Below are 115,343 nucleotides of genomic sequence, written 5' to 3' on the forward strand. Positions count from 1 at the left end.
ATGCTGCTTGCGTTGCACGTTTACGTCCTTCAAATGTAAATGGACGTGTCACAACACCAACTGTTAATGCACCTAATTCTTTTGCAACTTGAGCAACAACTGGAGCTGCACCAGTTCCAGTTCCGCCGCCCATACCAGCAGTTACGAAGACCATATCTGCACCACGAAGTGCTTCTTGGATCTGTTCTTTACTTTCTTCTGCAGCTTTTTTCCCTACTTCAGGGTTTGCACCTGCACCAAGTCCACGTGTTAATTTTCCACCAATTTGCATTTTTGTTTCAGCTTTTGATAGATTTAATGCTTGTGCATCAGTATTCACAGCGATAAAGTCTACACCTTGTACACCGTGTTCAATCATACGGTTTACAGCATTATTTCCGCCACCGCCGACACCGATAACTTTTATATTCGCTAATTGATCTTGAGTAGTATCAAACTCTAACATGTCGAAATCCCCCTAGAACCTCATTTTTCGTGTCCAATTTTAATCCCATAAATAACGGAATACACGTTTTACTTTTGACATCATACGTTCATCATTTTGATTATTATTGTTTTGATTACGAGTTTTTTGTTTCGCAGGTTGCTGTTGTACCGGCGTTGGTGCTGGTGCTGGTACTGGTTCAAAATGTTCTTGCTTTTCCTGCACATTTTTTCCACGTAATTTAGCTTTTTGATAAGAATGTTTAATTAATCCTACTCCACTTGTATATTGGGGCTCACGCACACCAATATAATCAGGAGTCGCTATACGAACATTTTCATGTAAAATATCATATGCAAGATCAAGAACACCCGGCATAGAAGCAATTCCACCAGTTAGTACATAGCCAGAAGCTACTTGCTTTACTCCTAACTTACGCACTTCATCTTGAACAAACATTAAAATTTCCTCTACACGAGCCTCTATTATATCCGATAATTCCAACTGAGAATATTGTTCTGTTTGATCGCTTCCCATAATAGGAACCGTAAACATCTCTTCTTCAGATGCTGTATCATAAAAAGCATGTCCATATTTCAACTTTATTTGATCTGCATTGTCTGTTGAAGTTTTCAACCCAATCGCAATATCCTTCGTTATATGGTCTCCACCTAACGGTAATACGCTCGTCGCTTGTAACTCTCCATCTTTAAAAATAGATAAAGTTGTAGATCCTCCCCCCATATCAACAAGGGCTACTCCTCTATGTTTTTCATCTGAAGATATAGCAACTGTTGCAGCCGCTAAAGGTTGAAGACAAATATCAACTATTTCAAGACCTGCTTTTTCTACACAACGAAGTAGGTTATGTAGTAAAGTTCTCGAGCCTGTTATAAGTGTACCTTCCATTTCTAATCTTACACCGATCATCCCGCGTGGATCGTTAATCTCGTCAAGACCGTCTACGATGAACTGTCGAGGTACCACATCAATAAACTCACGCTCTGGAGCAATTGACACAACTTGTGCTGCATCTAGAACGCGTAAGACATCTTCATTCCCGATTTCACGATCTTCATTTGAAACAGCGACTACTCCGTGACAAGGAAGTAGCTGTACCTGGTTTGCATTGACACCTACTACAACTTGCTCAATGTGGATTCCCACCATGCGCTCAGCTTGTTCAATTGCTTTTTTAATTGATCGAACAGTCTCGTCTATATCAACTATCGATCCCTTCTTTAAACCATTTGATTTTACATTTCCAACACCAATAATGTTTAAGCTGTCATTAACCATTTCACCAATGATGACTTTAACATTGGATGTACCGATGTCAAGACTAACATATATTTCATTGCTGTTCATTCTTTGGCACCTCCTTCTTTATTTATACCATACAACTCAATATATGGAACAACAATCGCAACTTTACTATTTATAAGAAAAATATTCAACGTCTTTATACGTTTCCCTTTTTTAACCCTATATTTTTCTTATTTTTATTTAACATTCATTTAAGAATATCGCAGTAAACTGTGAATAACTGCTTATCTTGAAATAATTCTATTTCAAGTGTAAAGATTACCGCCAAGTATAAGTCTACACTAAGATGTACTCATAGAAAAGTGAAACTTGTACCAATCCTAGTATGAATCTAAGAATTTTTACATCTTTTTCATCAAATGAACCATTCTTGTAAATTCAGATGCATCAAGTAGAACGTTCGTTTCGTTTTTTCTACAGGAACGTAGTAAAAACTATCGTTCTATTCTTTTTTTTCTTCCGCTCCTAATTCTTTCGTATATGCCCCTACTTCTAAATCAATTAATACCTTTTTACCCGGCTCAATTGTTTTTAAGATAAGCGGATAAGCTTCCATACGCTTTGCGAAATTTTGAATCGTAGTGCTCACTTCGTACCCTTCGTTCATATATAAAGTAAGGTGATCTTCATTCGCATTCGTCGGTGAATAACGAATTTCAGAAATAGACCTTAAAATAGTTGGTGTTAATTTTTCAAGCTCAGCAATTAACTCCTTCATTTTTTCCTCTTTAAAAGGTTCAAAAATTGGTGCTGCAACAGGAAGTTTTCCGTTCGGAAGTACATCAAGTGTTTTCCCGTTCTCTAGTAACGGTTGTAATTTCCCATCTTTGTTTATATAACCAATCGTTAAATATTCTTCAATATGAACATCAATTTTATTTGGAAAACGTTTTTTTACATTTACTGCTTTAATTTCTTTTCGTTTCGTTAGGTTTTCTTCTGCTTTATGTGCTGTCACTCGGAAATAACTTGTATCATACGTCACACCTGATTCCTTCATCACTTGTTCATCTGTCATATAATGATTTCCAAACACACTTATCTTTTTGATATTACTTAGCGGAGACCGAAAATAAATTAAAAAGAGCACTAATAAAAATAAAATTGATATGTATAAAATCAACCGATGATTAACGTTTTTCTTGTTTTTCTTCTGTTGATTTTTTAACTTTGGTACACGATCCTGTAGTTTAATCACTTTACTATTTTTCATGTACGATCCCCCTACGTAACATAAAAAACGGCATGTTCCTCATGCCGTTCTTATCTTCTTATTATAACATAAATGATAATGAGCGGAACGAATAACCGTTATCTTCCAATGATTTCTACTTCTGTATGCATTTCTACGCCAAATTTATCCTTGATTGTTTGTTTTATTAATGCAATTAAAGATACGACATCTTGCGCACTGGCTCCCCCAGTATTAATAATAAAATTTCCATGCATTTCAGAAATTTGAGCTCCGCCTATTTGATAACCACGAAGCCCCGCCTTTTCTATTAAGTCTCCTGCAAAGTATGGGATTGGATTCCGAAATATGCTTCCTGCACAAGGATGATTCCACGGCTGTGTTTCACGGCGGTAGTCTTTATTCTTTTGCATGACGCTTACGATTCCCTCACGCTCTCCTACCTGCAATTGAAACTCAGCTTCCAAAACAATACCAGGACGTTTCGTTTGCAATACAGAAGTACGATAGGAAAACTCCATTTCTTCATGCGTTAACCAATCAATTGTTCCGTTTTCAAACAAAATAAGAGCTTTTGATAATATGTTTGATATATCCGATTTATGTGCTCCTGCATTCATATACACTGCACCACCAATACTTCCTGGAATACCACTGGCAAATTCCAGGCCGGATAACCCTTGACGACTAAGTAAAGTTGATAATTTAATAAGGGGATACCCACCACCAACTCTTACTCTATGTTTTTCGACTTCTAAGTGGTCTAATCCTTCTCCTAAACGAATAACGACACCTTCTATACCTAGATCAGATACAAGAAGGTTCGAACCTCGACCAATTACAGTCCACTTTGTTTTATATTTTTTTACTAACTGCAACGTTTTTTCAATACTGGCAACATGCTTTGGCACAATTAAAATATCAGCTGGTCCACCTATTTTCATAGTGGTATAACGCGCTAACGCTTCATTCACTAACACGCGACCAACATTTGCTTCTATAAGCTCATTTACTAATTGCTCCATAAACAATCTCCCCCATACTAAGTATCCTTATTACAGTAGTATGCAGGGCGTTCACCTAACGTTATTTTTTTACAAGCTTATTCATTACTTCATACAGCTTATTTGCTGCATCTGGAATACCTAATTGCCCCGCAGCCAGCTTCATATTTTGTAATGTTTGTGCATCTAATAAAATCTCATCAATATCACGAATAAGTGTTTCTGCTGTTAAATCTTTTTCAAGCAACATTTTTGCTGCTCCTTTATCGACAACGGAACGTGCATTCTTTTCCTGATGGTTATTTGTGACGTAAGGACTCGGTATTAACACACTTGGCTTACCTAACGCGGTTAATTCTGCAAGTGTTGTTGCCCCCGCTCTTGAAACAACAAGATCTACACCTGTAAGTACCTCTGGCATATTATGAATGAAAGGTTTAATAATAACATTATTCGGATTCCCTTTTTGCTTCACTGCTTCCATCACTTTGTCATAATGAACTTCACCTGTTACATACAATATTTCGTAACTTTTATTTCCAAACTGTTCAATTGCCTCTACGAAAGCATCGTTAATCGGTCTAGCCCCACGACTTCCACCAAAAATAAGTACCGATTTTTTAGGAAGAGATAAACCTACTGAACGTTTTCCTTTCATTCCATTCTGATCCATCACTTCTGATGCTCTTGGATTTCCTGTCATCACCACTTTTGACTGTGGAAAATGTTCTGCAGCCGCTTCAAAACAAACCGCAACTTTATCAACATAGCGACTTAAAAATTTATTCGTTACACCAGGTACACTATTTTGTTCATGTACAATGGTTGGAATACCTAATTTTGCTGCAGCATATACAACTGGTCCACATACATATCCACCCGTTCCAATCACAATATCCGGATTGAAACGACGAATATATCGTTTACTATCTTGTACACCCTTTAGGAAGCGCATCACCGTTTTCACGTTATCTAACGATATTTTACGCTTAAATCCACTTATAACAATAGATTGAAACGGTATGCCTGCTTTTGGAACGATTGTGCTCTCTAATCCACTCTCCGTACCAATATATAAAAACCTTGCTTCCGGATTTAATTTTTTTATTTCTCTTATTAGAGCAAGAGCCGGATAAATATGACCTCCAGTGCCCCCACCACTTACTAATACACGCACTACTAACTCCTCCGCTTCTCTTTTCTTATTTCAGTCGTATTTATTTCTATATACATCATGTTTCTTCGCGCACATACGAAAAACCCTGTCTTATAAAACAGGGTTTAGTAGCGAGAATGGCGACTTATATTTAATAATACACCTACTGCCATTAACATTAATGTCAAACTTGATCCACCATAACTTAAAAACGGCAAAGTAATACCTGTTACAGGCATCAATCCTGTTACAACACCAACATTAATCATTACTTGAATCGCAATCATCGCCACAATACCTACTGCTAAAAACGTACCATATAAATCTGGCGCTCCTAAAGCTATACGAATCCCACGCCATAATAATAGACTAAATAATAATAACACAAATGAACCACCAATAAAACCTAATTCCTCGGATAAGATTGCAAATATAAAGTCTGTTTGCGGTTCAGGTAAATAAAGAAACTTTTGTCTACTTTGTCCAAGTCCAAGCCCGAATAATCCACCAGGTCCAATTGCGAGTAACGATTGAATAATTTGAAATCCACTTCCAAGCGGATCTGACCACGGATCTAAATATGATGTAATACGCTTCATTCGATACGGTGCTGATGCAATTAGCCCTACAAATCCTGCTACACCAAGCAAACCAAACATTGCAAAGTGAAAGACCCTTGCTCCCGAGATAAATATCATAATAATACATGTCCCAACCATTACCGTTCCTGTTCCAAGATCTGGCTGTAACATAATCATCCCAAAAGCAAGAAATACAAAACTAAGAGCTGGTAGTAAACCACGTTTAAACGAGGTAATTAATTTTTGTCGTTCCGCTAAAAATTTCGCTAAAAAAATAATCATCGCAAACTTCATAAATTCTGACGGTTGAATGGAAAATGCCCCGATTCCAATCCAACTTCGCGCTCCTCCTCGAACAAGTCCTACCCCAGGAACAAGAACAAGAATAAGAAGAATGAAGCAAACTAGCAAAATTACTTTTGAATACGTACGCCACACCCAATAATCAATTTTCATAATTAAAAACATAGCCACTACACCAATACTTGCAAATAGCAATTGCCTTTTTGCAAAAAAGAACGAGTCCCCCATTTTATAAGAGGCCCAAACCGCACTCGCACTATACACCATAACCATTCCGATTGTTAACAACGCAAGTGTAACGATGATGAGAATAAAATCAGGCGTTTTCTTCATTACCCATAAACACCACCTCTTTAGGCAGAAACTTTTGCCCTATGTAACAAAACATCAGTAGGTGTTAGCCTACTGATGTTTTGATTTACTTTATATAAGTTTATGCACAGCTTGTATAAAAATGTCTCCTCTTTCTTCAAATGTTTTAAATTGATCCCAGCTTGCACATGCTGGAGAAAGAAGAATTACATCGCCATCTGTAGAATGAGCATAAGCTTTCACTACCGCTTCATCTAAAGTATCGACACTTTCAACTGTATCTAATCCCGCTTTTTCTGCAGCTCTTACTAATTTTGGAGCTGTTTGTCCAAATGTTACAATTGCTTTTACATTTTTGAAATACGGAATTAAATCATCGAATTCATTTCCACGATCAAGCCCACCTGCTAATAACACAATCGGTTGTGTAAACGCAGATAAAGCTTTCTCAGTCGCTAATATGTTCGTTGCTTTTGAATCATTATAAACCTTACGATTGTTAATAGTTGTTACATATTCTAAACGATGTTTTACACCTGTAAAACGTTTTAACACCGCCGTAATTGCTTCATTAGAAACACCTAATAATTTTGCGATACTCATCGCTGCTAAAATATTTTCTAAATTATGTTGACCAGGTAAAACGATATCGCCTACTTCAACAACTTTTTCACCTTTAAAACAAAGAGCATTCTCTTTTATACACGCACCATCTTCAATTTCTTTCGTTGTCGAGAATAGTACTTTTTGCCCTTTACTATAAGCAGATAAAGCCATCACATCTGCATCATCTGCATTTATTACACTATAATCATTTTCTGTTTGGTTTTTAAAAATATTTGCTTTTGCTAAACCATATTCCTTCTTCGTCCCGTGATAATCTAAGTGGGCCTCAAATAAATTTAAAAACGCAGCAATTTTAGGTTGGAACAATTCTACTCCCATCAGTTGGAACGATGAAAGTTCTGTAACTACAACTTCATTTTCTTTTGCATCCTGTGCTACTTCACACGCTACAGTTCCTATGTTCCCTGCAATTACAGGATGCTTTTGTCCTTCTTTTAGCATTTCAAATGCAAGCATTGTCGTCGTCGTTTTACCGTTAGACCCCGTAATCCCAACAAATGGCGCTTCTGAAATACGATATGCTAATTCAACTTCCGTAACAATTGGAATTTGCTTTTCTTTCGCAGCAACTAATATTGGATTAGAATACGGGATTCCTGGATTTTTTACTACAAGAGAAATATTTCTCTCTAACAATTCTAAAGGATGACCACCGCATACAACGTCCATTCCTTTCGCTTGTAATTCTGCAGCAAGTACATTATCCGCTAAAGGCTTTCCGTCATTTACAATTACATTTGCCCCTAATTTTTGTAACAGCGTAGCTGCTGCATAACCACTTTTTGCAATGCCTAATACAAGAATATTTTTATTTTGAAATTCAGTTACAGTTTTCAATTACATCCACACCCCGATATAAATTCCTAACACAGCTAATAAAAATCCTACAGACCAAAATGTCACAACAACGCGCCACTCTGACCAACCACATAATTCATAATGATGGTGTAATGGACTCATTTTAAAGACACGTTTTCCTGTTGTTTTAAAAGAAATGACCTGAATAATAACAGATAAAGTTTCCATTACGAATACTCCACCAATGATTACAAGTAGTAATTCTTGTTTTAATAAAATCGCTACAGCTGCAATGGCTCCACCTAAAGCTAAGGAACCTGTATCTCCCATAAACACTTTCGCTGGATTTGCATTGAATACTAAAAATCCAAGTACAGCTCCTACAACTGCCATACAGAATATCGCTACTCCAAATTGCTCTTGCGCTACTGCAATAATACTAAACGCTCCAAATGCAATAGCAGCTGTTCCTGATAATAAACCATCTAAACCGTCAGTTAAGTTAACTGCATTTGATCCACCAATAAGCATAAATAATACAAGTACAAAATACGCCCAACCTAGTTCAAACTTAACATCTGTTCCCGGAATCATGATGTATGTGTGGAACGCTTGCCCTTTTCCAATTAAAAAGAACGCAATAGCAATAACAAGCTGACCTACTAATTTTTGTTTTGATGTTAAACCAAGATTTCTCTTCTTAACTACCTTTATGTAGTCATCTAAAAATCCAATTAATCCGTAGCCAAATGTCACTAATAATAATAACGAAACCTCTGCACCTAAATGATTAAACTTAATCGCCATAATAAGTGAAGTTACCATCATAGATACATATATGACAATACCACCCATTGTCGGTGTCCCTGATTTTTTTTGATGTGACTTTGGTCCCTCATCACGAATACTCTGTCCGAACTTTAATTTCCTTAAAAATGGAATAAACAATGGCGAAAGGGCAACAGAAATTAAGAATGCTACCCCAGCCGTTACTAATAAACCTTGCTCAAGCACATGTAGTCCTCCTCTCACGTTGTTACTCTTCGTTGTTTAAACGCTCTGTAATTGCTTCTTTAGCGACTTCACGATCGTCAAAATGATGAACGTCTTTACCAATAATTTGATACGTTTCATGACCCTTACCAGCAATAATGATGATATCTTCAGCTTTCGCGTTAGCAATTGCATGGTATATCGCTTCTTTTCTATCAATAATTACTTCATAATTATTCCCATTTGCACCTTGCACCATATCATCTAAAATAGCTCCTGGCTCTTCACTTCTTGGATTATCTGAAGTGTAAATTGCATGAGTTGCATATTTTGTTGCAACACTTGCCATGATTGGTCTCTTTGTTCGATCTCTATCTCCACCACAACCGACGATACAATATACATCGCCTTTTGCAAACTGTTTTGCTGTTTTTAATACATTCTCTAAGCTATCTGGTGTATGTGCATAATCAACAATAACTGTATAATTTTGTCCACCATCAACTACTTCAAAACGTCCTGGAACTCCAGCTAGTTGCTTTATTACATCAATAACCGTTTCTAAACTTACACCAGAAACAAGTCCTGCCGCTGTTGCCGCTAGTACGTTATATACATTAAATTTCCCAATCAATTTCATCGTAACATTTACACTTTCATACGGTGTTACAAGCGTAAATGTAGTTCCACCACTCGTCATAACGATATCTTTGGCCATAATATCACTTGTTGTATCAATTCCATACGTTACAACAGTTGCCGCAGTACTTCTCATATATTCCGCAGTTACAGCATCATCGTTATTCAGTACCGCGTACTTTTCACGCTCATGGTTATAACTATTGCCAAGTTGTGCAAATAGCAATCCTTTTGCATGTTTATATTCTTCCATCGTTTTATGATAGTCTAAATGATCTTGTGTTAAATTTGTAAACACTGCTACATCGTAATCACATCCGTGTACACGACCAAGATCTAAAGCATGTGACGAAACTTCCATTACTGTACTATCTACACCGTTCTCAACCATTTTTAAAAATGTCTGTTGAAGTGTTAGTGCATCTGGTGTTGTATTTTTCACCTCAAATGTTTCATCACCGATTTTCATATTAATCGTTCCAATTAGCCCCGTTTTATGACCATGTGCGCGCATAATCTCATCCATAATATGCGATGTTGTTGTCTTTCCATTTGTACCTGTAATTCCGATTAAATGTAACTTGTGTGTTGGTTGACCATAAAAATAATCAGCTAAAACCGCTAACGAACGAAAAGTGTTTTTCACAAGTACAACTGGAACGTCAACATCAATTGGTCTTTCCGCAACAATAGCAGCCGCTCCTTGTGCCGCTGCTTGCTTAGCAAAATCATGGCTATCAACCGTATATCCTTTCATACATACAAATAAGCTTCCCTCTTTCACTTTACGTGAATCAGCTTCTATAGATGTGATTTCTGGATTTTCTTTTGGAACAACTGGAAAATCATGCAAACATGATAAAAGTGTATGCAACTTCATTTCACTAAACCCTCTCTACATTGTGTATTTATCTCTTTTTTAATAAGCAACACGTTACCTCCTAAATATGTAAAATAGGAGGTAAGTGCTACTGTGTCTAATAAATAGACTTATTTATAATTGGGGCTCTTACAGCCTCAAATTAAGTAACTCTTCTATAAAGAACTCACTTCCACCAATTGTACCATAAAACGTACTAGGTTACCTTTAATTCCCGAAGTAAATTCTAATTTTTGAGCCTTCTTTCACTTTAGCTCCTGCTTCTGGGGATTGTTTAATTACTTTCTCTCCGTCTCCACTTATATCAAGCTTCAAATCGACGAGTTGTGTCTGTAAGTCTTTCTTTTTCATACCAATTAAATTCGGAACTTCCACAGTTGGTGTATCGCCCCATTTATATTCTCTCTCAACTTGTTCTTTTCTCGGTTTCACTCCCATAACAGGAAGTGCATCCCGAAGAATATTCCCAACAATTGGAGCTGCTACTACTCCACCAAATTGCGTTACACCTTTCGGATTATCAACAGCAACATAGACAACAATTTCCGGATCATCCGCTGGAGCAAAACCGATAAAAGATACTATATAATTATTCTCTAAATATTTACCATCTTTCACCTTTTGAGCCGTACCTGTTTTTCCACCTACACGATACCCATCAATGAAAGCACCTTTACCAGATCCCTTTGCTACAACATTCTCTAATGCATACCGAACTTTTTCTGAAGTTTCCTTGGAAATAACTTTTCTTTTTTCCACAGGTGTCTTTTTACTTACAACTTGATTGTTCTTCGGATCAATAAATTCCTTAGCTATATACGGTTGATACAATGTTCCACCATTTACAGCCGCTGCTACTGCCGCTACTTGTTGGATTGGCGTAACAGAAACACCTTGACCGAATGAAGTTGTTGCTTGCTCGACTGGACCGACTTTATCTAAATTAAATAAAATCCCACTACCTTCACCTTGCAAATCAATTCCGGTTTTCTGTCCAAAGCCGAAATTACGAATATATTTAAACAATCGGTCTTTACCAAGACGATCACCAAGTTCAATAAATCCTGGGTTACATGAGTTTTGAACTACTTCTAAAAACGTTTGGCTACCATGGCCTCCCGCTTTCCAGCATTTCAATCTAGCTCCACCCACTTCAGCTGCTCCATCATCATAAAACGTATCTTTCTCTAAGTCTACTAAATTTTCATTCAAGGCTGCTGCTAACGTAATGATCTTAAATGTTGAACCAGGCTCATAGGTACTCCATACTGGTAAATTTCTATTATACACTTCTGGAGAAACACTTTGAAAATCTGCTGGATCAAAACTCGGCCGACTCGACATACCTAAAATTTCACCATTTTTCGGATTCATTGCAATCGCAATCATACCATCTGGATTATATGTCGACTCTGCAATATTCATTTCTCTTTCCATAATTCTATTAATACGTGCATCAATTGTTAAACCTAAATTCAAACCAGCTTCTGGTTTTTTGAAATCATCGCCAACATTAGGCATCCTTTGTCCTTTTGCATCTGCAAAAAAACGCACATGACCTTCATCACCATTTAGCTCTTTATCATAATATTTTTCCAGTCCCATAAGACCTTGGTTATCACTACCCGCAAACCCTAATACGTGTGATAAAAAGTTGCCAAATGGATAGTACCGGATAGAGTCCTCTGCGATATAAACACCTTTCAAACTTAATCCTCGTACCTCTTTCGCTTTATCATGTGATATTTTTCTTCCACCTTTATCTAACCTTACAATCGATTCTTTTTTTGTAATCCGCTTATAAACCTCATCTTTTTCCACACCTAATACTGCAGCTAACTTCTCTGCAGTCTCTGCTGGTTTTTCAATTTGCCTCGGTACAACAAAGACAGTTGGGGCACTTTTATTCGTAGCAAGTTCCACACCATTCCGGTCTAAAATCTTCCCACGTTCAGGTTCAAAAGTAATATTACGACTCCATGAATCTTTCGCACGATCCGTTAACATATTCCCAAGAAAAAATTGCACATATCCAAGACGAATATCGATGATAGTGAAAATAAGTATACCTGATATGAGTATAAAAATAAGTCGTTTTCTAACTGTTACATTTGATACACGCATATTGGAACAAGCCTCCCTTACGCCTAGCTTGTTCCAATATATGCTTGTACTTATTTAATTAGAACTTCTTCTCTTTTACCATTACTGTTTTTCTGCTTCTTGTTGTGGTTCAAGTGGCGGTACAAGTGTTACACCTAACTCTGTACCAGGTTGTAACAATGTTCCTTCTGCCACACTTTGTTCAGTTACATATCCGGTACCAGTAGGTTTTAGGTTAAGCTTTAATGTTTTCGCTAAATTCATAACATCACGCAGTGCCCAGCCTTGTATATTTGGCATTGTAGGTTTATCTCCTACTAAGAAGACTCGGTCACCTTTTAATGTTTGCTCAGTTGCTTTTGGCACTTGCTGCTGCACTTTCCCTTCACCTAATACGATTGGACGAAGTTTTGCTTTATCAATTGCCTTTTTCGCTTCTTCCATCGTTTTCCCTGTTACATCCGGAACGACAGTTTGTTGTTCTTTTACATATTTTTTCGGGTCTTTTATTTCATTTGGCTTAATCTTTAAATACTCTAAACTATTTTTAGTTACATATTTAAAAATATCAGCTAAAGGCTGTGCGCCATTCTCATCATCTTTCAATTTCGGCTGTTTTACAGCTACATACACAACAAGTTGCGGATCGTCCATAGGTGCCATCCCTAAGAATGAGAATATATAATTCTCTCTTCCCGTCATATAGCCACCTTTTCCATCCGGAATTTGCGCTGTCCCTGTTTTACCACCAACTGAATATCCATCGATTTTATAAGCAGTTCCTGTTCCTTTCGGCGATGTAACGACGCGTTCTAATAACTGTCTTACTTGCGCTGCTGTTTCTTTCGTAACAGGTTTTCCCACTTCTTCTGGCTTATGTTCTAATTTTACTTCGCCTGTTATTGGATCTACAATTTTATCAATTGTATAAGGTTTCATCATTTTTCCATCATTTGCAATAGCAGTTGCAGCTTGTACAAGCTGTATTGGCGTTACAGTAGAACCTTGTCCAAAAGCTGTTGTTACTTGCTGTATTTGCTGATCGAATATAATTGTATTTGAACCTTCACCAGGTAAATCAATGTTCGTTTTTTCATCTAATCCAAAACTATGAATATATTTTCGGAAACGTTCTGGGCCAAGTTTTTGATCCCCTAAAATTGCAAACGCTACGTTGGAAGAGCGCTCTACCCCTTCATCAAATGTGATAGATCCCCATCCTGCTCCGCCGTTATGATCTTTTATTTTTCGGTTTCCGACTTGATATGTACCAGACTGATAATAATCTTGTCCTTTATACACACCTTCATTAATAGCTGCCGCTAGCGTGAAAATTTTCATTGTTGATCCAGGTTCAAATGCATTTGCAATTGCGTCATTATAAAAATATTTATTATTCTCTTGGTTCGGATCATAACTAGGCTTACTAGACATCCCTAATATTTTCCCTGTTTTTGGATCCGCAACAATTGCTATTAAGCTTTCTGGTTCATAATGTTTACTCGCTTCTTTCATTGCGTCTTCTAAATAACTTTGAATACGCTGGTCAAGTGTTAGATATACATTATCTCCATTTTTAGGTGCCTCTACATTCACTTTCCCGCCGTCAAGAGACACGCCTTTACGATCGCCTGTATAAGCTACTTTTCCGTTAGAAGCTCCTAAATACTTATCCAAACTCTTTTCTAAACCAAATTGCCCTATAGCAATCCCCTTATCATCAGGTCTCGCATGACCTACGACATAAGATGCGAAATCACCGTTTGGATACACTCTTGCATTTTCAGTAATAAAAGATATACCTGGCAATTTTAATGCTTCTATTTGTTCCTTCTGTTCTTTCGTCAAGCCCTTACCTAATTTCCCAAATTCCACTTGACTTCTACCTTCTTTATTTAACGTATCTAAAATCTTCTCTTCATCTTTTCCGAGTACTCCCGCAATTTTCTTTGCAGTATCCTCTTTATCCTTAACTGGATTCGCACCTTTTAATTCCGCTACAAGTTTATAAGAGTTTGCATCTTGCGCTAATACATGACCATTTTGATCATAAATCGTCCCGCGATTCGCTTCCAGAACTCCTGTTTTACTATGTTTTTGCTTAGCAAGTGCATCCAAATCTTGATTATGAACAGTTCCTGTTGCTTGTATGTAAAAAAATCGGGCTAACAATAGCAAAAAGAGCAGGAGGAATAAAATCATAAAATACCCTGCTCCCTTATTGGTATGAAATTTAGTCATATTTCTCTTCATTTTCCCTTCACACCTATTGCCTTATTTGAGGCCCTTCACATTATTCGCATTAATTTCTAGCCCGTGCTTTTTTGCAACTTCAGCGATTCGTTCATAGCGACTTAACTTCTCTACTTCAGCCTGTAACTCTTGATTTTCTTTTTGCTGCTGTACAATTTTTTGTTCTATCGTCGCTGCTTCTACATTAACTTGATAAAGGCCTGCTTTATTTCCAATAAACGCTACACAGGCATACAATAAAAAGCCAATAAATGCTACATACAACAGTTTTTCGATTCTTGTAATCTTCGCTTTAGCTTTTGGCTGAACCATCTGCTGTGGGGGCGTTTGAATCTGTATCTCTTCTTGCGCTTGTTGTTTGTACTTTACAGCTAAGTTACTCATACCTCTCTCCCCTTTTTATCGTTTTTCAGCGATTCTCAATTTCGCAGAACGCGCTCGATTATTTTCTTCTAACTCTATATCAGAAGGTAAAATCGGTTTTCTTGTAATAAGTTTTAATTTCGGCTTAAATTCATCAGGAATAATTGGTAATCCTGGTGGCAATTGTGGCGTTGTACTATTTCGCTTAAACGTCGTTTTACAAATACGGTCTTCTAAAGAATGGAATGTTATAACACTAACTCTTCCGCCCGGCTTGACCATCTCAATTGCAGATTCCAACGCTTCTTCAAATACTTTCAATTCATCATTTACCGCAATACGGATTGCTTGGAACACTCGCTTCGCAGGGTGTCCACCCGTTCTACGAGCAGGAGCTGGAATACCCTCTTTAATTAGTTCTACTAATTCTCCTGTCGTTTCAATAGCTTTATTCTCACGATACGCTTCAATTTTCCTTACTATTTGTTTTGAAAATTTCTCTTCACCATACTGGAAGAAAATCCTTACAAGTTGCTCATATGACCAGCTATTTACAACATCATATGCTGTTAATGGGGCATCTTGATCCATCCGCATATCTAACGGTGCATCATGATGATAACTAAAGCCACGCTCTGGTGTATCTAATTGTGGGGATGAAACACCTAAATCAAATAAAATACCATCTACTTCTGTTATACCTAATTCCTGTAGTTTTTCAGATAAATAACGGAAATTACTCTTTACTGTTATGAACTGCTCACCGTATGAAGAGAATCTTTCTTTCGCATTTTGAATCGCTATCTCATCTTGATCAAACGCGATTAATCTTCCACCTTCAGTTAATTGGGATAATAAATAAGAACTATGTCCTCCTCCCCCCAGTGTACAATCTACATATGTACCACCTGGCTTTATATCTAAGCCGTCTACTGTTTCCTTCAAAAGCACTGTTACGTGTTTAAACATTGTTGCACCTACTCTTTTTCCAATTAATTATGTTGAATGCATCTCCTCCTCCAAACGCATATTTCACGATTAGAGAACGAAATACTATGAAAGAACGACTCATTTAACTTGCCTACAAAGGCAGCATACTATACAAATCGCTATTTTCTTTTATTATATACTAAATTTTATCATCTTTTGCGGGAATTTAAATAAAAAACTGTCGAAAAAGATGATAATACGTTTACATTTTGTGCTATTTTGTCATATATTTAAGTATCCTGCATAATTACGATATCCACTTTTTTAAAATTAATAATTCAGAAAAATTCCACTTCACAGTAAATTCAACGGGACAAAAATAAAATCCTGCTCCTAAGAGCAAGATTCTATAGTTTTATAACATGATGTTTTCCGTCCCAAGAAAACGGTTTTTCCATTACACGATCCACGAAATCCAAACCGAACTGATTTAAATAGTAACATACATTCCACACACGCTCTTGCGGCGCCCCTAATGGACGAAGTGCAAATTGTATGCGACGGAATTTATTTAGCTGTACTTCATGTTTTTTCTCAACATTTCTTTTCAACATTCTTTCCAACAGTTCAATTTGTTCATTAATTTTGAATTCATTTTTCCCTGCAAACGCACTTAATCCAGGATCTATTTTCTTCACAAACTGTTGTAATGACGTATGGATATCAATTATTTCTTTTTTCGCCTCTACAAATCGATCATCTATCGGTTCCTCTATTTGATTAGATAACCAGTTTTCACGCAACTTATCTACGTTATTTAAAAACGGATCACTGTCTTGCAATTGCAAATCGTATAAATCTGTCGCTATATCCCTCTCTACATAAGTGATTGTAATACGCGGAACGACAGGCGGCATTTGGAAACCAATCGTATGGAAAACTTGTTGCAATTCACTCCAGTAAGCTAATTCCCCTGGTCCTCCAATAAACGCGAGCGTAGGAAATAGATACTCTTGCATAAGAGGGCGCGTTACAACATTATTACTAAAGCGTTCCGGACTTCTTTCCATCTCTTCCATCAATTCCTCATATGAAAAGGAATACGCTCCATCCTTCCCTACAAACTTCCCTTGATCGTCTTCAAGTAATACTCGCTCATTATCAATTTCCATGAATATATGTACTGCATTATACTTTGTTTCAATAATCGGTTTATATCCTAACTCTTTAATTATTTCCTGTTGGTTATGAAGCCCCTCTTGCACTTCTTTATACTTACCTATAATTTGCTTAAAAAACGGCACTTCTAATTTTCTTAATTCAGGATGATGTGAATCAACAAGAATTAAACCAGAATTAACGAACATTTTCATAATAAGATGGGCAAAGAAATCTACATACGTATTCGATTCCCCCAAAGAATCATCAATAAATTGCAGTACATCCTTTGTAAAATTCGTTTCAGGGTATGTTTTGAAAATTTCTTCAATCCACTTTCTACAGTCTTCCAAAGAAAGCTCGGACTCTGAAGCACTCGCCACTTTCGGATTACGATCATGAAAAATAGTCTTTTTTATTTTTTTATTCTTCGTTACAAAAGTATGATTAATTTCATCCATATCATGGTCTTCACCAGCAATCCAGAAAACAGGAACAACTTTAATACCTAAACTTTCTTCCTTCTCCCTCGCAAGCTGTAAAACTGAAATAATTTTATGAATTGTATAAAGTGGTCCAGTTAATAACCCAGCTTGTTGTCCAGCTATAACAACATATGTATTTTCTTCTCCAAGCGCTTTTACATTTTGAATCGTAGCTTCTCCCGCTTGTAAATTTGTATTATATTCTAATAAATGCGCTACTAAATCTTGGCGGAAAAACTCCCTCTCACGCAAATCATGTACACGCTGTTTAAAAGCATCTTCTGTTAACATATAGTCAAAACACGACTGTATCTCTTTTTTACCGTTCATATAGTCCGCTACAACACCTTGTTGCGGAACAGAGATTTCTTTTATCTCCATATAATTCTTCCTTTCGTATCCTGTTCTCTCACCAATCCACATTGTAGTCAATGTTGCACGTAAAAGCAAAGAATTACACTTATTCTTTTACTTCTAATCCTTTTATTGCATCGAACAAAAATTGAAGTGTCGGAACGGATCGTTGCTGTTTCTTAGCTTCCTCTAATACATATCCAACAATCGCACCAATTTCCGTTTGTCTATTCGCCCTTACATCTGCCAGCATAGATGATGTATTATGAGACGTTCTTTCACATACGTGACGTACCATTTTCCATACCATTTCTTTTTCTTCTTTAACAAGAAAAACGACTTCCTGAAATACTTGCTCCATCAATCGAATAAAAAACGGGTTCGTAATCAACTCTCCGTTCTGGACTTGTAATAATGCTGTCAATGGATTGATACATACATTAACTACTAATTTTTTGTGCATGACATCCTTCCAATCATCTTCTATTTGAATCGGAAAATGAGGAAATGGAAAGCACTTAAATATTTTTTCGAAGTGTATAGACTGGCCGTGCACGATTCCAAACTTCGTTACACCTATCCCCGTATGATAAACGATATGTCTTTCTTCTTTTTTTGCACCATGCTCTACAATCCCAACTGCAATATTTTCATTCCCTATTTTCTGCATAGCATGAAGATGCGACATTCCGTTTTGCAAAAAGATTAATGAGGATTCCCCTCGCACAAAAGGCAGTATGTCAGTTATATGATATTGCTTAACAGCAATAAATATATAGTCTAGCTTCTGGTCTAGCATACTTTCTATTGGCAAAACAGGTGGGAATACGGTTTCACGTTTTTCCTCCCTCATACAAGTTACACCCGTTCTATTCAATTCCTCAGCCTGTTTAGCTGTCCTTGTAAACAACGTAACATCTTGATTACTTTTTTGTAAATAAAATGCATATAACAGACCGATAGCTCCTGGTCCCACAACTCCGATTTTCATTTTCACACAAGGAACTCATATAAATACGATACACAAGTCCCTTTTCCCTCCCCCTTTTTATCCCGCAAACGCCTGATTGGTGCGGAATCATAATTAACTAAAGGTGAACAAATCCCACCGATTACAGTTTCACTTTATCTTTCTCAATTCCATGAACACATTTTACAATTTCATTGCTCTTTAACAACCAAATGCAACCTCTTCTTTCAATATGTATATACTACCTATTAATATGCTTCTACTCTTAGTTTAGCAAATCCTCAAAAAAATAATAAAAGAAATATACTATCTTCTTCATAAAAATAAAAAAATGAGTTATAATATTATTATAAATATTTTTACTTTTCTGCATTCAACGAGACAAGAAAAGGATGTGATGTTATGGGATTCCCAAAAGTTGAGCGCTTGCTCATCAATTATAAAACATTAGACGAATTTAAAAAATTTAAAGGTTGCGGAGCTCAAGAACTATCCATGTTAGAAGAATTACAGGCAAACATTATTGAAAACGATAGTGAATCTCCATTTTACGGTATTTATTATGGCGGATCACTAATTGCACGTATGAGTCTATATATGAAAAGGAACGGCGGGGAACCATTCGAAATTACAGGTACTTACCTAGAACTCTATAAACTTGAAGTGTTACCAACTTTCCAAAAACAAGGATTCGGAGAAATGCTTGTAAATTATGCGAAGGGGCTACAGTTCCCAATTAAAACGATCGCACGTATCCATTCAGCTGGTTTTTGGGATAAATTAAATTTCCAGCCTATATCAGTACCTGATGGTGATTTTTATGTTTGGAACCCAGAAACAAATTTGAATGCGGTTACAAACGAAGAGTCTGCATAAGAAATAAAAAAACAGCTACATAGCAGCTGTTTTTTTATTTCTTTAACTTTTCTAATTTCCCATTTGAACGAGCGCTATTTCTTTCCGCTACCATTACACTTCTTTTTTGATCGATATAATCAAGCAATGTTCTATACTCTTCCTCATATACTGATAATCGCTCCAAAAGACTCTCTCTCTCTGTTTGTAACGATTCAATTTGCTGTTGCAACACCATTAAAGAGTTTTCATCTTTATAATTTTGCAAGAAATCAATAACATCATTCAATGTAATTGACGTAGGCTCTACTACCTTTGTCTCTTTTACTTCATAATTTTCTACTTTACGTAGTTGCTTCGCTTCTTCAATACGTTCTTTGTATTGCTTTCTAACGTAAGAATTCCATCTAAAGCCACATGCTGCTGGTGTACGAGATAAATGTCTTCCCACTTCTTTAAAGGCAGATAATTGCGTTCCACCTTCTCGAATATGCCGGAGTACTACTTCTGCCAGAAGCAAATCTTCATCATCAGTCCAAGCATCTTGTCTTGTTGTCGCCATCTCTCTAGTCCTCCCTATGCATTTTTTATTAAGCATATGCAGTTACTAGAAAAGATAGAATACAACAAATAAAGAATAAGACAAAAAAAATAAACGTAGAAGATATCTTCTACGTTTATTTTCCCGCAATTACTTGCTGATTACTTCTTTACCTTTGTAAGTACCGCATGCTTTACATACACGGTGAGCTAATTTCGCTTCACCACAGCTTGGGCACTCTACCATACCAGGTACTGATAATTTGAAATGCGTACGACGCTTTCTTTTTACTGTTTTAGAAGTTCTTCTAAAAGGTACAGCCATTCTTCCCACCTCCTTAAAAGAAATAGTTATTTTCATATGAAGGCCTAAACCAGTCTTCCGATTATTTGTCAAAAAACTTTGCAAGTCCTGCTAATCGTGGATCAACAGTCTTTTCTTTGTTTTCTTCCGAAATCACTTGCCAGTCTTGACCTTGCATCGGTGCTCCACCAGAAACATCATCACTGAAAATTTGCATTGGAATCTCCAAAAGTATATTTTCCTTGATTACGGGCAGTAAGTCAAGTACTTCTCCTTCTAAACAATGAATTTCAGCTTCAGTTTCAAATTCTTCTTGTGAAGTTTGGAACACCTCAGTTGTTTTAATGTCAAATGGTAATGTCACATCTACTAAAGAGCGAGAACATGGTAAAACCATGCTTCCAGTTATATGTAGATGGAACGTAAACTTACCGGAGCCAAAATCAACTCTTCCTGTTACATGAGCAGGATTAATTTCACGAATATCTTTCTCGACCTCTTGCAGCTCACTTACATCTACCATCTCATCCAATGTCAATCCTTTATTTCTCAATTTATTCAATTGATGGATGGACCATTTCATATCATATCACCTCAAGGCAACAAACAAAATTATAGCTAGCCATTTTATATTTGTCAATGTTTTTTCTTTACACTATAATGAAGTCATCATAGTAAATAATATATAGAGTATCACGTTTTTGAAAAAGATGCTACATCGAAAGGAGAGATTACCATAAAAGCCAGTGGTATTGTTGTTGAATATAACCCTTTTCATAACGGTCATGATTATCATGTGCAACAAACAAAAAAGTTAACACACGCCGATATTACAATCGCTGTTATGAGTGGCCCTTTTTTACAGCGTGGTGAGCCAGCACTCATATCCAAATGGTATCGTACCAAAATGGCCTTATCATGCGGTGTAGACCTTGTTGTAGAGCTTCCATACGCCTTCTCAACACAAAAGGCTGAAACCTTTGCAAATGGCGCTATTTCTATTTTAAACGCCCTGCGTGTTTCTGAAATTTGTTTCGGTAGTGAAGATGGGCAGATTGAAAATTTTCATAACGCCATCTCTGTGCAAAAAAATGAAGAAGATACTTTTAATCGTCTTGTAAAGCAATTTATGAATGCAGGTAACAGTTACGCAAAAGCTACATCTGAAGCCTTCCTACACATTTTACCATCCGAAAAAAACATAGACATGTCACAACCGAATAACATATTAGGATTCCAATACATGAAATCAATTTTCTTACAAAATAGTTCTATGCAAGCACAAACGATAAAAAGATTCGCATCTCATTATCATGATGAAACATTTAGCGACCAACATATTGCAAGCGCAACTAGTATTCGTAAACAACTTTTTAGCGAAAATAGTTCTTTTACAGAAATTGAGCCTTTTATCCCAAAAGTGACTGCTTCTCTTTTAGCAAGTTACAAACAAAACTACGGGATATTACATAATTGGGAACAATACTTTTCATTTTTCAAATACAAACTCATGACGATGTCTCCAGAAGACTTACGACATATATATGAAATAGAAGAAGGTTTAGAGCATCGTATTTTATCAAAAATACAAAACAGTTCCTCCTTCCATTCATTCATGGAAGCATTAAAAACGAAGCGTTATACATGGACTAGATTACAAAGAGCTTGTACACACATTTTAACAAATACAACAAAAGAAGAAATACATAGCGCAAATATAGAGCAGCATGCACCGTACATTCGTCTACTAGGCATGTCACAAAAAGGACAAACTTACCTTTCAAAAAACAAGAAAAAAATAGAACTTCCCATCCTTACCCATACAAAAACATTTGACCATCCTACTTTACATATAGAGCGAAAAGCCAATTCTGTATATTTCTCCATCATGCAAGAACCATTACGAACACAACTACTAAAACAAGATGCAACACACCATCCAATTCGTTATGATGAAACAACTGCAAAATTTCTATAAAAAAACCTCTCTTTTTCAGAGAGGTTTATTTTTTCTCGCCCATTTTTTCCAAATACAGCAATGCATCATCCAGCGTATCAACTGGTACAACTTTCATTTTTGTTTTAATATCTTTCGCAGCCTCAAGCGCATCTTTATAATTCGATTTCTCCGCACCTTTTTCATTTGGCGCAAAGAACACTTCAGCACCAGCATCACTTGCAGCGACCACTTTTTGCTGAATACCACCAATCGGGCCAATTTCTCCCTTTTCATTTATCGTCCCTGTTCCAGCTATTTCATGCCCTCTTGTTAAATCATCTTCCACAAGTTGATTATATATTTCTAATGTAAACATTAGGCCTGCCGATGGTCCGCCTATTTCATGAGAATCAATTTTCACTTTCGGATCTACCACTAATTCTCTTTCAGTAACGATAGAAACCCCTATACCAACACGCCCATTACCATTCGGAATGGTCTTTACATTTAAATTTTCTTTTAGCTGTTTCCCATTCCTCTTGTACTCAATATTTACTGCTTCCCCTTCTTTTTTTCCTGTCATATATTCAATAAATTGCTCCGTCTTTTCAAATGTTTTTCCGTCGACAGCTATGATGACATCTCCAAGCTTAAGCTTTCCTTCTGACGGCATCCCTTTCGCTACTCCTGCAACCAATACACCTTTATTTTCAAAAGAAACAGTACGGTTTGCACGTTTATACGCATTATAGATTGCTGCATTTTGCGAATCTTTCATCGCATAATTTTGGCGAAATTGATATTCTTCATCACTCTCACCTTTTTGCAATATTTCTTCCGCTTTCGAAATATGTGTATATTTATTAAACTGTGCCGCTATTAAATTCACCACATTTGCTGGTCCCATTGAAACCGTAACAAGCATAAAATCACCGGATTCTTTCGTTCCACCCTCAACTTGAACGTAAGGCTCTAATTTGGCCGCCATTCCTGGTTTTGTTACATAATACGGTAAACGTACGTAAACAAGTAACATCGCCAATATAACCCCTATTAAAATTGCATATATAAACCGAAAACGCTTAAACATTATGTTTCTCCTTCCACTGCTCAATTAATAAATAAATATTTGCAACATGTTTTTCCGCCTCTACTTCTCCAACTCGAATAATGTCTTCAATGTTTGTAAAAGCACGTGAACTAAATTGTTCTACAGCTGGTCGCATCATTAAATCCGATGCAATTTGTCGATTCATCACCAGCTCATGTTGCATAATTTCAATACTCTGCATAATTACATCATAAATAGACGTAACCTCTCCATTCACTTTAATCGGCGATACATCAACAGCAATAACAATATCGGCACCTAACTCTTTCACAACCGATACTGGAATGCGATCAATCACTCCGCCATCCACCAATAATCGTCCATCTATTTTTTCTGGTACAAACACTCCAGGTACAGATATGCTAGCTCTCACAGCCTCTGCAACAGGACCACTTGTAAAAACTACTTTTTCCCCCTTCAAGATGTCAGTAGCCACAACAGCCGTCGGGATATCTAACTCTTCTAAATTTTTATTATATGTAAACATTTTAATCATATCTTTGACACGTTTTCCAGCAATAAATCCCATTTTCGGAACTGTAAAATCTAAATAATATTTCCTCTTAAAAACATTTGCCAGTTTATACAACCTTTCAACGTTTGAGCTAGCTGCATAAAACGTACCTACTAAAGCCCCCATACTACTTCCTGCAATCATATGAATCGGTATACCATTTTCTCTTAAAACTTTTATAACACCAATATGCGCAAACCCTTTTGCGCCCCCAGATCCAAGAGCTAAACCAATTTTCGGTTCTTTCATTTTTCTCACCCTTTAATTTTTTTCATTCCTTTTTCATACTTATGGTCTAAATGCACTACGTATCCACGTATACTGAAATGAACGTTTTTTGGGACAAAGGGGGATTTACTTACATGTATGAAAAATGGAAAACGGCTTTTCTTACCATATCAACACTGTTTTTAACCTTTTCTCTTGTACTTCACCCCCAAGCTGCTTTGCAAGCTTCCATTCGAGGGTTAAATATATGGTGGGAAGTTGTATTCCCTTCACTTTTACCGTTTTTCATCATTGCGGAACTTCTAATTAGTATTGGTGTTGTAAAATTTATAGGTGTTATATTAGAACCACTCATGCGACCACTTTTTCGCGTTCCAGGGATAGGCGGATTTGTTTGGGCAATGGGAATGGCTTCAGGATTCCCTGCTGGCGCCAAATTAAGCGCTAGACTACGTAAAAGTAATCAGCTAACACAAATCGAAGCAGAACGCCTCGTATCTTTTACAAACTCATCTAATCCACTTTTTATTTTTGGAGCTGTTTCTATCGGTTTTTTCAATAATCCGAAATTAGGAATCGTATTAGCTGCTGCACATTATTTAAGTAACTTTGCCGTCGGGTTATTGATGCGTTTTTACGGCAATAACAATATTTCCACGAAGGATCAACATCCTACTAAAAAACGTCCTTTTCAAAACCCTTTTTCAGTCCTACACGAGACGCGCATGCAAGAAAAAAGACCATTAGGAAAATTACTTGGGGACGCTATCGTTTCTTCTATTCAAACGTTACTTATGATTGGTGGATTTATTATTTTATTCTCTGTTTTAAATAAAATGATTACTGTATTTCATATTACAGCAGCACTTTCTTTTATTATGCAACATATTTTATCATTCTTCCAACTAACTACAGAATTTAGTATTCCAATCTTATCAGGCATTTTTGAAATGACACTCGGTAGCCAAATGATTAGTCAAATAAATGAAACACCCCTCCTGCAGCAAGCTATGGTAACAAGCTTTATTTTAGCGTTTAGCGGCCTTTCTATTCAGGCACAAGTTGCTAGCATATTAGCTGAAACAGACATCCGATTTAAGCCCTATTTTTTCGCACGAATTATCCAAAGTATTCTGGCTCCTATTTTTACTTTTATATTTTGGAAACCATTTTATGAAAAAGTAAGCTCTTTTTCACCTATGCAAAAAGATATCCCCGTATTTTTATCGAATCATTCTCCTATACTGCAAGAAATTTGGACATCTTTTGTACACTATGGACCGATCTTTACTTTATTTTGTTTATATGTATATGTTATCTTATTATTTTTTCGTAGCAACAAAGAAAAACCCCGTTCACTTTAACGGGGTTTGAAACTTTTCTTTTAAAGCACGTTCTACAACAGGAGGTACAAGATCTACTACGCTTCCTCCATATCTCGCAACTTCTTTCACAATGCTCGAGCTTAAAAATGAATATTGGTTATTTGTCATAATAAAAAAGGTTTCAATATTTTCATCTAATTTTCGATTCATAGAAGTAATTTGCATCTCATATTCAAAATCAGAAACCGCTCGTAACCCACGCAAAATCGCGTTTGCATTACGCATTTTCGCATACTCCACTAGTAGTCCACTATGTGAATCTACTTTTACATTCGGGATATCCTTAGTTGCTTCTCGAATTAAATCTAAGCGCTCTTCAACTGAAAAGAACGGTTTTTTTGACGAGTTGTTTAAAACTACTACGTATACCTCATCAAATACTTTTGCTCCCCTTTTAATAATATCTAGATGCCCAAGGGTAATTGGATCAAAACTTCCCGAAGAAATAGCTATACTAGTCATTCCGTCCCCTCACCTTCATACTTATAAATCGATATTGCTGTAATCCCATAATTTTCAGCTCTTACTTTTACAAGACTCCCTATAGAATCAGGTAAAACCACATCATTACCATGCTCTGACATAATTAATCCATCTCTATGCAGCAATCCATGTTGATCCATCACACTAATTAAAGATACAATTTTTTGATCTTTATATGGAGGATCAATTAATATAAGATCGAATGATATTTCACGTTTTATAAGAGCCTTTACCGCACGTTCTGCATCATTTCGATATACTTCAGCTTGTTCCTGTATTCGACAACTTTCTAAATTTTGATGGATTACTTTTATCGCTTTATTATCTCGATCAACAAAAATTGCTTTATCAATCCCTCTACTTATAGCCTCGATTCCAAGACCACCACTACCGCCAAATAAATCAAGAGCGATACCACCATCAAAATAAGGACCTATCATATTAAAGATTGATTCTTTTACTTTATCTGTCGTTGGACGTGTTGTATTGCCTGGCACCGCTTTTAGTGGATGCCCTTTACATTTTCCTGAAACTACTCTCATCTGTTGTCACTACCTTTATTTCAATCTATCGAGCAATTATAGAAAACCTTTCTCCATTCGGTAACCGCTACCAAACTATACTATTCCATGAAATTTCACATTCATCTCTCAACGAACAATAGGAGAACTTTGGCTTAAAATAACCGCTCTGCATTTTTATGTATTCATCTCACCATGCGCTAACACGAACCCATTATGTATATTCGTTTCACTTTATCTTTTTTATCCTATCATAAAATAAAAAAAAGAAAAATAAAAAGCCAAACATAAAATTTAATTTCATGATGTATATCTTCATTTAGATTGGACATAAATAATTATAACAACATCACCTTCGATGTTGTTGCCAACCGCGGAGAAGACTTACGTTTCCCCATAAGTTCTTCCTCCGGTTTCTCCTCTCCCTTTGCCTTCTTACTAGTACATGCTAGTATAAGAAGGGCCCTGCTTTGCAGGGTTTTTTTTCTTTGTCTACTTTTCATTTAAAAAGTGAGATGGTACAGTAAGTAAAAGAAAGAGGAGGAAAAAATATGATTCAACGCTTTATAGAACTCGGAGAAGGCTACTCTGATTTATATGAATTACTTGAAATTGCCAAAGCAAATCAAGAACGTATAACACATATGTTACAATTTGAAACGATTAAAAATGAAAAAAAAGTGTGCTCACTTGTTGTAATATTAAAACCAACTACTACTGGTGATTTCCAACCATTATACATATGTCGTGAAGGCATTCCTGTACTTGAAAATAAAAAAAGTAAACGCGTCATTTTATTTGAAGAAACGGCAGAACAACTAGGAAGAAAAGTGACTACCTTTACGGTAAAACCATCCACAACTTTCCCAGAAAAAGAACTGTTTTTCAATCATTTAATTGGTATTTTACGAATGAATAATTTCATTCCTCCAATGAAATAAAGTGTTACTTCAAGTAAAAAAATCCCCTACTAAAATTAGCAGGGGATTTTTTCTATTAACTATAATCGTATTCTTTTGCCCGATCAGGACGTGAATTTTCAAATTCCGTTTTTAAATACGGGCGGTACGACTGTTCTATCTTCTTCACAAAAGGAAGTTTGTTCAACTTTTGCATCATATGCTCAATTTGTTCCATATCACAATATACTACTGCGTATTTTAAGCGTTTTGATATGTAATGTATGTTACCATATTTCCTTAAAATCTTGGCATGTTTCAATGAATGTAAATAAACAATCATACTTTGTCGTTGCCCGAACATAATCTTCTCCATCTTCTCCTTTTAAAAACATATATTTTATATTTTATGAAAACCAATCAGAAATTTATGACATTACAGGACAAACTCTGTATACGTTTTCTTCTATCTTCTAAAAAACGGGGTAATTTACCCCGTTTTACAGCCACAACCTCCGCCGGTACCACAACCGCCACCACAGCCACCAGCATCAAAAAATGGATTTCCTGTTGGAACTTTGATGGAAGAAGACACCTCAGAACCGATTGCTACACTAACTTCATCTAACAACTTTTGCAAAGCTGTTTCTACTCGTTTAAAAGCTGCAACCTTATCATGTAAGTCTACAGAACGCTTTAACTCCCTCATTTTCGTCGAAACGAAAGTATAATCAGGATGGTATTTACCGAAACGTTGCACTTCTTCATATCGTTCTTTCATCGCTGTAAATTGCTGAATTAACGTCTGAACTTCCATATCTTCATGCAATTCTTTATAACACTTACGATAGTCTTCTGCTATATCTGAACAGATAATCGCTTTTGCAAGCTGCTCTGCCTTATCTAATATCAATACGCTTTCCAGCGTCGCTACAATCATGAGAGACACCTCCGAGTATTCATCATACCACATTTAGAATAGAACTACTAATTGAAGTGTCTCACTAAACAGAAAGATATCACTCTAACTATTTTCCGTATAATCCCAGCACATACTTATACATTAATATGTTCCGCAATATTATATTTCAGAACATCCCATTTCCCACTATTTTCTTTCACATAACTAATACATGCATTTTTTAATGGTGTCTTAAACGAAATATCTTCCGGTGCAATTGCATGTAAAATTGCTTTTATCGCATGTGAATGAGCTACAATGATAATACGTTTGCCAGAATGGGTTTCTGCAACATCTTTTATAGCAGCAAAGCAACGAGTTACAATCTCTTCATCTTGCTCCATACCTTCTACTTTACCTTCTGCAATTAGCTCCCTAACAGTCGCAACCGGCTTCCCAGAAGCTTCACCAAAATTACGTTCAACAAATCGCTCATCTAATAAAATCGATTGCAATCCTGCAGCCCCTGCAATTTCCTTAGCTGTTTCGTGCGCTCTAATTAATGGGCTACTTATAATTACATCCCATGCTTCCGCTTGCAAAGCAACTGCACTTTGACTTGCTTGCTTCTTTCCCACTTCATTAAGTGGAATATCTTCACGTCCCTGAATAATCTCTTGAAAATTCCAATCAGTTTGTCCATGTCGTACTAAACAAATTTCCGTCATGCTCATGCTGCAACTCCTTTTTAAATAATCCGCTTCTATTGTATCAAAAGTTCTGCATGACGGACATAGTTTTCCCTTCCAATTATGTTGTATTTTGCTGCTTCATATACTGAAACATATCGATCATAATGGAGGCAACTGCCAATTGGTTTTGAAATTTCTCAACTTTATCTGGTATCGTTTTTTTGAAATGCTGCATAGCCGCTAACTCAAATGCCTCTTTTTCTTCAGGGTTTCGCGTTAGTTTTCTATACCAGTACGGTTGCTCCCTAATATAGCGAGATAAATCCTCATCAGCCTTTATAAACTCCATAATTTCTGCTCTCATCCGCTTTCCCCCTAATCCTTCTGAAAGAAAAATGGATTATTTTCGGAAGTACTTTCTTCTTGCCGCGCGGGCTTCCCTTGAAATTGTTGAAAAACTTGTTGCACACTACCAATAGCACTCGTCACATTAGCTAAATGGTGTTGCATCTGTTCCACATCTAGCTTTTTAAAGAAAGAAAGCATTTGTCCCATCACATCAGCAGTTTTTTCCTCTTCAGTTCGATTATCTTTTTCTTTTTCTTTTTCTTGTTTATTTTCTTTTACCGAAGAAAAAGCTGGCGCTCCATCAGGCCTAAAAGTTGCCCATATCGGATCTTCTTCACCAAGTAAGTACCATTCTTCATAAAACTGTTGCCAAGTTTTGTGACCACTTCTAACCTCATGAACCATTTTAGGGTGATGGTTTACAAACTCTTTAAACTGTTGAACCGATGGATGTAACGGCCCTTTTGTTGTTGGCATAATCCTCACCTCTTCATGTATATCTACTATATAGTAAGAAAAAAAAGGCACATGGTTCGCCTATTTTTAGACGATTCATGCACCTTTTTATCCTGCTATTTGCATACGGTAAGATTCCGACCTACAATTCAGTGAATACGAAGTACTTAAACGTGAGGTGTCCCCTACACAACTTAAAATTTCACTTTATTTCCGAATAAAGTTTTGTGTATAAAACTTATCGTATACCCCAACACCTAATCCTGTAAATTGTTCATTTAATACATTCTTTCTATGCCCTTCACTATTTAACCAACCTTGCACCGCCGCAATTCCATCACTATGTTGCGCCGCTATGTTCTCACCAGCAAGTTGAAACCCTACTTTCCCGCGCTGTAAACGATCTCCTAACGTACCTAATGTAGGTGAATCGTGTGAAAAGTAATTATTATCCTTCATATCTTTACTATGCCCTATAGCCACATCTGCTGTTTGTTGATCCCAAGCTAACAGCGGTAACTTATGGCGACTTCGAATAATATTTGTTAAATCAAAAATTTGTTGCATATTCCCATTCTCTATTTGTTTCATTTTATCTGGAGTCAATGGTTGTTCAGCTAGTAATTCACCCGAATAAACAAGCTGATACGGTCTTTGGCGTAATAACGTTTCATCATCCATATAACGAACACCAACAAGCTCATGTGTAAAATGATCAAAATATAATTGTGCCCAGCCATCTTCTACAGGTATTAATGGTTGTTCCATCACTTCCGTGTCAGATAACTCAAATTGATAACTATTTTTCCCTCTTTTTAACGAAATCTCATGCGAGAGTGGATTCTTTTTATACACTTCTTCATACTTTTCATTTATATAATAAGGCGGCACCTTAACTTGCTCACCAGCAACATACGCCGTTACAACTTTTCTTTCTGCAACCCCAAATTGCACATACTGAGTTAAATCTTGATTATATACCCACCATTCATATCCGTAAGCAGATGGCTCTATTCGAGATGGTTCGCCCCATTTTGCTAATAAATTTTCAGAGTCCCCACCAATCATATTTAAAACAGTATCGGAAGAGTCTTCATTTACTTGTTTTTTCTTTTTCACAATTTTATTTTCTTGCTTTGATTGAGATGGGGTTAATATATATTGTGAAACGAGTAATTTCCCGTATAAATCAACAGCTAAAATTAAAAATGTAATCATTACGATACGCAATAATTTCTTCAATCGATATACCTCCTGCACAAAACATAAAATTGAGATATACACAAATCCTTTTCTTTCCTTTTTTGTGTGTACCGTACTCTTTTCACTATATCATATTTTCGCAAAAAAAGTCTGGATTCTACCTTTTCTCTCAATATGAATTGCACTTTCTTATTATTCATACTATTATAAAAATAATGTTGTAACATGAAAAGAGGAGGTATTATATGCAATTTACAAATACGAAATTTAATGGGGCAGTCGTTGATTTAACACTATTAACAGAGATTATGGAAAAGAACCATTTTGTACTTGCTGGACAGTGGGATTATGAACGAGTTACATACGATTATAAATTTGAAATATTAAATGATATTTATTATTTGCGCGTACAAGGTTTGGCTGTTGAAGGTGATGTTGGTAGCAGACACGCTGAAATAAAGCTACTTCCTCCCTTATTAGGAAAACATTATTATCCTCACGGCGTTGAATATGGTGATGGTGAAACTTTCCCAACGAATGTACTTCAAAAAAGCGAACAACTCCTACAAAATATCGAAAAAGAGTTAAAAGAATTCCAAATCATTGAATAAAATAAAAGTGAGTGCATCATATTGATGCACTCACTTTTATTTCGTTTGTAAATACGGCGGCAATTGTTGCAACTGCTCTTTATCCTTTTCACGCTCTCGACGCGCCCATCGAAAGAATACATAGCCTATAATTGTGCCATACACTATTTCCTGGACAATTTTCATAATGATGCCACCTGTTTGTTGGTCTTGTACGACTGGCATCCAGTGTAAAAATTCTGGTCCCGTTATATTTAAATCTGATAAAGTTCCCGCCGGTACACAAAGTTCCATCGCCTTCATCCAAGCAGCCGGATCCGTATACGTTGCAAATAATGGCGCCGTCGCAAAAATGATTAACGCGCAAGCTGGCGTTAATAATATACCGTTAGCAAACATATAACCAAGTTTCTTTATATCACTTAACGTTTGATATTCTGGTAATGGATTTAGCATCGGCCACCACATCATGATTGCCGTAAAGAACAATATAGCGAGACAAATAGGATGAGCAATTTGACTTTGTTTTACTGTATCAAAAACAACTGGTAAATGATAAAAAGAAAACAGGCCATTAAATACAAACAATGCAATAAGTGGCTTAGCAAATATCTTCAATATAATTTGAACGAACTTAAAAGAAGTAATATAACGATATAACCAAACTGGTATACCAAGCAACAATAACGGTGGAACTGCAATATACATAACTGCCATTTCAAACATATGTGCACTAAATATAATATGACCAATTAAATCAATAGGCCCTCCCTTTACAAAATACAAAAGAACAATCCCGGTCGTAAAATAAAAAACTTGCTTCTTACTTACCTTTTTCGCATGTTCAAATCGCATTCTATATGGCCCAATAATTAAAAAGTACCCGATAAGGATCGAAAGCATAAATAGTAAAAAGATTGGACTCCATAGAGCTTGAAAACCAAATATCCACAAGTTACTCATTGTCACACCTACCTTCTTAAGGTTATCCTTTCACATAACATGAAGAGGGAGCTGTGACGACACAAGCTCCCTTATTTTTCACTTTTCAAATCCACACAATTGTCATAAAAGCTAAAATTGTAATTAACCCGATCAACAGACCAGAATAAAGAAAGAAACTTGCCGCTTCATGTCCTTTATGACTCATATGCATAAAATAATACAATTGAAAAATTACTTGTACCACTGCTAATAGTAAAATAAATGGTACTGAGAAAGTCGGACTAAAAGTTTTCGGATATGCGACTGCTGCAAATGCAACTAATGTTAAAAAAATCATTAATGCAAATGTAATAACTTGATGCTTCATTTCCTCCGCACTTTTTCTCTTCCGATAAACAAGATCAACTTTAGGATTATTCATTTGCTTTATCGCCATTGTTTATCCCACCATTCCCATCAAATATACTACAGTGAAAATAAACACCCAAACTACGTCAATAAAGTGCCAATAAATCGATGCAACATAAAACTTCGGTGCATTGTATAAATTTAGACCTCTCTTCGCATTTCTAAAGATTAATGTTAAAATCCAACATAATCCAAACAATACGTGGAGACCATGTGTACCAACAAGAGCATAAAACGCGGAACCAAATGCACTACTTCTCATAGTATGCTTAAATTCATGCGTATAATGATAAAACTCATATATCTCAAATGCTAAAAACCCTAAACCTAGCAACACTGTTACTAATAGCCAAAGTTGCATTTTCTTAAAGTTAAAGTTTTTCATATGATACATCGCATATACGCTCGTTAAGCTACTCGTTAATAAAAGCATCGTCATAATGAAAACGAGTGGCATTTGGAACATCTCTTGAGATGTTGGTCCACCATTTGTAGAATTCTTTAACGCTAAATATGTGCCAAACAAGGATGCGAACAATACTGTTTCGCCTCCAAGAAATAACCAAAAACCGACAAACTTATTTTTTCCCTCAAGGGTTGCTTTTTCAGGCTCTGCTGGAAATGTTTCATTCGTTAATTTTTCATCTACATGCATTATGCCTTGCCCCCCTTATCTTCTAAATCTTCCTTATGAATATGATATCCATGATCATCGATTACTGAACGTAGGAACATTGTACCAAATGTAATGATTAAACCGATAATTGCTACTAATAACCAAAACTTATCTTTTCCACCCTGCATATACATTGCACCGAATGCCGCTATAAACAATCCTAAAGAAATGATAAATGGTGAAAACGATGGATTTGGCATATGAATATCACCAATTGGTTCCGCCGCTGTCATCTCTTTATTCCCTTCACGTTTTTCAATCCAAAACGGATCTAACCCGCGAACAAATGGTAATTGTTTAAAGTTATATTCTGGTGTTGGTGCTGGCATTGTCCATTCTAATGTACGTGCATCCCATGGATCACGACCAGCCTTTTCTTTTGAAACTGTCGTTTTAATTACATTGAATAGAAGAACAATCGTTCCAAGAGCCATAAATACCGCTCCAATAGAACTAATCATATTCCCCATTTCCAACCCTTGGCCTTCAAGATATGTGTAGTAACGACGTGGCATACCAATTAAACCAAGGAAATGCTGTATGAAGAACGTTAAATGGAAACCGATAAAGAATAGCCAAAATGTTATCTTTCCTAACGTTTCATTCAATACTTTATTAAACATCAGTGGCCAATAATAATGAGCTCCTGCAAGTAAACCAAATACAACACCGCCGACAATTACATAATGAAAGTGAGCTACTACGAAATAGTTATCATGAAATTGATAATCCGCTGGTGCAGATGCTAGCATAACACCTGTAACTCCACCCATTACGAATGATGGAATGAAAGCTACTGCCCACATCATCGGTGTCGTAAAACGAATACTTCCTCCCCACATCGTAAAGAGCCAGTTGAATATTTTAATACCGGTCGGTACTGCAATCGCCATTGTTGCAACTGAGAAAATAGCATTTGCAACTGGACCAAGTCCAACAGTAAACATATGATGCGCCCATACCATAAATCCTAAGAATCCAATTAATACTGTCGCGAACACCATCGACGAATAACCAAATAATCGTTTTTTCGAAAATGTCGCGAAGATTTCTGAGAATATTCCGAAAGCTGGGAGTATAAGAATGTATACTTCTGGATGACCGAAAATCCAGAATAAATGCTCCCATATAATCGTATTCCCGCCCAATGCTGGATTAAAGAAACTTGTTCCAAATAAACGATCTAACATTAAAAGTCCTAATCCTACAGTTAATGGCGGAAAAGCGAATAATATTAGAGAAGATGTTACAAATGTCGTCCATGTAAACATCGGCATACGCATATACGTCATTCCTGGCGCACGCATATTAATAATGGTTACAAGGAAGTTAATACCTCCAATTAATGTACCAATACCGGAGATTTGCAAGCCGAGTACATAAAAATCAACACCATGGCCTTTAGAGGCTAAAGCTAAAGATGCATAAGATGTCCAGCCTGCATCAGGTGCTCCACCTAAAAACCAACTTAAATTTAAAAATACTCCACCAAAGAAAAATAACCAAAATCCGAGTGAATTCAAAAACGGGAACGCTACATCACGTGCACCAATTTGAAGTGGTACAGCGGCGTTCATAAATGCAAACACGAGTGGCATAGCTGCGAGGAAAATCATTGTTGTACCGTGCATCGTTAATACTTGATTATAAGCATCCCCAACAAGAAAAGCGTTGTTAGGAATCGCTAATTGAAGGCGAATAAATAGAGCTTCTATTCCGCCTATTATAAAAAACAATCCACCTGCAATTAAATAGAGAATGGCAATCTTTTTATGGTCTACTGTCGTTAAATAATCCCATATGACAGCACCCATCCCCTGTTTTTTTGCTACAGAACTCACGTTTTCAACCTCCCCTTCGCGAATAATCCCTCTTTACTTTTCAACTTTTAACGTTTGTAAGTATGCATTTAATGCATCAATTTGATCATCCGTTAAGTTGCCATATTTACCAGTCATTTTATTTCCTGGTTTCATATTTTCAGGATCTTTCAGCCATTTTTTTAAGTTTTCTTCATTGTTTTCGGCAATACCGGCAACCATATCGCGATCCGCAAAGTTTGCTAAGTTTGGTGCGATACGAGCGGAAGGTGGTCTACTATCATTAGATCCAACTGCGTGACAACCAATACAGCTTTTATTAAATATTTCTTGGCCCTCTTGCGCCTTTGTTGAAGCTAATTCTTTCTTCCCATCAATCTTCTTCATATCAGCAAGCCACTTTTTGTACTCGCTTTCATCTAAAGCTTTCACTTTGAATTGCATTAAAGAATGTGATGGGCCGCAAAATTCTGTACAAAAACCATTATAAGTGCCCGATTTATCTGCCTTTAACCACATTTTGTTCACATTGTCTGTATTTGTATCCATTTTCCCAGCTAAAGATGGAACCCAAAACGAATGTTTAATATCGGCACCCTTCAAATTCAAATACACTTTCTTACCTGTGGGGATGACTAAATCTTGAGAAGTTACTATTTTTTCTGATTTATAAGAAAATTCCCACCAATAAAGATTCGCTGTTACATCAACAACGATAGTATCTTTATCAATATTCTTTTTCTCCATCGCACTTACATCAGCAAGTTTGAATGTATATGTAACCGTCGGAACAGCTAAGATTAACAAAAGAATAATCGGAATAACTGTCCAAATAATTTCTAGTTTGTGATTCCCTTCAACTTGCTCTGGAATATAATCTTCCTGACCTTTCTTTTGTCGGAAACGCACAATTACATATAAGAAAATAATAGTAACTACTAGTACTACTCCTACCATAATCGCAGTTGCTAGTAAGAGCAAATCATATTGCATTTTTGCTACTTCTCCTTGCGGAATTAAAGTAGATTGAAAGGCTTTACCGCATCCCCCTAACAGTAAAGCCAGCAGTGAAACGAACGAAAGCAGTCGCCACTGTTTCTTCATACAAACAACCCCCACTTTCCTTGTGAATTAGATTGTACTTTATAGTTAAGTAAAGTAAATCTCAACGTAAAGAAATCCAATTATGTCGTTGTCTTAGAAGAATGTAACTACAATCATTGATACAAATAAGATTGTTAAATAATTTAGGGAATAAACAAACATTTGTACGGACCATTTGATGTCATCTTGCTTACGGAAGCCATAAAATCCTAAAACGATCCATCCGATGTTTAACAATGTTGCAATTACCATAAATGTTATCCCTAGTCCACTCATATAAAATGGTAGTGGTAATAAACATACTGTCCAAATCATAATTTGGCGTTTCGTAATTTCAAATCCATGAACTACAGGAAGCATTGGAATTCCTGCATTTCGATATTCATCAACACGTTTCATCGCTAATGCGAGAAAATGTGGGATTTGCCAAATAAACATAATTAAAAATAACATCCAAGCAATTGGATGGCCTAAAGATGGATCGATTGCCGCCCATCCAATTAAAGGTGGAACTGCTCCAGATATACTACCTACAACAGTATTTAGTGTATACTTTCTCTTTGTCCATAACGTATATAAGACAACATATGTGAAAGCACCAATAAATCCCATTAATACTGCCATTGGTGTTGTTAATAATAAAAATACAAATCCAAGAAGTAATATAACTAGTCCAAATGTAAGTGCAAATCCCGGTTTATACTTTCCAGTAACCGTTGGACGGGTTTTTGTTCTTTCCATTAACGGGTCGATGTCTCGATCAATGTAGTTATTTAAACAACATACCCCTGCCATAATTAATCCAGAACCAACGATTGTAAAGAATAACTTATCCAGATTGTCCATTACACTTAATCCATTAAAATGTAATGCCAACCAAAATCCTGTAAATACAGTAAGTGTATTTGAGTTTACAATCCCCATTTTAACGAGCGCTGATAAATCTTGTAGCCGAGTTGTTTCCGGTACACTTGTAACAGCTGACTCATCATGCAGCTCACTTGTTGCATGGTTCATCACTTTAACCCCCTCTTAAAACTTTCATCTTTCTTTTTGCGCCTATTTCGAATGAAATATTTCGCTTCTATATAGCAATATTATTACAGTAGAAATATTGTTAACCCATTCTACTACTAATCTACGCCCATACTCCAATATATTAAATCATATTTCCCGAACATTTTGTGAAGAAAACATGAACTTTTTGTGTCGAATATAAAAAACTTAATTCTTACTTGTCCTTATCATAACATGATGTTACCTTCTATAATAAACTTTTTTGTCATATTTAACACGTATTCTCCTCATATCTTTTCAAAATAGCCTGTTTTTCACCTAAAAATTCCCTTATATATCCTATTTCCACACCCATTTTCTCTCCCCTGTCTGCCCCCGCCATTTCTTTGCTATTTTATTATTTTTTATATATCATAGGAACTAGCGCTTTTTATTCTATACATAATGGAATGAAAATATTTCGCAATAACTTCATAGCAGAAAGATGGTGAAATAGATTGCAACGCTTTATTAAATGGTTAGCAGTCATTACGAGTCTTGATTTATTAATAGTTTTACTAGGAGGCGCCTTAGTTACAAAAACAGGTTCTGGCCAAGGGTGCGGTAAATCATGGCCACTTTGTAACGGTGAATTTGTTCCATCTAATTTATCAATGGAAACTATTATTGAACTAAGTCACCGCCTTACATCAGGATCAGCAGGAATTCTTGTCACTCTCCTTTGTATTTTGTCCTGGAAATATTATAAACATGTGCGCGAAACAAAAACGTTAGCAATTTTATCCTTTGTATTTTTAGTTGCACAAGCATTAATGGGAGCGGCAGCAGTTGTTTGGGGACAAATGCCAGCTGTACTTGCTATCCATTTCGGTATTTCCTTAATTTCATTTGCTTCTGTCATTTTATTAACGTGTCTTATCTTTGAAATTGACCAGAAATTTGATGCACGTTCACTTATTATGGACAAAAAAATGAAATTTCATATTTATGGTGTAACAATTTACAGTTATATTGTCGTCTACACAGGTGCTTTAGTACGTCACGAACGAGCTAGCTTAGCCTGTCCAGACTTTCCTTTATGTAGCAAAAATAGACCTATGCCAACTCAACTACATGAATGGGTTCAAATGGGACATAGAGTTGCAGCGATGTTAATTTTCGCTTGGATACTATACGCAATGATTCTCGCTATTCGCCATTACAAGCAACAGCCTGTCGTATACTGGGGATGGATCATTTCATTTATCCTTGTTACACTTCAAGCGATCGTGGGAATTTTAGTCGTATTTACAAATGCTAATTTAGTAATGGCATTATTACATTCACTATTCATTTCTTGCTTGTTTGCTGTACTATGCTATTTAGTTATGTTAGGTACAAGAAGTAAAGTGAATGCAAAAGAAGCTGAATCAACTTCTAAACAAACAAAATAAATTTAAATTAAAATACCTTGCCGAATTGGCAAGGTATTTTTTGCGATAAAAAAAGAGCTGTATTTACACAGCTCTTTTTCTATTTTAGTGATCTAATTCAATCAGTAAGTCACCCGTTTGAATTGCATCTCCATCGTTAACATATACTTTTTTCACTTTACCATTGAACGGCGCTTGAACTGTCGTTTCCATTTTCATCGCTTCTGTAATTGCCATAGAATCGCCTTTTTTCACTTCATCGCCTTCTTTTACAACTACTTTAATAACCGTTCCTGGCATTGTTGCACTAATGTGGTTTGGATTTTCACGGTTTCCTTTCACACGTTGTGCCACTGTTGCTTTCACACTTTCGTCTTTCACAACAATCTCACGTGGTTGACCGTTAAACTCCAAGTAAAGAATACGATTTCCATCCGGCTGAGGCTCTCCGATTGATACTAGTTTAACCATCAATGTTTTACCTTGTTCGATTTCCACATTGATTTCTTCACCAAGTCTCATACCATAGAAGAATGTCGGTGTATCAAGCACAGATACACTTCCATAAAGCTCAGCAACTTTTTCGTAATCCATAAATACTTTTGGATATAATGCATATGCAACGACATCAAAAATCGTCACTTCGCGTCCAAGCTTATGGAATAGCTCTTCTTTTAACGCGTCGAAATCTACTGGCTCTAATAATTCACCCGGTCTTACTGTTAATGGCTCTTTCCCTTTTAAAATAATTTCTTGCAACTTTTTCGGGAAACCACCATATGGCTGTCCTAAATCTCCTGAGAACATTTCAACAACAGATCCTGGGAAGTCCATAGAATGCCCACGCTCTAAAACATCTTGTTCTGTTAAGTGATTTTGAACCATAAATAATGCCATATCACCGACAACTTTAGATGATGGTGTTACTTTAACAATATCGCCAAACATGTCATTTACACGACGATACATTACTTTCACTTCGTCGAAGCGATCTCCTAAACCAACCGCCTTCGCTTGTTGTTGTAAATTACTATACTGTCCGCCTGGCATTTCGTGCATATATACCTCTGTATGAGGAGCATTCATACCACTTTCAAACGGCGCGTAGTATTTACGTACATCTTCCCAGTAATGAGATAGTTTTTCTAATGAATCTACGTTAACGTCTGGCTGTCTTTCGTTTCCACCTAACGCATAGTATAGCGTGTTTGCGCTTGGTTGTGACGTTTGACCAGCCATAGAACTTACTGCCACATCGACAATATCAACACCTGCTTCAATTGCCTTTGTATACGTTAATATACCATTTCCACTCGTATCGTGTGTATGCAAGTGAATCGGAATCGATACCGTCTCTTTTAATGCAGAAACTAAATCATATGCCGCATTAGGTTTTAATAAGCCTGCCATATCTTTAATTCCTAATATATGTGCTCCTGATGCTTCTAACTCTTTTGCTAAGTTTTTATAGTAATTTAAATCATATTTACTACGTAACGGATCATGAATATCTCCTGTGTAGCACATTGTTGCTTCTGCAATTTTACCAGTATCCCGTACAGCATCAATCGCAACTCTCATACCTTCTACCCAGTTTAAACTATCAAAAATACGGAACACATCAATTCCAGCTTGAGCAGAACATTCCACAAACTTTTGAATTAAATTATCTGGATAGTTTTTGTAACCAACTGCGTTTGAAGAACGAAGTAACATTTGGAATAAAACGTTTGGCATTTTTTCACGAAGATCTAGTAATCGTTCCCATGGATCTTCTTTTAAGAAACGATATGCAACATCAAACGTTGCACCGCCCCACATTTCCGCTGAGAATAGGTTCGGTAACATTCTCGCTGTCGGCTCTGCAATTTGATGTAAATCTTTTGTACGAATACGCGTGGCAAGTAGTGACTGATGTGCATCACGGAATGTTGTATCCGTCAAAAGTACACGCTTTTGATCTTGTACCCATTTTACTAATCCGTCCGCTCCACGCTCATCCAAAATTTGTTTCGTTCCATTTTGAATCGGCTCTGAGTGTAATACATTCGGTATACGAGCATCCGGGAAAATGGGTTTCTCTTTTTTCCCTACTCCTGGGAAGCCATTTACTGTTACTGTCCCAATGTAATTTAACATTTTCGTTCCGCGGTCTTTACGTTTCGGGAACAGGAATAGTTCAGGTGACGCATCAATAAATGAAGTGTCATATTCTCCTGATAAGAAGTTTTTATGTTTTACTACATTCTCTAGGAATGGAATATTTGTTTTAATACCACGAATACGGAATTCTTTTAAGTTACGTTCCATTTTCGCAGCAGCTTGTTCAAAAGTAAGTGCCCATGTTGTAACTTTTACAAGTAAAGAATCATAGTACGGTGTAATAACAGCACCTTGGAAACTATTACCTGTATCAAGACGAACACCGAAACCACCGCCTGATCGGTATGCCATAATTTTCCCTGTATCCGGCATAAAATTATTTAGTGGGTCCTCAGTCGTTACACGAGATTGGATCGCAAATCCATGAACAACTACTTCCTCTTGCTTCGGAACACCTACCATTTTACTATGTAATGCATGTCCATCAGCTATTAAAATTTGCGATTGAACGATATCTACCCCTGTGATCATTTCTGTAATTGTATGTTCAACTTGAACACGCGGATTTACTTCAATAAAGTAAAACTCATCACCTTTTACAAGAAATTCTACTGTTCCTGCGTTTAAATAATTTACATTTTTTGTTAATTTCACAGCAGCATCACAAATACGCTGACGCAAATCATCTGAAAGCGACACACTAGGTGCGATTTCTACCACTTTTTGGTGACGACGTTGTACAGAACAGTCACGCTCGTATAAATGAACAACATTGCCCTCTTCATCTGCTAAAATTTGAACTTCTATATGTTTAGGTTTTTCAACGAATTTTTCAACGTATACTTCATCATTACCAAAGGCTGCTTTCGCTTCTGACTTCGCTCGATTATACGATTCTCTTAATTCTTCACTAGTACGTACAATACGCATACCACGACCGCCACCGCCAAGGGAAGCTTTAATAATAATCGGGTAATCATACTTTTCAGCAAATTCTCCAACTTCTTCTACTGAATTTACCGGCCCATCACTACCAGGAATAACTGGAATTTGTGCTAGCTGCGCTTGTGTTCTTGCTTTCACTTTATCTCCAAACATATCTAAATGCTTACTCTTTGGACCAATAAAGATAATCCCTTCTTCTTCACAACGTTTTGCGAATTGAATATTTTCTGACAAGAAACCATATCCAGGGTGGATTGCATCTACATGATTACTTTTCGCAATCTCAATAATGCCCTCAATATCTAGATAAGCATCAATTGGCTTTTTCCCTTCCCCAACTAAATAGGACTCATCGGCTTTATAACGATGATAAGAACCACTATCCTCTTTAGAATAGATTGCAACTGTTTTTAATCCAAGTTCCGAACAAGCTCGAAACACACGAATTGCAATCTCTCCACGGTTAGCTACCAATACTTTTTGAATACGTTGCAGCTTTGTCATGATTTTCCCCCTCTACTTTCCTACCACTCTAGAGATAAAATATATACACACCCTAAAGAGCGTGAAGTTCTTCACTTTCTACATTATATTATACTTAGAAAGCTTCACTTTATTTTTATCCATCATACCTTATTTTTTAACAAATGATAAGTTTTCTGATCAATTTGTTTCACAAAAATAGTATAGCATACCTCTTCCTTTTCTAACAACTTAATTGTATATCACATTTAATTTAATGTGATATATTTTTTCGGTGTATATACCAATTAACGTATCCTTTTTAATGTTTCTTGCACATAAAAAAACACATCGCGCTCTAAAGCACAATGTGTTTTTTATTTTACTACAACAAGACGCGGTCCATCTTGCTCTCTTTCTTTCATTATCTCATTTTGTTGTTTCTCTTGTCGTTTTACATGACTAGCAACATTTAATAATATACCCATCGCAATTAGATTAGCCAATAAAGAACTACCACCATAACTAATAAACGGTAAAGGTACTCCTGTAAGTGGTATTAATCCAGACATACCACCAACATTAACAAAAGTTTGTATCCCAATTAAACTTGCAATTCCGATTGCAATTAAACTTCCAAATGGATCTTTACACTTCTGTGCTACTCTAAACGAACGAATGATAATAAGTAGTAAACAGATTAAAATGATAGCTACACCTATAAAACCTAGTTCTTCAGATATAATCGCCATAATAAAATCCGTTTGCGGCTCTGGTAAGTAGCCATACTTTTGTATACTATTTCCTAGTCCTCTACCATTTAACCCACCTGAGGCAATTCCAATAAATGAATTTATTAATTGAAATCCATCTTTTTGCGGATCACTAAATGGATCAAGAAAAACTGAAAATCGAGCTTTTTGGTATAGACTTAATTTATAGTTTCCGATAAAATACAACGCCGGAATCCACACGACAGATGTTAATAAAAATCTTTTAATCCACAAGTTAACATTAACTCCTGAACAGAAGAACATAATTAACACTGTTCCACCTATTAATATGTCAGTCCCTAAGTCATTTTGTAATAAAATTAATACCATCGATCCACCGACAACAAATATAGGAGGTATTATCCCTTGAAAAAAAGGGGTTTGCCTCTCTTGTTTCTTAGCAAAAAAACTTGCTAGCGTAATAATAACTGCTATTTTTACAAACTCAGCTGGTTGTATACCTAGTATCCATCCTTTTGCACCATTGATTACCTTACCGAAAAGGAAAGCTGCTGTTAGTAAGCCCAGACTCCCTAACCCCATCGCTGTAAGAACTATTTTTTCCCTCCAAAATTTGTAAGGAATTACAGCGACAATCACTAGTATTACCGTTCCAATAGCAAGAGCAACTAATTGTTTTTTAAAAAAGTGATCTGCTGGCCAGTTATATTTCGACGAAATCGCGACAATGGAACTAGAACTATATACCATTATAACTCCCAACACACATAAGATAACAAGAGGAAGTAATAATGAATAATCCATTGATTTCCATACTCTTTTCATTTCATTTCCTCTTTCTGTTTCAATTTAATTATTGTTGTATTCCATATGTACATTGATTCTTCCTGCTTTATTATACAAATAAAAAGCCCAAACTATTTCAGTTTGAGCCCCCCTATTTGAACCCGTTATTGTTGTTTGTTCGTAAATGCTTCATGAAGTGCAGATAACTCACGTTCAAGCTCTCCTAACATTGCTTTCCCTTGTTCTTCTGCAATAAGACCAAGGCGAACTGCAAAATCGACCTCGCGGGATAGTCCAAACATTTGTGTGTCTAACACTTCTTCATATAATGGACATTGCGGCATTGTAAGATTGTCCATTTGCACCTTAATAAGTCTTAAAATCTTCTCCGCATCCGCTTGTAGAAGGGCTAGTGCCTTTTCCTGATGATTTGATACTGTCTCAGACGCCAAATTGATTCCCTCCGTTTCCGTCCTACTCTCTCCTATCTATTAATATTAGCGATAGTTTTAGTAAATTGCAATAGAAACATTTTTTGTGACAACCGTGTCTAATGCTATTATACTGAAAAGTGGGAGTATAACACAAATGGGGGAACAACAATGAGCGAAATTTTATTTATTAATGGAAAAGTTCGTTTTCCAATCACTATCGATCCAACTGTTTGGATCTTTGATGATCGAAAAGTAGATTTGACAACTTACTTTGACGAAACAAGAGAAAACACTTCAGAACTAGAAGCTTATTTAAAAAACACTTCAGAGCATTGGGATCGTGAAATCCGTGATGGTGCTGCGTTTCCACCGATACAACAAAGTGTAAAGAAATATAAAAAAGAACAACTAATTACTGGAACGTTCGGTATACCATTTCATCCATTTCTTGCTAACGCCGAAATTTCAGAGGACGCTACGCAAGTCGAAATTGAAACAGTAGATCAAACAATAATACTTCCATTAGAAACTGTGGAAAATGCTATTCTTGGTTTTTCAAAAAAAGGAAAGCCATTAAAAGAGGATGGACCTGTTCATCTATATTACAATGATGGATCTAATAGACAAAATCCAATCCGTAACATCCGTAAATTTACAATTATTTAAAGTGTATACTTGGAAGAAAAAGGAGTGAGCCTCAGCTCACTCCTTTTATAATAAATCCGCTGCAAGTTGAGCTAAATTAGACCGCTCCCCTTTAACAAACTTTACATGACCACTAATACGTTGCTCTTTAAACTTTTCTACAACATATGTTAAACCATTATTATATTCATCCAAATACGGGTGATCAATTTGCTGAGGATCTCCCATTAATACAATTTTACTTTTTTCTCCTACCCTTGTTAATATCGTTTTCACTTCATGCTTCGTTAAATTTTGTGCTTCATCAATTATAATGAACTGATCTGGAATACTTCTCCCACGTATATAGGTAAGGGCCTCTACTTCAATCGAACCCATTCCAGCTAAAATAGCATCTAACTCTCCTGGCTTTTTCGTATTAAATAAATACTCTAGATTATCAAAAATCGGTTGCATCCACGGTCTTAACTTTTCTTCTTTTTCTCCTGGTAAATAACCGATATCTTTTCCGACTGGAACAATTGGCCTTGCGACGAGTAGTTTTTTATATAGTCCTAAATCTTCCGTTTGCATGAGTCCTGAAGCCAACGCGAGTAATGTTTTTCCTGTACCAGCTTTCCCCGTTAACGTTACTAGCGGAATATCTTCACGAAGCAACAATTCTAACCCCATAATTTGCTGCACATTTCGTGGTCGTATCCCCCATACTTGTTCATTATGAAAAATAAGTTTCTTTACCTTCTTACCTAAATGATCCACAATGCCAAGCGCTGAACTAGATCCCCCTAATGCATCTTTCATTACTACAAACTGATTTGGATAAAAAGGGTGATTTGCAATTTCGGATAAAGGCAATTCACCTTTTTCATAAAAATAATCTAATTGCTCTTTTGATATATACCCTTCTAAAAATCCTGAATATATATTATCTACTTCAATTACACGATCACTTAAATAATCTTCCGCCTTCAAACCAATTGCATCAGCTTTTACCCTTACGAGCACGTCTTTACTTACTAAAATAACAGACTTCCCGTCCTCTTTTTCTTGTTCTTCTAAAGATAGATTTTTTGCTACAGCTAAAATTCGATTATCATTCGTTTTTTCTACAAAAATATCTTGTAGTTGAACAAATGAACGATGATTTAATTCAATACGAAATGTACCGCCGTTTTCTAACGGAATACTTTCATGCAGCTTTCCTATTTCACGAAATTTGTCTATTAACTTAGATACATAACGAGCGTTTCGTCCTACTTCATCCATATAACGTTTTTTCGAATCAACCTCTTCTAATACAACTGCTGGAATCACTACCTCATTTGTTTCAAATGAAAAAATAGATAAAGGATCCTGCAAAAGTACATTCGTATCTAACACATAAATTTTATCCAACCTGTTACCCCCTGACTCCACTTTTAAATTTGTAGAACAAGGGTTTCATCCATAAAACATGGACGAACCATTGTTATAATTATATGTACCGTATAAACGAGGTAGAATCGAAATTCATAGCCATTAAACCTTTTATTTATTTTTTATTCATTTCTATTCAATATATTACTTTTAATTATAATTATTAACATAAAATCACAATAACTGATTACAAAAGTTAATAACTTATTTTCTTATTTATCACATTTATAATTCTTTTATTCCTACTAACACTTGGTTATCCAGCTTTTTCGCTGCGCGAATATCATATGTTTTTTCATAGGTTGGCTCAGTTGCAAGCTTCGCTCCATAAAACATAACATCACGTACTTCTTGTACATTTACTTCTATTACAGTTAATTTTAGAGGAATGCCTTCCATTCTATCAGTCAAAATTTCACCTGCACCACTTATGGAAAATACGGATTCATTCGCCATTATAGTCAATACTAGCCCAGTACTATGACGTATATTTTCCACAATACGTGAACGTTGATCTACTGCAAATCGAATACTAGTTTTACTCACTGCATACACCCAAGAAATAGCACTTACGTTAGGAACTTGTTTTTCGAAGTCTGTTGTTGCTACCATAACAATACATTCTTTACGTAACGTTTGTACTAAATCATCTGTTAATGTAGGATCTACTACATTCGCCATATTTCCACCTCCAAATATAATTAGTATATCCTTATCATAACTTATTTTTCGAATTGCGAAAATATTATTTTTTCCCGCTATTATTCAAAAATATTACACTTCCATGATATACTTATACTGATAGAATTCGTATTGAGGTGACGAAATGAGAGTCAAATGTATGATTTGTGATAAAAAAGATATGTTAGATGATGAAAATCCTATGGCAAAAAAACTGCGTAACCGCCCTATTCATACATATATGTGCATGGAATGTTCGGAACGAATTGCAGAACGTACGATGGAACGTCATGCAAGTGGTAATTTCCGATTATATCGTGATAAAAAAGTCGAAGACGATTGGTAAAATGTAAATAAGTCCTTAATCATATAGATAAGGACTTATTTATATTTTTCAGGTTCACGATTCATTTGATCCAAAAAGCAATCAATAGCTTCTAATGGAAACCTGGCAGATTTTTTTTCTCCATTCATTTCATATGTAATCAAATACATTTCTTCGTTCTTTTTAACTTCCACATTCTTTAATTTATGTTCTTCATATATCATATTTTGAAATAACAAATACGTTTCTTTTGCAGCACAATCATATGGACGTGCTTCGGCAACTGTTTTAATCGTTAACCAATTATATAACGCATCTTGTACTGAACGCATAAAAATTCGCCCCCTCACCCAGCATTTTGTTGTCTTGCTTGACGTAAACGCAACCTATAAATCCCAAGTACAATTGCCGCTACAACAAGGCCCTCTCCAACAGGTAAAAAAACTGCAAAGAAAGTTAAAACTGTACACCCAATCGCTAACGATATATATATCACTATATTTTTTATTATTGATAGTTTTCTTGCAAAACCTAAATTATACACAAGTGCACTTAATATAATAATGATGCCATATAGCAACCACATCCCTAGTTCTGGATTTTCATCAACTTTACATAATTTCGCAAAAAACGACATTCTTTCTAACATCATTCATCCCCCTTTCTCACAAAAAACAAATTTTATTTATGTACTTAATACAAGAGTAACCTGCAAAAAAAATACTGTCCACAAAAAAGAGTAAATATTCCAAAAATAAATACAATAAAAAAACAGCTACCCCTCAAAGGTAGCTGTTCTATTATTTTACGCTTCTACAGATTTCTTTTTCTTAGCAGCTCTTTCGCGCTCGCTCTTATCAAGAATTTTTTTACGTAGACGAATTGATTCTGGAGTTACTTCACAGAACTCGTCATCGTTTAAGTACTCTAATGACTCTTCTAAAGTCATTAAGCGTGGTTTTTTCATTGTTGAAGTTTGATCTTTCGTCGCAGAACGAATATTAGTTTGTTGTTTCATTTTTACAACGTTAACTGTTAAGTCATTCTCACGAGTATGTTCTCCAACAATCATACCAGCATATACTTCTGTACCTGGTTCAACGAAGATTACACCACGGTCTTCAACTTGCATAATACCGTATTGTGATGCTTTTCCTGTTTCAAGTGAAACTAGAACACCTTGGCGACGTCCACCAACTTGTCCAGCGTGTACTGGTTGGTAGCAATCGAATGTATGGTTTAAAATACCGTAACCACGAGTTAATGTTAAGAATTCTGTTGTGTAACCAATTAAACCACGTGCTGGAACCATGAAAGTAAGGCGAACTTGACCGTTTCCGTTATTCACCATATCTAACATTTCACCTTTACGTGCACCCATAGATTCCATAATAGAACCAGTGTATTCTTCAGGTACATCGATTTGCACGCGCTCTACAGGCTCACATCTTACGCCATCAACTTCTTTAATAATTACTTCAGGCTTAGATACTTGTAGTTCATAACCTTCACGACGCATGTTTTCAATTAGGATAGATAAATGTAATTCCCCGCGTCCAGATACGATCCACGCATCAGGAGAATCTGTATTATCTACACGTAAACTTACATCTGTTTCTAATTGTGAACGAAGACGCTCTTCAATTTTACGAGATGTAATGAATTTACCTTCACGACCTGCAAATGGGCTGTTATTTACAAGGAATGTCATTTGTAGTGTTGGCTCATCGATACGTAATAATGGTAAAGCCTCTTCATGCTCAACCGGACATACCGTTTCACCTACGTTAATGTCTTCCATACCCGAAACAGCTACTAAATCTCCAGCTTTTGCTTCTTCAATTTCTTGACGTTTTAATCCAATGTAACCAAATAATTTCGTTACACGGAATTGTTTTACAGTTCCATCAACTTTCATTAATGCAACTTGTTGTCCTACTTTCATTGTACCACGGAATACGCGTCCAACCCCGATACGACCAACATAGTCATTGTAATCAAGAAGTGCTACTTGGAATTGAAGTGGCTCTTCGCTGTTATCAACTGGTGCTGGAATATGTTCAATAATTGTGTCAAACAATGATTTCATATTCTCTTCTTGATTTGCTGGATTTGAATCTAAGCTTGCTGTTCCGTTCATTGCTGATGCAAATACAACTGGGAACTCTAATTGATCTTCGTTTGCACCAAGTTCGATAAATAAGTCAACTACTTCATCAACTACTTCATCAGGGCGAGCGAAGTCACGGTCAATTTTGTTTACAACAACGATTGGAGTTAAGTTTTGCTCAAGAGCTTTCTTTAAAACAAATCGTGTTTGTGGCATACAACCTTCATATGCATCAACAACAAGTAGAACACCATCAACCATTTTCATGATACGTTCTACTTCTCCACCGAAGTCAGCGTGACCAGGTGTATCTAAAATGTTAATTCTTTTATCTTCATAGTGAATCGCAGTATTCTTCGCTAAAATTGTAATACCACGTTCTCTTTCTAGATCGTTTGAGTCCATTGCGCGTTCTTCAATATGTTCATTCGCACGGAACGTCCCCGCTTGACGTAATAACTGGTCAACAAGTGTTGTTTTACCATGGTCAACGTGGGCAATAATTGCTATATTTCGTAAATCTTGTCGTTTTTTCAACATGTCCAACTCCTAATGTCTTTTTAATCCTTCTCTATTATAAGAGCGAAGGGGATACAATGGCAATCAAAATAAAATCAAGAATGAAAATATAGTTGTATTCTTACTTTTGTGAAAGTAAAATGAGATTGGAGGGTGAAGAAATGGAACACATTCAATATCGCTTTTTATTAACTGCAATTATCGGTGTTATTTTCTTAATCGGTATCGGCATTATGGTTGCTGAAAATAGTCCCATCGGTATTATTATTTGCATTATCGGCACATTTGTTACAGTTGGATACGGTTTTGTAACAAAAAGAAAAATGCGTAAATCGAAATAACGTCAAAAAGTAAGAAGCGCTTATACAGCCTCTTACTTTTTTTGTTACTCCGCTATAAATCGTAACAACTCTTCATACACTCCTGGTTTTGCAACTAATACGCTGCTCTTCTCTACGATAGAAAGCGGGGATCCAGAAAAAGTTGTCACCTTGCCTCCAACTTCCTCTACAATTATCTGTCCCCCACCAAAATCCCATGGTGATAATCTCGGCGTTACATATGCATCTATTCTTCCTGTTGCAACGTATACCATCTCTAACGCTGCACAGCCATATGATCTCGTGCCTCTTGCTTTCTTAACCAGTGCCATCATACTTTCCTTATTAAGCATTGGATTGTCGGTAAGCCATATCGCATTTAAAGCTACAATACCTTGCTCTACAGTTCCTTTTTCCAATAAAGGTATTGGTACTTCATTACAAAATGCTCCAGCTCCCTTTACCGCATGGTATAATTCATCATGAACTGGATCATAAATGAGTCCAACCTTTCCGATACCGTTCTCATAAATTCCAATTGAAATTGCGAAATTTCTTTTTTGATGAACAAAGTTCATCGTGCCATCAATTGGATCAATTAACCAAACAACCCCTTCAGAAGAAGTTACCTCATCTCCATAACCTTCTTCTCCTAAAATATTATGGTTCGGGAATGTTTCTTTAATTTTCCCAATTAAAAACTGTTCTATTTCTCGGTCCATATTTGTTACTAAATCAGCTGCATTGGATTTCGTTTCTATAATAAGTGCTTTTTCCATTGATGCCATTAAAAACTCTCCTGCATCTCGAATCCACTGTTTGGCGTGTGCATCGATGTCTTTCCATACTTCTTGCATGTTTAAACACTCCGATCTATACTGTTCACAGAAAAAACGAACCCTTTATAAGGTTCGCACCAACTAATTTTTTATACATATACTATTATTACGCTTCTAAACGAATCATTTCAAGTCTTAACACTTCTAACTTTTGTACACACTCTTCTTTTTTCAGTTTATCATTCTCCATCATCGCATCATATAAAGTTGCTAATTCATAATCTAGCTCCAAACGTAGCACCGGTATTCTCTTTTCAGCATCTGTTCTCTTTAACGCATTAATCACCTGTCTCATATTATTTGCCTCCTCCCAATATTCGTCTGCCCTCGGACTGAAATTGATTCAATTTTCTGATTTTTTGTTTTATACTATACTATGTTGGATAAATCATCTATGCAACAAAATTATATTTTTTTATTTAATTTTTTTTGTGCTGTTTTTTTTATGAATAGTACAAGCTATGCTAAAATAAAAGCAAAATAGGAGTTGGAGGAACAATCATGACACTACAAACATTCAAGTCAACTGATTTTGAGGTCTTTACAGTTGATGGTCTCGAAGAACGAATGAGTGCAATTAAAACGAACATTCATCCTAAGCTGGAAGCTTTAGGGGAACAGTTTGCAACGTATTTATCCAAACAAACTGATGAGAACTTTTTTTATCATGTAGCAAAACATGCACGCCGCAAAGTCAATCCACCAAACGATACTTGGGTTGCTTTTTCAACAAATAAACGCGGTTATAAAATGCTGCCACATTTCCAAATTGGATTATGGGGTACTCATGCCTTCATATACTTTGGTTTAATCTATGAGTGTCCACAAAAAGTGGAGACGGCTCACGCCTTCTTAGAACATTTAAATGATTTAAAAACAAATATTCCAAATGACTTCGTTTGGTCCATTGACCATACTAAACCAAGTGTAAAATTACATAAAACACTTGAAACAGAAGACTTACAAAAGATGATTGAACGTCTAGCTACTGTGAAAAAAGCAGAATTATTAGTTGGTATTCATATATCACCAGAGGAGTTTTCAGCAATGACCAACGAACAATTCCTTGCTAAGATTGAATCTACGATGCAATCACTCCTTCCTTTATATGCACTTTGTAATCGATAGTAGAAAACGGACAATTTATATTGTCCGTTTTTAGTTGTTATCACATTATATCACTTCAGTTTTCATTTTTCAAAATATTTTTACATTTTCACAAGCTTTTGTTCTTCAGTTTCTTTCGCCCTTTGAATCGCACGGTATATAGAATATCCACTTACTTCTTGAAACTCTTTATCAATTTTCTTCTCTTCTGCTTTAGATGGAACAATCTCTTTAAAACGACGATATAATCCCATTAATTCTTCTCTTATAATTCCTTTTTCGTATGCTTTCTCAATTGCTTCATAAAACTTCACAATTACAACCATTTCCTCATTTGACCAATCATAATCTAACGGATATTGATATTCCATTTCGCACCTCATTTATCATTTCTTCTTATCTCAATATGCTATCTTAAAGGGATTTTTTTCTTCTTCACTATAGCCACTTTGCATTATACACTATTTATTCATTGTGATGGAATTGTCTTCCTCTATAAGTTAATTGGAAATAACTATTTAACATACTCACTGTAAAAATATTTTTTTCTATACATCTATAATTATTGGTGATATAATGCTTTTGTTTTATAGAAAATAAAGTGAACCTACCATCTCAAAAATGCTTTTGTGATTGGCAGAAAAACAAGTCTCATTCTAAAAAGCACTTAACTTTTTTAGAACAAGATTATATAAAACAAACTCTAATAAATATTATGAAAAAGAAGGGGTGTATAGATTGTCCCAATACGAAACACCATTGTTTACCGCTTTAGTTGAGCACAGTAAGCGAAATCCAATTCAATTCCATATTCCTGGTCACAAAAAAGGACAGGGCATGGATCCTACATTTCGCGAATTTATTGGGCATAATGCATTAGCAATTGATTTAATTAATATTGCGCCGCTCGATGATTTACATCATCCAAAAGGTATGATTAAAGAAGCACAAGATTTAGCAGCCGCTGCATTTGGTGCAGATCATACTTTCTTTTCTATTCAAGGTACAAGTGGTGCAATAATGACAATGGTGATGAGCGTGTGCGGTCCTGGTGACAAAATCCTAGTGCCACGAAACGTGCATAAATCAGTAATGTCAGCTATTATTTTCTCAGGTGCAAAACCGATTTTCATGCATCCTGAAATCGATCCAAAACTTGGTATTTCACACGGAATCACAATTCAATCTGTCAAAAAGGCACTTGAAGAGCATTCAGATGCGAAAGGCTTACTTGTTATTAATCCAACATACTTTGGCTTTGCTGCGGACTTAGAACAGATTGTCCAATTAGCGCATTCTTATGATATCCCTGTACTAGTTGATGAGGCTCATGGTGTTCATATTCATTTTCACGATGAATTGCCGATGTCAGCGATGCAAGCCGGTGCAGATATGGCAGCAACAAGTGTTCACAAATTAGGAGGATCTTTAACGCAAAGTTCTATTCTTAACGTGAAGGAAGGCCTTGTGAACGTTAAACATGTTCAATCTATTATTAGCATGCTTACGACTACATCAACTTCTTACATCTTGTTAGCATCCCTAGATGTTGCTAGAAAACGTCTTGCTACAGAAGGAACAGCACTCATAGAACAAACAATACAATTAGCGGAACAAGTTCGTGATGCTATTAATGCTGTTGAGGATCTTTACTGTCCTGGGAAAGAAATGCTAGGTACAGATGCTACTTTTAACTACGATCCTACAAAGATAATTGTATCTGTAAAAGATTTAGGTATTACAGGCCATCAGGCTGAAGTATGGCTTAGAGAGCAATATAACATTGAAGTAGAACTCTCGGATTTATACAACATACTATGTCTTGTCACTTTTGGGGATACAGAAAGTGAGACAAATACACTTATTGCAGCATTACAAGATTTAGCAGCAACATTTAGAAATAAAGCCGATAAAGGTGTTCAAATACAAGTAGAAATTCCAGAAATACCAGTGCTAGCACTTTCTCCTCGAGATGCTTTTTATTCGGAAACAGAAGTCATTCCGTTTGAAAATGCAGCAGGTCGTATTATAGCTGATTTCGTTATGGTTTATCCGCCAGGGATTCCAATCTTTACTCCGGGGGAAATTATTACACAAGATAACTTAGAGTATATTCGTAAAAACTTAGAAGCGGGTTTACCTGTACAAGGTCCTGAAGATATGACATTACAAACATTACGTGTGATTAAAGAGTACAAGCCTATCAGTTGATAGGCTTTTCTTTCACCCTTTTTCTCTTTTCCCATACGATATTAAGTAATGTAACGTATAGGTGGGGATACGATTATGATTGTAATAGGCCGTTCTATTGTACATCCTTATATCATAAATGAATATGAGCCATTTGCAACTGAGAAACAACAAATTTTATCGATAATGGCAGGAAATCAAGAAATTTATTCCTTCCGAACATCTGATGAACTCAGCTTTGATCTAAATTTGCGAGTGAATATTATTACTTCTGCATTAGAACTTTTTCAAAGTGGATTTCAGTTTCGCACATTTCAACAATCCTTTTGCAACCCCCAGTATTGGAAAAGAACGTCACTTGGAGGATTCGAGCTACTACCAAACATACCCCCTTCCATTGCCATACAAGATATTTTCAAAAACGGAAAACTATATGGAACTGAATGCGCCACCGCTATGATCATTATTTTTTACAAAGCTTTACTATCATTATATGAGGAAGAAACTTTCAACCGTCTCTTTGCAAACCTTTTACTTTATACGTGGGACTACGATCAAGATTTAAAGCTCATAACAAAAACGGGTGGCGATCTTGTTCCAGGTGATCTCGTTTATTTTAAAAATCCACAAGTGAATCCAGCTACGATCGAGTGGCAAGGAGAAAATACAATCTATCTAGGAAATTTCTTTTTTTACGGACATGGCGTAGGTGTAAAAACAAAAGAGGAAATTATATACTCATTAAATGAACGACGAGTCCCTTACGCTTTTATTTCAGCTTTCTTGACCGATACTATTACCCGTATCGATAGCCGTCTCATGAGCCACTACGCCTCTCCTAGCACTCCACAGACATCGATAGGCTTTATTCCGATTAGAGATGATGCAATCGTTGCAACAGTTGGCCATACAACTACAATTTATTAAAAAAGCGCCTACATATGTATATGTAGGCGCTTCTTCTTATTTAAGCTTTTGTATGTTCTTTATGGTCACATTCGCAATGAGATCCACATTTTCCGTATAGTACTGTTGATTTTTCATCTTCAAAATGTCCGATTGTTCCTTCACATACTTGGCATACGATTGTTCCCATTTTTCATTTCCCCCTGAGTTTTAATAATAATCTACTTATTTATAATTAAGCTTTCGCCTGGTCTCTATTAGCACAGTCACAATTTGTACCACATTTTCCGTAAAGCACTGTCGTTTTTTCATCTTCAAAATGACCGATTGTTCCTTCACATACTTGGCATACGATTGTTCCCATTTTTCATTTCCCCCTAAGTTTATGGTCCTAAAAACTTTTAGCTGTCCATTTCCTATCAATTATTGGGCTTTTGTATGCTCTGTGTGATCACATCCGCAAGATCCACATTTCCCGTAAAGTACCGTTACTTTCTCATCCTCGAAGTGTGCAATTGTACCTTCACAATCTTGACATACGATCGTTCCCATTTTTCATTTCCCCCTAAGTTTATAATCCCAAAAACTTTTGTAACCGCTTAACTTTCTGTCTTTATTTTAATATGTTATACTTTTTACGTCAATAGGTTTTTAGTATAACACATTAAATATTTTTAATTTAAATTAGTATGCGATATTCAAACAAAAAAACAGCCATATTTATACGTACGACTGTTTTACATTAATTATTCTTCATATTCCGCATGCAAAGAAGTAGATGGGACTAAAAATTTAAAAAACTGAGCTAACTCTGCTGCTTCCTCTTCTGACCCCAATTTAAAAACTTCCTGTATATGTTGCACATTCTCTACATCATCTCTTCCAAGTAAAGTAGACCTTCCTGTTTGCATGCAAACAATGAGCGGCTTTCCAAAAAACATATTTGTATAAATAACACCAAAATCATAACGAGTATCATGTGTCATAAACCCCAAAAATCGTACCTTCACACTTTCATGCTCATCATACAATTTTTCAAACATCGGTTTCCACCTTTCTACATCACCTTTCATTAGTATATTAAACAAAAAAAGGAATACTCCTTTTAATTGTCAAAAAATTCAGTAGGATGTAGAATGATAGTATTCTACTAAGTTAGGAGGAGCTTATATGCAACATGCCTTTATTACGCTTGTACCTAAATCCAATCAACAAACTGTTTCAACAGATGATATAAAACAACTTTTTCAGTACTATAAAACAGTTACTTCCAAAACTGGTGTTCAAATTAATTACGCTTATACAAATACCGCTTTTCCTTATGAAATTTTAGATACATCAGCAACAACATTAAAACTACAAGCTACTCACGATCGATATGACTCCATATATGTTGGTGTTGGTATAGAAAAGGAACAATCTTTTATTCAGATTTCTTTACCACCTACTGCAACATTCGGTGATAAAGGAAAAGCAAATGAATTTTGCCGTTTTCTAGCGAAGAAATTAGAAGGAGAATTACAATTATTTAATGGAAGAACAATGTATTTCTATAAACGTTAATTTAAAAACAAAAATAAATGATTAGAAAGATCATACTATTTGTGCAAGTAAGAAGCATCGCTTTTCTCCTTGCACTTAGTATGACATACGCTATTACATACGCTAAGTACAAAAATATAAGAAAAAGAAAAATTTTATAATGAAGTTTATCACGACTTGACAATAATAACACTGCTGAAAATCCACTCCATAAAACTAGATGAAAAAATGAAGCTAGTGTAATTTTCATAGCGTTACCTCCTTTTTCTTCCTATTTATATGCTTCAGCTCTTCCCTCTTAACATTTTGAAGGTAGACTTTTCTAAATCCCACCTAATTCATCGTTGTATTTTTCTTTTTCAAATTCTCCAACTATTCAAATGCGAATATTCCTCGTTTTTAACAATAAATTCTCTCATATCTCCTATAAGATAGATTATTCATTTATCGCATGGTATACTCCTTAAAGAGAAAAGATAGAAAGGAATTAATGATACATGGTATTTAGCAATTTGTTTTTCTTATGCCTTTTTTTACCTGCAATTCTTTTCGTGTACTACTCAGTACGGAAAGAATTACAAAACATAGTTCTTCTATTATTTAGTTTATTATTTTATGCTTGGGGAGAACCAATATATGTCTTCCTAATGCTTTTTTCTATTTTCATCAACTATTGGTTCGGAATATGGCTTAATAAAGACCGACTGTCTAGTGCAAATAGAAAAGTTATTCTGACTATAGCAATCGTTGTCAATACTGCTATACTCGGATATTTTAAATACGCTAATTTCTTAGTAGATAATATAAATGGCATTTTTCATACAAACATTGTACTAGAAAAAATCCCCTTACCAATTGGGATTTCATTTTTCACTTTCCATGCAATGAGTTATATTATTGACATTTATAAGAAAAAAGTAGAAGCTCAGCGAAATCTATTTGATCTCGCACTATACTTTACTATTTTCCCACAATTAGTAGCAGGGCCAATTGTGCGATATAATACAATCGCTTATCAATTACATGTTAGAACAGTTACTGCTGATAAGTTTTCAGAAGGAATTCGTCGTTTTATCATTGGATTAGGAAAGAAGGTTTTAATTGCGAATCAATTAGGAGCTATTGCCGATGAAATATTTGCGATGGATCCAGCAACAATGAGCGTATCTACCGCTTGGATTGGCGCGATCGCTTACACATTACAAATTTATTTCGATTTTTCAGGTTACAGTGATATGGCAATTGGATTAGGAAAAATGTTCGGATTTGATTTCTTAGAAAACTTCAATTATCCATATATTTCAAAATCCATCTCTGAATTTTGGCGTCGTTGGCACATTTCACTTGGTTCTTGGTTCCGTGATTATGTTTATATTCCATTAGGTGGGAATCGCGTATCTACTTGGAAAATCTATCGTAATCTCTTCATTGTATGGGCGTTAACCGGATTTTGGCATGGAGCTAGTTGGACATTTATGATTTGGGGTATTTATTACGGATGTTTAATTGCTTTAGAAAAGGCTGGTTTCGAAAAATTATTACAAAAATTATGGTGGCCGATTCAACACGTATACGTTATGTTCTTAGTGATTATTGGTTGGGTGTTCTTCCGCGCTGATAATTTTAGCTACTGTTCTAAATTTTTACAAGCAATGTTCGGATTAAATGGATCGTTGACTGACATTACGAGTTATTTCTATGTGATGAATTATTGGGGAATCTTTATACTTGCTATTATTACATCAGCTCCAATTTTCTCGTGGATCAAGAATCAATTAGCAAATAAAAAGGTAATCATTTTATCTCCACTTTATTACTTGAGTGTCTTAATCATAACTATGATGTATTTAACGAATGCAACTTACAATCCATTTATTTACTTCCGCTTCTAAAGGAGGGCTAACTATGAAAAATTTCACTAATCGTATATTAATTACAGGATTTCTCGCTATTATTTTTGGAATGTGTATATGGACCGGAAAAATAATATATTGGGACAAAAAAAGTTTTTCTGATTTTGAAAATAGAGAATTAGCTTTGAATCCAGTCCTAACTATTGATACTATAAAATCCGGAAAATATTTCAAAGATACTGAATTACACTTTACAGATCACATTGCAGCACGAGACAGATTTATTGAAACATACACAAAGTTACAAATGAAGTTCAATCGAACTTTCGTAAATAACAATTATGTTGCAGATGACGGTTTTATTTTATCTGCACCTACCAAAATAGATATGCGTAATCAAATTAAACAGTCTGTTAACGAATTAGAAAACTTACAAACTCAATTTCAAAAAACAGAATTTTATTTCTTGTTAGCTCCAAGTAAACTAACGGCATTTTCGTATAAATACCCGCCATATGTAGATCGTGGGTACGATCAAAAGCATCGTGATTATTTTGTACAAGAGTTACAGAAAATAAATTTCCCTGTTATTGATGTTCTTCCTGCTCTTCAAAAGGAATTTACTCATGAACAATTAGAAGATCTATACTTTAAAACCGATCACCATTGGAATATGAAAGGTGCATTTTATGCATACGAACAAACAATGAAGCACATTGCTAATGAATCTAAAATATTTAAAGGTAATGCTGTTAATCGAGATGATTATAAAATAACTACAGAAAAACCGAATGGACAATTTATCGGTAGTTGGAATAAACAACTGTATAATTTAATAGAAACACCTGAAACAATCCCATATGTACAATTAAAGCAAAACCCAAATATGTGGGATAATTATACTGTATATCTCGGTCCAAAATCAGAAGAATCGATGAAAATGCCGATGAAGGAATTCTTTGCAGTGGACAAAAATAAGCTTTCACCAGACTATAGTTCCGTTTACCAAACAGACTATGCACAGATAAATATTTTAAATCCAGATGCAAAAACCAAACTACATGCTGTCATTATTAAAGATTCTTATGCAGATGCAACTTATCCTTTATTTGCACAAGAGTTCGAACAAACAACATTTATTGATCCACGATTTGCGGCAAGCAAAAATGTAAAACAAGAACTCGAAAAACTAAATGCTGATATCGTGTTATTCCTTTATAATGACACTAGTACAAATAAAGAAATGTATCAATTTGAAAATAAAGAATAAAAAAAGAGGTGAATCAAAAAAATTCACCTCTTTTTTTCTATGCATATAACGCATGAAAAAAACGTCTTCTAAATTTAGAAGACGTTTTTTTATAATTATTTTACAATGTGAATTGGCATTCCAAGAGCAACTTCAGCTGCTTCCATTGTGATCTCACCTAATGTTGGGTGAGCGTGGATTGTTTGAGCGATATCTTCTGCTGTCATTCCAGCTTCGATAGCTAAACCAATCTCAGAGATAATATCAGAAGCGCCTGCACCTGCAACTTGAGCACCTACAAGAAGACCATCTTCTTTACGTGTTACAAGTTGTAGGAAACCGTCAGTGCTGTTTAATGATAATGCACGACCGTTAGCAGCGAATGGGAACTTAGATACAGCTACTGTCATTCCTGCTTCTTCAGCTTGTTTCTTAGTGTAACCAACAGATGCTAATTCTGGATCAGTGAAGCATACTGCAGGAATTCCGATGTAATCGATTGCTGATGCATGGCCACTAATTACTTCAACAGCTACTTTACCTTCGTAAGAAGCTTTGTGAGCTAATGGTGGTCCAGGAACGATATCACCGATTGCATAGATGTTTGGTACGTTTGTACGACATTGCTCATCGATTTCGATGATGCCGCGGTCAGTCATTTTAACTCCAACTTGCTCAAGACCGATTTCTTGAGTGTTTGGACGACGACCTACAGTTACTAATACGTAATCTGCTTCTACAGTTTGGATTTCACCTTTAACTTCAAAGCTAACTTTTACGCCAGTTTCTGTTTCTTCAACGCCTTTAGCCATAGCTTTTGTATGGATATTTACGTTACCTTTCTTTTGAAGAGCACGTTTAACAACAGAGCTCATAGCTTTTTCGAAACCAGCTAAGATTTCGTCGCCAGCTTCTACTACAGTAACTTCTGTACCGAAGTTAGCATATGCAGTTCCTAATTCCATACCGATGTAACCGCCGCCGATTACAACAAGTTTTTTAGGAATTTCAGGTAAGCTTAAAGCACCTGTAGAGTTGATAACACGTTTAGAGTATTTGAATCCTGGAATTTCGATTGGTGTAGAACCAGTTGCAAGAACAGCATTTTTAAACGTATACGTTTGTGCTGCATCTTCAGTCATTACGCGTAATGTGTTAGCATCTACGAAGTAAGCTTCACCGCGAATGATTTCAACTTTGTTACCTTTAAGAAGGCCTTCAACACCGCCAGTTAATTTCTTAACTACGCCGTTTTTCCATTCTTGAACTTTTGTAAAGTCAACTTTCACGTTCTCTGCAGTGATACCCATGTCATCAGAATGCATTGCATTCTCATAACGATGACCTGCATTGATTAACGCTTTTGAAGGAATACATCCAACGTTTAAGCATACGCCACCAAGGTTAGCTTTTTCGATAATTGCTACCTTTTGACCTAATTGTGCTGCACGAATTGCCGCAACGTATCCACCAGGACCTGCACCAACAACGACTGTATCTAATTCAATTGGGAAATCTCCTACTACCATTGTTATTACGCCTCCATTACTAATAATTGTGGGTCATTCAATAGACGTTTAATTTGGTTTAATGCTTTTTGAGCAGTTGCGCCGTCAATTAAACGATGGTCAAAGCTTAGAGATAATGCTAATACTGGAGCTGCAACGATTTCACCGTTTTTCACAACTGGCTTCTCAGCGATACGGCCGATACCAAGAATTGCTACTTCTGGGTGATTGATAACTGGAGTGAACCATTGTCCACCTGCAGAACCAATGTTTGTAATTGTGCAAGAAGCACCTTTCATTTCAGCCGGAGCTAAACGACCATCACGTGCTTTACCAGCAAGATCATTGATCTCGTTAGAAATAGTGAAGATAGACTTGCGATCTGTATCTTTAACAACTGGTACTAATAGACCTTTGTCTGTATCAGCTGCGATACCGATGTTGAAGTAATGTTTATGAACTACTTCTTGAGAAGCATCATCTAAAGAAGTGTTTAACATTGGGTATTCACGTAATGCAGATGTTAAAGCTTTAACAACGTATGGAAGGTAAGTTAATTTAATACCTTTGTCAGCTGCAACAGCTTTGAACTTCTTACGGTGAGCAACAAGTTCTGTTACATCTACTTCATCCATTAATGTTACGTGAGGAGCTGTATGCTTAGAGTTAACCATTGCTTTAGCAATCGCTTTACGGATACCACTCATTTTCTCACGAGTTTCTGGATATTCACCAGCTGGGATTGGTTGTGCTTTTGGTGCTTCTTCTTTCGCTGCTGCTGGAGTAGCTTCTACTGCTGCTGGAGCCTCAGTTGCTGCTACTGCTTGTCCACCATTTGCAAATGCATCGATGTCAGCTTTTACGATACGGCCGTTCTTACCAGAACCAGCTACTTTATGAATGTCTACGCCGTTTTCACGAGCATATTTACGAACAGATGGCATAGCGATTACGCGCTCATTTACTACTTCTGCAGTTGCTGCTGGAGTAGCTTCCGCTGCTGGAGCTTCTACTGCTGCTTCTTCAGCTTTTGGAGCTGCATCATGATCGTCACCTTTAAATTTAAGGTTTTCGTATCCAGGAGCATCAAATTTAATTAATGTATCTCCTACAATTGCAACTGTTCCTTCTTCTACAAGTACTTCAAGTACTTTACCTTTAACAGGAGAAGGGATTTCTACTACTGCTTTATCATTTTGTACTTCAAGAAGTACATCGTCTTCGTTTACTTCATCGCCTGGTTTAATAAACCATTTTACGATTTCACCTTCGTGGATACCTTCACCGATATCTGGTAGTTTAAATTCAAATGCCACGGAATTCAGCCCCCTGATTCATTTCATTATTATGGAATATGTACAAAAGAAACCAGCATGTGCTGATTTCTTTTGCACATGAAAAGCTAAAAATTAGAAGTTCATTACTTTGTTAACAGCTTCAACAATATCTTTATGGTTTGGTAACCATACGCTCTCAGCTTGAGAGAATGGGAATACTGTATCAGCAGCTGCAACACGTACAACTGGAGCTTCTAAGTTTAAGATTGCACGGTCGTTAATTTCCGCTACAACGTTAGCTGCAATACCAGCTTGTTTTTGTGCTTCTTGAACTACAACTACGCGGCCTGTTTTTTCAACAGAAGCGATGATTGTTTCGATATCTAATGGTTGAACTGTACGTAAGTCAACTACCTCTAAAGAGATACCTTCTTTTTCAAGTTCTTCAGCAGCTTTTAATGCAGCATGAACCATAGCACCGTAAGCGATAACAGATACATCTGTACCTTCACGTTTGATATCAGCTTTACCTAAATCAATTGTGTAATCGCCTTCTGGTACATCTTGACGGAATGAACGGTACAATTTCATATGCTCTAAGTAGATAACTGGATCGTTGTCACGAATCGCAGAGATTAAAAGACCTTTTGCATCGTATGGAGTAGATGGAATAACAACTTTTAGACCAGGTTGTTGAGCCACTAATCCTTCTAAGCTATCAGCATGTAGTTCAGGAGTATGAACACCGCCACCGAATGGAGAACGAATTGTTACTGGAGCAGTCCAACGTCCACCAGAACGGTAACGCATACGAGCTAATTGACCAGAAACTGAATCCATTACTTCATAAATGAAACCGAAGAATTGGATTTCTGGAACTGGACGGAAGCCTTCTAATGCAAGTCCAACTGCAAGTCCACCAATACCAGACTCTGCAAGTGGAGTATCCATTACACGATCTTCACCGAATTCAGCTTGTAAACCTTCAGTAGCACGGAATACACCGCCGTTTACACCAACGTCTTCACCAAACACAAGTACGTTAGGGTCATTTTTCATTTCAACGCGTAAAGCATCAGTGATTGCTTGAATCATTGTCATTTGAGCCATGGCTTACTTCGACTCCTTTTCTTTGTAAATTTCATATTGTTCAGCTAAGTTGTAAGGCATTTTTTCGTACATGATTTCCATTAAATCAGTAACTTTTTGTTTTGGAGCTTGGTCAGCCTTAGCAATTGCTTGTTTGATATCTTCTTTTGCTTCTTCGATTACTTTCTCTTCAACTTCTTGAGACCATAGGCCTTTGTTTTCTAAGAATGCACGGAAGCGTACGATTGGATCTTTTTGTTCCCATTCGTTCTCGATATCTTTTGTACGGTAACGAGTTGGGTCATCACCAGCCATTGTATGTGGACCGTAACGGAATGTTAAAGTCTCGATTAAAGTAGGGCCTTCGCCGTTTACTGCACGCTCACGAGCGAAAGCAGTTGCTGCGTATACAGCTAATGGATCCATACCGTCTACTTGAATTCCGTAAATACCTGCTGCTACTGCTTTTTGTGCCACAGTTTTAGCTGCAGATTGCTTTTCTACTGGAGTAGAGATTGCATAACGGTTGTTTTGTACAACGAAGATTGCTGGAGCTTTGAATGCACCCGCAAAGTTCATACCTTCGTAGAAGTCACCTTGTGAAGCACCACCGTCACCAGTGTAAGTAATTGCAACAGATTTTTTACCACGTAGTTTCATACCTAACGCAACACCAGCAGTTTGGATGATTTGCGCACCGATAATGATTTGTGGAGCAAGTGCATTTACATTCTCAGGCATTTGGTTACCCATGAAATGTCCACGAGAGAATAAGAATGCTTGGTATAATGGTAAACCGTGCCATACTAATTGTGGCACATCACGATATCCTGGTAAGATGAAATCTTCTGCTTCAAGTGCGAAATGACTTGCTAATTGAGAAGCCTCTTGTCCAGCTGTTGGTGCGTAGAAACCTAAACGTCCTTGACGGTTTAAAGAAATAGAACGTTGATCTAGTACGCGAGTATACACCATACGGCGCATTAATTCTTTTAATTGATCATCAGATAATTCAGGCATAGCTGCTTCATTCACAACTTCGCCTTTTTCATTTAAAATTTGTAATGTCTCAAATTGAGCTGCGATAGCTTTCATTTGCTCATCAACATTAAATAGGGTCTTTTTTGTTTTAGTACCCATTCCGTTCACCTCTTCCTCTCTTGAACCATATTCTGAAACGCTTTCACTATCTATTAGCTAGACTGAAAACGCAACAATGTAAACCAACAAATTTATCTGTCGGTTGAGAATAATTTTGTGTACCTAACAATCTGTACTAATGTTTTTTCAGAAACATATTAATACAATCTTGATCACGTTTTTTAGTTTACAACTATTCTAATTACGATGTCAATTACTTTGGTTACGTTTTTTTATAAATAATCTGCAGGTTTCTTCTACACAAACGTGTTTTTATTTTTCACATCTGTATTAGTAAGCATTAACCTACTGTTATATTATTCCCTTTTCAACTTATTTTTTCTCTTAGAATAATATGTAAACGATTTAATTCTCTTTAGTTTTTCTCTCTTCTTAGCAAAAATATACAAACTCTTCTTCCTTTTATAGGTAATTACCCATACATTTCTACTCTTCCCTCCATACATTATAGTAACCGCAGTGTTAGCGGGAAATGATAAAGGAGGTCATCTCATGTACGGATACTCATATTGCTATCCAACTTGTTCAAATCCTTCCTACGGTTATGGCGGTTCTTGTGGCGGGTCTGGACGCGGCTTCGCCTTAATCGTTGTGTTGTTTATTCTTTTAATTATCGTTGGTGCTGCTTGCATTCGCTAATGTAAAATGAAACAACTATGGAAAGAAACAGACGGCTTTGCCGTCTTTTCTTTTTATTACATACATAAATATTCTATAGTAAAACACTTTCCAAAGTGCTTCCCTACTTGTCGATGACTTTTTCCACCTCCTTTGGTAGACTAAAGAAGAAAGGAGAGATTACATATGCTTACAATGAAAGATGTAATTCGCGAAGGAGATTCTATTTTGCGAAACGTTGCAGAAGAGGTATCCATGCCAGCGAGCGAAGAAGATACAACTGCCCTTAAAGAAATGATTGAATTTGTAATAAATAGCCAAGATCCTGAAATGGCTGAAAAATATAGTTTGCGCCCTGGAATCGGATTAGCGGCTCCACAAATCGGTATTTCGAAGAAAATGATTGCGGTTCATGTAACTGATACGGACGGTACGTTATATAGTCATGCATTATTCAACCCAAAAATCATTAGTCATTCTGTTGAACGTACATATTTACAAAGCGGGGAAGGCTGTCTATCAGTAGACCGCGAAGTACCTGGTTATGTCCCTCGTTACACAAGAATTACAGTGAAAGCAACATCTATCAACGGCGAAGAAGTAAAATTACGTTTAAAAGGTTTACCAGCAATCGTATTTCAACATGAGATTGACCATTTAAATGGTGTTATGTTCTATGACCACATTAATAAAGAAAATCCATTTGCTGCTCCTGACGATTCAAAACCTTTAGAGCGATAATAAAAAAAGGCGGAAGTTAATCTTCCGCCTTTTTTATATGAAATGGGTTCCATATTCACTTATAGCAATCCAGCCCATTTTAATCCATGATATATGCCGTCTTCACTAACATCCTTTGTCACGTGATTTGCAAGTTTTTTCAAGTCTTCATGACCATTCCCCATCACAATACCTGTCCCAACTGCTTCGATCATTTCTAAATCATTTAAGCCATCTCCAAATGCATACACTTGTTCACGGTTAAACCCTAATTTTTCAATGAATTTCTCAATTCCTTTTGCCTTCGAACCACCATTCGGAATAATATCCATTGAATATGCATGCCAGCGAATAAAATGAAAGTCTGGGTAATGATTAATAAACTTTTCTTCTTCATTCACTTCACAGAAAAGAAGTGTTTGATAAATATTACGTTTCTCATAAAAATCAGGTTCATATGCCGGATGCTCAAAATTTAAGCTTCCAAACCCTTCTTTCACATAATCATGATATTCCACTGATGCTCTCATTTCTTGATGATCAAGATATACAAGTGGATATCCTTCTTGTTTTGCAAACTGAGTAAACTTATGTAAGGTAGCTGGATGTAACGGGTTATTAAATATTACCTCATCCTCAAATACAACGTACTGTCCATTAAAGCTAACATAATTATGTATATTGAGTTCCTCACGAATATCTTCAAACATAAATGGCGCACGTCCTGTCGCAATTGCTACATGCACACCTTTCTCTTGTAAATGTCTTACTGCATCTCGTGTAGATTGTGGAATCTTCTTATCATGATCTAATAATGTTCCGTCAATATCAAAAAAGACAATTTTATCATTCATTTGTCAAAATCCTTTCTGTTACTCTATATTCCTATTTTGATTATCGCTTTTCAAATTCTAAAAAAAAGTATAACATATTAAACATCTGTGAAGAAAGCGTTCACTTTCTGACCTTATTTATGAAACCTGCATATATATATTAGTAAAAAATGTGGATACTTGTTCGTATGAATTTTCTTTTCTATTCTTTCTCATACTATACCTATAACTAACGGCTACTAATCGTTACTATAGAATAACTTTCCCTGTATGAGAATGGACAAGATTCAACATTCACTTTTGTCTTCTTTCTTATATCAGAGACGGAGTTTTCACTAGTAATATGCATGTTTTAAATAAGGAAAGGAAGGAGTAATCATGCTGAAGAAGCTGAAGAAAAAGCTCAAGCGTTATTTAAAAGATCTAGTCCGTAAAAAGACAATCGCTTAAATTGTGCCCATTTCGGGCTTTTTCTTCATTCTCATTCGAAAAAACATGAAAATCGTGACTGTTTGCTTTATAATAAGTAACAGATAATGCAAAACATAGACAAGGAGAGGTTTTCCAAATGATTTTTAAAGTATTTTATCAAGTAAAATTGACTGAGGTTCCAGTACGTGAAAATACAAAAGTTTTATATTTAGAGGCTACGTCTGAAAAGGATGTTCGTAAGAAATTAAATAAGTTCGCATATAATATCGAGTTCGTTCAGTCTGTTACTGGTGCTCATCTTGAATATGAAAAAGAAAACGCTGATTTAACATTAGCGGAAATCGTATAGTCATATGAAATTTCTAAAGAATGATCAAGCTGCCGTTTTTGCTTTAGGTGGACTTGGTGAAATCGGTAAAAATACATATGCTGTTCAATTTCAAGATGAAATTATTATTATTGATGCTGGAATTAAATTTCCAGAAGACGAACTCCTCGGAATCGATTATGTAATACCAGATTACACTTATTTTGTGCGAAACGAAGATAAAATTAAAGGATTATTCATTACACATGGTCACGAAGATCATATCGGTGGAATTCCTTACTTATTACGTCAAGTAAACATCCCGATTTATGGCGGAAAATTAGCAATTGCACTAATCAAAAACAAATTAGAAGAGCACGGATTACTTCGTAAAGCAAAACTTTATGAAATTCAAGAAGATGATGTTATTAAATTTAAAAAGACATCTGTTTCCTTCTTCCGTACAACTCACAGTATCCCAGATTCATACGGAGTTGTTGTGAAAACACCTCAAGGACAAGTTGTTCATACTGGCGATTTCAAATTTGATTTCACACCAGTCGGTGAACCAGCGGACTTAACAAAAATGGCTGAAATCGGAAAAGACGGCGTACTTTGTCTCTTATCTGACAGTACAAACAGTGAAGTTCCAAACTTTACAATGTCTGAGCGCCGTGTTGGTGATAGTATTCAAGATATTTTCCGCAAAGTAGAAGGTCGTATTATCTTTGCAACCTTTGCATCAAATATCCATCGTCTACAACAAGTTGTTGAAGCGGCTGTTGAAAACAATCGTAAAGTGGCTGTGTTCGGTCGCAGTATGGAAGCGGCGATTGAAATCGGACAAAACCTTGGTTATATTCGCTGTCCGAAGGATACATTCATAGATACAGCTCAACTAAACCGCCTACCTGCTAATAAAGTTGTTATTTTATGTACAGGTAGTCAAGGTGAGCCAATGGCAGCACTTTCACGTATTGCTAATGGTACTCATCGTCAAATTCAAATCATTCCTGGCGACACAGTTGTTTTCTCTTCTTCACCAATCCCTGGTAATACAATTAGTGTAAGCCGTACAATTAACATGTTGTATCGTGCTGGTGCTGATGTAATCCACGGAAAACTGTCAAACATTCATACGAGTGGACACGGTGGACAAGAAGAACAAAAACTAATGCTTCGTCTAATTAAACCGAAGTATTTCATGCCAATTCATGGTGAATACCGCATGCAACGTATGCATATGAAGTTAGCAAACGATTGTGGTATTCCAGAAGAAAACTGTTTCATCATGGATAATGGAGATGTTCTTGCTCTTCGTTCTGATGAAGCAAGCGTAGCTGGTAAAATACCATCTGGATCTGTCTATATTGACGGAAATGGTATTGGAGATATCGGTAATATTGTATTACGCGATCGTCGTATTCTTTCTGAAGAAGGACTTGTTATTGTAGTTGTAAGCATTGATATGAAAGAGTTTAAAGTTGCAGCAGGACCTGATATTATCTCACGTGGTTTCGTGTATATGCGCGAAAGTAGTGATTTAATTAATGATGCTCAAACATTAATTACAACTCATTTAGAAAAAGTAATGGAGCGTAAAACAACACAATGGTCTGAAATTAAAAATGAAATTACAGACACATTAGCACCATTCCTATATGAGAAAACGAAACGTCGCCCAATGATTTTACCAATCATTATGGAAATATAAGAAAAAGGACAATACCTTCATGGTATTGTCCTTTTCTCTTATCTTAAAAAGTGTTTAAAACGATCTACTTCATCGTCATGACCAATTACAATTAATATATCTCCCGCTTGAATATTTTCCGTAGCTCGAGGAGATACAATAACTTCTTTACCACGTTTAATCGCTACAATATTCAATCCAAACTTAGCACGAATATCTAATTCGATTAAAGAATGACCATCAATTTTTTTATTTGCAATAATCTCTACAATACTATGCTCATCTGAAAGCTCAAGATAGTCTAATACATTACTTGATGCAATATTATTAGCAATCCTTTTTCCCATATCACGCTCGGGGTGCACAATGTGATCTGCCCCTATTTTACTTAACACTTTTTCATGGTAATCATTTTGAGCTTTTACAGTAATATTTTTTACACCTAACTCTTTTAAAATTAATGTTGTTAAAATACTTGAATTTAAATTGTCTCCAATAGCAACGACTACATGATCAAAATTACGAATACCAAGACTTTTTAATACCATCTCATCTGTTGAATCTGCAATTACAGCATGTGAAGCTATATTTGCAAACTCATTAATTTTATCCTCATCTGAATCAATTGCCATTACTTCCATACCTAATTGAGCGAGTTCTCGGCAAATGCTTCCACCAAAACGTCCAAGCCCAATGACAGCAAATTCTTTCTCTTTTTCACCCACAGGAATTCCTCCAATAACATCGAATACTATGTATTTTTATTGTAACATACTTTAGATTTGCTACAAAAACCTGTATATCATTCTTATTTTTGTTTTTGCATATAAAAATACTGTTGTAAATAAAATGCGATACTGAAAATTAACATACCAAATACAAATATATTTCCAAATGAACTAAATGTTTCAAAAACGAATAATAACGTTTCTTGTCCGAAGAAAGCAAATAATAGTTGTGTAAATGCGAATAGCAATGCCAATATATAATGATGTTGATGGAATAAATAATGTGTTGCACCTAAAAAAGCGATAAACGAAATAATGAAAATCCACCAATTTTCTAAAAACAGTTGCCAATTAGTAAATTGATATCCATTTACTAATATCGCAATAATTCCTATAACAGCCATCGTTGGCACACTCCAAAATAATGCTCGCCCTCTAAAGAAGCGCGTTCCTTTAACATCACCTTTTTCATGTGCAATGTATGTGAGTACTACCGTACTTATGTACAAAACTGAAAGAATTGTTAAAACGATAATAAGCCAAAAATGTAATTGATAATACTCATGCTCTATGTTTGTCACGATAGCCGCTAACATACACGGGATTAACATTCCAGTCCAACCATCTACTTTTCTTTCATTCCAAAACACTGTGTTACCAATCCGTATCCCTAACAACATAAAAATAATGATACCTAGTACAAATAATGTCGTTTTATTCCCTACCAAACTCGTCGAGAAAGCAATTAATCCAATAAATAAAAAGAGAACAAACCCATTCATAATTTCTAATACAGGTGATAAATATCTTTTCACCCATTTATATGTTTCTTCATATTCGTGATTATCTACTAAACGGTAGGCATAAAAACTTATCCCAAAATACACCGCCGCAATAATAACATACGCATATAAGACGAAACACAACATTGCACTGCTAATTTGCACGTAATTCCCCACCCTTTTTTCTATGTTTCACCTTGATTTTACACACTTTCTACACGAAATGTAAACATATATAAGCTAGTTAACTAATCATCTTCTCAATAAGCGATAATGAATAATGAGCAGCGGCTCAAAACCGCTGCTCATTACTTTATCCATTTGTATGCCAATGTGTATCCAAAACAAATATAAAAGATGTTTTCGTCTTAGAACTAACAAGTACCCACTGTAAGTTTTTGCAAAGTTGGCGAGCGAGTTTACTTTCTAGTTCCTTTCCACTTTACATATTGATCTAAAAATGCGATAGCTTTCTCAATAACCTCTTCATCTGGTTTTAATTTCGCATGGTGTAAACCATATTCTGAATTTACCCCAAGCCAAAACATAAATCCAGGAATCTCTTGAAGCATATAACCAAAATCTTCCCCTGTCATTGCCTCAGTACATGTAATTACCTTCATATCGGTTTGTTCACTTACAAACTGCATAAACTCTCTCGTTAATACTTCATGGTTATATACTTGATGATACATCGCTCCATAGTCAATAACAGCTTCACATTGGAAGGAAGCTTCTATACCTGCAACAATTGCCTCAATCCTACTTTTAACACGCCTCATTGATTCCACTGATAACGTTCGGATCGTTCCTTCTAACCGAGACTTTTCTGCTATGATATTTTGAACTGTACCACCTGTTATTTTTCCGATTGTAATCACTGCACTATCAAGAGGATTCACATTACGACTAATAACGGATTGAAGTTGTGTAACAAGGTGACTTGCTGCTACAATCATATCATTTGCAGTATGCGGGTAGGCTGCATGTCCACCTTTCCCTTTCAAATCAACATATAACTCTGATGTATTTGCAAATAATAGCCCCTCTTTTGTGGCAATTGTTCCTACAGCGTATTCAGGTGCAATATGAAGACCAAGAATTATATTCGGCTTCCATTCATTTAACTCTTCACTCTCTAACATAGGAAGAGCCCCTCCTGGCCCTTCTTCAGCTGGTTGGAATAGAAACACAAGGTCATCATCTATTCTTTCTGTTACAGCTGCTGTTAGAAGGCCTAAACCGATTGTTGTATGCAAATCGTGTCCACATGCATGCATCATTCCTTCATGAATAGAAGCAAACTCATATCCAGTTTCTTCGGTAATTGGTAAACCGTCTATATCTGCGCGATACCCAATAATTTTTTTTGGATTTTTTCCATTCACTTTAACAATGACACCCGTTTTCCATACTTTCACTTCCACATATTCATTCGAAAGCGTTCCTATGTAATCTAAAATATACTGTTGTGTTTTCCACTCTTTAAATCCAATTTCCGGTATTTTGTGTAAGTCTCTACGAATTTGAACGAATTTGCTTACTGCCATTTTTGCACCTCTATCTATAAAAAGCGCAAGAGCCTGTTATGCTCTTACGCTTTTTTTGTGTTTATTTTTCTGGGTTTAATTGACGAAGCTCTTGTTTAATTTCAGTTTTTGCTTTTGTCTTCTCATCAATCTCTTTAATTACACGTGCTGGAGTACCGGCAACAACTGTATATGGAGGTACATCTTCTGTTACAACAGCTCCTGCTGCTACAACTGCACCCTTACCTACTGTAACTCCCTCTAACACAACTACGTTTGCACCAATTACAACATCATCTTCAACGATAACTGGTTTTGCTGAAGGCGGCTCAATAACACCTGCAAGTACTGCACCTGCACCTACGTGACAGTTCTTACCAACAGTTGCACGTCCACCAAGTACCGCGTTCATGTCAATCATAGTACCTTCACCAATTACAGCACCGATATTAATTGTTGCATTCATCATAATAACAGCGTTGTCGCCGATTTCAACGTGATCACGAATAATCGCGCCTGGCTCAATACGAGCTTTAATACCTTTTAAATCAAGCATTGGAATTGCAGAATTACGACGGTCATTTTCAACAACGTAATCAACAATGTGCTTGCTATTTTCATCAAGAATTGTCTTAATTTCAGACCATTCTCCAAATAATACACCAGACTTTTTATTTACAAATGCTTGTACCGTTTCAGGGAATGTTACTTCTTTTAAATCCCCTTTTATGTATACCTTTACAGGAGTTTTCTTTTCACTTTTTTGAATAAACGAAATAATTTCGTTAGCGTCCATCATTTTCATTCTTGTTGCCTCCTAAATCCATTTATAATGTTACTCTACCAAACGATAGAGCGAGTAGCAAGATAATAATCCTATTTTTCCATTTGAATTTCTTCTATAATTTCTAAAAATGCCCTTACTTGCTTCAATTGTCTGGCCGATTCACTCGTCAATAACCATGTTTCTCTCGTTAATTGAACAGGTGTTTTATACATATTTTCCCGTACTTCTTTTAAAACAGTAGAAGGTAAAAGAGCATAACCTATACCATTTAAAACGAGTTGTTTGCAAGTCTCAATTTGATCAACCACAATTGTTCTCTTAGGTGGATTAGAAAATAAACCATACCACCAATTTTGTATTTGTCCATAATAAGTCGAATCACTTTTAAATTGAATAAATGGTCTATTTGTTTCTTTTAACATCGTAATATCTTTTATTTCTTTATCCACTAAATAAAGTTCATCTTCAAATAATTGTTGCTTCTGACCTTTATATTCTTGTGTTCCTCTCAATATAGCAACATGAACGTCCCCTTCATAAAATTGCTTTTGTACTTCACTACTCCAGCCAGTAAACAGCGATATTTTCACAGAAGGGTATTTATGTACAAACTTCTTCAAAACAGGAGGAAGCCAATATTGACCAATAACTGATGCAACAGCTATTTTTAACGTTCCGTGAGTTTCTGTTCTAAAAACAGCTAGCTCACTTTTAATATCCTCTTCCTTTTGCAGCATTTCTTTTGCATAATTTGCGACTTTTTCCCCTTCAGGTGTAATTGTCAATCCTTTTTGTGAGCGAATAAAAAACTTCATTCCCCATTGTTTCTCCATAGATTGTAATCGTTGACTAAGCGCAGGTTGTGAAACAAATAAACGTTCCGCCGCTTTTCTCATATTTGATTCCTGAGCTAACACAACCATCATTTGAAAATCATCAATTTGCAACTTTCTCCCTCTTTCCTTAGCTTCCATACACCTTATCTCAATAAGCTTTTCATCCTTAATTTAACTATATACTCTTATATTTTTTATCTTTTTAAATATAATACATACACAACTGATATGCACGAAAAAAAAGTGACTTCTCCGCTTCTATGAAGTCACTTTTCTCACATTATCGATTATGTTGCCTTACTTTTTTATTCAACAATTTTAAAATAGCCCGACGTGTTAAAATCCCCTCAAAATACCCATCTTCATTGACAGCGCAAATAAAAGGATGATCAATTGTCATTTCTAAAGCTTTTGCAAACGAATCTTCTAACTTAAGAACCGGAATGTCTTCCTTCATCACCTGTTCTACTTTCATTTCGTCAAGTCTTTCAAACTCAATACGTTCTAACCCTAACATACCATCTAAAATCATAGCAGTACTAATTAACCCATGCAATTTATACATCGGGTCCAAAACAGGTATCGCCGAATATCCAGATTTCACAAGAACGAGTAAAGCATGCTCTAAACCATTCCCCATTTGGACATGTGCTACTTTTTCTGATGAAATCATTAAATCTTTCACAAAAATTTGTTGAAACTCGTCTTTCGGAATACTAATCATATTACATCCCCCATTTTCCTTTTTCCTACTTTTAATCACCGAATCTATTCATATTTTATGACAGCGTTTTCATATTATTATTTTGTCCTTACTTTATTTCAATAAAAACAAAATTACACAGCTATTTTAGCATACAACACAAAAAAAAGACTACCATTCCGGTAGCGCTTAATACCCCTTATTTTTTAATCTGTAAAATAACCTTGTGATTTTTTTATATTGTGTCACATCTGTCTGTTTTAAACCATTCTCAATATCTGTAATTTCCACAGCTAAAACTTCACTCGCATAATTTTGCTGAAATAGAATATCTAGTAATAAACTCTCTTCTTCTTTTGTTAAAACAAATTCCCTTTTCATATACCCCTCTCCTTATACTCGCATCGTTACTCTTATTATATATAATTTCCAACCTATTTAATAGATGTAATATTCAGTTTTTAGTGAAAGATATATAAAAATTGTTTTTTATTTCGTATATCGATTTGCATAACTAAACGCCGCATAAGCATCTGGCTTAATTTTTGCAGTTAATCCCATCGCTTGAATTTTCGCTGTCATATCTAGAATAAATTCTTTTGTTAAACCATCATTTCCAATATCCAAGTGAATTTCCATTATAAATCCAGCCCCATCTTGAGCATATGGATGCAATAAATCCCATATTGTTTGTATATGATTTGGAGTAAATAGGCATGCGATTTCTTGGCTAAACTGCGTTTCTAAATATATTTTCTCACGTAAAGTTGCTGGCTTATCTTTCACTGATTTATGGTGTAAACACCCCCAGGCACCTTTTCCAACGCGATGAATATGAATTGCCGTAATAAACCTCGTATCCTTTTGATGTGCTTGTGAGTCTGTCCCAATGGATAAGCGATATAAATTTCGTGGATCCTTTTCAATGAAACTACAAATACGGCTAAAGACCATATCAAAATTTAAATGTCTCTCTGAAACATTATAAAATGTATGTTCACCGACCACATAGTCACGTCCTTTCAATTAGACAGACTTTTCGTATTCTCATTGTATGGGACAAAAATAAAAATTATAACTTCCTATCCTTTATTCGTTTCAATATTTCGAATTACATAATGGCAAACTTGGCACGTATAAATTACATTTTGATTCGATTGAGCCGTTAATACATGAATAATCTCAGCAGAATTGTGACATTTAGGACAAATCACAACTGGTAAACGTTCCATACAGCACACCTCCTCGTTATTTTTATCTTGCTTTTGCTATCTGTAAACAACCAATTGGTGATGACTAATATTCAGTATAGGACGAAGAAGCCCCACTGATTACAATTTCACTTTATTACCATTGTAGGAAAAATGAAAACTCCCTATACCTATATGCTAAAAAGTAATAGAACTAAAAAAGGTGTTGCCATATGGCAACACCTTTTTTATATGTATCAAGAAATGATATCGTAAATCTCAATTGCAACCATGTCGATATTATCGAATTGATACACTTGAGGTTTTTCACCTTGTTGATACACTTCTAACTCATACATTTCACTTTTATCGAAAAATTTCACGCTACATTTGCGCTCACCGTTCACTTCAAAATAGCGTTGTGCTACTTCACCGCTTTCAGCTTGTTCTTGTAGACTAACAAGTCGAGTTAAAATTCCTTGGAGTAGAGACATGAAATCTCTCCTTTCTCTGATCTTCCTACCAATAGGTTTTACAGCTATACTCATTCTATCCGTCATAACAGAAAAAATGTTCCACAGTCTAGGATAAAGGTTATTGGCCAGAAACTCAACTAAAAATTTGTCGAAATGCGAAGGAAAAAATAGAAAGAACATCTTTTCCCTTCTTTATTGCGATTTTTATACTGGAAGAATATAATAAAAAACAGAAAAAAGGAGGAATTACAATGAGAAAAATTGAGGTTTACACACAACCTGATTGTCCGCCATGTGTCATTGTGAAAGAATTTTTAAAGCATAATAACGTTGTATATGAAGAATTTGACGTAAAAAAAGACGCTGCTGCACGCAATCGTCTTTTATACGACTATGATTCGTATTCAACTCCAACAGTTGTAATTGATGGAGAAGTTGTTGCTGGTTTTCAAATTGAAAAATTACAACAGCTACTCAATATTGAATAAGAATAGGTAAAGACCTATTCTTATTTTTATCCCACTATTTGTGGGCAGTAATAGCCCGATTGGTGCGAGCTATTAATCAATGAGAGATGAACATCCCCCACCAATTAAAGTTTCACTTTATAATTGTTGTAATCGTTTTATTTCAGTTAAAAGTTCTTGGCTTTCATGATATCCGGCCAATTTCCATTTCCCTTGATCTCTTTGCAATGTTACAATTTGATATTGTCCACTTTTCGTCCGCTCATATACATATAAAATTTTATGCTCTTCATCATATGACATTTTCGTTTCTGAATGAAAAGAAAACGGCGCTTCTTTTGCTGGAAGTAAATATTCACTACTTTGTTTATCACTTCTACTATTTTCATCTGTAAATACTTGAAGGAAATTCTCTGTAAAATATGGTGATAACGTTTCTATCATCTTATTCATCGGCAAATGCTTCCCACGAATTGAAAATTGGGTTTCATAGCCCTTTTGTATCGTTGTAAACACTTCTTCCCGATCGACTTTCACTTCCTCTTTTCCTAAAACAGTTGTGACACTATAACCAACTAGAAAGGCAACGCATACAAATAGAACTAACCATATTCCATATTTCCTCATTTTTTCACCTTCCTTTTAAGAAAACTTGTCTTTGTAGTATTCATTGTAACAATGATTATGCAAAGACAGGGGTGGTTTCGTTCGTAAAATCTTTACAACGATAGACAGCATTTTCATCACCATTTTCACTATTACCAATTTATGATAAAAACAAACAAAAAATGCACGAATCTCTTCGTGCATTAAAATAAAACATCTTCTTCATATAAATATTCATACGATAAATCTATAAATAAAAAGTTTTCATCATCAATTGGGAAGGAAAATGTTCGTACCATCTCACCAGTTTCAATATCAGCATATAAATCTGAAAGTCTTGCCTTATTCTCAAAACGCATTTTCATAATATTTTCTAGAAAATACGGACGCCAACTCCAGTTCTTCATATAATACTCAGGCATTACAATCCATTCCCCATCTTTTTTCATAACGTTTCCTGATTGTTGAAAACCATCTTCGTTACAAATAAATATGCGGAAACTACACTGTGATACACTTTGGCTAAATTGTAATAACCAATCATTTATATCTTCATTCTTTTTCTGTTTGGCTAGAACATCACCAATTCGATCACGTAACAGTTCTGTTAAATTATAAATTTTTTGTAATTTCTTCTTCTCATGTTGAATAAATTGATGACACTCATTACCAAGTCGTTCTTTCAAAACGTTCGTTTCAATAAAATCAGGTAAGCACTCTTTCAAATAATTCCCTTGATAATATCGACCACCGTTTTTCCAAGCATATTGTAGTTGATAAAAAGCATCTATTTCTTCATATAACAATGTTGCACCAATTCTTCTAGCAAGTAATGATAAAGAATATAAAATATCTTGATAAGATTGTAAAAGTGCAGTTTGCCTTAAGTTTGTTAAATCTACTTTTAAAATATCCGGTGCTAACACGCTAATACGTTCTAAATTACTTGTACCCGTTCCGACTTTATTAATCGAAATTTGAATACCATATGTACGATAATACATAAGCAAATGATTAAATTGCTCTATGTCTTCTTTACATTCATGTTCTGTAATTTCTAAAACAATGTGTTTCAAATTTAAACCTTGCTCTTCATACATCAATAAAAGTTGAAGTAAACTTTCATCATCATCGTTCATTAATACGTTAGCATTCCGATGTATAAATAATAATAGTTTTTGATCACTTTCTAAATAACGATTTAAAGCTTTTTCTACTATAATGTTATCCGCTTCCAGTTGAAACTCACTCGGAATAGAATCATCATGAAAGAAAGACGCTAAACTTTGTATGCCCTCTTCTGTTTGAATACGTCCTACTACTTCATATCCAATTACAGTATGCTCATCAGCACTAAAAATAGCTTGATAATAAGGAAGGACTTTATCCAAGTTACTCATTACATCTAATGCATCTATCAACGTGCTTCCCTCCCTTTACTTTTCAAAAATTATAACATGATATTTACGGAAAAATAATAAAAAATCCCTTCAGTTTTCCTGAAGGGATTAGAGGGGTAAAATGCTAAGGGGAATTAGCAATTCTACTATGAAGAAAAAAGAGGTCTTAAATATAACGTATATATGACCTCTTGTAAACACTTTTCTTTCACACGTCACAATTCCGTCACATTTAACCGTAAGAATATGAATCAAACATTCATTTTCTCGTCCCTTTTAAAATGGATATTGATGTAAATGTTGTCCTCCATCCATTGTCATGCAAGTTCCATTTATGTACGCAGCTTCATCTGAACATAAATAATAAGCTAGACCTGCGATTTCTTCTGGCGTACCCAGCCTTCCAAGCGGAACACTTTGTATCGTACGCTTAGCCATTTCTTCTGAAATCCATAACTTATCAGCACCGCCCGTACGTTCAATTGGTCCTGGCGCGATAGCGTTAACTCGTATTCCATATTTACGTCCCCACTCAACAGCAAGCGTCTTCGTCATCGCTAACACTCCAGCCTTCGCTGCAGCCGAATGAATAACTCCCGGACCTGCATCCCATGCATATGTTGCTACCATGTTAATGATATTCCCTTTTATACCTTTTTCAATCCAATATTTTCCGACAGCCTGACTACAGTAAAATGTACCATTTAAGACAATATTTATGACCGAATTCCAGCCATTCACGGATAAATCTTCTGCTGGACAAATAAAGTTTCCAGCTGCATTATTTATTAAAATATCAATTCGTCCAAACTTCTCATCAATCTGTTCAATCATTTTCTGAATATCATCAGTATTTCTTACATCCATTTGTACGGGTAATATTTGCCCTGGAAATTGTTCAATTTCCAACTTTGTTTCCTCTAGTTTTTCCTTTGTACGTCCTGTAATAACAACTCGTGCCCCTTCTTTTGCAAAACGAATCGCCATTCCTTTTCCCATTCCGCTTGATCCACCTGTTATAATAACTACCTTTTCTTTCACATACATCCCCTCCCAAAAATGAATACACATTCATTTTATCATTTTATTTAATAGAAATCTTTATATTTTTAAACTTTTCTGATATTTTAGCTTAAAGAGATTTCTTTTTATGCGTTTTTTCGTAATCTATACTACTTTTATATTATTTAAAATATATTTTAAATAAACTGAAAGGAGATTTGAGTAACCTGTAAATGTAACGAACACATGTGATATAAGTCAAATAGGTATACTCATATTTTTATGAAGAAAATTACTAGAAGAGATTTTTTAAAAGTTGGTATGCGCACTTGTCTATATTCATTTATAACCACTAGCATCGGATACTATTACGCTAAATATATTGAGCCTCACTTACTCTCTTTTACAGAGCATACACTTAAATCACAACTCATACCCAAAAGTTTTCATGGTATGAAGATTCTTCAATTTAGCGATTTACATCTCGGATACTATTTCTCTCTCCAACATTTATCTCAAATCGTTTCTAAAATTAATGCTGTAAAGCCCGACATTGTTCTTTTCACTGGTGATCTCATTGATAATTATCAAACATATACTGATACTCCTTTTGTTGCATCCATTTTAAAAAATATACAAGCACCCTTCGGTAAATTTTATATTTATGGTAACCATGATCACGGCGGATATGGAACAGAATACTACGAACACATCATGCGTGAATCTGGATTTGAACTATTACTAAATAGCGAAAAGAGAATTCGTCTACTGGATAATAGTGAAATTTCAATTTTCGGTCTTGATGATATACTACTAGGCAAACCAAAAATAGAGGAGACACTACAACACGCGAGGCAAAATACTTATAACATTGTTCTTGTTCACGAGCCAGATATTGCACCGCAAATTGCTAACTACCCAGTTAACTTACAACTTTCTGGTCATAGCCATGGCGGTCAAGTACAAATTCCTTTTTTAGGCGCTATTATTACCCCAGCACTTGCTAAAAACTATGTTGAAGGTTTCTATACGATTCAAGATTTAGCTCTCTATGTCAATCGAGGCCTTGGAAGAACACGTGTCCCATTCCGATTTATGTCAAAACCTGAAATTACGATTTTCACGCTCCAACATTCGTAATAATTCGCCTATTTTCTTACATATCCTTTCTTGTACGCGCTCATCCACGTTTCATTTACCATATGATAAAAGTGAGTCCAATAAAGGAGGTTTGTTCATGTACCCATATTATCAACCAATCCCAGTCCGTTCAGCACCTATTGGTCCAGTAGGCGACTCACGCTTCTTTCCGTTTTTTGGCGTTCCATTTCTAGCTGGCATTGCTGGTGGACTGCTCGGCGGAGCATTAGCTTTCGGTCCTAGACCGTATTACCCACCATATCCACCACCTTTCCCACCGCCAGCACCTTATCCTTGTTATGGTGGACCTTGTCAACAACCATACTATTATTAATGTACCGCAACAATTCTAACAATGTTATTCCCTCTCTTAACCGATTCATAATCCATTAACATGCTTACAATAAAAACTATTCTCTCTATTCATGCTTCTATTTTGAGAACATACAATAAGTAGAGAACAAAGTAAAAACCTCTTTTTAAAAAGAGGTTTTTACTTTGTTCTCATTATTCAGCATCTGTGTTTTGATACGCCATCTTAAACAACTTCACTTGGCTATCAATCTCTTCTGCACCACTATTAATAACATAATAATAATCACCGTCTTTATTTTGTTCGCGCGTTTTCACATTATCAGCTAAAGTAAGCTGTAAAATCGCCTTAATTCGCGCCTTCATTTCAATATCTAATATCGGGAAAGATATTTCTACGCGCTTCTCCATATTCCGCGTCATCCAGTCAGCTGAAGATAAGTATATTTTCTCTTCCCCATTATGATGGAAATAATAAATTCGGCTATGTTCTAAATATCTCCCGACAACACTAACTACCCGAATGTTTTCACTTACATTTGGAATACCAGGTCTTAAACAACATGTTCCTCGAACGATGAGTTCCACCTTTACTCCAGCTTGTGATGCCTCATACATTTTTTTAATGAGTGGTTTATCAGTTAACGAGTTCATCTTAGCGATAATATATCCATTTCCATATTGTCTATGGTAACGGATTTCCTCATCTATTAAATCCATAAATTGCTCTCTTATATCAAATGGCGCAACCGATAAATGATGAAAATGCGGTTTTGTTGTATAACCACTCAAATAATTAAAGAAATTTGTTGCATCAACCCCAAAGTCTTTTCGTGATGTAATATAGCCAAAATCAGTATATAGCTTTGCGGTTGCATCATTATAATTTCCGGTCCCAAGATGTACAAACCTTTCGATTTTTCCGTTTTTTCTTCTTACAACTAGCGTAATTTTACTATGTGTTTTCAAATGACTTACACCGTAAATAACATGACATCCAGCCTGTTCTAATTCTTTAGCCCAATGCACATTATTTTCTTCATCAAATCTTGCCTTTAATTCAACTAATACTGTCACTTGCTTCCCTTTTTCAGCCGCTACCTTTAGCGCCTGAATAATCGGCGAATCCCCACTTACTCGATATAATGTTTGTTTAATTGCAAGTACATTCGGATCGTCTGCCGCATCACGGACAAAATCAACTACTGGCTGAAACGATTCAAAAGGATGATGTAATAAAATATCATGTTCAATCGCTTTTTCAAATACATCTTCTGCATCCCCTAAGTCTTGAGGCCGTTGCGGAATAAGAGCCGGATATACTAGATGTTCATATAAAGGAGCTAGTTTTTTATATAAAGAAAATAGACATGTTAAATCTAAAGGTCCATCCATTATATACACATCTTCATCCTTTACTTCCAACACCTCATATAATAATGCTAATACTCTTTCATCAATATGCTCTTTGCCAACTTCTAAACGTACAGCAGCTCCCCACTTACGCTTTTTTAATTCTTTTTCAATTACCTTTAATAAATCTCTCGCACCTTCTTCGTGAATTGTTAAATCCGCATTGCGTGTAATACGGAAACGAGTAACAGATGATACTTTATATCCTGTAAATAATTTATGAGTAAAACTACTAATTACGTCTTCTAATAAAATAAATTTATGCTTTTGCCCTTCACTCGGTAAAAATATGAAACGTTCAAGTAGTGAAGGAACTTGTACAATTCCTAACTTCGTGCGGTTTTCTTCTTCCACTTGTTTCTCATCATATAAAAGAGTAGCTAAATTTAAACTTTTATTTAATAACATCGGAAATGGACGATATGCATCGATAGCCACAGGTGTTAAGACTGGAAAAATTTGTTCATCAAAATACTCTTCTATAAATTCTCTCTGTTCTTTCGTTAAATCATGAAATGTTAAACGCTCAATCCCCTCTTGATCCAGCGCTGGCAACACATAATTTTTAAACGTATTATATTGTACAGTCATTAATTCATGGGTCTTTATCGCAATTTTATTTAATTGCTTTTTTGGTGTTAAGCCGGCCTTATTTTCTGGTTGGTTAAAACCAGCACTCACTTGATCCTTCAATCCTGCCACGCGTACCATAAAAAATTCATCTAAATTTGAGCTGAAAATGCTAATAAACTTTAACCTTTCTAAGAGCGGATTCGTTTCATCTTGTGCTTCTTGTAGTACACGTTCATTAAATGCTAACCAACTTAATTCTCTATTATTGTAATAAGCTGTATCATTTAAATTTACTGTATTCCCCTTCAATAATTCCATCCCCTTCACACTTCCCCTTGAAACTTTTTTACTATAATTTAGTTACTTTCATTTTAGCAAATTACAATATTCCAAAGTGTTAATTTTTTGTAAAGACATCCGTACAACTTAACGTTTTGATTCGAAGGATAAGTTAATAGTCGTTTTCAATACTCTTTCTAGCTGCTTTTTTTGCTTTTCAGCTTGCACTTTTTCCGCTAATGCTGATTGCTCACATACAATTTTAAATGTTAATCCTTCTTTACTTTCTGTTATAGATATTGATTCCACAAGTGATCTTTGTCTTATATTTAGAGCTGCTGAAAATTGTAAAACAGCCCCTAATAGACGTATTTTTTTTTGTTCATTTTTATCAAACCATCCTTCAAATGGGGACAAGTGTTGTTTGAATAACATTTTTGATTTATAAGACGCAATAAGCGCTAATCTAACTCGCTCTTTATGCATCATACCATCAATTGTTTTATTCGCTAATAAATAAAACGTATGTAAACGGCTCGCTTCTTCGTCTATATATTTACCTATATTAAATACTTTCGCTGCTTGATGGAATACTTCCCAGTCTTGTACTGACATAGAAATCAGTCCTGTTTCTTCCAGCTGTTGACAAATCAATCTTCCCTGCTTTATAAGCTGCATTACAAATTCCATATCCATTTCATATTCATGTGATAATAAATACAAACTTTCTTCAACTACGTTCGGATAATATGAAATCCCCAAATCTTTTGTCAACTCTTCATAGAAAACACCTTCTCGTAACCCTTTTCTACTTAATACAAATGCTGGTGCCTCTATAACATTAACAAGCGTATGAAATACTTCGACTGCTGGAATAATTGTATCTGCTCGATCTTTTGCCAATCCTTCCATTTTTTGAAGTTCTATGAACGACAATGCTTCCAATTCTTCTTTCACATTTTTAATATCTTCTTCTTTCATCTTGTATAAATGTACCCCTGCTATAGGATAACAAATTAAATTTTGATGAATTTTTACTAAGTTCCTCGCACTACCACCAATTGCAATAAGAGGCAATTTCTTATCAATTAACCATGGTAATGTTCGAAATTGATGTTCTAAGTACGTTTGAATCTTTTCCAACTCTTCTTCAGTAGGTATATCCTCTTTAATAAATTGTTGCTTTAAAGAAAGTGCCCCAAAAGGAAAGCTATGATACTCTAAAATCTCTCTATTACGAAAGTATGTAACTTCCGTACTCCCTCCACCAATATCTACTGTAATTCCTTCAGAGAACGAAGTTGAATTCATAACTGCTAAATAGCCGTAACGTGCTTCTTCATATTCTGATAATACTCTAAGAGTAAAGTCTGTTTGTCCTTCAACAAGTTTTTTAATTGCATCTTGGTTCTCAGCCTGTCTAATTGTCGCTGTTGCAACACAAAGTACATGATGCAACTGATGGAATCGTGTACTTTCTTGAAATTGAAATAATGTTTGTAACAATACTTTTATTCCTTCTTCAATTAACATACCATCGACTAAGTAATTTCTTAACCGAGCGACCACTTTCGTATTTTCAATCTCTTTATAAAAACCTCCGTTTTGCTTTTCATAAATAACTAAACGCATTGTATTAGATCCAATATCTATAATGGCATATTGTTGTTTTAATATTTCTTTCAAACTTCTCACTCTTTCATTATCAAATTTCTAAAACACATTCTATTACTATTATACAAAATAGTTGTTTTTTGTAACAATATTGCTTTAATATTGAAAATATATACAATCACTTTTTGCATATAATAAAAACCTCTTTTATTTATGTTATAATAATGAAAAATTGAAAGGAGATTCAATATGAAACCTTCACAACCACAATCTCAATTACAAAACCAACATTCTATTAATCGACTAGCTCAATCTATTTTCGTTGTGAATCGTCATGCTAAGGCTGCAACTAATCCGAAGTATTTATACTGGTTAAAAAAGACGGCTTTAGAACGCTTAATTGCTGAAAAAAAAGCTATTAAAGAAGGATTACATTTTTCTAGAAATCCACGTTTTAGCCAACAACAATCTGATGTTCTTATACGTTTAGGTGATTATTTTTTCCATATTCCTCCTACCAAAGAAGATTTTCGAATCCTACCACATCTTGGTCATCTTGAATCCTCCTATCGAAATCCGAAAACAACCTTATCTTTAACAGTAGCAAAAAAAACACTTCAAGATTATATTGGTCCTGAAGCACTGAAACAAGAAAAAAAATTAAGTGAACCTGTCCCATGGTATAGTCGTACTTATACAAAAAAATAAAACAGTTTGGCCAATTGTAGGCCAAACTGTTTTATTTTTTCTCTTCTTTAATTTTAATATTTGCTTGTTTATAAAAAGCTATTTTTTCTGTATTATAAGATTTTGTAAATTCATTAAACTTGTCTTTTTCTGATTCAATATCCTTATAAGATTGATTTACTACTTTTACTTTTTCACTAATATCTTTTAATTTTGTACCTTTATCTTGTAACATTGTATATAATTCTTTTTCTTGTTTTAACGATTTATTATAGCTATCATACATCTTGTTAAATGAATCTTGTCGTTTCTCATATGTGCTTTTCACTTTATCCGCTTGATCTTTCAATTTCTTATCTTCAATTTTCTTCACATATTTATCTGCTGATTTTACTTCTTCTTGTGCCTTACTTAAAGATTCTTTTTCTTTTTTAAGCACTTTGTCTCGTTCATCTGTATTTTTCACTGCTTGGTTCAATTTTTCCTTAACAGTTTGATTATTATCTTTTCCTTCTTGAACAATCTGGTTATATAATTCTTGTCCCTCTTTTTCTAAAGTTTCAAGTTTCTTTGCATCTTCAAACATTGTTTTTTCTTTCTTTGCAGCATTTTCAAATGCAACATATAATTCCTCTTCTGGTTTCGGTCCGAAACAACCGGCTAATAAAGTCATTGATAATGCAGTTACAATTGCTAATTTACTATATTTCAACATCTTCTTCCTCCTACTTATATACGATCATCGTGTAAAAAGCTATGAAAATTATATATCCTTCTATAAACTCCATACTCGCACCTTTTCTACGAAAATCATTGATATTGTTTATAATGCTTGTACAAATTGTATTACTTAAAATTACATTTTACTTTTTTGAACCAATTAGCAGTTTCATATCCATCTTTTACTTAGCACTTTTTAAAGCCTGTTCATACTATGTATTACATAAAAGTACAACGGAATTCATCACAGCCATAATAATTTGAAGAACAACAGTAATAATAATTCACCTGATAAAAGATGATCGTTGTTCTCTCACGTCTATCATTCTATCATTCCCTTTCCGGCTTTCTATCAAATAATCTATTTGTTCATTTTACACAGTATAAATGCTATCTTGCAACAACTTACAATTATTCTTGTCATTCCCTAAAAAGGAAAAGTGTAGAGCATGCTTTCCTCTACACTTTTAAAATGAAACACATTGTGCAAAATGCATTGACACATCCATCATAATTATATGCTTATTCCATATATTTTTAAAGACTTTTATTACAATAAAAGTTCTTTTTGTAATAAAAGTCAAAAAAATGTTACATTCAAAACTTCTTCATATCATATTTCTTCAAATCAAAGTTTCACTCATTTTCTTAAAAATCCCTATGCTGGTACAATTGATTTTGTGCCTTTCTTAACAATTCTTCAAAAGTTTTTCCTTCTATTGGATAACTAGCAGCTCCAAATAATAGCGTCATACTTAACAAACCATTTTCTATTTCACTTTCAATATTTTTCATTAATCGGTTTGTGATTGTCGACTTTTCATGTCCGTTATCAATCGCCACAATAACATACTTATTTTCATCCCACCTAGTAACGACATCTCCTTTACGAATTGTCTTTACAATCGTACTCTCCAATTTTTGTACTAACACCTCCAATTTTTTTTCTTGCACTGTTTCTTTTAGTTCTTTCCATTCTTTCACAGAAAGAATGTACACTGTAATATTATGAGAATCCCGTTCTGATAAGGCAGCTACTTTCTCAAAGAAATCAACTACAAAATCATTACTTGCCATGCCCCCTACTTCCGTATCCATACGCCCACTCGCTCTTTTATCATACCAATGTCCAAAATAATAGCTGAGTATCATTTGCAATATATAAATAATAAAGACGGTATAAAATGATCGCGAATCCAGTTTTGTAATTACATCCTGAAGCGCAATCCATTCTGTAACTGCCACTGTATTCCCAAGTAATAACCCACTAATTTTCCCTTTATGTTTCATACTTCTCCTCCTTTCTATACCAATATATGTTTCTATAACAATTATGTTTTTCTACAAAATAAAAAATGTACATATTGAGTGTACATTTCCGCTTAAGCTTGTCTACCATTTCTATTCTATTTCATATATATACTATATATCGTTTTAGAAAGAGGTGACTTATATGCTACAAAAAGAGAATCTATCAGATATTATACGTTTACTAGCAGGTTTTCTATTATCATTAAAATTACTGTTTAATTCTTTCGGAGTGAACTTTATTACAAACGATCAAATTGATGCTATTGTAAATGTTGCTTCCTTTCTTTTCATTTTATATTTTGGTTATAAAAATAATTATGTAGGAAAAAAAGGAATCGAGCAAAAAAAAGTACTCAAAAAACACAACCTTCATTAAAAAAGGAACCTTTCTTACAGGTTCCTTTTTATCATTGCCGCACAACAACTTCATTTGTTTGCAGCGGGCCATATGATACTCCTTTATATTGAAATGTATATGTAGCCTGAAATAATGCGTTTTTGATTGCTTTATCTTTATTTGCTTTTATTTTACAAATTAGTTCTACTTTCTCATTCGGTAATAAATTATCAATTCGCCACCTTACAAGCTGGAACAAAAACTCGCTCATCCCCTTATCAGCCTTTAATGAATTTGGGATATATGCAAAATAATCTCGAATCATATGACTTACTACAACTCGTGAAATCATTTCCATTCCTTTATTTTCTACTTCAATTCGAATAATAAGTATGTCATTTACATCATAGGTCAGTTCATATGAAAATTTTTCTTTATACATACTACGGATTTGCAATGTAACTGCTACATTAGGACATTCGTTTTCCTTTTTTGAGCCATCAATCCATAACACCGGTTGTAGCGGTATTGAACGCCTACCTTGATCTGAAATTCGTTTCCATACTTTCATAATAATATTCACCCCATTTCAGATGCATCATATCCATACGACCTTATTCTGCCTCTCCACACAATATTAATAAAGCTTGTTACAAACTATATATAGTTATTACTCTTCCTTTTATCCTATTCGACAATATAAAGAAAAAACCATTTTTCCTCTGTTAACAGAAGGTATTCTTACTGAAATATTTTTTTACAATTTCCTTCATTGACTTTACAACAATACTAAGTATTGCTCACTCTTTCTCTGTCCATACAACAGAATATTTTGGCGGAAGAAAAAGTTTGCCTTTTAGTCAAATTTGACTATAATATTCTTTATGGCTTTGTCAGTGCACTTATGTAAATTGATGTAAAAAACTATATTTCAAATTTTTATGCGCTGCACTCAAAACTTCATATAGTTTACTTATTATTAAAGGAGGGTTATATTTGGAATCTCAATTATCAAAAAAAGACTCCAACAATACAAAATTTGTCGTTGCAGGTTTATTACTTGGTATTTTAATGGCGGCAATGGATAATACAATCGTTGCAACAGCAATGGCAACGATTGTTGGAGACCTAGGAGGATTTGACAAGTTCGTTTGGGTCACGTCTGCATATATGGTAGCAACAATGGCAGGGATGCCTATCTTCGGAAAACTTTCTGATATGTACGGACGGAAACGCTTTTATATTGGTGGTCTCATTCTTTTCTTATTTGGTTCTGCACTTTGCGGGACAGCATCTAGTATTGAGCAACTAAGTATTTATAGAGCAATTCAAGGGATCGGTGGCGGTGCTCTTATGCCTATCGCCTTCACGATTATGTACGATATATTCCCACCAGAAAAGCGTGGAAAAATGACCGGGCTATTCGGTGCGGTTTTCGGGACATCTAGTGTATTCGGCCCTTTATTAGGTGCTTATATTACAGACTATATAAGTTGGCATTGGGTCTTCTATATTAATATTCCATTAGGACTTATCTCCTTCTTCTTCATTACTAAATACTACAGTGAATCTCTAGAATTTAGAAAACAAAAAATTGATTGGGCCGGCGCTATTACACTTGTCATTAGTATCGTTTGCTTAATGTTCGCCTTAGAACTTGGTGGTAAAGAATACGCATGGAATTCCACTGTAATTATCGGTTTATTTACAACAGTTGTTATTATGCTTATTATTTTCTTCTTCGTAGAACGAAAAGCAACTGAACCTATCATTTCTTTCCATCTATTTAAAAAACCTTTATTCGCAGCTAGCCAAGGAGTTGCCTTTTTCTATGGTGCCGCTTTTATTATCTGTACAGTTTATATCCCAATCTTCGTTCAAGGTGTTCTCGGTGGTTCAGCCTCCAATGCTGGATTAATTTTAACACCTATGATGGTTGGCTCTGTAATTGGAAGTCAAACAGGTGGACAGTTAGCTTCTCGAACAAGTTATCGTAACATCATGATGGTATCTGGTGTTTTCTTCGTAATTGGTATTTATTCACTAAGCACTTTAACAATGGATACACCTCGTCTACTTGTAACGCTATTTATGGTTCTCACTGGACTTGGAGTTGGTTTCTCATTCTCAGTTTTAAGTATGTCTTCTATCCACAAGTTAGAAATGCGAGACCGTGGTTCTGCTACATCAACAAACTCATTCTTCCGTTCACTCGGTATGACTCTTGGTGTAACGATTTTCGGTACAATTCAAAACCATATTTTTACTACTAAATTAAACACTGTGTTCCCTCCTGAACTAGCTAAATTAGCTCCAAAAGGCGGAGACACAAGTTTCTTATTATCACAAGGTGCTACCGAGAAGATTCCAGCTGAAATATTAACTGGGATTAAAGATGCTCTCGCTACCTCTATTGCCAGTACATTCTTCTGGGCACTTATCCCGGCTGTACTAAGTATTATTTGTATTTTACTTATGGGAAATGAACGCCTCTTTACAGGTCCAAAAACGAAACAAAAACAAAAGCAAGTAAGTTAATATAGAGAAAAGAAACGGCATATCCCTTTATGAAAACGGATATGCCGTTTATAATATGTATAAAGTTTTTATTTATAGGAGTTGAGACAGCATGAGCATGAAATTAGTCATTCTCGGCTTGCTACTCGAAGGAGATAAACATCCATATGAAGTGCAGCACATCATGAAAGAACGACAAATGGATTGTTATATTAAATATGCAAAAGGATCACTTTACTACGCCTTCGAGCAATTAGAAAAGCAGGGTGCAATTCGTATTACCACGATTGTTCGAGATACGAATAGACCCGATAAAACAATCTTTCATATAACAGAAGAAGGTAAACGGTTATTTCACACGTTACTATTAAAACAATTCGAGGCAAAAAATCAAATATATAAACCAATTTATTCAGCACTCTCTTTCGCTCATTTTGGTGATGATCAAGAGTTAATTCCTATTTTAGAAAAAAAGAAAAATGATACCGTTCAATATTTACATAAAATGCAAACTATTTATGATTGTAGCAAAGGACACATTCCACGTGCACAACTATATATTTTACAAAGCGTTATTGAACATATTACAGTTGAATTGCAATGGTTAAACACCCTCCTTACAGATGCAGTTGCAGGAAGGCTTTCAGAAATTGATATAGATGAAGGTTAGACTTATAAAGAAGAAACTGTAAAAAAGACAATAAAGTTATTTCATTTTAAAACCTAAAATAAGCATAGCCCCGTTCTAATTTAGGACGGGGCTGCTTGTTTTATTTTCGCTATAAAATACTTATTTCACTACACTCAAAAATATAACAAAGATTTATTTATCACCGGCATCCTATAATAGAAGATTATTTCTTAAAATTCTATATAAAAAGGTTGATGAATTTCATCCAAACTGTATTCAATTCTTTGTCTGAAATTCATAAAATTCACCATCTCTAACGCCTGCTCAATAGGATAGAATCCTACTTCCAAACTTTCTGGTGTAGTCGTTAATTTACCTCCAACTGGTCTAGCTAAAAACAACGTATTACAGATTGAATGGTTCACATTTTGGAATACTCCACAAAATTTTAATACTTCAATATCGATACCTGTTTCCTCTTTAGTCTCCCTTATTGCAGCATCTTTCAAAGACTCTCCTTCTTCAACTTGTCCACCTGGCATTTCCCATCCTCTTCTAGGTCCCTTAATTAATAGGATTTCTTTTTGTTCATTAATTACAATTGTCGCTGCTGAAACTATATGTTTTGGCGGTGAATAAATATTTTGTGTACTTTGTTCCAATTGAAATTCCCCATTTCTATAAACTTAGTATATTTATCTTTATACAGGAGCCTTACTCTTTCTTGTGATAAGTTACTATTTCAAAATGAACCATTCAATCTCCTTCCATCTCCCAGAATACGGAAGAGTTTTCAAATAACATAACTCGTATCTTATCTCTATACAAGTGTATACTTCTTTGTATGTTTAATCGCTCTTCATTTCAATTCCCTTCGTCTTAAAAAACTCAGAAAAATCATAATAATTAAAATTAAAAACTTTAGAATTTTCTTATTTTAAAACAGTAGACAAAATTCCAAAAATTGTGTTAGAATTTGTTTCAATATCATATCGCTTGTTAACTTCCTTTCAAAAGGAAAATAGGTACACGAAAATTTCGTTTCGTGTTTAAAAGGGAAGCTTGGTGAAACTCCAACACGGTCCCGCCACTGTAAATGCTGAGATTTCTTTTCTATGCCACTGTGAAAACGGGAAGGTAAAAGAGATTATATGAAGCATAAGTCAGGAGACCTGCCTGTTTTAACAACACTGATAGATTCACGGATGATGATGAGGTGTTAAAACAAAAAGGAAGGCTTATTTTCTATGCCTTTATGCTTTTTGTTATAGGTATTTCCTAGTAAACGGAAATGCTTACTTTCAATTAGGGAGGAATTTAAAATGGCAATTCAAACAAGTAACTTAGGTTATCCACGTATCGGACTACAACGAGAGTGGAAAAAGACATTGGAAGCTTTTTGGTCCAATAAAATCGATGAAGAACAATTTTTAACAAAGATGAAAGAAATTCGCCTTCAACACGTAAAAGTACAGCAAGAAAAAGGGATTGAGCTCATTCCAATTGGCGACTTTACATATTATGATCACGTTTTGGATACTGCTTATATGCTAGGATTTATCCCATCACGTTTTTCTGAGTTTACATCTTACCTTGATGTATATTTCGCAATGGCGCGTGGCTCTAAAGATCACGTAGCTTCTGAAATGACAAAATGGTTTAACACAAACTATCATTATATCGTTCCTGAATATGAAGAGGGATTACAAATCTCTTTAAAAGATAATCGTCCACTTCGCTTATACGAAGAGGCAAAACAAGAATTAGGAGTAGATGGAAAACCTGTTATTTTAGGACCATATACTTTCTTAAAATTAGCTAAAGGTTATACACAAGAACAATTTACTACGATTTTAAAACAATTAGTTGCACCATACGTACAACTGCTTTCAGAACTACATGCAGCTGGTGCACAAGTCATTCAAGTTGATGAACCGATTTTCGCTTCTTTAACGAAAGAAGAAGTTCAACAAGCAAAAGAAATTTATGAAGCTATTCGTACAGAAGTTCCAAATGCGAATCTTCTTTTACAAACATATTTTGATAGTGTAGAAGAAAACTATGAAGAAATTATTACATTCCCTGTATCCGGTATTGGATTAGATTTCGTTCATGGTAAAGAAGGTAATCTACATGCTATTTCAAAATATGGATTCCCAGCTGATAAAACTTTAGCTGTCGGTTGTATAGATGGCCGTAACATTTGGAGAGCTGACCTTGATGAAGTTATTACGTTATTTACAACGTTACAAAAACAAGTCCAAACGAAAGATTTCATCGTTCAGCCTTCTTGTAGCTTATTGCATACACCAATCGATAAAACAGAAGAAACTCACTTATCGACTGAACTATTCGATGCGTTAGCATTTGCAAATCAAAAATTAGAAGAGTTAGTTCTCATTCACTCTGCTCTCACTAAAGGTACAGAAAGTATTAGTAATGAGCTGGAAACATATCGAAATGTACATCATACAATTCGTTCATCTGCTGTACGTAACCGTGAAGATGTCAAAGCAGCACGAACAGCACTAAAAGAAGAAGATTTTTCACGTCCTCTTCCATTTGAAAAACGATACGAATTACAACAAGTTGCCCTAGAGTTACCGTTATTACCAACAACTACTATTGGTAGCTTCCCGCAAACAACTGAAGTTCGTCAAACGCGAAAGGAATGGCGTAACGGTGTTATTTCAAATGAACAATATGAACAATTTATTGAAAAAGAGACAGAAAAATGGATTCGTTACCAAGAAGAAATTGGTCTTGATGTCCTTGTACATGGTGAATTCGAAAGAACTGACATGGTCGAATATTTTGGTGAGCGCCTTGCTGGTTTCTCATTCACTAAAAACGGTTGGGTACAATCATACGGTTCTCGCTGCGTAAAACCACCTGTTATTTATGGTGATGTTGCCTTTATTAACGGAATGACTATTAAGGAAACGGTTTATGCACAAAGCTTAACAGAGAAAGTTGTAAAAGGAATGTTAACTGGACCTGTTACGATTTTAAATTGGTCTTTCGTTCGAAATGACATTCCAAGAAAAGAAGTTTCGTATCAAATTGCATTAGCTCTTCGTCACGAAATTGAACTACTTGAATCTTCCGGAATTCGAGTAATCCAAGTCGATGAGCCAGCACTTCGTGAAGGAATGCCACTAAAAGAAAAAGATTGGGACGCTTATATTACATGGGCAGTACAATCCTTCCTTTTAGCAACTTCTTCTGTAGCAAATGAAACACAAATTCATACGCATATGTGTTACAGTAATTTCGAAGATATTGTTGACGCGATTCGCGCATTGGATGCAGATGTGATTTCTATCGAAACATCAAGAAGTCACGGAGAATTTATTGATACATTAAAACATACAACATATGAAAAAGGCATCGGTCTAGGTGTATATGATATTCATAGTCCACGTGTACCGAGTAAAGATGAAATGTATAAAATCGTGGAACAATCTTTAGAAGTATGCGATCCTAAATATTTCTGGATTAATCCTGATTGTGGTTTAAAAACGAGAAGAACGGAAGAGGTTATCCCGGCTTTAGAACACATGGTGCAAGCAGCAAAAGATGCACGTTCCCTACTAAAAACAAACGCATAACGAAAATGGGTTATCCTTTTTGAGGATAACCCATTTTTTATTCTTTACTTTCAAAAAAGAATTCGTATTGTATTTTATATAATTCATCATCCGTTGGTTCTTCAAGAGGAGTTGCCTGTAATACAACTGTATACTCACCATTTGGAATAGGGATTTGAAATTTATTTGAAAGAATACTTGTTACAACGATACATTCATTTTCAATTGTAAAAGGAACTGTAACCGTTCTAATCACTTCTTCTTTCTCAATATGCTTCCCGCAAGTCACTTTTACTTCACAAGTATAATCAGAGAGTGCTTCAAAAATAACAGTTCCATCCGCCTTCGCATAACCTCTTTCAAAATCTTCATCCGTCCAGTCAACGTAAGGCTGATCACCGTCATAGTTCATCAACATTAATTGCGAATACGAAATTGTTAACTCCATAGGTCACTTCTCCTTCATTATGAAATATGCAACTACTACTTTACGTCAAATTTCACACGTGTACCATCTGGGTATTTATCTAACTTATTTCCTACCCAAGACCCTGCCCCACGATTATCGGCTGGACTTATATATTCAATATGCGCTCCTTTTCCGCCTTCTTTACACATCGCCATTGGCCATTCATCACGATCATACCCTTTTTTTGATGGGTATGGAGCTAACGATAATTTTCTTCTATCCGCAGCGCCACCACGGTCGATTGTACAAACTTCTGAATGCCCTTCTTTTATAGCATCGGTAATATGTTTCCCTGTCTCTGGATATCGCTCTTTCGGAAATTCTAGAACTTGATCATACGCATTTGTTTTTTTGATACTTGTTTCTTCTGGAACAAGTACTTCATACACCGCTACTACAATAGAAAGAATTGCAATAATTGAAATGATAATACCTTTTAATTGCTTCATGTATACCTCCATAATTCTACCAGTTTCTTTTCCTCCGTTATTATAACAAACTTCTCCTGTATATGTTTTCAGACATTATTTTAGCTCTTCTTCGCCATTCCGCCAAAAAACTCTCATTTTCCTTCATCTTTTCACTAATGCTGTAGAAAACTAATAACCTTCCGACATTCTTTTTCAAAGGAAGTCCTCATAAAAGATTGAAATGATATATACGATACTTTTTGGGGAGGAAATATTATGGAAGCTACCTATAAAACGAAAGATGTCACGAATAAAACAGGCATCCCAAAACATATAGTTCGCAAATATAGTCAACTGTTAGAGGATCATGGTTATATCATTTCCAAAACAGCTGATGCTCGTATTTATAAACTGGATGATTTAAAACTATTGAAATCTATACATGAAAGAGCTGCTACACTGCAAGAAGATATTTCAGAAACGATACCTATTATCTTAAAAGAAAAAGAGGCCCCGCCTGTACCAGTTATACAAGATACGCAAGAAATACAACCGAAAGAAAAAGAAGATGGGCGTAACTTTGAGGAGTTCATGTTAAAACTTGAAATGCTCGCCCAATTAAATGAAGCAATTATTCATCAAAATTCTACCCTTATTACCCAAAATCGTTTAAAAGATGAAAAGCTAGATGAATTAATGCAACAAGTTTATGTAAAAGAAGGCTCTCAAGAAAAAATGCTACAAGAGTTAGTGGATCATGCCGCTCAAACAGATGCCCTGCAAAAAGAAAAGATGGACTTATTAATGAATCATATGTATAAACGAGAATCTAAGCAAGAAGAAAAAATGAATAAACTCGTAAATCAAATTTATAATAAAGATAGCAACCGTGATGCACAACTTATGCAAGTGATTCGCGAAATTCAAGAAACAAAAAGAATGGTTGCTGCTTCAAAAGAGCAAGGATTCTTGCAATCATTTAAAAGTTTATTTAGCCGAGCAAAACAAGAAAAAACAAATGAATAAACAATATAAAATAAAAAGTTACCTTCCATCGGTAACTTTTATTCCTTATTTCTTACAGCTGGCAATATAATAATCGCTTCAGTTCCTTTCCCACTTTCGCTTTTATATTCCAGCGTACCATTATGCGCTTGTAAAATACTAAATGTTACCATAAGCCCTAATCCTGTCCCTTTTTCTTTTAAAGAATAATACGGTTGTCCCAGTCTTACTAACTGTTCTTTCGTCATTCCAACACCACTATCTTTAACTCTTATTACTATCGTTTCATCTTTTTGCATAGCCGTTACTTTTAAATATCCTTTATTTCCTTGGATTGCTTCAATACCATTTTTAACAACATTCATAATAGCTTGCTTCAATTTCGTCTTATCACCGATCGTATAAAGACTTTCAGAAATCTCAACTTGCAAATATACACCTTGCATCGCTGCAAATGATGACATAAGAGTTGTCATTTCTATTAATTGAGCGGATAAGCAAATGTGTTCTTTTTTCTCAATTTGTGGCCTTGCTAAATTCAAATAATCTGAAATAATTTGTTCTGCCCGATCCAATTCGGCTAATACGAGACGCATATAATCCTTATTTTTCACATCTTCCGTACTTTCTAACAATTGAATAAAACCACGAACAACAGTGAGTGGATTTCGAACCTCATGTGCAACACTTGCTGCCAACTCACTTACAATATTAAGCTTTTCTGACTTTTGCATCTCTGTACGTAATATTGCATTTTCATTTAAATATTCTGTTAAGTACACTTGAAATACCATAGTCATAACCATAATAAGCGAAGCAAATATATATCCGCTATATAAGTGTGAAATATGTGGTGTAAACCCCGTTTCTAACAGAACGTTAATCATGCCAATCACTAAAGAAACAAGTACGTATAGTGATGAAATCATAAATGCTAAAATTAGCTTCTTATCCCTTGAAAATAGAGACCATTTCTTTGATAAAAATAATGGAACTATCAATAGAAATATTACTTCTATGACTGGAAGAAGGCTCATTCCCTTTAGCGCCCATTCATATGCAACAAAAATAACGGCCGGGATTAAACCAACAATCCCACCATATAAAAAACCACTAACAATCGGGATTGGGTGAAAGTTATACCCACAAATGTCACCAAAACAAATAGAGTATGTCATGGAGAGAACGAGTGTAATGCTGGATAAAAACATAATAAAGTAGCGGTTCGGCTTCGGAGGCATTTCTTGATAACGATTTAAACGAATCGCTTCATATAAAAATAGTGGCAAAATAATGATGGCAATTTGGATCATTAAATCACGGATCAGCTCCATAGCCTCTCATCCCCTATATGTATTTTGATATGATTATATCATTTTACGGGTTTATTTGTTTTAAAATTTTGATTTTTCTTAACATATTTGTTAATTCTTTGTTAACAACACATAATAATTGTTACAGATTTTCGAAATGAATGTAAACCCTGTACCAAATTTCCGTCGGACAGTATACAATGAATACGGATTACAAAGAAAATAAAAAATACTTCATGAGACGGACAACTATAGCAAAATACAGCATATAATCCATACTATCTATGTTTACAAATAAGTGATCATTATTTTAGTAGGAGGAAGATAAATATGGCAGGTACTACGCTTGTTTTAAAAGAAGAAAATTTGGTCGTTCTAGAAAATGTTGAAAAATCAGTATATGAAGAGTTACAGCATAAAACCGGAGAAGAAAATTGCACATGTGCTGTGAATGAATCAGTTGTTCACCTTGGCAAAGTATCCTCTGTACTTTGGAATGAAGATGAAATAGATTGGGAGTACGGATATTAAAAAGTCGCTTACAGCGGCTTTTTTTCTATTATCCCTCTCTTTCTACATAACATATACGCAAGCGAAATCATAGAAAATATGTTAAAATGAACTTAATTTTCAAACGGAAGAAAGGGAGATACAATGGAACAATTCATTAACCCTAGAGTGAAGGACATCCAAATTTCTGGAATCCGTCAATTCTCTAACATGATTCAAAACTATGATAATCTTATCTCTTTAACAATTGGACAACCCGATTTCCCTACGCCTTCTCTCGTAAAAGAAGCGGCAAAACGGGCTATTACAGAAAATTATACAAGCTATACACATAACGCCGGTTTACTAGAATTACGCAAGGCAGCTTGTAACTTTGTAAAAGATAACTACGATTTACAGTATTCACCTGAAAAAGAAACCATCGTTACAATCGGTGCCAGTGAAGCAATTGATATTGCATTCCGAACGATTTTAGAGCCAGGAACAGAAGTTATTTTACCTGCCCCTATTTACCCAGGATACGAACCAATTATTCGATTATGCGGTGCTACACCTATTTTTATCGATGTTCGTGAAACTGGCTTCCGTTTAACAGCCAAAGCGCTAGAAAATGCCATTACAGAAAAAACAAGATGCGTCGTACTGCCGTATCCTTCTAATCCAACTGGTGTAACTTTATCAAAAGAAGAATTACAGGATATTGTAACTGTTTTAAAAGATAAAAATATTTTCGTCCTTTCTGATGAAATATATAGCGAACTTGTATATGAACAAAAGCATACATCTATCGCTCATTTCCCAGAAATGCGTGAAAAGACTATCGTCATTAACGGTTTATCAAAATCTCATTCTATGACTGGCTGGCGTATCGGTCTATTATTCGCACCAAGCTATTTAGCAGGACATATACTAAAAGTTCATCAATACAACGTAACGTGTGCTACTTCAATCGCTCAATATGCTGCAATTGAAGCATTAACAGCTGCTAAAGATGCACCAAAAATGATGCGTCATCAATACAAAAAACGTCGTGATTACGTATATAATAGACTCATTCAAATGGGCTTAACAGTTGAAAAGCCCACAGGTGCATTTTACTTATTCCCATATGTTGGTCATTTAACATCTTCATCATTTGATTTTGCACTTGACCTTGTCAAAGAAGCTGGACTAGCTGTCGTTCCTGGAACTGCATTTTCTGAATATGGTGAAGGCTATCTTCGCTTGTCCTATGCGTATAGTATTGAAACTTTAAAAGAAGGCTGTGATCGATTAGAGGCCTTTCTACAACAAAAAGCTAAGAGTTAAACTCTTAGCTTTTTTATGCATAATGATCGCAAGTTTGGCGCTTTAGTAATTTATGAGGAATAATAATACACTTTGCAGTAGACTCCGCATTCTCTACTTTATCCACTAAAGCTTTTGCTGCCTCATATCCTAGTTGATAAATATTCACATCAACTGTCGAAAGTGGCGGACTCGCAATTTCTGATAATAAAGCATTGTTAAAGCTTATAATGGAAACATCCTTTGGTACAACGAATCCTTTTTTAGAAAGAGCACTTAACACACCAAGTCCAATTAAATCATCCGTTGCCACAATTGCTGTCGGTGGTTGCTGTAGTCCCATTAACTCCTCAACGGCTTGTTGACCACTTTCCCTCGAAAAATCAAAATGTAAAATATACTCTTTTGGTAATACAATGTCCGCTAATTTTAAAGCATCACTCATACCAGCCAAACGATCTCTCGTTACAAGTAAATCTGATCCGCCGCCGATGAACGCGATTTGTTTATGACCTAATGAAATCAAATATTCTGCTACTTCTCTTGCAGCTGTATAATTATCATTATCTACATATGTAATTTCATCTTTTCGATCATACGGTTTCCCAATTAAAACAAACGGGAAATTTTGTTTATGCAAATATTGAATAATCCGATCATTCTCTCTTGAATATAAAAGAATAATGCCACCAATTTGGCGCCCCTGTACCATCTTTACAACACCATTAAAAATTTCATCTTCCGTTTCACCTGTCGACATATAAAGCGCATACCCTTCCACATGTGCAAATGAACTAATCCCTCTTATAACTTCTGGGAAAAACGGATTTTGAAAAGCTTTACTTGCAGAACTTGGCATAACAAGACCAAGTGTTTTTGTTGTTTGGTTAGCCAGATTTCTTGCGTTTAAATTGGGATGATACCCTAGTTCACTCATTACTTTCCGAACACGACGCTTTGTTTTTTCACTTATACTTGGATTATCAGCAATTACACGAGAAACGGTAGATGGTGCTACATTTGCCTTCTTCGCCACATCTTTAATTGTAACTGTCATAAAAATCCCCTCCTCTCACTTCTCTGCCATTTTGTTATATATTTTAATCTTGCACCCGTTGCAAGTAATAGGAGAAGTCATAAACTTTCATTGATTCTATCTTGTAATACCTATCATATTCTCCCTCTCCATGTATTGTAAGGGATATAGCTCTTTTTTCCTATACTATAATATACTATTTATTTCACTTCTTTGCATATGTGATGTCAAATCTCTTTTCATCTCCCTATAAAATTTTTTATAGGGAGATGAAAAGAAAAATGGGACGTAACGTCCCATTTTTCATCCTTTCGTACCTCCAGCAGTTAAACCAGAGATAAAGTATTTTTGTAGTGATAGGAATAAAATTGAAATTGGGATTGCAATCAATACAGAACCCGCTGCGAACGTTGTAAATTCATTACCAAATTTCTTCGCTACCATTTCATATAACCCAACTGCTAACGTATAATTTTCTGGTGTGCGCAAAATAACACTCGCTAAAATGAAATCTGTAAATGGGCCAATGAAAGTGAATAATGCCACAACCGCTACGATTGGCTTTGCAAGTGGCATAATGATTTGCCAAAAAATACGGAAATGTCCTGCCCCATCCATACGAGCTGACTCATCCAATTCTTTCGGAATCGTATCAAAATATCCTTTCATAAGCCATGTATTCATTGGAATTGCCCCGCCTACATAAATTAAAATTAATGCAAGGTGCGTATCGATTAACCCTGTTAACTGTGCTAATACGTATAGAGCGATTAGCGCCGCAAAGTTCGGAATCATTTGCAGAATTAAAAACGTTAATAAACCATTTTTCCTTCCAACAAAACGGTATCTCGAAAATGCATAAGCAGTAAAACTAATTGCTAACACTGAGAAAATCATCGTTATAACACTTACTTTTAACGTGTTTTTATACCATAGTAAATAATTACTATTCTCTAAATCTAATAACTTACGATAATGATCTAACGTTGCATTTTGCGGAATAATACTTGATCCAGATAAACTATCACCTGGATTAAACGATGAGCCAATAATCCATAATAATGGATAGAAAATGATGGCACACATTACGAAAATAACAAAATAACTTAATGAGAGACGTAACATCTTTTGTCTTTTAATATTCATTTACATCATATCCTCTTCTTGGAATGATTTTGTTCTCTTAAATTGCCATAACGCAACTGTAATAACGATTAACGATAATATCATTGTAAGAGCTGCTGCTTTCCCGTACTGCGCCGAAGTCATCGTTAACTTATAAATCCATGAAATTAAAATATCCGTTCCACCTGCGTCTTGTCCAGCTACAGCAGGACCTCCGCCGTTAAATAAATAGATGATACTAAAGTTATTAAAGTTAAACGTATATTGCGTAATTAATATTGGTGCTGTTGCATATAGAACAAGTGGCAATGTAATTTTACGAAACTGTTGCCAAGCTGTAGCTCCATCTACTGTAGCAGCTTCATATAACTCCCCTGGAATCGATTGCAGTATACCTGTTGTCATTGCAAAGACGAACGGGAATCCAAGCCACGTTTGAATCATAATTAAAGCGATTTTTGCCCAAAATGGATCTGTCATCCAAGCAATCTTTTCGATTCCGAATAACGCCAATACTTGATTGTTAATTGCTCCAAATGTTTCATTAAACATACCAGAGAAAACAAGAATAGATACGAATGCTGGGACCGCCCACGGTAAAATGAAGATTGTTCGAATAATTGCCTTCCCTTTAATACCAGGCTGATTTACGATAATCGCTAAGAAAATACCAAGCGCAACTTGTAATGTCGTTGCAACGAATGTCCAAATGACAGTCCAAGAAAATACGCTTAAAAACGTCTCTCTCCACATCGGTAATGTAAAGATATCAATAAAGTTTTTGAAGCCCACCCAATCTACTAATTTAGCTGGAGGAGAGTGGTATAAATCATAATTCGTAAATCCAATTAAAATTACGAAGATGATTGGAAATACAACGACAAAGATAAGTAATAGAAAACCTGGTGAAACCATTAAATATGGAAAACCTTGATCTAGTAAATTACGGTATTGCTCTTTTACAGAGTTTAATGGTGTTCCTATATCACGTTTCTTCCCGTTTTGGTATGCATCATATAAATTAAATGCATATATTCCGAGTCCAAAAACGATGACGATGAGTGCCAAGATTCCTTCTACTAATAGAAAGACAGAATGATCACGTGGAACTTCTGTACCAAGCGTTACAATTCCCCATAATCCCATATTTAATAAATCAGCAAAGGCTACAATAAATGAACCTGTTAATACTAGAAAAATAAGACCTTTTACAAATTGCTTATTATACATTTGGCCCACGCCTGGAATGATAGATAACATGGTTGCCATTTTCCTATGCTTTGAACCGTTTAAACCATTTGCTGGTTCCATAGATGTTTGCATGTTCCTTCCCCCTTTTTTCTGGGAGAGAATTCGTGCCCCTCATATGAGAGGCACGAATTTCACCTTATTTTTTCTTACTATGATTTGCCTCAATATTACCTTTAATTTGCTTCACTGCATTGTCAAGTGCTGCTTTTGGTGCCTCTTTTTCCGTAACAACTAATTGAAGCGCATCTCCAGCTGGTTTCCATACTTCTTGCATTTCTGGAATGTTCGGCATTGGAATTCCATTTTCAGATTGTGTTGCAACTGCTTTTGCAGCTTCATTATCTTTAATAATTGGATCTTCCATTACTGCTTTTACTGGAGGAATTTCTTTTGTTTTCTCAAATCGAATTTTTGCGTTTTCTTCATTCGTTACCCATTCAGTGAACTTTGTAGCTAAATCATTTTGTTTAGAGAAGCTTGTTACATGCCACCCTTTAACCCCAACAAATGTTTTCATTGGTTGACCGTTTGGTAATTTCGGCATTGGAGCAACGCCATAATCAATTCCGTTCTTTTCCATTGCTTGGAACGCCCATGGACCATTCATGATAGATGCTGCTTTGCCTTCGTTAAATAGTCCATCAGCAGCAGGTCCACCAGATTCACCGATAATACCTTTCGGGAATAACTTTTCTTTGTACCATTTTTGAAGATATTCAGCACCTTGTACTGCCCCACTATTATTTAATCCAACATCACTTGCATTTGGCTTTCCATCTTTTTCACCAAACACATAACCACCCATACCTGCCATGAATGCATTAGCAAAGTAGAAATTATCTCCTAGTGTTAAAAATCCATACTTGCCATCCTTCGTAAATTCTTTTGAGAAGTTAAACAGCTCGTCCATCGTTTCTGGTGCTTTTGGCATTAATTTTTTATTGTAAATAAAGACTGGTGTCTCAATTGCTTTTGGTAAACCATATAATTTTCCGTTATATGTCTGTGCTTCTATTGATGATTCAGTAAATCTACTCTTCACAGCATCATCAGCTTTCACTTCAGAAAGTAAACCTTCTGTTACTGCGTTTCCAATTTGATCATGTGGCAATGTTACAACATCTGGTCCAGTCCCCGCTGGTCCATCAAGGCGTAACTTCTTCACTTGATCTGTCATTTGCATTTCAACGACTTTTACTTTTACTTTATATTTTTCCTCAAAACTTTTCACTGCTGGTTCTAAACCAATACCTTTTTTATCATCTTCCCAAACGAGAAGATCGTAATCTTTCTTCGCTTTACTTTCTTCTTTTTTCCCTGAATCTTTCGGTCCACATGCAGATAACATACCAATTGATAATGCCGAAACCGTTAATAATGATAATGCTTTCTTCATCCCAAAAACCTCCCTAAATTGTATATGTACCCTAATAGTTGAAAACGTTTGCATTAAATGGTTTAATAGAAGCGCAAACAATATCTCAATCTATGAAAACGTTTGCGCTATTTGTCTATCATTATACATTCTTTTATTCATTTTGCAAATATTAATTTTAAAATATTATTACTATACTCCTTATACATTGACTTTATATAAAATGAATACTACTCTTATAAGCAATATTAAAGCTATGCAAAAAGCAATCGTTTGCAACATATACTTTATTATTATACTTAAGGGAACAATATGTATGGAGATATTAAAGGGGGATTTTCTATATGCTTAAAGAAGCCATTTATCATAGGCCAAAAGATAATTACGCATACGCTTACGATGAAAAAACGGTTCACATCCGAATACGTACTAAAAGAGAAGATGTTCAAAGCGCCACTCTTATTTACGGTGATCCTTATGAATGGAAAGACGGGAAATGGATTACATCAAGTACACCGATGAAAAAAACTGGTTCTACTGCATTGTTTGATTATTGGTCCATTTCCATCGAGCCAAAATTTAAGCGCTTACGTTATGGATTCGAATTAAAAAATGATACGGAAACGCTTATTTATGCAGAGCGGGGATTTTTTTCCAATATTCCAAATGATGACGTTGGTAACTTTTTCTGTTTGCCATTTATTCATGCAAATGATGTATTTCAAGCACCTTCTTGGATTAAAGACACCGTTTGGTATCAAATTTTCCCAGAACGGTTCGCTAATGGAGATCGTGCACTAAATCCAGAAAACACTCTTCCTTGGGGAAGCACTGAGCCAACTCCAACTAATTTTTTCGGCGGAGATTTTGCTGGTATTATTCAAAACCTCGATTACCTTGTTAAGCTTGGAATTTCGGGAATATACTTCACACCTATTTTCAAAGCACATTCCAACCATAAATATGACACAATTGACTACATGGAAATCGACCCACAATTCGGGACGAAAGAAACGTTCAAAGAACTCGTTCAAGCATGTCATACACACGGTATAAAAATAATGCTCGATGCCGTGTTTAATCATAGTGGATACTTTTTCGATAAATTCCAAGACGTACTAGAAAACGGCGAGAAGTCTGCTTATAAAGAGTGGTTCCATATTCATGAATTTCCAATTATAACTGAGCCACTTCCGAATTATGATACTTTCGCGTTTACACCGTATATGCCTAAATTAAATACAGCACACCCAGATGTAAAAGAATACTTACTTGAAGTTGGGCGTTATTGGGTAAGAGAATTTAATATAGACGGTTGGCGCCTTGATGTAGCAAATGAAGTCGACCACAGCTTTTGGAGAGAATTCCGAAGCGAGATAAAAGCATTAAATCCTGAAGTATATATTTTAGGGGAAATTTGGCACGATGCACTTCCATGGCTACAAGGAGATCAATTTGATGCTGTAATGAGCTATCCTGTTACAAACGCTCTGCTGTCTTACTTTGCTAATGATTCCATTAAAGCAAATGAATTTATGAAACAAATTACAGAATCTCTACATTCCTACTCTATGAATGTAAATGAAGCAGCGTTTCATTTATTAGACAGTCATGATACACCAAGAATATTGACAACATGTAACGGAGATAAAAATAAGTTACAGTTACTTTATGTATTCCATCTTTCCTTCATCGGCTCTCCTTGTATTTATTATGGAGACGAAATTGGTATGGACGGCGGTATGGACCCAGATTGTCGCAAATGTATGGTTTGGGATACGAAAGAACAAGATCATCTATTATTTACACATATACAAACATTAATTTCATTACGAAAGCAATATAAAGCATTTGGAGGACATGGTACTTTCCATTTCATCGAAGCAAATGATGAACATAATTATATTTCTTATACGAAAACATATGAAGATGAAACTATCTTTTTCGTTTTAAATCCGACTAATATTGATGTTACAGCTTCACTCCCTCTCCATGTTACTGGAAAGAAAATCATTAACATTTATACAAACGAAGAATTTTCAGCGGAAGCAAGTGTATTACAGGTTACACTTCCTCCATATGGATTCTCAATCTTAAAATGGTAATAAAAAATCCTTATGCCAAGGTGTGGCATAAGGATTTTTTTATTTTAATTTAAATACCATCGCTTCATATGGACGTAATGTCATGTTATCTATCGATCCACTCTCTACGTCGTAATTGTGTATTAATAACTCTGATTCACTATAAATAACGTCCTCAGGCAATTCAAATACACTTTCTTCCACCGTAAAGTTTGCAATAACAAGAAGTTTTTCTTCTCCATATGTTCTTACGTATGCAAAAATAGAAGGATTATTATCTAATATTAAATCATATGATCCGTACACAACTATTTCATTGTTTTTTCGTAGATCAATTAATTTTTTATAGTAATAAAAAATTGAATCTTTATTTTGGATCGCTTGTTTCACATTGATTTCTTTGTAGTTAGGGTTTACCGTAATCCAAGGCTCACCTGTTGTGAATCCAGCATGATCTTTATCATCCCACTGCATCGGTGTTCTAGCATTATCTCGGCCTTTTATATAAATAGATTGCATCACTTTATCTATATCTTCACCGCGCTCTATCACTTTTTCCTTATACATATTTAATGTTTCAATATCTCGATATTCATCAATCGACTCAAATCGAACGTTCGTCATTCCGATTTCTTCTCCTTGATAAATATACGGTGTTCCTTTCATCATATGAAGTACCGTCGCTAACATTTTCGCAGATTCAATGCGATACATTTCATCATTACCAAAACGAGATACAACGCGAGGCTGATCATGGTTATTCCAATATAGGCTATTCCATCCTGTATGCTCCAATGCTTTTTGCCACTTCGTTAAATTCTCTTTTAAAGTAAGGAGTGAGCATGGTTTTACATCCCATTTTCCGCCTTCTCCTGAATCTAAATCCATATGTTCAAATTGGAATACCATCTGCAGTTCTTTTCGTTCTTCCCCAGTATACATTTTCGCCTCTTCTGTCGTTACACCAGGCATTTCACCAACCGTCATAATATCATAATGAGACAATACTTCTTCATTCATTTCATGTAAATATTTATGAATGTTTGGACCGTTCATAAAATGCTTATGACCTGAAACATACCCCTCTTCTTCGGTTTCAACAGCTGGTAATCCCTCTTCTTTAGAAATAAAATTAATAACATCCATACGGAAGCCATCAATTCCTTTTTCTAACCAAAACTTCATCATTTCATAAACATCTTGTCTTACCTTTTCATTATCCCAATTTAAATCCGGCTGTTTTTTAGAAAACAGATGTAAATAATATTCATCTGTCATTTCATCATACTTCCATGCGGATCCACTAAAAGCTGCTCCCCAGTTGTTCGGCTCTTTCCCTTCTTTTCCAGGACGCCATATATAGTAATCTCTATATTTATTATCTTTTGATTTACGTGATTCAATAAACCAATTATGTTCATCAGAAGTATGGTTAACAACTAAGTCCATCATAAGTTTCATATTACGTTCATGCATTTCATGTAATAGCTCATCCCAATCTTCCATTGTTCCGAACTCATTCATAATTTTACAATAATCACTTATATCATAACCATTATCATCATTTGGAGATTCATAGACCGGCGATAACCAAATGACATCAATCCCTAATTCTTTTAAGTAATCTAGCTTTGAAATAATCCCACGAAGATCCCCAATACCATCACCGTTACTATCCATAAAGCTACGAGGATAAATTTGATATACTACACTTTCTTTCCACCACTGTTTTTCCATTATGCTACCCCATTTCATTAATAATTCAATTTTCTCTTTTTTAAGGCGCAAACGTTTTCATTAATGAATGATAACAGATTCTATCTTAATTTAAAATAGCGCTTACAACTTTTTATTCTTATTTTTCTAAGAAAACATACGAAAATTACTAATATTCTTCTAATAAATGAAAACGTTTTATTTTTTTGTTTATTTTTTGAATCTATTAGTTTATAATGAACTCAAAGAAAACGTTTGCATAATTTTTCTAGGGGGCAATACCATGGCAGAATTGAAATTAGAAAACATTTATAAAATATATGATAATAACGTAACAGCTGTAACAGATTTTAATTTACACATTCAAGATAAAGAGTTTATCGTATTTGTCGGTCCTTCTGGATGCGGAAAATCTACAACATTACGAATGGTGGCTGGACTTGAAGATATTTCAAAAGGAGAGTTTTCAATTGATGGTAAGCTAATGAATGATGTCCCTCCAAAAGATCGCGATATCGCAATGGTCTTCCAAAACTATGCTTTATATCCACATATGAGTGTGTATGATAATATGGCATTTGGATTAAAACTTAGAAAAATACCAAAAGATGAAATCGATCGTCGTGTGAAAAATGCAGCAAAAATTTTAGGACTGGAACAATATTTAGATAGAAAACCGAAAGCGTTATCTGGTGGACAACGTCAACGTGTTGCGTTAGGTAGAGCAATTGTTCGAGACGCGAAAGTTTTCTTAATGGATGAGCCTTTATCCAACTTAGACGCTAAATTACGTGTTGCAATGCGCTCAGAAATTTCTAAATTACACCACCGTCTTGGAACGACAACAATTTACGTAACACATGATCAAACAGAAGCAATGACAATGGCTTCACGTCTCGTTGTTATGAAAGACGGAAAGATTCAACAAATCGGAACTCCAAAAGAAGTATATGAAACACCTGAAAACATTTTCGTTGGTGGATTTATTGGCTCTCCAGCGATGAATTTCTTCCGTGGTAAATTAACTGAAACCGATTTCGTTATAGACAATGCAATAAAAATTAAAGTAACTGAAGGAAAAATGAAGATGTTACGTGAACAAGGCTATGTAAATAAGGAAATTGTTTTAGGCATTCGCCCTGAAGACATTCATGATGAACTCTTATTTTTAGAAGCTTCACAATCTACTGCCTTCACAACAAAAATCGAAGTTGCTGAGTTACTAGGTGCTGAATCTATTTTATATATGAAACTTGGAGATCAAGATTTTGCAGCACGTGTTGATGCAAGACATACATTTTCACCTGGTGACGAAATTAAATTAGCATTGGATATGAATAAAGCGCATTTCTTTGATAGCCAAACTGAACAACGTATTCGTTAAAAAGTAATTTTCTACTATATAACATACAAAAAAACCGTCCACATATTTTGAGGGCGGTTTTCATTATTATACGAGGGCTTCTACTGTATGAAATGATTGTCCTTTCGTGCCAATGATACCGGAAATCGGTAAGTCACTCAGCACCACTTCTTCTTGCTGTTTCATAAAAGATGACGTTAATTGTTTTATCTCTATCCAAACGTCATTAATACAAAGTACATTGGAATCGTTCTCTTGTTGGCGAGAAAAAATAGAATCTATTTTATATAAACCAGCATTTTGAAAAAGCATATCAATGCGACTAAATGCATTCAAAGTAATACTGATAACGCGTTGCCAATCTCCTTGCTTTCCCATATCATAGGATACAAAAAGTGCTTCTCCGCCTAGATTCGTAATTTCCTCGACTGTTGCTTGTCCACTTTCTTGATCAATGTCCGTCACAATTACTTTTGCGCCTTGTTTAGCCAACAAAAGAGCTGTATTACGTCCAATACCGATGCCACCGCCAGTTACGATAGCAACTTTTCCTGCAAGCTTCATTTTCATTACCCCTTCTATAAGTCTTACCGTCATTCAGTATACTCCTTTATGAGATTAGTCTGCAAGCAAGAAAAGTTGCTTATTAATTTGTAAGCGATTACTTTTTCGCTTCTTCTTTTTTCTTACTATTACGCTGATCGAAAACTAAACCGATGAAAATTAAAATCCCCCAAAATATTACGCTACCCCCAGTCATTTCAATTTCCCCCTTAATATATATAAGATATTATTTTAATCATTATAACATTTTCTTAATTTTCAATCTATTAAAACCAAAAATGATATGGATTAACTTTTTCTTATTATATATCCTTTAAAATATATTTATATAATAAAAAAAAGACCTTCTTATTTTATGTATAAAAAGGTCTCTGTTTTATTATACAAGACTTATCACTTTTGTTTTTGTAATTAAATCTTGAAAACCACAATTATCTTTGCGGAATAACATCATATATACGTTACATAATATCGGAATTCCAAGTAGCAATATGTTCGGTAATAACAATACAAAAAATCGTATAATTAATGTTTGTAATGTTAACTTTTCACTCTTCAATGAAATTAATTTTATTCTCGTTACCTTTTTACCAAGTGTAACACCGTTCCAAATAAAGGGTACCAAAATAAAATAGATCGCCATTAATATAAAAACTACTGCGAGATCATATCTATAATCACCAAAACTAATATTAAAGCGATTAAAAATAGCACTATAATTTCCGGTCATAATAGCTACTACTGCACCATACATAACCGAGATTAAAAACATGTCAATTAGGGAAGCACCTATGCGATTCATTACAAGCGCTGGACGATGCATCTTTAATTTCATTTTATGTCGACTCCTTCATATCCTTCTTTACCCGTCTCATCGTACCACTTCTAAAAAACATTGTAAACTAGCGTTTCTCTTACTTTTCTTGTACAATGTGTTACAACAGCATTGTAAAGGAGGTTCCCATATTGAAAAAATGGATAATCCTATTCGTCGCATTCCTATTAGCCGGTTGTGCTGGAAATACAAATCATATAACTTATACGATTAACGATGAATACGAACTCATACGTACTTCTGGAAATGCATTTGAACTTTTCCCATCGCAAGATGCTGTATATGCCACACAATACATTCCTGCAAAAATTACAGACATAGCTTGGGATGATAAATACATTATCGCAAAACAAATTGAGGAAAAGTCAGATCCGAATAACCCTGACGGAGCAATTGCAAATAAAAAAAGTGAGCATTATTGGATTATTGACGTAAAGCATAATAAACGTTTTGGTCCTTATAATGAAAAGCAATTTAATGAACAAAAAGATGCGTTTAAAATTAAGGTACCTTTTCAAAATGTAGATTCATACATAAAAGAACAGAAAAAACAGTCAGCATAATATTTTTAACGCTGACTGTTTTTTCTTATATGTTTTTAAAAATTCCCTACTCAGAAAGTGAGATATTAAAAGTTTGTGCCTCTTTTACAACATCTTGCGTTTCTGCATCTGCTGCAACTACATTATCTGTTGTAAACTTAATATCCTTTACCTTTTCTTTTCCATCATCAAGTATTAAGCCGATAATACCATTTCTTGTTTCACCAGGCTTATAGTCTTCTCTTGATACATTTTTTGTACCAACGAGCGTATCTTCATCATATAAAAAGTTTTGAGTTGCTACTTTAAAGTGTTGCTTATCATTAATCACAACATCATTCATAGAGAAAAATTGCATATTTTTATTCCCGCTATTTTCCACCTTATATGTAATTTCAACGTAACGAATCGTATCACTAATCTCTGTGCCACTGATCGATGCATATAACTCCGCATCTTCTTGACTTACTTTATCTCCTAATCTACGCTTTACTTCTTCAGGAGTTAATGCCGTATATACTTTTAATATATTTTTTGCATCTTTACTCATCTGCGATAAAGAGATTACTTTCACATCTTGTACGTGAATTTTCATTGGTGCTACTTCAAATGTTTGATTCACAGAATGAATCTGGTCTAACTTAAAAGTACCCCAACCTGTTTCTTTCACTTTTTGTCCTACTTTTTTCAGCTCACGCCCGCCATATTCTTTTGTTTCAGGAATAGATTCTTTCTTCTTCGGTTCAACTTTCTTTTCTTCTTGATGGAAGCAACCACTTAACATAAGAAGAAAACTACATAAAATAAAAATACTTTTCCATGCTTTCATCATATAATTTCTCCTAACACTATCATTCATTAATGTAAATTAGTCCCTTGCTTTGTAAACTATAGAAACAATGAGAAGCCCACAAAACGAACTTGTCAGTCCAGATACTATTATACCTCCTATTTGGAAAATATGAAAATAGGGATCTACGAACGCATGAACGATAAATATCAGAGCTGCCACAATTATTACCGAAACCCAATACTTCCTTTTTTCTGAAGCTATCATAATATCTTTCCCTGTTTCATCTTTATACTTCCATAGTACGTATAATAGTAATAAGAAACCAACACATGTACTCCCATGTTGCATATATTTATATACTGGAATACTATGTAATCCTCTTTGTAACAATGGTATCTTCGTAACAAAATAGCCTGTCTTATGAGTAAATGCATCCCAAACAACATGCGTGAGCATACCAAATAAAGCAGAATAGCAAAATACAAAGAAATCCTTCCATGTATGAAGCCCCCACCTCTCATCTACTGCATATGCAAAATAGCCAGCAAACGGTTTAGGTAAATGTGTTATAAACGGCTTTTTTAAAATGTAATGATACATATATGCTAACAGAAATACAAGCGGTAAATTTAAATATAAGAATCCAAGCCATGTATGCCCAATAACACCATACGGTCTAAAGTGTAAAAAATATTCAAAATCAGGCGCCATACTCCCTAATATAAGAGCCGTTACTGAAATATATTTGGACTGCTTTTTCACAAAAGGAAGGACTGCTGCTGGATGCGCAAATGTAAACGGCATGTTTTAACTCCTTTTCATATCTTCAATAGAATACCATCTATCATAACGAGAGAATTGATCTTGATGCAATATTTATTTTCACATTGGAATATGATAGTTTACATGTTATAATCCACATAAAATATTCAGAAAATAAGGAGAGGTTCACGTGTCATTAACACTTGTATTTACTGTTTTGTTACAATCAAAATCCGTTATGAATTGAGGTTTATATATTGATTGATGTACCCTTTTTAAAAAATGTCACATTAAAAAAAGAAAATATCCCTAGTTTTTCCGCATATCCTTACTGTCTACCCGCTATCCGAACATTACAATCACTAGCTTTCCACCCAAATGTAACATTCATTATTGGAGAAAACGGAGCGGGTAAATCAACATTACTCGAAGCAATTGCAATTGCTTTAGGTTTTAACGCAGAAGGTGGAACGAAAAACTTCCGCTTTAGTACAAACGATTCACATTCATCTTTACATGAATACCTTCGAATTTCCAAAAGTTTCAATACACCAAACGACGGTTTCTTTCTTCGTGCTGAATCATTTTATAACGTTGCTTCTTATATTGATGAAATAGATGCTATAAAATCTTATGGAGGTGTTTCACTTCATGAGCAATCCCATGGTGAATCATTTTTCTCCTTATTTATGAATCGTTTTTCAGGACAAGGTTTATACATTTTAGATGAGCCTGAGGCCGCTCTATCACCAATGAGGCAACTTTCCATGCTTATTCGAATGCATGAACTAGCGGAACAAGGTTCACAATTTGTTATCGCGACGCACTCTCCTATTTTAATGGCTTATCCTGAATCCACTATATATTCTTTAACACAAGAAGGGATTCATGAATCCACATTAGAAGAAACCGAGCATTACCAAACGACAAAACTTTTCTTTGAAAATCGTGATCGATTATTTCATCATTTATTTGATTCTTAATAAAAAAGAAGCAGCGATTGCTGCTTCTTTTTTATAGTGCTTCTATAAATAATGCTACCCCAATACCGCCACCGACGCATAGAGAGGCAATTCCTTTTTCTAAACCGCGTCTCTTCAATTCATGAATTAAACTTACAGTAATACGAGCTCCTGTACAACCGATTGGATGTCCAAGTCCTACACCGCTTCCGTTTACATTCACTTTTTCACGGTCTAAACCTAATTCTTTCTCTACAGCTAGGTATTGAGCCGCGAAAGCTTCATTAATTTCCAGTAAATCAGCA

122 protein-coding genes and 1 riboswitch (2 of these 123 only partly in view) are annotated in these 115,343 nt (G+C 35.3%); of the genes, 34 read left to right on the forward strand and 88 right to left on the reverse strand.

Annotated elements, in window-relative coordinates; all coding sequences use genetic code 11:
- The 15 genes from ftsZ to panE form a co-directional block, all read right to left on the reverse strand.
- On the reverse strand, window positions 1-445 hold the start of the coding sequence (ftsZ, locus tag AC3WTA_RS07140) for a cell division protein FtsZ (protein WP_492332857.1). The gene continues 710 nt to the left of window position 1, outside the view; 445 of the gene's 1,155 nt are visible here — the first part of the coding sequence; it begins with the start codon at window positions 443-445; its stop codon lies beyond the left edge, outside the window.
- 39 nt (window positions 446-484) lie between these two features.
- Complete coding sequence (ftsA, locus tag AC3WTA_RS07145; protein ID WP_001087543.1) at window positions 485-1,792, reverse strand: cell division protein FtsA; 1,308 nt, start codon at window positions 1,790-1,792, stop codon at window positions 485-487.
- Between the two features lie 400 nt (window positions 1,793-2,192).
- Window positions 2,193-2,963, reverse strand: coding sequence for a cell division protein DivIB (divIB, locus tag AC3WTA_RS07150; protein WP_000798232.1), 771 nt, complete (start codon window positions 2,961-2,963; stop codon window positions 2,193-2,195).
- A gap of 98 nt (window positions 2,964-3,061) precedes the next feature.
- Window positions 3,062-3,967 (reverse strand): UDP-N-acetylmuramate dehydrogenase, encoded by a 906-nt coding sequence (gene murB, locus AC3WTA_RS07155; RefSeq protein WP_000437051.1) that lies wholly within the window; start codon window positions 3,965-3,967, stop codon window positions 3,062-3,064.
- 61 nt (window positions 3,968-4,028) lie between these two features.
- Window positions 4,029-5,123 (reverse strand): undecaprenyldiphospho-muramoylpentapeptide beta-N-acetylglucosaminyltransferase, encoded by a 1,095-nt coding sequence (murG, locus tag AC3WTA_RS07160; protein ID WP_001265424.1) that lies wholly within the window; start codon window positions 5,121-5,123, stop codon window positions 4,029-4,031.
- A 104-nt stretch (window positions 5,124-5,227) separates the two neighbouring features.
- Window positions 5,228-6,319, reverse strand: coding sequence for a stage V sporulation protein E (gene spoVE / locus AC3WTA_RS07165; RefSeq protein WP_000753517.1), 1,092 nt, complete (start codon window positions 6,317-6,319; stop codon window positions 5,228-5,230).
- Window positions 6,320-6,409: 90 nt separating this feature from the next.
- On the reverse strand, window positions 6,410-7,762 hold the full coding sequence (gene murD, locus AC3WTA_RS07170) for a UDP-N-acetylmuramoyl-L-alanine--D-glutamate ligase (RefSeq protein ID WP_000860100.1): 1,353 nt from the start codon (window positions 7,760-7,762) through the stop codon (window positions 6,410-6,412).
- Complete coding sequence (gene mraY / locus AC3WTA_RS07175; RefSeq protein WP_000893058.1) at window positions 7,763-8,737, reverse strand: phospho-N-acetylmuramoyl-pentapeptide-transferase; 975 nt, start codon at window positions 8,735-8,737, stop codon at window positions 7,763-7,765.
- 22 nt (window positions 8,738-8,759) lie between these two features.
- Window positions 8,760-10,235, reverse strand: a complete 1,476-nt coding sequence (gene murE, locus AC3WTA_RS07180) for a UDP-N-acetylmuramoyl-L-alanyl-D-glutamate--2,6-diaminopimelate ligase (protein WP_000766287.1) — start codon at window positions 10,233-10,235, stop codon at window positions 8,760-8,762.
- Window positions 10,236-10,442: 207 nt separating this feature from the next.
- Window positions 10,443-12,359: a stage V sporulation protein D gene (locus AC3WTA_RS07185; protein ID WP_001266244.1), complete on the reverse strand. Its 1,917-nt coding sequence runs from the start codon at window positions 12,357-12,359 to the stop codon at window positions 10,443-10,445.
- An 81-nt stretch (window positions 12,360-12,440) separates the two neighbouring features.
- A complete protein-coding gene (locus AC3WTA_RS07190; RefSeq protein WP_078183234.1) occupies window positions 12,441-14,591 on the reverse strand; it encodes a penicillin-binding protein in 2,151 nt (716 codons plus the stop codon).
- A gap of 21 nt (window positions 14,592-14,612) precedes the next feature.
- The gene (ftsL, locus tag AC3WTA_RS07195) at window positions 14,613-14,975 is read right to left on the reverse strand and encodes a cell division protein FtsL (RefSeq protein WP_000067079.1); all 363 of its coding nucleotides are present in this window, start codon (window positions 14,973-14,975) and stop codon (window positions 14,613-14,615) included.
- A 15-nt stretch (window positions 14,976-14,990) separates the two neighbouring features.
- Window positions 14,991-15,923, reverse strand: coding sequence for a 16S rRNA (cytosine(1402)-N(4))-methyltransferase RsmH (rsmH, locus tag AC3WTA_RS07200; RefSeq protein WP_000472512.1), 933 nt, complete (start codon window positions 15,921-15,923; stop codon window positions 14,991-14,993).
- 368 nt (window positions 15,924-16,291) lie between these two features.
- The gene (gene bshC / locus AC3WTA_RS07205; RefSeq protein WP_000403050.1) at window positions 16,292-17,908 is read right to left on the reverse strand and encodes a bacillithiol biosynthesis cysteine-adding enzyme BshC; all 1,617 of its coding nucleotides are present in this window, start codon (window positions 17,906-17,908) and stop codon (window positions 16,292-16,294) included.
- A gap of 79 nt (window positions 17,909-17,987) precedes the next feature.
- Entirely contained in the window at window positions 17,988-18,878 is an 891-nt protein-coding gene (panE, locus tag AC3WTA_RS07210; protein ID WP_000782387.1) for a 2-dehydropantoate 2-reductase, read from the reverse strand.
- Window positions 18,879-19,253: 375 nt separating this feature from the next.
- Here panE and AC3WTA_RS07215 point away from each other — a divergent pair, with 375 nt between their 5' ends.
- A complete protein-coding gene (locus AC3WTA_RS07215) occupies window positions 19,254-19,727 on the forward strand; it encodes an N-acetyltransferase (protein ID WP_000506703.1) in 474 nt (157 codons plus the stop codon).
- Window positions 19,728-19,761: 34 nt separating this feature from the next.
- Here AC3WTA_RS07215 and AC3WTA_RS07220 read toward each other — a convergent pair whose 3' ends face one another.
- From AC3WTA_RS07220 to AC3WTA_RS07230, 3 genes are all read right to left on the reverse strand, one after another.
- A complete protein-coding gene (locus tag AC3WTA_RS07220; RefSeq protein ID WP_000246481.1) occupies window positions 19,762-20,268 on the reverse strand; it encodes an RsfA family transcriptional regulator in 507 nt (168 codons plus the stop codon).
- Between the two features lie 129 nt (window positions 20,269-20,397).
- A complete protein-coding gene (gene rpmF, locus AC3WTA_RS07225) occupies window positions 20,398-20,571 on the reverse strand; it encodes a 50S ribosomal protein L32 (protein WP_001984764.1) in 174 nt (57 codons plus the stop codon).
- A gap of 61 nt (window positions 20,572-20,632) precedes the next feature.
- The gene (locus tag AC3WTA_RS07230) at window positions 20,633-21,133 is read right to left on the reverse strand and encodes a YceD family protein (RefSeq protein ID WP_000872150.1); all 501 of its coding nucleotides are present in this window, start codon (window positions 21,131-21,133) and stop codon (window positions 20,633-20,635) included.
- Window positions 21,134-21,286: 153 nt separating this feature from the next.
- Between AC3WTA_RS07230 and AC3WTA_RS07235 the strand changes: the two genes are divergently transcribed.
- Entirely contained in the window at window positions 21,287-22,528 is a 1,242-nt protein-coding gene (locus AC3WTA_RS07235; protein ID WP_492332889.1) for a nucleotidyltransferase, read from the forward strand.
- A gap of 25 nt (window positions 22,529-22,553) precedes the next feature.
- Here AC3WTA_RS07235 and AC3WTA_RS07240 read toward each other — a convergent pair whose 3' ends face one another.
- Entirely contained in the window at window positions 22,554-23,579 is a 1,026-nt protein-coding gene (locus AC3WTA_RS07240; RefSeq protein ID WP_000476312.1) for a SepM family pheromone-processing serine protease, read from the reverse strand.
- Window positions 23,572-24,363 (reverse strand): patatin-like phospholipase family protein, encoded by a 792-nt coding sequence (locus tag AC3WTA_RS07245; protein WP_000662602.1) that lies wholly within the window; start codon window positions 24,361-24,363, stop codon window positions 23,572-23,574. The genes AC3WTA_RS07240 and AC3WTA_RS07245 overlap by 8 nt, the downstream gene beginning before the upstream one ends.
- A 113-nt stretch (window positions 24,364-24,476) precedes the next feature.
- On the opposite strand from AC3WTA_RS07245, the gene ylbJ reads away from it, so the two are divergent.
- The gene (ylbJ, locus tag AC3WTA_RS07250; RefSeq protein ID WP_000273092.1) at window positions 24,477-25,706 is read left to right on the forward strand and encodes a sporulation integral membrane protein YlbJ; all 1,230 of its coding nucleotides are present in this window, start codon (window positions 24,477-24,479) and stop codon (window positions 25,704-25,706) included.
- Here the strand turns inward: ylbJ and coaD are convergent.
- On the reverse strand, window positions 25,698-26,189 hold the full coding sequence (gene coaD, locus AC3WTA_RS07255; RefSeq protein ID WP_000200598.1) for a pantetheine-phosphate adenylyltransferase: 492 nt from the start codon (window positions 26,187-26,189) through the stop codon (window positions 25,698-25,700). The genes ylbJ and coaD overlap by 9 nt on opposite strands.
- Complete coding sequence (rsmD, locus tag AC3WTA_RS07260; protein ID WP_001266975.1) at window positions 26,186-26,752, reverse strand: 16S rRNA (guanine(966)-N(2))-methyltransferase RsmD; 567 nt, start codon at window positions 26,750-26,752, stop codon at window positions 26,186-26,188. The genes coaD and rsmD overlap by 4 nt, the downstream gene beginning before the upstream one ends.
- Window positions 26,753-27,282: 530 nt before the next feature.
- Here rsmD and AC3WTA_RS07265 point away from each other — a divergent pair.
- Window positions 27,283-27,672 carry a DUF7147 family protein gene (locus tag AC3WTA_RS07265; protein ID WP_000616012.1) on the forward strand — a complete coding sequence of 130 codons (390 nt, stop codon included), beginning with the start codon at window positions 27,283-27,285 and terminating at the stop codon, window positions 27,670-27,672.
- A gap of 55 nt (window positions 27,673-27,727) precedes the next feature.
- Here the strand turns inward: AC3WTA_RS07265 and AC3WTA_RS07270 are convergent, their stop codons facing one another.
- The 6 genes from AC3WTA_RS07270 to AC3WTA_RS07295 all read right to left on the reverse strand — a co-directional run bounded on the left by AC3WTA_RS07270 (window position 27,728) and on the right by AC3WTA_RS07295 (window position 31,269).
- Window positions 27,728-27,994 (reverse strand): YlbG family protein, encoded by a 267-nt coding sequence (locus AC3WTA_RS07270; protein WP_002080814.1) that lies wholly within the window; start codon window positions 27,992-27,994, stop codon window positions 27,728-27,730.
- A gap of 126 nt (window positions 27,995-28,120) precedes the next feature.
- A complete protein-coding gene (locus tag AC3WTA_RS07275) occupies window positions 28,121-28,570 on the reverse strand; it encodes a YlbF/YmcA family competence regulator (protein WP_000634355.1) in 450 nt (149 codons plus the stop codon).
- 116 nt (window positions 28,571-28,686) lie between these two features.
- Window positions 28,687-29,259, reverse strand: a complete 573-nt coding sequence (locus tag AC3WTA_RS07280) for a histidine phosphatase family protein (RefSeq protein ID WP_033657734.1) — start codon at window positions 29,257-29,259, stop codon at window positions 28,687-28,689.
- A gap of 82 nt (window positions 29,260-29,341) precedes the next feature.
- On the reverse strand, window positions 29,342-29,587 hold the full coding sequence (locus tag AC3WTA_RS07285) for a YlbE-like family protein (RefSeq protein WP_001200991.1): 246 nt from the start codon (window positions 29,585-29,587) through the stop codon (window positions 29,342-29,344).
- Between the two features lie 11 nt (window positions 29,588-29,598).
- Window positions 29,599-30,048: a YlbD family protein gene (locus tag AC3WTA_RS07290; RefSeq protein ID WP_001143337.1), complete on the reverse strand. Its 450-nt coding sequence runs from the start codon at window positions 30,046-30,048 to the stop codon at window positions 29,599-29,601.
- A gap of 186 nt (window positions 30,049-30,234) precedes the next feature.
- A complete protein-coding gene (locus AC3WTA_RS07295; RefSeq protein ID WP_000735386.1) occupies window positions 30,235-31,269 on the reverse strand; it encodes a CAP domain-containing protein in 1,035 nt (344 codons plus the stop codon).
- Between the two features lie 206 nt (window positions 31,270-31,475).
- On the opposite strand from AC3WTA_RS07295, the gene AC3WTA_RS07300 reads away from it, so the two are divergent.
- The gene (locus AC3WTA_RS07300; protein ID WP_001160938.1) at window positions 31,476-31,841 is read left to right on the forward strand and encodes a YugN family protein; all 366 of its coding nucleotides are present in this window, start codon (window positions 31,476-31,478) and stop codon (window positions 31,839-31,841) included.
- 36 nt (window positions 31,842-31,877) lie between these two features.
- Here the strand turns inward: AC3WTA_RS07300 and ctaG are convergent, their stop codons facing one another.
- From ctaG to ctaB, 6 genes are all read right to left on the reverse strand, one after another.
- The gene (ctaG, locus tag AC3WTA_RS07305) at window positions 31,878-32,783 is read right to left on the reverse strand and encodes a cytochrome c oxidase assembly factor CtaG (RefSeq protein WP_000069010.1); all 906 of its coding nucleotides are present in this window, start codon (window positions 32,781-32,783) and stop codon (window positions 31,878-31,880) included.
- Window positions 32,784-32,868: 85 nt separating this feature from the next.
- Window positions 32,869-33,201: a cytochrome c oxidase subunit IVB gene (gene ctaF / locus AC3WTA_RS07310; RefSeq protein ID WP_000985692.1), complete on the reverse strand. Its 333-nt coding sequence runs from the start codon at window positions 33,199-33,201 to the stop codon at window positions 32,869-32,871.
- Between the two features lie 3 nt (window positions 33,202-33,204).
- Window positions 33,205-33,828: a cytochrome c oxidase subunit III gene (ctaE, locus tag AC3WTA_RS07315; protein ID WP_000557858.1), complete on the reverse strand. Its 624-nt coding sequence runs from the start codon at window positions 33,826-33,828 to the stop codon at window positions 33,205-33,207.
- Window positions 33,828-35,663, reverse strand: coding sequence for a cytochrome c oxidase subunit I (gene ctaD / locus AC3WTA_RS07320; RefSeq protein ID WP_170956742.1), 1,836 nt, complete (start codon window positions 35,661-35,663; stop codon window positions 33,828-33,830). Before ctaD ends, ctaE begins: the two co-directional genes overlap by 1 nt.
- A 60-nt stretch (window positions 35,664-35,723) precedes the next feature.
- Window positions 35,724-36,773 carry a cytochrome c oxidase subunit II gene (coxB, locus tag AC3WTA_RS07325; protein WP_000745277.1) on the reverse strand — a complete coding sequence of 350 codons (1,050 nt, stop codon included), beginning with the start codon at window positions 36,771-36,773 and terminating at the stop codon, window positions 35,724-35,726.
- A gap of 93 nt (window positions 36,774-36,866) precedes the next feature.
- Entirely contained in the window at window positions 36,867-37,790 is a 924-nt protein-coding gene (gene ctaB / locus AC3WTA_RS07330) for a protoheme IX farnesyltransferase (RefSeq protein WP_001015062.1), read from the reverse strand.
- A gap of 497 nt (window positions 37,791-38,287) precedes the next feature.
- On the opposite strand from ctaB, the gene ctaA reads away from it, so the two are divergent.
- Window positions 38,288-39,223 (forward strand): heme A synthase, encoded by a 936-nt coding sequence (gene ctaA / locus AC3WTA_RS07335; RefSeq protein WP_001188735.1) that lies wholly within the window; start codon window positions 38,288-38,290, stop codon window positions 39,221-39,223.
- A gap of 84 nt (window positions 39,224-39,307) precedes the next feature.
- Here the strand turns inward: ctaA and pyc are convergent, their stop codons facing one another.
- From pyc to AC3WTA_RS07350, 3 genes are all read right to left on the reverse strand, one after another.
- Window positions 39,308-42,754, reverse strand: coding sequence for a pyruvate carboxylase (gene pyc / locus AC3WTA_RS07340; RefSeq protein WP_000164095.1), 3,447 nt, complete (start codon window positions 42,752-42,754; stop codon window positions 39,308-39,310).
- A 335-nt stretch (window positions 42,755-43,089) separates the two neighbouring features.
- Window positions 43,090-44,271, reverse strand: a complete 1,182-nt coding sequence (locus AC3WTA_RS07345; protein WP_000832769.1) for an FtsW/RodA/SpoVE family cell cycle protein — start codon at window positions 44,269-44,271, stop codon at window positions 43,090-43,092.
- Window positions 44,272-44,396: 125 nt separating this feature from the next.
- A complete protein-coding gene (locus AC3WTA_RS07350) occupies window positions 44,397-44,684 on the reverse strand; it encodes an Fpa/YlaN family protein (protein WP_000135698.1) in 288 nt (95 codons plus the stop codon).
- A 150-nt stretch (window positions 44,685-44,834) separates the two neighbouring features.
- Between AC3WTA_RS07350 and AC3WTA_RS07355 the strand changes: the two genes are divergently transcribed.
- Window positions 44,835-45,332, forward strand: a complete 498-nt coding sequence (locus AC3WTA_RS07355; RefSeq protein ID WP_001289801.1) for a molybdopterin-binding protein — start codon at window positions 44,835-44,837, stop codon at window positions 45,330-45,332.
- Between the two features lie 45 nt (window positions 45,333-45,377).
- On the opposite strand, the gene AC3WTA_RS07360 is transcribed toward AC3WTA_RS07355, so the two are convergent.
- Complete coding sequence (locus AC3WTA_RS07360) at window positions 45,378-46,706, reverse strand: PhoH family protein (RefSeq protein ID WP_000358079.1); 1,329 nt, start codon at window positions 46,704-46,706, stop codon at window positions 45,378-45,380.
- 246 nt (window positions 46,707-46,952) lie between these two features.
- On the reverse strand, window positions 46,953-47,408 hold the full coding sequence (locus AC3WTA_RS07365) for a PNPOx family protein (protein WP_000024571.1): 456 nt from the start codon (window positions 47,406-47,408) through the stop codon (window positions 46,953-46,955).
- Between the two features lie 145 nt (window positions 47,409-47,553).
- Here AC3WTA_RS07365 and AC3WTA_RS07370 point away from each other — a divergent pair, with 145 nt between their 5' ends.
- Window positions 47,554-47,754, forward strand: coding sequence for a YlaI family protein (locus tag AC3WTA_RS07370; protein ID WP_001995040.1), 201 nt, complete (start codon window positions 47,554-47,556; stop codon window positions 47,752-47,754).
- Between the two features lie 35 nt (window positions 47,755-47,789).
- On the opposite strand, the gene AC3WTA_RS07375 is transcribed toward AC3WTA_RS07370, so the two are convergent.
- The 3 genes from AC3WTA_RS07375 to typA all read right to left on the reverse strand — a co-directional run bounded on the left by AC3WTA_RS07375 (window position 47,790) and on the right by typA (window position 50,383).
- Window positions 47,790-48,065 carry a hypothetical protein gene (locus tag AC3WTA_RS07375; RefSeq protein ID WP_001258155.1) on the reverse strand — a complete coding sequence of 92 codons (276 nt, stop codon included), beginning with the start codon at window positions 48,063-48,065 and terminating at the stop codon, window positions 47,790-47,792.
- A 14-nt stretch (window positions 48,066-48,079) separates the two neighbouring features.
- Window positions 48,080-48,382, reverse strand: a complete 303-nt coding sequence (locus AC3WTA_RS07380; RefSeq protein WP_000893657.1) for a YlaH-like family protein — start codon at window positions 48,380-48,382, stop codon at window positions 48,080-48,082.
- Window positions 48,383-48,538: 156 nt separating this feature from the next.
- Window positions 48,539-50,383, reverse strand: coding sequence for a translational GTPase TypA (gene typA, locus AC3WTA_RS07385; protein ID WP_000914755.1), 1,845 nt, complete (start codon window positions 50,381-50,383; stop codon window positions 48,539-48,541).
- A gap of 140 nt (window positions 50,384-50,523) precedes the next feature.
- Between typA and AC3WTA_RS07390 the strand changes: the two genes are divergently transcribed.
- Window positions 50,524-50,703 (forward strand): DUF5325 family protein, encoded by a 180-nt coding sequence (locus AC3WTA_RS07390; protein ID WP_000400128.1) that lies wholly within the window; start codon window positions 50,524-50,526, stop codon window positions 50,701-50,703.
- Between the two features lie 44 nt (window positions 50,704-50,747).
- Here AC3WTA_RS07390 and AC3WTA_RS07395 read toward each other — a convergent pair whose 3' ends face one another.
- On the reverse strand, window positions 50,748-51,539 hold the full coding sequence (locus tag AC3WTA_RS07395) for an inositol monophosphatase family protein (protein ID WP_001158688.1): 792 nt from the start codon (window positions 51,537-51,539) through the stop codon (window positions 50,748-50,750).
- Window positions 51,540-51,627: 88 nt separating this feature from the next.
- Complete coding sequence (locus AC3WTA_RS07400; RefSeq protein ID WP_001250166.1) at window positions 51,628-51,816, reverse strand: YkzI domain-containing protein; 189 nt, start codon at window positions 51,814-51,816, stop codon at window positions 51,628-51,630.
- Between the two features lie 206 nt (window positions 51,817-52,022).
- On the opposite strand from AC3WTA_RS07400, the gene AC3WTA_RS07405 reads away from it, so the two are divergent.
- Window positions 52,023-52,649: a YktB family protein gene (locus AC3WTA_RS07405; protein ID WP_000175087.1), complete on the forward strand. Its 627-nt coding sequence runs from the start codon at window positions 52,023-52,025 to the stop codon at window positions 52,647-52,649.
- An 80-nt stretch (window positions 52,650-52,729) separates the two neighbouring features.
- On the opposite strand, the gene AC3WTA_RS07410 is transcribed toward AC3WTA_RS07405, so the two are convergent.
- Window positions 52,730-52,999, reverse strand: a complete 270-nt coding sequence (locus AC3WTA_RS07410; protein ID WP_000456565.1) for a UPF0223 family protein — start codon at window positions 52,997-52,999, stop codon at window positions 52,730-52,732.
- A 367-nt stretch (window positions 53,000-53,366) separates the two neighbouring features.
- Here AC3WTA_RS07410 and speA point away from each other — a divergent pair, with 367 nt between their 5' ends.
- Both speA and AC3WTA_RS07420 read left to right on the forward strand, forming a co-directional pair.
- Window positions 53,367-54,839 (forward strand): arginine decarboxylase, encoded by a 1,473-nt coding sequence (gene speA / locus AC3WTA_RS07415; RefSeq protein WP_000084901.1) that lies wholly within the window; start codon window positions 53,367-53,369, stop codon window positions 54,837-54,839.
- 75 nt (window positions 54,840-54,914) lie between these two features.
- Window positions 54,915-55,745 (forward strand): protein-glutamine gamma-glutamyltransferase, encoded by an 831-nt coding sequence (locus AC3WTA_RS07420; protein ID WP_000635320.1) that lies wholly within the window; start codon window positions 54,915-54,917, stop codon window positions 55,743-55,745.
- Window positions 55,746-55,785: 40 nt separating this feature from the next.
- Here AC3WTA_RS07420 and AC3WTA_RS07425 read toward each other — a convergent pair whose 3' ends face one another.
- The 4 genes from AC3WTA_RS07425 to AC3WTA_RS07440 all read right to left on the reverse strand — a co-directional run bounded on the left by AC3WTA_RS07425 (window position 55,786) and on the right by AC3WTA_RS07440 (window position 56,767).
- Window positions 55,786-55,914, reverse strand: a complete 129-nt coding sequence (locus AC3WTA_RS07425; RefSeq protein ID WP_000536796.1) for a GapA-binding peptide SR1P — start codon at window positions 55,912-55,914, stop codon at window positions 55,786-55,788.
- Between the two features lie 45 nt (window positions 55,915-55,959).
- The gene (locus tag AC3WTA_RS07430) at window positions 55,960-56,088 is read right to left on the reverse strand and encodes a GapA-binding peptide SR1P (RefSeq protein WP_000536802.1); all 129 of its coding nucleotides are present in this window, start codon (window positions 56,086-56,088) and stop codon (window positions 55,960-55,962) included.
- A 59-nt stretch (window positions 56,089-56,147) separates the two neighbouring features.
- On the reverse strand, window positions 56,148-56,276 hold the full coding sequence (locus AC3WTA_RS07435; protein ID WP_000536778.1) for a GapA-binding peptide SR1P: 129 nt from the start codon (window positions 56,274-56,276) through the stop codon (window positions 56,148-56,150).
- Between the two features lie 194 nt (window positions 56,277-56,470).
- Window positions 56,471-56,767 carry a DUF3055 domain-containing protein gene (locus AC3WTA_RS07440; RefSeq protein WP_033656384.1) on the reverse strand — a complete coding sequence of 99 codons (297 nt, stop codon included), beginning with the start codon at window positions 56,765-56,767 and terminating at the stop codon, window positions 56,471-56,473.
- A gap of 127 nt (window positions 56,768-56,894) precedes the next feature.
- On the opposite strand from AC3WTA_RS07440, the gene AC3WTA_RS07445 reads away from it, so the two are divergent.
- Complete coding sequence (locus AC3WTA_RS07445) at window positions 56,895-57,287, forward strand: DUF1885 family protein (RefSeq protein WP_001163319.1); 393 nt, start codon at window positions 56,895-56,897, stop codon at window positions 57,285-57,287.
- Between the two features lies 1 nt (window position 57,288).
- Here AC3WTA_RS07445 and AC3WTA_RS07450 read toward each other — a convergent pair whose 3' ends face one another.
- Window positions 57,289-57,516 (reverse strand): hypothetical protein, encoded by a 228-nt coding sequence (locus AC3WTA_RS07450; protein WP_000705129.1) that lies wholly within the window; start codon window positions 57,514-57,516, stop codon window positions 57,289-57,291.
- 247 nt (window positions 57,517-57,763) lie between these two features.
- Here AC3WTA_RS07450 and AC3WTA_RS07455 point away from each other — a divergent pair, with 247 nt between their 5' ends.
- Window positions 57,764-59,158, forward strand: a complete 1,395-nt coding sequence (locus AC3WTA_RS07455) for an MBOAT family O-acyltransferase (RefSeq protein ID WP_000232071.1) — start codon at window positions 57,764-57,766, stop codon at window positions 59,156-59,158.
- A 13-nt stretch (window positions 59,159-59,171) separates the two neighbouring features.
- Complete coding sequence (locus tag AC3WTA_RS07460; protein ID WP_000788137.1) at window positions 59,172-60,389, forward strand: DHHW family protein; 1,218 nt, start codon at window positions 59,172-59,174, stop codon at window positions 60,387-60,389.
- A 95-nt stretch (window positions 60,390-60,484) separates the two neighbouring features.
- On the opposite strand, the gene lpdA is transcribed toward AC3WTA_RS07460, so the two are convergent.
- The 4 genes from lpdA to pdhA all read right to left on the reverse strand — a co-directional run bounded on the left by lpdA (window position 60,485) and on the right by pdhA (window position 65,382).
- On the reverse strand, window positions 60,485-61,897 hold the full coding sequence (gene lpdA / locus AC3WTA_RS07465; RefSeq protein ID WP_000260105.1) for a dihydrolipoyl dehydrogenase: 1,413 nt from the start codon (window positions 61,895-61,897) through the stop codon (window positions 60,485-60,487).
- 5 nt (window positions 61,898-61,902) lie between these two features.
- Entirely contained in the window at window positions 61,903-63,192 is a 1,290-nt protein-coding gene (gene pdhC / locus AC3WTA_RS07470; protein ID WP_000863412.1) for a pyruvate dehydrogenase complex dihydrolipoyllysine-residue acetyltransferase, read from the reverse strand.
- Window positions 63,193-63,285: 93 nt separating this feature from the next.
- Window positions 63,286-64,263 carry a pyruvate dehydrogenase complex E1 component subunit beta gene (pdhB, locus tag AC3WTA_RS07475; RefSeq protein ID WP_000068162.1) on the reverse strand — a complete coding sequence of 326 codons (978 nt, stop codon included), beginning with the start codon at window positions 64,261-64,263 and terminating at the stop codon, window positions 63,286-63,288.
- A 3-nt stretch (window positions 64,264-64,266) separates the two neighbouring features.
- Window positions 64,267-65,382, reverse strand: coding sequence for a pyruvate dehydrogenase E1 component subunit alpha (gene pdhA, locus AC3WTA_RS07480; RefSeq protein ID WP_000536893.1), 1,116 nt, complete (start codon window positions 65,380-65,382; stop codon window positions 64,267-64,269).
- A gap of 513 nt (window positions 65,383-65,895) precedes the next feature.
- Between pdhA and AC3WTA_RS07485 the strand changes: the two genes are divergently transcribed.
- Window positions 65,896-66,042, forward strand: a complete 147-nt coding sequence (locus tag AC3WTA_RS07485) for a YjcZ family sporulation protein (protein ID WP_000274561.1) — start codon at window positions 65,896-65,898, stop codon at window positions 66,040-66,042.
- A 165-nt stretch (window positions 66,043-66,207) separates the two neighbouring features.
- Entirely contained in the window at window positions 66,208-66,762 is a 555-nt protein-coding gene (gene def / locus AC3WTA_RS07490; protein ID WP_000957060.1) for a peptide deformylase, read from the forward strand.
- Window positions 66,763-66,821: 59 nt separating this feature from the next.
- Here def and AC3WTA_RS07495 read toward each other — a convergent pair whose 3' ends face one another.
- Window positions 66,822-67,595, reverse strand: a complete 774-nt coding sequence (locus AC3WTA_RS07495; RefSeq protein WP_000998283.1) for a Cof-type HAD-IIB family hydrolase — start codon at window positions 67,593-67,595, stop codon at window positions 66,822-66,824.
- Window positions 67,596-68,142: 547 nt separating this feature from the next.
- On the opposite strand from AC3WTA_RS07495, the gene AC3WTA_RS07500 reads away from it, so the two are divergent.
- Together AC3WTA_RS07500 and rnjA are read left to right on the forward strand one after the other, a co-directional pair.
- The gene (locus AC3WTA_RS07500; protein WP_000576445.1) at window positions 68,143-68,355 is read left to right on the forward strand and encodes a DNA-dependent RNA polymerase subunit epsilon; all 213 of its coding nucleotides are present in this window, start codon (window positions 68,143-68,145) and stop codon (window positions 68,353-68,355) included.
- 4 nt (window positions 68,356-68,359) lie between these two features.
- Window positions 68,360-70,027 carry a ribonuclease J1 gene (gene rnjA / locus AC3WTA_RS07505; protein WP_000670370.1) on the forward strand — a complete coding sequence of 556 codons (1,668 nt, stop codon included), beginning with the start codon at window positions 68,360-68,362 and terminating at the stop codon, window positions 70,025-70,027.
- A gap of 38 nt (window positions 70,028-70,065) precedes the next feature.
- On the opposite strand, the gene AC3WTA_RS07510 is transcribed toward rnjA, so the two are convergent.
- The 10 genes from AC3WTA_RS07510 to AC3WTA_RS07555 all read right to left on the reverse strand — a co-directional run bounded on the left by AC3WTA_RS07510 (window position 70,066) and on the right by AC3WTA_RS07555 (window position 77,055).
- Entirely contained in the window at window positions 70,066-70,731 is a 666-nt protein-coding gene (locus AC3WTA_RS07510; RefSeq protein ID WP_000504032.1) for a potassium channel family protein, read from the reverse strand.
- An 83-nt stretch (window positions 70,732-70,814) separates the two neighbouring features.
- Window positions 70,815-71,681, reverse strand: coding sequence for a hypothetical protein (locus AC3WTA_RS07515; protein ID WP_001167334.1), 867 nt, complete (start codon window positions 71,679-71,681; stop codon window positions 70,815-70,817).
- Between the two features lie 254 nt (window positions 71,682-71,935).
- A complete protein-coding gene (locus AC3WTA_RS07520) occupies window positions 71,936-73,066 on the reverse strand; it encodes an N-acetyldiaminopimelate deacetylase (protein ID WP_070169101.1) in 1,131 nt (376 codons plus the stop codon).
- 61 nt (window positions 73,067-73,127) lie between these two features.
- On the reverse strand, window positions 73,128-73,850 hold the full coding sequence (dapD, locus tag AC3WTA_RS07525) for a 2,3,4,5-tetrahydropyridine-2,6-dicarboxylate N-acetyltransferase (RefSeq protein WP_000783245.1): 723 nt from the start codon (window positions 73,848-73,850) through the stop codon (window positions 73,128-73,130).
- Window positions 73,851-73,921: 71 nt separating this feature from the next.
- Complete coding sequence (ccpC, locus tag AC3WTA_RS07530; RefSeq protein WP_002096342.1) at window positions 73,922-74,806, reverse strand: transcriptional regulator CcpC; 885 nt, start codon at window positions 74,804-74,806, stop codon at window positions 73,922-73,924.
- Window positions 74,807-74,948: 142 nt separating this feature from the next.
- Window positions 74,949-75,392 carry a cyclic-di-AMP-binding protein CbpB gene (gene cbpB / locus AC3WTA_RS07535; RefSeq protein WP_000623572.1) on the reverse strand — a complete coding sequence of 148 codons (444 nt, stop codon included), beginning with the start codon at window positions 75,390-75,392 and terminating at the stop codon, window positions 74,949-74,951.
- A 168-nt stretch (window positions 75,393-75,560) separates the two neighbouring features.
- Window positions 75,561-75,752 carry an antirepressor AbbA gene (abbA, locus tag AC3WTA_RS07540; RefSeq protein ID WP_000817796.1) on the reverse strand — a complete coding sequence of 64 codons (192 nt, stop codon included), beginning with the start codon at window positions 75,750-75,752 and terminating at the stop codon, window positions 75,561-75,563.
- 108 nt (window positions 75,753-75,860) lie between these two features.
- Window positions 75,861-76,379, reverse strand: a complete 519-nt coding sequence (locus tag AC3WTA_RS07545; protein WP_070169102.1) for a ribonuclease H-like YkuK family protein — start codon at window positions 76,377-76,379, stop codon at window positions 75,861-75,863.
- A 74-nt stretch (window positions 76,380-76,453) separates the two neighbouring features.
- Entirely contained in the window at window positions 76,454-76,603 is a 150-nt protein-coding gene (locus tag AC3WTA_RS07550; RefSeq protein WP_000440533.1) for a hypothetical protein, read from the reverse strand.
- Between the two features lie 215 nt (window positions 76,604-76,818).
- On the reverse strand, window positions 76,819-77,055 hold the full coding sequence (locus AC3WTA_RS07555; protein ID WP_000055151.1) for a YkuJ family protein: 237 nt from the start codon (window positions 77,053-77,055) through the stop codon (window positions 76,819-76,821).
- Window positions 77,056-77,288: 233 nt separating this feature from the next.
- Between AC3WTA_RS07555 and AC3WTA_RS07560 the strand changes: the two genes are divergently transcribed.
- On the forward strand, window positions 77,289-77,525 hold the full coding sequence (locus AC3WTA_RS07560; RefSeq protein WP_001225788.1) for a glutaredoxin family protein: 237 nt from the start codon (window positions 77,289-77,291) through the stop codon (window positions 77,523-77,525).
- A gap of 117 nt (window positions 77,526-77,642) precedes the next feature.
- Here AC3WTA_RS07560 and AC3WTA_RS07565 read toward each other — a convergent pair whose 3' ends face one another.
- From AC3WTA_RS07565 to fadH, 3 genes are all read right to left on the reverse strand, one after another.
- The gene (locus AC3WTA_RS07565; RefSeq protein WP_001233814.1) at window positions 77,643-78,131 is read right to left on the reverse strand and encodes a DUF3993 domain-containing protein; all 489 of its coding nucleotides are present in this window, start codon (window positions 78,129-78,131) and stop codon (window positions 77,643-77,645) included.
- 182 nt (window positions 78,132-78,313) lie between these two features.
- A complete protein-coding gene (locus AC3WTA_RS07570) occupies window positions 78,314-79,531 on the reverse strand; it encodes an EAL domain-containing protein (protein WP_000564299.1) in 1,218 nt (405 codons plus the stop codon).
- 255 nt (window positions 79,532-79,786) lie between these two features.
- Window positions 79,787-80,551, reverse strand: a complete 765-nt coding sequence (gene fadH, locus AC3WTA_RS07575) for a 2,4-dienoyl-CoA reductase (RefSeq protein WP_000660897.1) — start codon at window positions 80,549-80,551, stop codon at window positions 79,787-79,789.
- 243 nt (window positions 80,552-80,794) lie between these two features.
- Between fadH and AC3WTA_RS07580 the strand changes: the two genes are divergently transcribed.
- A complete protein-coding gene (locus AC3WTA_RS07580; RefSeq protein ID WP_000724518.1) occupies window positions 80,795-81,652 on the forward strand; it encodes a metallophosphoesterase in 858 nt (285 codons plus the stop codon).
- 97 nt (window positions 81,653-81,749) lie between these two features.
- Window positions 81,750-81,986 carry a hypothetical protein gene (locus tag AC3WTA_RS07585; protein WP_000283743.1) on the forward strand — a complete coding sequence of 79 codons (237 nt, stop codon included), beginning with the start codon at window positions 81,750-81,752 and terminating at the stop codon, window positions 81,984-81,986.
- Window positions 81,987-82,159: 173 nt separating this feature from the next.
- On the opposite strand, the gene AC3WTA_RS07590 is transcribed toward AC3WTA_RS07585, so the two are convergent.
- Both AC3WTA_RS07590 and ppx read right to left on the reverse strand, forming a co-directional pair.
- Window positions 82,160-84,268 (reverse strand): polyphosphate kinase, encoded by a 2,109-nt coding sequence (locus AC3WTA_RS07590; RefSeq protein WP_000421692.1) that lies wholly within the window; start codon window positions 84,266-84,268, stop codon window positions 82,160-82,162.
- Window positions 84,269-84,376: 108 nt separating this feature from the next.
- Complete coding sequence (gene ppx / locus AC3WTA_RS07595) at window positions 84,377-85,915, reverse strand: exopolyphosphatase (protein ID WP_000658859.1); 1,539 nt, start codon at window positions 85,913-85,915, stop codon at window positions 84,377-84,379.
- Between the two features lie 177 nt (window positions 85,916-86,092).
- Between ppx and AC3WTA_RS07600 the strand changes: the two genes are divergently transcribed.
- Entirely contained in the window at window positions 86,093-86,551 is a 459-nt protein-coding gene (locus AC3WTA_RS07600) for a YkyB family protein (protein ID WP_000804864.1), read from the forward strand.
- 31 nt (window positions 86,552-86,582) lie between these two features.
- On the opposite strand, the gene AC3WTA_RS07605 is transcribed toward AC3WTA_RS07600, so the two are convergent.
- Both AC3WTA_RS07605 and AC3WTA_RS07610 read right to left on the reverse strand, forming a co-directional pair.
- On the reverse strand, window positions 86,583-87,245 hold the full coding sequence (locus AC3WTA_RS07605; RefSeq protein WP_000922487.1) for a YkyA family protein: 663 nt from the start codon (window positions 87,243-87,245) through the stop codon (window positions 86,583-86,585).
- Between the two features lie 653 nt (window positions 87,246-87,898).
- The gene (locus AC3WTA_RS07610; RefSeq protein ID WP_000680838.1) at window positions 87,899-88,540 is read right to left on the reverse strand and encodes a diguanylate cyclase domain-containing protein; all 642 of its coding nucleotides are present in this window, start codon (window positions 88,538-88,540) and stop codon (window positions 87,899-87,901) included.
- Window positions 88,541-88,703: 163 nt separating this feature from the next.
- Here AC3WTA_RS07610 and AC3WTA_RS07615 point away from each other — a divergent pair, with 163 nt between their 5' ends.
- Window positions 88,704-88,937, forward strand: coding sequence for an SPP1 phage holin family protein (locus tag AC3WTA_RS07615; RefSeq protein WP_000939452.1), 234 nt, complete (start codon window positions 88,704-88,706; stop codon window positions 88,935-88,937).
- A gap of 31 nt (window positions 88,938-88,968) precedes the next feature.
- On the opposite strand, the gene AC3WTA_RS07620 is transcribed toward AC3WTA_RS07615, so the two are convergent.
- Complete coding sequence (locus AC3WTA_RS07620) at window positions 88,969-89,469, reverse strand: hypothetical protein (protein ID WP_000870035.1); 501 nt, start codon at window positions 89,467-89,469, stop codon at window positions 88,969-88,971.
- Between the two features lie 425 nt (window positions 89,470-89,894).
- On the opposite strand from AC3WTA_RS07620, the gene AC3WTA_RS07625 reads away from it, so the two are divergent.
- Window positions 89,895-91,436, forward strand: coding sequence for an MDR family MFS transporter (locus AC3WTA_RS07625; RefSeq protein WP_000445749.1), 1,542 nt, complete (start codon window positions 89,895-89,897; stop codon window positions 91,434-91,436).
- A 91-nt stretch (window positions 91,437-91,527) separates the two neighbouring features.
- Window positions 91,528-92,085 carry a PadR family transcriptional regulator gene (locus tag AC3WTA_RS07630; protein WP_000062071.1) on the forward strand — a complete coding sequence of 186 codons (558 nt, stop codon included), beginning with the start codon at window positions 91,528-91,530 and terminating at the stop codon, window positions 92,083-92,085.
- Window positions 92,086-92,276: 191 nt separating this feature from the next.
- On the opposite strand, the gene AC3WTA_RS07635 is transcribed toward AC3WTA_RS07630, so the two are convergent.
- Window positions 92,277-92,708: an NUDIX hydrolase gene (locus tag AC3WTA_RS07635; protein ID WP_000438230.1), complete on the reverse strand. Its 432-nt coding sequence runs from the start codon at window positions 92,706-92,708 to the stop codon at window positions 92,277-92,279.
- 344 nt (window positions 92,709-93,052) lie between these two features.
- Window positions 93,053-93,240: riboswitch (cobalamin riboswitch) on the forward strand.
- Between the two features lie 128 nt (window positions 93,241-93,368).
- Here AC3WTA_RS07635 and metE point away from each other — a divergent pair.
- Window positions 93,369-95,657: a 5-methyltetrahydropteroyltriglutamate--homocysteine S-methyltransferase gene (gene metE / locus AC3WTA_RS07640; RefSeq protein WP_001007589.1), complete on the forward strand. Its 2,289-nt coding sequence runs from the start codon at window positions 93,369-93,371 to the stop codon at window positions 95,655-95,657.
- 37 nt (window positions 95,658-95,694) lie between these two features.
- On the opposite strand, the gene comJ is transcribed toward metE, so the two are convergent.
- Together comJ and nucA are read right to left on the reverse strand one after the other, a co-directional pair.
- Window positions 95,695-96,084, reverse strand: coding sequence for a competence protein ComJ (gene comJ, locus AC3WTA_RS07645; RefSeq protein WP_000424013.1), 390 nt, complete (start codon window positions 96,082-96,084; stop codon window positions 95,695-95,697).
- Between the two features lie 35 nt (window positions 96,085-96,119).
- Window positions 96,120-96,554: a DNA-entry nuclease gene (gene nucA, locus AC3WTA_RS07650; RefSeq protein WP_000811502.1), complete on the reverse strand. Its 435-nt coding sequence runs from the start codon at window positions 96,552-96,554 to the stop codon at window positions 96,120-96,122.
- A 237-nt stretch (window positions 96,555-96,791) separates the two neighbouring features.
- Here nucA and AC3WTA_RS07655 point away from each other — a divergent pair, with 237 nt between their 5' ends.
- Window positions 96,792-97,541 carry a DUF3967 domain-containing protein gene (locus AC3WTA_RS07655; RefSeq protein ID WP_000388458.1) on the forward strand — a complete coding sequence of 250 codons (750 nt, stop codon included), beginning with the start codon at window positions 96,792-96,794 and terminating at the stop codon, window positions 97,539-97,541.
- 38 nt (window positions 97,542-97,579) lie between these two features.
- Here AC3WTA_RS07655 and kinB read toward each other — a convergent pair whose 3' ends face one another.
- A complete protein-coding gene (kinB, locus tag AC3WTA_RS07660) occupies window positions 97,580-98,854 on the reverse strand; it encodes a sporulation sensor histidine kinase KinB (protein ID WP_000420381.1) in 1,275 nt (424 codons plus the stop codon).
- A gap of 309 nt (window positions 98,855-99,163) precedes the next feature.
- Here kinB and AC3WTA_RS07665 point away from each other — a divergent pair, with 309 nt between their 5' ends.
- Window positions 99,164-99,364, forward strand: a complete 201-nt coding sequence (locus AC3WTA_RS07665; RefSeq protein ID WP_000929285.1) for a hypothetical protein — start codon at window positions 99,164-99,166, stop codon at window positions 99,362-99,364.
- Between the two features lie 123 nt (window positions 99,365-99,487).
- On the forward strand, window positions 99,488-100,651 hold the full coding sequence (locus AC3WTA_RS07670; RefSeq protein ID WP_000434593.1) for an aminotransferase A: 1,164 nt from the start codon (window positions 99,488-99,490) through the stop codon (window positions 100,649-100,651).
- A gap of 13 nt (window positions 100,652-100,664) precedes the next feature.
- Here the strand turns inward: AC3WTA_RS07670 and malR are convergent, their stop codons facing one another.
- The 4 genes from malR to AC3WTA_RS07690 form a co-directional block, all read right to left on the reverse strand.
- Window positions 100,665-101,687, reverse strand: a complete 1,023-nt coding sequence (gene malR / locus AC3WTA_RS07675) for a maltose operon transcriptional repressor MalR (RefSeq protein ID WP_000219036.1) — start codon at window positions 101,685-101,687, stop codon at window positions 100,665-100,667.
- A gap of 282 nt (window positions 101,688-101,969) precedes the next feature.
- Window positions 101,970-102,812, reverse strand: a complete 843-nt coding sequence (gene malD, locus AC3WTA_RS07680) for a maltosaccharide ABC transporter permease MalD (RefSeq protein ID WP_001022594.1) — start codon at window positions 102,810-102,812, stop codon at window positions 101,970-101,972.
- Window positions 102,813-104,114: a maltosaccharide ABC transporter permease MalC gene (malC, locus tag AC3WTA_RS07685; protein WP_001194989.1), complete on the reverse strand. Its 1,302-nt coding sequence runs from the start codon at window positions 104,112-104,114 to the stop codon at window positions 102,813-102,815.
- Between the two features lie 64 nt (window positions 104,115-104,178).
- Entirely contained in the window at window positions 104,179-105,438 is a 1,260-nt protein-coding gene (locus AC3WTA_RS07690; RefSeq protein WP_098828593.1) for an extracellular solute-binding protein, read from the reverse strand.
- A 323-nt stretch (window positions 105,439-105,761) separates the two neighbouring features.
- On the opposite strand from AC3WTA_RS07690, the gene AC3WTA_RS07695 reads away from it, so the two are divergent.
- Window positions 105,762-107,522, forward strand: coding sequence for an alpha-glycosidase (locus AC3WTA_RS07695; RefSeq protein WP_000910464.1), 1,761 nt, complete (start codon window positions 105,762-105,764; stop codon window positions 107,520-107,522).
- Between the two features lie 39 nt (window positions 107,523-107,561).
- On the opposite strand, the gene malL is transcribed toward AC3WTA_RS07695, so the two are convergent.
- Entirely contained in the window at window positions 107,562-109,238 is a 1,677-nt protein-coding gene (gene malL / locus AC3WTA_RS07700) for an oligo-1,6-glucosidase (RefSeq protein WP_000415186.1), read from the reverse strand.
- Window positions 109,239-109,500: 262 nt separating this feature from the next.
- Here malL and AC3WTA_RS07705 point away from each other — a divergent pair, with 262 nt between their 5' ends.
- Window positions 109,501-110,601, forward strand: a complete 1,101-nt coding sequence (locus AC3WTA_RS07705) for an ABC transporter ATP-binding protein (RefSeq protein ID WP_000818940.1) — start codon at window positions 109,501-109,503, stop codon at window positions 110,599-110,601.
- 66 nt (window positions 110,602-110,667) lie between these two features.
- Here AC3WTA_RS07705 and AC3WTA_RS07710 read toward each other — a convergent pair whose 3' ends face one another.
- The 3 genes from AC3WTA_RS07710 to AC3WTA_RS07720 form a co-directional block, all read right to left on the reverse strand.
- A complete protein-coding gene (locus tag AC3WTA_RS07710) occupies window positions 110,668-111,177 on the reverse strand; it encodes an SDR family NAD(P)-dependent oxidoreductase (RefSeq protein WP_000218425.1) in 510 nt (169 codons plus the stop codon).
- Window positions 111,178-111,241: 64 nt separating this feature from the next.
- On the reverse strand, window positions 111,242-111,340 hold the full coding sequence (locus AC3WTA_RS07715; RefSeq protein ID WP_000145652.1) for a hypothetical protein: 99 nt from the start codon (window positions 111,338-111,340) through the stop codon (window positions 111,242-111,244).
- Window positions 111,341-111,523: 183 nt separating this feature from the next.
- Entirely contained in the window at window positions 111,524-111,979 is a 456-nt protein-coding gene (locus AC3WTA_RS07720; RefSeq protein ID WP_000769076.1) for an RDD family protein, read from the reverse strand.
- Between the two features lie 131 nt (window positions 111,980-112,110).
- Between AC3WTA_RS07720 and AC3WTA_RS07725 the strand changes: the two genes are divergently transcribed.
- Window positions 112,111-112,542, forward strand: a complete 432-nt coding sequence (locus AC3WTA_RS07725) for a DUF3997 domain-containing protein (protein WP_000758774.1) — start codon at window positions 112,111-112,113, stop codon at window positions 112,540-112,542.
- 46 nt (window positions 112,543-112,588) lie between these two features.
- Here the strand turns inward: AC3WTA_RS07725 and AC3WTA_RS07730 are convergent, their stop codons facing one another.
- Together AC3WTA_RS07730 and AC3WTA_RS07735 are read right to left on the reverse strand one after the other, a co-directional pair.
- On the reverse strand, window positions 112,589-113,353 hold the full coding sequence (locus AC3WTA_RS07730) for a hypothetical protein (RefSeq protein WP_000973880.1): 765 nt from the start codon (window positions 113,351-113,353) through the stop codon (window positions 112,589-112,591).
- Between the two features lie 36 nt (window positions 113,354-113,389).
- Window positions 113,390-114,118, reverse strand: coding sequence for a DUF4184 family protein (locus tag AC3WTA_RS07735; protein WP_001116890.1), 729 nt, complete (start codon window positions 114,116-114,118; stop codon window positions 113,390-113,392).
- 215 nt (window positions 114,119-114,333) lie between these two features.
- On the opposite strand from AC3WTA_RS07735, the gene AC3WTA_RS07740 reads away from it, so the two are divergent.
- Window positions 114,334-115,059: an AAA family ATPase gene (locus tag AC3WTA_RS07740; protein WP_000567973.1), complete on the forward strand. Its 726-nt coding sequence runs from the start codon at window positions 114,334-114,336 to the stop codon at window positions 115,057-115,059.
- Window positions 115,060-115,090: 31 nt separating this feature from the next.
- Here AC3WTA_RS07740 and AC3WTA_RS07745 read toward each other — a convergent pair whose 3' ends face one another.
- On the reverse strand, window positions 115,091-115,343 hold the 3' portion of the coding sequence (locus tag AC3WTA_RS07745; protein ID WP_000552069.1) for an acetyl-CoA C-acetyltransferase. It continues 923 nt past the right edge of the window; the window shows 253 of its 1,176 coding nt (coding positions 924-1,176); its start codon lies off the right edge, out of view — the gene reads right to left on this strand; its stop codon occupies window positions 115,091-115,093.

The organism is Bacillus sp. EB106-07-01-XG149 (assembly GCF_058791555.1).

Coding starts and splice junctions, on each gene's coding strand:
- AC3WTA_RS07605 (WP_000922487.1), bottom strand. CDS start 87,245: ATGTTGAAATATAGTAAATTAGCAATTGTAACTGCATTATCAATGACT.
- ylbJ (WP_000273092.1), top strand. CDS start 24,477: ATGTATGAAAAATGGAAAACGGCTTTTCTTACCATATCAACACTGTTT.
- AC3WTA_RS07600 (WP_000804864.1), top strand. CDS start 86,093: ATGAAACCTTCACAACCACAATCTCAATTACAAAACCAACATTCTATT.
- metE (WP_001007589.1), top strand. CDS start 93,369: ATGGCAATTCAAACAAGTAACTTAGGTTATCCACGTATCGGACTACAA.
- spoVE (WP_000753517.1), bottom strand. CDS start 6,319: ATGAAGAAAACGCCTGATTTTATTCTCATCATCGTTACACTTGCGTTG.
- AC3WTA_RS07215 (WP_000506703.1), top strand. CDS start 19,254: ATGGGATTCCCAAAAGTTGAGCGCTTGCTCATCAATTATAAAACATTA.
- AC3WTA_RS07435 (WP_000536778.1), bottom strand. CDS start 56,276: ATGGGAACGATCGTATGTCAAGATTGTGAAGGTACAATTGCACACTTC.
- AC3WTA_RS07355 (WP_001289801.1), top strand. CDS start 44,835: ATGAGCGAAATTTTATTTATTAATGGAAAAGTTCGTTTTCCAATCACT.
- AC3WTA_RS07240 (WP_000476312.1), bottom strand. CDS start 23,579: ATGTTTAAGCGTTTTCGGTTTATATATGCAATTTTAATAGGGGTTATA.
- kinB (WP_000420381.1), bottom strand. CDS start 98,854: ATGGAGCTGATCCGTGATTTAATGATCCAAATTGCCATCATTATTTTG.
- ctaG (WP_000069010.1), bottom strand. CDS start 32,783: ATGAGTAACTTGTGGATATTTGGTTTTCAAGCTCTATGGAGTCCAATC.
- coxB (WP_000745277.1), bottom strand. CDS start 36,773: ATGAAGAAACAGTGGCGACTGCTTTCGTTCGTTTCACTGCTGGCTTTA.
- rsmD (WP_001266975.1), bottom strand. CDS start 26,752: ATGAGAGTAGTTTCAGGAAAATGTAAAGGGCATCCACTAAAAGCGGTG.
- AC3WTA_RS07405 (WP_000175087.1), top strand. CDS start 52,023: ATGACACTACAAACATTCAAGTCAACTGATTTTGAGGTCTTTACAGTT.
- lpdA (WP_000260105.1), bottom strand. CDS start 61,897: ATGGTAGTAGGAGATTTCCCAATTGAATTAGATACAGTCGTTGTTGGT.
- AC3WTA_RS07500 (WP_000576445.1), top strand. CDS start 68,143: ATGATTTTTAAAGTATTTTATCAAGTAAAATTGACTGAGGTTCCAGTA.
- ftsL (WP_000067079.1), bottom strand. CDS start 14,975: ATGAGTAACTTAGCTGTAAAGTACAAACAACAAGCGCAAGAAGAGATA.
- AC3WTA_RS07450 (WP_000705129.1), bottom strand. CDS start 57,516: ATGAAAATTACACTAGCTTCATTTTTTCATCTAGTTTTATGGAGTGGA.
- AC3WTA_RS07555 (WP_000055151.1), bottom strand. CDS start 77,055: ATGTCTCTACTCCAAGGAATTTTAACTCGACTTGTTAGTCTACAAGAA.
- AC3WTA_RS07185 (WP_001266244.1), bottom strand. CDS start 12,359: ATGCGTGTATCAAATGTAACAGTTAGAAAACGACTTATTTTTATACTC.
- AC3WTA_RS07735 (WP_001116890.1), bottom strand. CDS start 114,118: ATGCCGTTTACATTTGCGCATCCAGCAGCAGTCCTTCCTTTTGTGAAA.
- pdhB (WP_000068162.1), bottom strand. CDS start 64,263: ATGGCTCAAATGACAATGATTCAAGCAATCACTGATGCTTTACGCGTT.
- AC3WTA_RS07375 (WP_001258155.1), bottom strand. CDS start 48,065: ATGCGTTCAGTACAAGATGCGTTATATAATTGGTTAACGATTAAAACA.
- AC3WTA_RS07695 (WP_000910464.1), top strand. CDS start 105,762: ATGCTTAAAGAAGCCATTTATCATAGGCCAAAAGATAATTACGCATAC.
- AC3WTA_RS07730 (WP_000973880.1), bottom strand. CDS start 113,353: ATGATGAAAGCATGGAAAAGTATTTTTATTTTATGTAGTTTTCTTCTT.
- AC3WTA_RS07440 (WP_033656384.1), bottom strand. CDS start 56,767: ATGTTTGAAAAATTGTATGATGAGCATGAAAGTGTGAAGGTACGATTT.
- AC3WTA_RS07455 (WP_000232071.1), top strand. CDS start 57,764: ATGGTATTTAGCAATTTGTTTTTCTTATGCCTTTTTTTACCTGCAATT.
- AC3WTA_RS07380 (WP_000893657.1), bottom strand. CDS start 48,382: ATGTTAGAAAGAATGTCGTTTTTTGCGAAATTATGTAAAGTTGATGAA.
- pdhA (WP_000536893.1), bottom strand. CDS start 65,382: ATGGGTACTAAAACAAAAAAGACCCTATTTAATGTTGATGAGCAAATG.
- AC3WTA_RS07265 (WP_000616012.1), top strand. CDS start 27,283: ATGATTCAACGCTTTATAGAACTCGGAGAAGGCTACTCTGATTTATAT.
- AC3WTA_RS07230 (WP_000872150.1), bottom strand. CDS start 21,133: ATGAAATGGTCCATCCATCAATTGAATAAATTGAGAAATAAAGGATTG.
- AC3WTA_RS07550 (WP_000440533.1), bottom strand. CDS start 76,603: ATGGAACGTTTACCAGTTGTGATTTGTCCTAAATGTCACAATTCTGCT.
- coaD (WP_000200598.1), bottom strand. CDS start 26,189: ATGACTAGTATAGCTATTTCTTCGGGAAGTTTTGATCCAATTACCCTT.
- AC3WTA_RS07270 (WP_002080814.1), bottom strand. CDS start 27,994: ATGTTCGGGCAACGACAAAGTATGATTGTTTATTTACATTCATTGAAA.
- AC3WTA_RS07715 (WP_000145652.1), bottom strand. CDS start 111,340: ATGACTGGGGGTAGCGTAATATTTTGGGGGATTTTAATTTTCATCGGT.
- AC3WTA_RS07400 (WP_001250166.1), bottom strand. CDS start 51,816: ATGAGACAGGTGATTAATGCGTTAAAGAGAACAGATGCTGAAAAGAGA.
- AC3WTA_RS07365 (WP_000024571.1), bottom strand. CDS start 47,408: ATGGCGAATGTAGTAGATCCTACATTAACAGATGATTTAGTACAAACG.
- AC3WTA_RS07410 (WP_000456565.1), bottom strand. CDS start 52,999: ATGGAATATCAATATCCGTTAGATTATGATTGGTCAAATGAGGAAATG.
- AC3WTA_RS07430 (WP_000536802.1), bottom strand. CDS start 56,088: ATGGGAACAATCGTATGCCAAGTATGTGAAGGAACAATCGGTCATTTT.
- dapD (WP_000783245.1), bottom strand. CDS start 73,850: ATGAAAATGATGGACGCTAACGAAATTATTTCGTTTATTCAAAAAAGT.
- AC3WTA_RS07285 (WP_001200991.1), bottom strand. CDS start 29,587: ATGAGAGCAGAAATTATGGAGTTTATAAAGGCTGATGAGGATTTATCT.
- AC3WTA_RS07280 (WP_033657734.1), bottom strand. CDS start 29,259: ATGACGGAAATTTGTTTAGTACGACATGGACAAACTGATTGGAATTTT.
- AC3WTA_RS07445 (WP_001163319.1), top strand. CDS start 56,895: ATGCAACATGCCTTTATTACGCTTGTACCTAAATCCAATCAACAAACT.
- AC3WTA_RS07420 (WP_000635320.1), top strand. CDS start 54,915: ATGATTGTAATAGGCCGTTCTATTGTACATCCTTATATCATAAATGAA.
- AC3WTA_RS07580 (WP_000724518.1), top strand. CDS start 80,795: ATGAAGAAAATTACTAGAAGAGATTTTTTAAAAGTTGGTATGCGCACT.
- ctaB (WP_001015062.1), bottom strand. CDS start 37,790: ATGAACCATGCAACAAGTGAGCTGCATGATGAGTCAGCTGTTACAAGT.
- AC3WTA_RS07565 (WP_001233814.1), bottom strand. CDS start 78,131: ATGAGGAAATATGGAATATGGTTAGTTCTATTTGTATGCGTTGCCTTT.
- ftsA (WP_001087543.1), bottom strand. CDS start 1,792: ATGAACAGCAATGAAATATATGTTAGTCTTGACATCGGTACATCCAAT.
- murE (WP_000766287.1), bottom strand. CDS start 10,235: ATGAAGTTGCATACACTTTTATCATGTTTGCATGATTTTCCAGTTGTT.
- AC3WTA_RS07190 (WP_078183234.1), bottom strand. CDS start 14,591: ATGAAGAGAAATATGACTAAATTTCATACCAATAAGGGAGCAGGGTAT.
- comJ (WP_000424013.1), bottom strand. CDS start 96,084: ATGGAGTTAACAATTTCGTATTCGCAATTAATGTTGATGAACTATGAC.
- bshC (WP_000403050.1), bottom strand. CDS start 17,908: ATGGAGATAAAAGAAATCTCTGTTCCGCAACAAGGTGTTGTAGCGGAC.
- cbpB (WP_000623572.1), bottom strand. CDS start 75,392: ATGATTAGTATTCCGAAAGACGAGTTTCAACAAATTTTTGTGAAAGAT.
- def (WP_000957060.1), top strand. CDS start 66,208: ATGCTTACAATGAAAGATGTAATTCGCGAAGGAGATTCTATTTTGCGA.
- AC3WTA_RS07670 (WP_000434593.1), top strand. CDS start 99,488: ATGGAACAATTCATTAACCCTAGAGTGAAGGACATCCAAATTTCTGGA.
- AC3WTA_RS07460 (WP_000788137.1), top strand. CDS start 59,172: ATGAAAAATTTCACTAATCGTATATTAATTACAGGATTTCTCGCTATT.
- malL (WP_000415186.1), bottom strand. CDS start 109,238: ATGGAAAAACAGTGGTGGAAAGAAAGTGTAGTATATCAAATTTATCCT.
- abbA (WP_000817796.1), bottom strand. CDS start 75,752: ATGAAAAGGGAATTTGTTTTAACAAAAGAAGAAGAGAGTTTATTACTA.
- AC3WTA_RS07245 (WP_000662602.1), bottom strand. CDS start 24,363: ATGAAAGAACCGAAAATTGGTTTAGCTCTTGGATCTGGGGGCGCAAAA.
- AC3WTA_RS07560 (WP_001225788.1), top strand. CDS start 77,289: ATGAGAAAAATTGAGGTTTACACACAACCTGATTGTCCGCCATGTGTC.
- AC3WTA_RS07425 (WP_000536796.1), bottom strand. CDS start 55,914: ATGGGAACAATCGTATGCCAAGTATGTGAAGGAACAATCGGACATTTT.
- rnjA (WP_000670370.1), top strand. CDS start 68,360: ATGAAATTTCTAAAGAATGATCAAGCTGCCGTTTTTGCTTTAGGTGGA.
- AC3WTA_RS07370 (WP_001995040.1), top strand. CDS start 47,554: ATGAGAGTCAAATGTATGATTTGTGATAAAAAAGATATGTTAGATGAT.
- AC3WTA_RS07615 (WP_000939452.1), top strand. CDS start 88,704: ATGCTACAAAAAGAGAATCTATCAGATATTATACGTTTACTAGCAGGT.
- rpmF (WP_001984764.1), bottom strand. CDS start 20,571: ATGGCTGTACCTTTTAGAAGAACTTCTAAAACAGTAAAAAGAAAGCGT.
- rsmH (WP_000472512.1), bottom strand. CDS start 15,923: ATGTTTAAACACGTAACAGTGCTTTTGAAGGAAACAGTAGACGGCTTA.
- AC3WTA_RS07220 (WP_000246481.1), bottom strand. CDS start 20,268: ATGGCGACAACAAGACAAGATGCTTGGACTGATGATGAAGATTTGCTT.
- divIB (WP_000798232.1), bottom strand. CDS start 2,963: ATGAAAAATAGTAAAGTGATTAAACTACAGGATCGTGTACCAAAGTTA.
- AC3WTA_RS07390 (WP_000400128.1), top strand. CDS start 50,524: ATGGAACACATTCAATATCGCTTTTTATTAACTGCAATTATCGGTGTT.
- AC3WTA_RS07520 (WP_070169101.1), bottom strand. CDS start 73,066: ATGGCAGTAAGCAAATTCGTTCAAATTCGTAGAGACTTACACAAAATA.
- malC (WP_001194989.1), bottom strand. CDS start 104,114: ATGCAAACATCTATGGAACCAGCAAATGGTTTAAACGGTTCAAAGCAT.
- AC3WTA_RS07495 (WP_000998283.1), bottom strand. CDS start 67,595: ATGAATGATAAAATTGTCTTTTTTGATATTGACGGAACATTATTAGAT.
- ctaD (WP_170956742.1), bottom strand. CDS start 35,663: ATGGGTGCTGTCATATGGGATTATTTAACGACAGTAGACCATAAAAAG.
- AC3WTA_RS07655 (WP_000388458.1), top strand. CDS start 96,792: ATGGAAGCTACCTATAAAACGAAAGATGTCACGAATAAAACAGGCATC.
- ccpC (WP_002096342.1), bottom strand. CDS start 74,806: ATGGAAGCTAAGGAAAGAGGGAGAAAGTTGCAAATTGATGATTTTCAA.
- pyc (WP_000164095.1), bottom strand. CDS start 42,754: ATGACAAAGCTGCAACGTATTCAAAAAGTATTGGTAGCTAACCGTGGA.
- AC3WTA_RS07395 (WP_001158688.1), bottom strand. CDS start 51,539: ATGCAAGAAGTATGGAAAGACATCGATGCACACGCCAAACAGTGGATT.
- AC3WTA_RS07275 (WP_000634355.1), bottom strand. CDS start 28,570: ATGATTGTAGCGACGCTGGAAAGCGTATTGATATTAGATAAGGCAGAG.
- ctaF (WP_000985692.1), bottom strand. CDS start 33,201: ATGGCGATAAAGCAAATGAATAATCCTAAAGTTGATCTTGTTTATCGG.
- nucA (WP_000811502.1), bottom strand. CDS start 96,554: ATGAAGCAATTAAAAGGTATTATCATTTCAATTATTGCAATTCTTTCT.
- AC3WTA_RS07585 (WP_000283743.1), top strand. CDS start 81,750: ATGTACCCATATTATCAACCAATCCCAGTCCGTTCAGCACCTATTGGT.
- typA (WP_000914755.1), bottom strand. CDS start 50,383: ATGTTGAAAAAACGACAAGATTTACGAAATATAGCAATTATTGCCCAC.
- AC3WTA_RS07690 (WP_098828593.1), bottom strand. CDS start 105,438: ATGAAGAAAGCATTATCATTATTAACGGTTTCGGCATTATCAATTGGT.
- AC3WTA_RS07665 (WP_000929285.1), top strand. CDS start 99,164: ATGGCAGGTACTACGCTTGTTTTAAAAGAAGAAAATTTGGTCGTTCTA.
- AC3WTA_RS07590 (WP_000421692.1), bottom strand. CDS start 84,268: ATGGAATTATTGAAGGGGAATACAGTAAATTTAAATGATACAGCTTAT.
- murB (WP_000437051.1), bottom strand. CDS start 3,967: ATGGAGCAATTAGTAAATGAGCTTATAGAAGCAAATGTTGGTCGCGTG.
- malR (WP_000219036.1), bottom strand. CDS start 101,687: ATGACAGTTACAATTAAAGATGTGGCGAAGAAGGCAAATGTAGCACCA.
- AC3WTA_RS07710 (WP_000218425.1), bottom strand. CDS start 111,177: ATGACGGTAAGACTTATAGAAGGGGTAATGAAAATGAAGCTTGCAGGA.
- malD (WP_001022594.1), bottom strand. CDS start 102,812: ATGAATATTAAAAGACAAAAGATGTTACGTCTCTCATTAAGTTATTTT.
- ctaE (WP_000557858.1), bottom strand. CDS start 33,828: ATGCATGTAGATGAAAAATTAACGAATGAAACATTTCCAGCAGAGCCT.
- AC3WTA_RS07705 (WP_000818940.1), top strand. CDS start 109,501: ATGGCAGAATTGAAATTAGAAAACATTTATAAAATATATGATAATAAC.
- AC3WTA_RS07345 (WP_000832769.1), bottom strand. CDS start 44,271: ATGAAAAGAGTATGGAAATCAATGGATTATTCATTATTACTTCCTCTT.
- AC3WTA_RS07630 (WP_000062071.1), top strand. CDS start 91,528: ATGAGCATGAAATTAGTCATTCTCGGCTTGCTACTCGAAGGAGATAAA.
- AC3WTA_RS07485 (WP_000274561.1), top strand. CDS start 65,896: ATGTACGGATACTCATATTGCTATCCAACTTGTTCAAATCCTTCCTAC.
- AC3WTA_RS07620 (WP_000870035.1), bottom strand. CDS start 89,469: ATGAAAGTATGGAAACGAATTTCAGATCAAGGTAGGCGTTCAATACCG.
- AC3WTA_RS07610 (WP_000680838.1), bottom strand. CDS start 88,540: ATGAAACATAAAGGGAAAATTAGTGGGTTATTACTTGGGAATACAGTG.
- AC3WTA_RS07300 (WP_001160938.1), top strand. CDS start 31,476: ATGCAATTTACAAATACGAAATTTAATGGGGCAGTCGTTGATTTAACA.
- AC3WTA_RS07720 (WP_000769076.1), bottom strand. CDS start 111,979: ATGAAATTAAAGATGCATCGTCCAGCGCTTGTAATGAATCGCATAGGT.
- AC3WTA_RS07290 (WP_001143337.1), bottom strand. CDS start 30,048: ATGCCAACAACAAAAGGGCCGTTACATCCATCGGTTCAACAGTTTAAA.